Source organism: Zhaonella formicivorans (assembly GCF_004353525.1).
Lineage (GTDB): Bacteria > Bacillota > DUOV01 > DUOV01 > Zhaonellaceae > Zhaonella > Zhaonella formicivorans.
In genome coordinates this window covers 2935001-3049636 of the sequence record NZ_CP085524.1, presented here as the reverse complement: position 1 = coordinate 3049636, position 114636 = coordinate 2935001, and the positions used below count along the sequence as shown (strand labels likewise).

Annotated in this window: 122 protein-coding genes, 4 tRNA genes, 1 rRNA gene, 1 pseudogene, 1 riboswitch and 2 other annotated features; of the genes and pseudogenes, 12 read left to right on the top strand and 116 right to left on the bottom strand. The window is 47.1% G+C overall.

Annotation, left to right across the window (positions count from 1 at the left end):
• Positions 1 to 203: 203 nt before the first annotated feature.
• Positions 204 to 1007 carry a DUF4367 domain-containing protein gene (locus tag EYS13_RS14955; protein WP_227764276.1) on the bottom strand — a complete coding sequence of 268 codons (804 nt, stop codon included), beginning with the start codon at positions 1005 to 1007 and terminating at the stop codon, positions 204 to 206.
• The gene (locus EYS13_RS14950) at positions 995 to 1573 is read right to left on the bottom strand and encodes an RNA polymerase sigma factor (protein ID WP_227764273.1); all 579 of its coding nucleotides are present in this window, start codon (positions 1571 to 1573) and stop codon (positions 995 to 997) included. The genes EYS13_RS14955 and EYS13_RS14950 overlap by 13 nt, the downstream gene beginning before the upstream one ends.
• A gap of 320 nt (positions 1574 to 1893) precedes the next feature.
• On the opposite strand from EYS13_RS14950, the gene EYS13_RS14945 reads away from it, so the two are divergent.
• The 4 genes from EYS13_RS14945 to EYS13_RS14930 all read left to right on the top strand — a co-directional run bounded on the left by EYS13_RS14945 (position 1894) and on the right by EYS13_RS14930 (position 7527).
• Positions 1894 to 3453, top strand: coding sequence for a PucR family transcriptional regulator (locus EYS13_RS14945; protein ID WP_227764271.1), 1560 nt, complete (start codon positions 1894 to 1896; stop codon positions 3451 to 3453).
• 215 nt (positions 3454 to 3668) lie between these two features.
• A complete protein-coding gene (locus EYS13_RS14940; protein WP_227764270.1) occupies positions 3669 to 4901 on the top strand; it encodes a hypothetical protein in 1233 nt (410 codons plus the stop codon).
• Between the two features lie 72 nt (positions 4902 to 4973).
• On the top strand, positions 4974 to 6332 hold the full coding sequence (locus EYS13_RS14935; protein WP_227764268.1) for an amidohydrolase family protein: 1359 nt from the start codon (positions 4974 to 4976) through the stop codon (positions 6330 to 6332).
• Between the two features lie 13 nt (positions 6333 to 6345).
• Positions 6346 to 7527 (top strand): M20 family metallopeptidase, encoded by a 1182-nt coding sequence (locus EYS13_RS14930; RefSeq protein ID WP_227764267.1) that lies wholly within the window; start codon positions 6346 to 6348, stop codon positions 7525 to 7527.
• 86 nt (positions 7528 to 7613) lie between these two features.
• On the opposite strand, the gene cynS is transcribed toward EYS13_RS14930, so the two are convergent.
• Entirely contained in the window at positions 7614 to 8039 is a 426-nt protein-coding gene (gene cynS / locus EYS13_RS14925) for a cyanase (protein ID WP_227764265.1), read from the bottom strand.
• 208 nt (positions 8040 to 8247) lie between these two features.
• Here cynS and EYS13_RS14920 point away from each other — a divergent pair, with 208 nt between their 5' ends.
• Entirely contained in the window at positions 8248 to 9387 is a 1140-nt protein-coding gene (locus EYS13_RS14920; RefSeq protein WP_227764263.1) for a LuxR C-terminal-related transcriptional regulator, read from the top strand.
• A 30-nt stretch (positions 9388 to 9417) separates the two neighbouring features.
• Here EYS13_RS14920 and EYS13_RS14915 read toward each other — a convergent pair whose 3' ends face one another.
• From EYS13_RS14915 to EYS13_RS14900, 4 genes are all read right to left on the bottom strand, one after another.
• Entirely contained in the window at positions 9418 to 9996 is a 579-nt protein-coding gene (locus EYS13_RS14915; RefSeq protein WP_227764261.1) for an indolepyruvate oxidoreductase subunit beta, read from the bottom strand.
• Positions 9997 to 11736 carry an indolepyruvate ferredoxin oxidoreductase subunit alpha gene (gene iorA, locus EYS13_RS14910; protein WP_227764260.1) on the bottom strand — a complete coding sequence of 580 codons (1740 nt, stop codon included), beginning with the start codon at positions 11734 to 11736 and terminating at the stop codon, positions 9997 to 9999.
• Positions 11737 to 11750: 14 nt separating this feature from the next.
• Positions 11751 to 13052, bottom strand: coding sequence for a phenylacetate--CoA ligase family protein (locus tag EYS13_RS14905; RefSeq protein ID WP_227764258.1), 1302 nt, complete (start codon positions 13050 to 13052; stop codon positions 11751 to 11753).
• Positions 13053 to 13130: 78 nt separating this feature from the next.
• On the bottom strand, positions 13131 to 14648 hold the full coding sequence (locus EYS13_RS14900) for a sodium:solute symporter family transporter (protein ID WP_227764256.1): 1518 nt from the start codon (positions 14646 to 14648) through the stop codon (positions 13131 to 13133).
• Positions 14649 to 14861: 213 nt separating this feature from the next.
• Here EYS13_RS14900 and EYS13_RS14895 point away from each other — a divergent pair, with 213 nt between their 5' ends.
• On the top strand, positions 14862 to 15377 hold the full coding sequence (locus EYS13_RS14895; RefSeq protein WP_227764253.1) for an ECF transporter S component: 516 nt from the start codon (positions 14862 to 14864) through the stop codon (positions 15375 to 15377).
• Between the two features lie 44 nt (positions 15378 to 15421).
• On the opposite strand, the gene EYS13_RS14890 is transcribed toward EYS13_RS14895, so the two are convergent.
• The 20 genes from EYS13_RS14890 to speD form a co-directional block, all read right to left on the bottom strand.
• Complete coding sequence (locus tag EYS13_RS14890; protein WP_227764251.1) at positions 15422 to 16219, bottom strand: multiheme c-type cytochrome; 798 nt, start codon at positions 16217 to 16219, stop codon at positions 15422 to 15424.
• A gap of 121 nt (positions 16220 to 16340) precedes the next feature.
• The gene (locus tag EYS13_RS14885; protein ID WP_227764249.1) at positions 16341 to 16643 is read right to left on the bottom strand and encodes a DUF1294 domain-containing protein; all 303 of its coding nucleotides are present in this window, start codon (positions 16641 to 16643) and stop codon (positions 16341 to 16343) included.
• Positions 16644 to 18341: a glutamine--tRNA ligase/YqeY domain fusion protein gene (locus tag EYS13_RS14880; RefSeq protein WP_227764247.1), complete on the bottom strand. Its 1698-nt coding sequence runs from the start codon at positions 18339 to 18341 to the stop codon at positions 16644 to 16646.
• A gap of 125 nt (positions 18342 to 18466) precedes the next feature.
• Positions 18467 to 19495 (bottom strand): DUF7309 domain-containing protein, encoded by a 1029-nt coding sequence (locus EYS13_RS14875; RefSeq protein ID WP_227764246.1) that lies wholly within the window; start codon positions 19493 to 19495, stop codon positions 18467 to 18469.
• A 148-nt stretch (positions 19496 to 19643) separates the two neighbouring features.
• On the bottom strand, positions 19644 to 20324 hold the full coding sequence (locus tag EYS13_RS14870) for an NUDIX hydrolase (protein ID WP_227764244.1): 681 nt from the start codon (positions 20322 to 20324) through the stop codon (positions 19644 to 19646).
• 240 nt (positions 20325 to 20564) lie between these two features.
• Positions 20565 to 20990 (bottom strand): NUDIX hydrolase, encoded by a 426-nt coding sequence (locus tag EYS13_RS14865; RefSeq protein ID WP_227764242.1) that lies wholly within the window; start codon positions 20988 to 20990, stop codon positions 20565 to 20567.
• Between the two features lie 3 nt (positions 20991 to 20993).
• Entirely contained in the window at positions 20994 to 21545 is a 552-nt protein-coding gene (locus EYS13_RS14860; RefSeq protein ID WP_227764240.1) for an O-acetyl-ADP-ribose deacetylase, read from the bottom strand.
• 189 nt (positions 21546 to 21734) lie between these two features.
• Positions 21735 to 22172 (bottom strand): hypothetical protein, encoded by a 438-nt coding sequence (locus EYS13_RS14855; RefSeq protein WP_227764237.1) that lies wholly within the window; start codon positions 22170 to 22172, stop codon positions 21735 to 21737.
• Positions 22173 to 23068: 896 nt separating this feature from the next.
• The gene (locus EYS13_RS14850; RefSeq protein ID WP_227764235.1) at positions 23069 to 23782 is read right to left on the bottom strand and encodes a DNA alkylation repair protein; all 714 of its coding nucleotides are present in this window, start codon (positions 23780 to 23782) and stop codon (positions 23069 to 23071) included.
• A 329-nt stretch (positions 23783 to 24111) separates the two neighbouring features.
• Positions 24112 to 25494, bottom strand: a complete 1383-nt coding sequence (gene argH / locus EYS13_RS14845) for an argininosuccinate lyase (RefSeq protein ID WP_227764234.1) — start codon at positions 25492 to 25494, stop codon at positions 24112 to 24114.
• Positions 25495 to 25861: 367 nt separating this feature from the next.
• The gene (locus tag EYS13_RS14840; RefSeq protein ID WP_227764231.1) at positions 25862 to 27070 is read right to left on the bottom strand and encodes an argininosuccinate synthase; all 1209 of its coding nucleotides are present in this window, start codon (positions 27068 to 27070) and stop codon (positions 25862 to 25864) included.
• A gap of 131 nt (positions 27071 to 27201) precedes the next feature.
• On the bottom strand, positions 27202 to 28392 hold the full coding sequence (locus tag EYS13_RS14835) for an acetylornithine transaminase (protein ID WP_227764229.1): 1191 nt from the start codon (positions 28390 to 28392) through the stop codon (positions 27202 to 27204).
• Positions 28393 to 28632: 240 nt separating this feature from the next.
• Positions 28633 to 29523, bottom strand: a complete 891-nt coding sequence (gene argB / locus EYS13_RS14830; RefSeq protein ID WP_227764227.1) for an acetylglutamate kinase — start codon at positions 29521 to 29523, stop codon at positions 28633 to 28635.
• A gap of 11 nt (positions 29524 to 29534) precedes the next feature.
• Positions 29535 to 30758 (bottom strand): bifunctional ornithine acetyltransferase/N-acetylglutamate synthase, encoded by a 1224-nt coding sequence (argJ, locus tag EYS13_RS14825; RefSeq protein ID WP_227764225.1) that lies wholly within the window; start codon positions 30756 to 30758, stop codon positions 29535 to 29537.
• 135 nt (positions 30759 to 30893) lie between these two features.
• Positions 30894 to 31055: a hypothetical protein gene (locus EYS13_RS14820; protein WP_227764224.1), complete on the bottom strand. Its 162-nt coding sequence runs from the start codon at positions 31053 to 31055 to the stop codon at positions 30894 to 30896.
• Between the two features lie 137 nt (positions 31056 to 31192).
• Entirely contained in the window at positions 31193 to 32233 is a 1041-nt protein-coding gene (gene argC, locus EYS13_RS14815) for an N-acetyl-gamma-glutamyl-phosphate reductase (protein WP_227764222.1), read from the bottom strand.
• Positions 32234 to 32508: 275 nt separating this feature from the next.
• Positions 32509 to 33924: an amidophosphoribosyltransferase gene (purF, locus tag EYS13_RS14810; protein ID WP_227764219.1), complete on the bottom strand. Its 1416-nt coding sequence runs from the start codon at positions 33922 to 33924 to the stop codon at positions 32509 to 32511.
• 10 nt (positions 33925 to 33934) lie between these two features.
• Complete coding sequence (gene thiC / locus EYS13_RS14805; RefSeq protein ID WP_227764217.1) at positions 33935 to 35233, bottom strand: phosphomethylpyrimidine synthase ThiC; 1299 nt, start codon at positions 35231 to 35233, stop codon at positions 33935 to 33937.
• Positions 35234 to 35434: 201 nt separating this feature from the next.
• Positions 35435 to 35546: riboswitch (TPP riboswitch) on the bottom strand.
• A gap of 103 nt (positions 35547 to 35649) precedes the next feature.
• Positions 35650 to 36108, bottom strand: coding sequence for a pyruvoyl-dependent arginine decarboxylase (locus EYS13_RS14800; protein ID WP_227764215.1), 459 nt, complete (start codon positions 36106 to 36108; stop codon positions 35650 to 35652).
• 28 nt (positions 36109 to 36136) lie between these two features.
• Positions 36137 to 36964 (bottom strand): adenosylmethionine decarboxylase, encoded by an 828-nt coding sequence (gene speD / locus EYS13_RS14795; protein ID WP_227764212.1) that lies wholly within the window; start codon positions 36962 to 36964, stop codon positions 36137 to 36139.
• Positions 36965 to 37278: 314 nt separating this feature from the next.
• Between speD and EYS13_RS14790 the strand changes: the two genes are divergently transcribed.
• A complete protein-coding gene (locus EYS13_RS14790) occupies positions 37279 to 37926 on the top strand; it encodes a DUF1638 domain-containing protein (protein ID WP_227764210.1) in 648 nt (215 codons plus the stop codon).
• A 340-nt stretch (positions 37927 to 38266) separates the two neighbouring features.
• Complete coding sequence (locus EYS13_RS14785) at positions 38267 to 38413, top strand: hypothetical protein (protein ID WP_227764208.1); 147 nt, start codon at positions 38267 to 38269, stop codon at positions 38411 to 38413.
• A 185-nt stretch (positions 38414 to 38598) separates the two neighbouring features.
• Here the strand turns inward: EYS13_RS14785 and EYS13_RS14780 are convergent, their stop codons facing one another.
• Positions 38599 to 38841 (bottom strand): hypothetical protein, encoded by a 243-nt coding sequence (locus EYS13_RS14780; RefSeq protein ID WP_227764207.1) that lies wholly within the window; start codon positions 38839 to 38841, stop codon positions 38599 to 38601.
• Positions 38842 to 39119: 278 nt separating this feature from the next.
• Here EYS13_RS14780 and EYS13_RS14775 point away from each other — a divergent pair, with 278 nt between their 5' ends.
• Entirely contained in the window at positions 39120 to 39617 is a 498-nt protein-coding gene (locus tag EYS13_RS14775; RefSeq protein WP_227764206.1) for a prolyl-tRNA synthetase associated domain-containing protein, read from the top strand.
• Positions 39618 to 39799: 182 nt separating this feature from the next.
• Here the strand turns inward: EYS13_RS14775 and EYS13_RS14770 are convergent, their stop codons facing one another.
• From EYS13_RS14770 to EYS13_RS14745, 6 genes are all read right to left on the bottom strand, one after another.
• On the bottom strand, positions 39800 to 40759 hold the full coding sequence (locus tag EYS13_RS14770; protein WP_227764204.1) for an aminopeptidase: 960 nt from the start codon (positions 40757 to 40759) through the stop codon (positions 39800 to 39802).
• Positions 40760 to 40930: 171 nt separating this feature from the next.
• Positions 40931 to 42661 carry a thiol reductant ABC exporter subunit CydC gene (cydC, locus tag EYS13_RS14765; protein WP_227764203.1) on the bottom strand — a complete coding sequence of 577 codons (1731 nt, stop codon included), beginning with the start codon at positions 42659 to 42661 and terminating at the stop codon, positions 40931 to 40933.
• On the bottom strand, positions 42658 to 44382 hold the full coding sequence (gene cydD, locus EYS13_RS14760; protein WP_423055361.1) for a thiol reductant ABC exporter subunit CydD: 1725 nt from the start codon (positions 44380 to 44382) through the stop codon (positions 42658 to 42660). The genes cydC and cydD overlap by 4 nt, the downstream gene beginning before the upstream one ends.
• A 124-nt stretch (positions 44383 to 44506) precedes the next feature.
• The gene (cydB, locus tag EYS13_RS14755; RefSeq protein ID WP_227764198.1) at positions 44507 to 45511 is read right to left on the bottom strand and encodes a cytochrome d ubiquinol oxidase subunit II; all 1005 of its coding nucleotides are present in this window, start codon (positions 45509 to 45511) and stop codon (positions 44507 to 44509) included.
• Positions 45502 to 46887 (bottom strand): cytochrome ubiquinol oxidase subunit I, encoded by a 1386-nt coding sequence (locus tag EYS13_RS14750; RefSeq protein WP_227764197.1) that lies wholly within the window; start codon positions 46885 to 46887, stop codon positions 45502 to 45504. The genes cydB and EYS13_RS14750 overlap by 10 nt, the downstream gene beginning before the upstream one ends.
• 155 nt (positions 46888 to 47042) lie before the next feature.
• Positions 47043 to 47456: an RrF2 family transcriptional regulator gene (locus tag EYS13_RS14745; protein WP_227764194.1), complete on the bottom strand. Its 414-nt coding sequence runs from the start codon at positions 47454 to 47456 to the stop codon at positions 47043 to 47045.
• Positions 47457 to 47671: 215 nt separating this feature from the next.
• Here EYS13_RS14745 and EYS13_RS14740 point away from each other — a divergent pair, with 215 nt between their 5' ends.
• On the top strand, positions 47672 to 48265 hold the full coding sequence (locus EYS13_RS14740; protein WP_227764193.1) for a lysophospholipid acyltransferase family protein: 594 nt from the start codon (positions 47672 to 47674) through the stop codon (positions 48263 to 48265).
• On the opposite strand, the gene amrS is transcribed toward EYS13_RS14740, so the two are convergent.
• The 7 genes from amrS to rplM form a co-directional block, all read right to left on the bottom strand.
• A complete protein-coding gene (gene amrS, locus EYS13_RS14735) occupies positions 48266 to 49267 on the bottom strand; it encodes an AmmeMemoRadiSam system radical SAM enzyme (RefSeq protein WP_227764191.1) in 1002 nt (333 codons plus the stop codon).
• Positions 49268 to 49288: 21 nt separating this feature from the next.
• Positions 49289 to 50692 (bottom strand): AmmeMemoRadiSam system protein A, encoded by a 1404-nt coding sequence (amrA, locus tag EYS13_RS14730; protein ID WP_227764189.1) that lies wholly within the window; start codon positions 50690 to 50692, stop codon positions 49289 to 49291.
• A 152-nt stretch (positions 50693 to 50844) separates the two neighbouring features.
• The gene (locus EYS13_RS14725; RefSeq protein ID WP_227764187.1) at positions 50845 to 51342 is read right to left on the bottom strand and encodes a methylated-DNA--[protein]-cysteine S-methyltransferase; all 498 of its coding nucleotides are present in this window, start codon (positions 51340 to 51342) and stop codon (positions 50845 to 50847) included.
• Positions 51343 to 51403: 61 nt separating this feature from the next.
• Positions 51404 to 52135 carry an N-acetylmuramoyl-L-alanine amidase gene (locus EYS13_RS14720; RefSeq protein WP_227764185.1) on the bottom strand — a complete coding sequence of 244 codons (732 nt, stop codon included), beginning with the start codon at positions 52133 to 52135 and terminating at the stop codon, positions 51404 to 51406.
• 108 nt (positions 52136 to 52243) lie between these two features.
• Positions 52244 to 54238 carry a methyl-accepting chemotaxis protein gene (locus EYS13_RS14715; RefSeq protein WP_227764184.1) on the bottom strand — a complete coding sequence of 665 codons (1995 nt, stop codon included), beginning with the start codon at positions 54236 to 54238 and terminating at the stop codon, positions 52244 to 52246.
• A 349-nt stretch (positions 54239 to 54587) separates the two neighbouring features.
• On the bottom strand, positions 54588 to 54980 hold the full coding sequence (gene rpsI / locus EYS13_RS14710) for a 30S ribosomal protein S9 (protein WP_227764180.1): 393 nt from the start codon (positions 54978 to 54980) through the stop codon (positions 54588 to 54590).
• A 20-nt stretch (positions 54981 to 55000) separates the two neighbouring features.
• Entirely contained in the window at positions 55001 to 55435 is a 435-nt protein-coding gene (gene rplM, locus EYS13_RS14705; RefSeq protein WP_227764178.1) for a 50S ribosomal protein L13, read from the bottom strand.
• A 280-nt stretch (positions 55436 to 55715) separates the two neighbouring features.
• On the opposite strand from rplM, the gene EYS13_RS14700 reads away from it, so the two are divergent.
• Together EYS13_RS14700 and EYS13_RS14695 are read left to right on the top strand one after the other, a co-directional pair.
• Positions 55716 to 56135, top strand: coding sequence for a putative ABC transporter permease (locus EYS13_RS14700; RefSeq protein WP_227764177.1), 420 nt, complete (start codon positions 55716 to 55718; stop codon positions 56133 to 56135).
• A 78-nt stretch (positions 56136 to 56213) separates the two neighbouring features.
• Positions 56214 to 56399: a hypothetical protein gene (locus EYS13_RS14695; RefSeq protein WP_227764175.1), complete on the top strand. Its 186-nt coding sequence runs from the start codon at positions 56214 to 56216 to the stop codon at positions 56397 to 56399.
• A gap of 37 nt (positions 56400 to 56436) precedes the next feature.
• Here the strand turns inward: EYS13_RS14695 and EYS13_RS14690 are convergent, their stop codons facing one another.
• From EYS13_RS14690 to rrf, 75 genes and pseudogenes are all read right to left on the bottom strand, one after another.
• Positions 56437 to 57642 carry an MFS transporter gene (locus EYS13_RS14690; protein ID WP_340641272.1) on the bottom strand — a complete coding sequence of 402 codons (1206 nt, stop codon included), beginning with the start codon at positions 57640 to 57642 and terminating at the stop codon, positions 56437 to 56439.
• 644 nt (positions 57643 to 58286) lie between these two features.
• A complete protein-coding gene (gene truA / locus EYS13_RS14685; protein ID WP_227764173.1) occupies positions 58287 to 59033 on the bottom strand; it encodes a tRNA pseudouridine(38-40) synthase TruA in 747 nt (248 codons plus the stop codon).
• A gap of 232 nt (positions 59034 to 59265) precedes the next feature.
• Positions 59266 to 60066 (bottom strand): energy-coupling factor transporter transmembrane component T family protein, encoded by an 801-nt coding sequence (locus EYS13_RS14680; RefSeq protein ID WP_227764172.1) that lies wholly within the window; start codon positions 60064 to 60066, stop codon positions 59266 to 59268.
• Positions 60059 to 60922: an energy-coupling factor transporter ATPase gene (locus EYS13_RS14675; RefSeq protein WP_227764170.1), complete on the bottom strand. Its 864-nt coding sequence runs from the start codon at positions 60920 to 60922 to the stop codon at positions 60059 to 60061. Before EYS13_RS14675 ends, EYS13_RS14680 begins: the two co-directional genes overlap by 8 nt.
• Entirely contained in the window at positions 60916 to 61737 is an 822-nt protein-coding gene (locus EYS13_RS14670) for an energy-coupling factor transporter ATPase (protein ID WP_227764168.1), read from the bottom strand. Before EYS13_RS14670 ends, EYS13_RS14675 begins: the two co-directional genes overlap by 7 nt.
• A 344-nt stretch (positions 61738 to 62081) precedes the next feature.
• A complete protein-coding gene (rplQ, locus tag EYS13_RS14665; protein ID WP_227764166.1) occupies positions 62082 to 62420 on the bottom strand; it encodes a 50S ribosomal protein L17 in 339 nt (112 codons plus the stop codon).
• Between the two features lie 17 nt (positions 62421 to 62437).
• Positions 62438 to 63385: a DNA-directed RNA polymerase subunit alpha gene (locus EYS13_RS14660; protein ID WP_227764164.1), complete on the bottom strand. Its 948-nt coding sequence runs from the start codon at positions 63383 to 63385 to the stop codon at positions 62438 to 62440.
• A gap of 52 nt (positions 63386 to 63437) precedes the next feature.
• On the bottom strand, positions 63438 to 64064 hold the full coding sequence (gene rpsD, locus EYS13_RS14655) for a 30S ribosomal protein S4 (RefSeq protein WP_227764162.1): 627 nt from the start codon (positions 64062 to 64064) through the stop codon (positions 63438 to 63440).
• Between the two features lie 14 nt (positions 64065 to 64078).
• Complete coding sequence (gene rpsK / locus EYS13_RS14650) at positions 64079 to 64468, bottom strand: 30S ribosomal protein S11 (RefSeq protein ID WP_227764160.1); 390 nt, start codon at positions 64466 to 64468, stop codon at positions 64079 to 64081.
• 32 nt (positions 64469 to 64500) lie between these two features.
• Complete coding sequence (rpsM, locus tag EYS13_RS14645; protein ID WP_227764158.1) at positions 64501 to 64872, bottom strand: 30S ribosomal protein S13; 372 nt, start codon at positions 64870 to 64872, stop codon at positions 64501 to 64503.
• Between the two features lie 353 nt (positions 64873 to 65225).
• Positions 65226 to 65339, bottom strand: a complete 114-nt coding sequence (gene rpmJ, locus EYS13_RS14640; RefSeq protein ID WP_227764155.1) for a 50S ribosomal protein L36 — start codon at positions 65337 to 65339, stop codon at positions 65226 to 65228.
• 49 nt (positions 65340 to 65388) lie between these two features.
• Entirely contained in the window at positions 65389 to 65607 is a 219-nt protein-coding gene (gene infA / locus EYS13_RS14635; RefSeq protein ID WP_227764153.1) for a translation initiation factor IF-1, read from the bottom strand.
• A gap of 4 nt (positions 65608 to 65611) precedes the next feature.
• On the bottom strand, positions 65612 to 65911 hold the full coding sequence (locus EYS13_RS14630; protein ID WP_227764152.1) for a KOW domain-containing RNA-binding protein: 300 nt from the start codon (positions 65909 to 65911) through the stop codon (positions 65612 to 65614).
• 28 nt (positions 65912 to 65939) lie between these two features.
• Complete coding sequence (map, locus tag EYS13_RS14625; RefSeq protein WP_227764151.1) at positions 65940 to 66686, bottom strand: type I methionyl aminopeptidase; 747 nt, start codon at positions 66684 to 66686, stop codon at positions 65940 to 65942.
• Positions 66683 to 67336, bottom strand: a complete 654-nt coding sequence (locus tag EYS13_RS14620; RefSeq protein ID WP_227764149.1) for an adenylate kinase — start codon at positions 67334 to 67336, stop codon at positions 66683 to 66685. Before EYS13_RS14620 ends, map begins: the two co-directional genes overlap by 4 nt.
• A 78-nt stretch (positions 67337 to 67414) precedes the next feature.
• A complete protein-coding gene (gene secY, locus EYS13_RS14615; RefSeq protein ID WP_227764147.1) occupies positions 67415 to 68668 on the bottom strand; it encodes a preprotein translocase subunit SecY in 1254 nt (417 codons plus the stop codon).
• The gene (gene rplO / locus EYS13_RS14610) at positions 68669 to 69109 is read right to left on the bottom strand and encodes a 50S ribosomal protein L15 (protein ID WP_227764145.1); all 441 of its coding nucleotides are present in this window, start codon (positions 69107 to 69109) and stop codon (positions 68669 to 68671) included.
• Positions 69110 to 69124: 15 nt separating this feature from the next.
• Positions 69125 to 69313, bottom strand: coding sequence for a 50S ribosomal protein L30 (rpmD, locus tag EYS13_RS14605; RefSeq protein WP_227764143.1), 189 nt, complete (start codon positions 69311 to 69313; stop codon positions 69125 to 69127).
• 11 nt (positions 69314 to 69324) lie between these two features.
• The gene (gene rpsE / locus EYS13_RS14600; protein ID WP_227767982.1) at positions 69325 to 69825 is read right to left on the bottom strand and encodes a 30S ribosomal protein S5; all 501 of its coding nucleotides are present in this window, start codon (positions 69823 to 69825) and stop codon (positions 69325 to 69327) included.
• A 23-nt stretch (positions 69826 to 69848) separates the two neighbouring features.
• Positions 69849 to 70217 carry a 50S ribosomal protein L18 gene (rplR, locus tag EYS13_RS14595; RefSeq protein WP_227764141.1) on the bottom strand — a complete coding sequence of 123 codons (369 nt, stop codon included), beginning with the start codon at positions 70215 to 70217 and terminating at the stop codon, positions 69849 to 69851.
• 48 nt (positions 70218 to 70265) lie between these two features.
• On the bottom strand, positions 70266 to 70808 hold the full coding sequence (rplF, locus tag EYS13_RS14590; RefSeq protein WP_227764140.1) for a 50S ribosomal protein L6: 543 nt from the start codon (positions 70806 to 70808) through the stop codon (positions 70266 to 70268).
• 37 nt (positions 70809 to 70845) lie between these two features.
• Positions 70846 to 71244: a 30S ribosomal protein S8 gene (gene rpsH, locus EYS13_RS14585; protein WP_227764139.1), complete on the bottom strand. Its 399-nt coding sequence runs from the start codon at positions 71242 to 71244 to the stop codon at positions 70846 to 70848.
• A gap of 26 nt (positions 71245 to 71270) precedes the next feature.
• A complete protein-coding gene (locus EYS13_RS14580; RefSeq protein WP_227764137.1) occupies positions 71271 to 71456 on the bottom strand; it encodes a type Z 30S ribosomal protein S14 in 186 nt (61 codons plus the stop codon).
• 42 nt (positions 71457 to 71498) lie between these two features.
• Positions 71499 to 72041 carry a 50S ribosomal protein L5 gene (rplE, locus tag EYS13_RS14575; protein ID WP_227764136.1) on the bottom strand — a complete coding sequence of 181 codons (543 nt, stop codon included), beginning with the start codon at positions 72039 to 72041 and terminating at the stop codon, positions 71499 to 71501.
• A gap of 26 nt (positions 72042 to 72067) precedes the next feature.
• Entirely contained in the window at positions 72068 to 72394 is a 327-nt protein-coding gene (gene rplX / locus EYS13_RS14570; RefSeq protein WP_227764133.1) for a 50S ribosomal protein L24, read from the bottom strand.
• 74 nt (positions 72395 to 72468) lie between these two features.
• Positions 72469 to 72837 carry a 50S ribosomal protein L14 gene (gene rplN, locus EYS13_RS14565; protein ID WP_227764131.1) on the bottom strand — a complete coding sequence of 123 codons (369 nt, stop codon included), beginning with the start codon at positions 72835 to 72837 and terminating at the stop codon, positions 72469 to 72471.
• Positions 72838 to 72884: 47 nt separating this feature from the next.
• On the bottom strand, positions 72885 to 73148 hold the full coding sequence (gene rpsQ / locus EYS13_RS14560; RefSeq protein WP_227764129.1) for a 30S ribosomal protein S17: 264 nt from the start codon (positions 73146 to 73148) through the stop codon (positions 72885 to 72887).
• Between the two features lie 131 nt (positions 73149 to 73279).
• On the bottom strand, positions 73280 to 73486 hold the full coding sequence (rpmC, locus tag EYS13_RS14555; protein ID WP_227764127.1) for a 50S ribosomal protein L29: 207 nt from the start codon (positions 73484 to 73486) through the stop codon (positions 73280 to 73282).
• Positions 73476 to 73910: a 50S ribosomal protein L16 gene (gene rplP / locus EYS13_RS14550; protein ID WP_227764125.1), complete on the bottom strand. Its 435-nt coding sequence runs from the start codon at positions 73908 to 73910 to the stop codon at positions 73476 to 73478. Before rplP ends, rpmC begins: the two co-directional genes overlap by 11 nt.
• Before the next feature lie 3 nt (positions 73911 to 73913).
• Positions 73914 to 74573, bottom strand: coding sequence for a 30S ribosomal protein S3 (gene rpsC, locus EYS13_RS14545; protein ID WP_227764124.1), 660 nt, complete (start codon positions 74571 to 74573; stop codon positions 73914 to 73916).
• A 2-nt stretch (positions 74574 to 74575) separates the two neighbouring features.
• Positions 74576 to 74914, bottom strand: coding sequence for a 50S ribosomal protein L22 (rplV, locus tag EYS13_RS14540; RefSeq protein WP_227764122.1), 339 nt, complete (start codon positions 74912 to 74914; stop codon positions 74576 to 74578).
• Positions 74915 to 74939: 25 nt separating this feature from the next.
• Positions 74940 to 75224, bottom strand: a complete 285-nt coding sequence (gene rpsS / locus EYS13_RS14535; protein WP_227764120.1) for a 30S ribosomal protein S19 — start codon at positions 75222 to 75224, stop codon at positions 74940 to 74942.
• 57 nt (positions 75225 to 75281) lie between these two features.
• Entirely contained in the window at positions 75282 to 76112 is an 831-nt protein-coding gene (gene rplB / locus EYS13_RS14530) for a 50S ribosomal protein L2 (RefSeq protein ID WP_227764117.1), read from the bottom strand.
• A gap of 29 nt (positions 76113 to 76141) precedes the next feature.
• Positions 76142 to 76429, bottom strand: a complete 288-nt coding sequence (gene rplW, locus EYS13_RS14525) for a 50S ribosomal protein L23 (protein WP_227764116.1) — start codon at positions 76427 to 76429, stop codon at positions 76142 to 76144.
• Positions 76429 to 77052, bottom strand: a complete 624-nt coding sequence (rplD, locus tag EYS13_RS14520; protein WP_227764114.1) for a 50S ribosomal protein L4 — start codon at positions 77050 to 77052, stop codon at positions 76429 to 76431. Before rplD ends, rplW begins: the two co-directional genes overlap by 1 nt.
• A gap of 23 nt (positions 77053 to 77075) precedes the next feature.
• Positions 77076 to 77702: a 50S ribosomal protein L3 gene (gene rplC / locus EYS13_RS14515; protein ID WP_227767980.1), complete on the bottom strand. Its 627-nt coding sequence runs from the start codon at positions 77700 to 77702 to the stop codon at positions 77076 to 77078.
• A 111-nt stretch (positions 77703 to 77813) separates the two neighbouring features.
• Positions 77814 to 78122 (bottom strand): 30S ribosomal protein S10, encoded by a 309-nt coding sequence (gene rpsJ / locus EYS13_RS14510; protein WP_227764111.1) that lies wholly within the window; start codon positions 78120 to 78122, stop codon positions 77814 to 77816.
• Positions 78123 to 78326: 204 nt separating this feature from the next.
• Positions 78327 to 79529 carry an elongation factor Tu gene (tuf, locus tag EYS13_RS14505; RefSeq protein WP_227764108.1) on the bottom strand — a complete coding sequence of 401 codons (1203 nt, stop codon included), beginning with the start codon at positions 79527 to 79529 and terminating at the stop codon, positions 78327 to 78329.
• A 156-nt stretch (positions 79530 to 79685) separates the two neighbouring features.
• Positions 79686 to 81764 carry an elongation factor G gene (gene fusA, locus EYS13_RS14500; RefSeq protein ID WP_227764106.1) on the bottom strand — a complete coding sequence of 693 codons (2079 nt, stop codon included), beginning with the start codon at positions 81762 to 81764 and terminating at the stop codon, positions 79686 to 79688.
• A 68-nt stretch (positions 81765 to 81832) separates the two neighbouring features.
• Positions 81833 to 82303, bottom strand: a complete 471-nt coding sequence (rpsG, locus tag EYS13_RS14495) for a 30S ribosomal protein S7 (RefSeq protein WP_227764104.1) — start codon at positions 82301 to 82303, stop codon at positions 81833 to 81835.
• A gap of 161 nt (positions 82304 to 82464) precedes the next feature.
• Positions 82465 to 82839, bottom strand: coding sequence for a 30S ribosomal protein S12 (gene rpsL / locus EYS13_RS14490; RefSeq protein WP_227764102.1), 375 nt, complete (start codon positions 82837 to 82839; stop codon positions 82465 to 82467).
• A gap of 87 nt (positions 82840 to 82926) precedes the next feature.
• Positions 82927 to 83178: a ribosomal L7Ae/L30e/S12e/Gadd45 family protein gene (locus tag EYS13_RS14485; protein ID WP_227764101.1), complete on the bottom strand. Its 252-nt coding sequence runs from the start codon at positions 83176 to 83178 to the stop codon at positions 82927 to 82929.
• Positions 83179 to 83249: 71 nt separating this feature from the next.
• Positions 83250 to 86714 (bottom strand): DNA-directed RNA polymerase subunit beta', encoded by a 3465-nt coding sequence (gene rpoC / locus EYS13_RS14480; protein ID WP_277998219.1) that lies wholly within the window; start codon positions 86712 to 86714, stop codon positions 83250 to 83252.
• 96 nt (positions 86715 to 86810) lie between these two features.
• The gene (gene rpoB, locus EYS13_RS14475) at positions 86811 to 90266 is read right to left on the bottom strand and encodes a DNA-directed RNA polymerase subunit beta (RefSeq protein WP_227764099.1); all 3456 of its coding nucleotides are present in this window, start codon (positions 90264 to 90266) and stop codon (positions 86811 to 86813) included.
• 260 nt (positions 90267 to 90526) lie between these two features.
• Positions 90527 to 90907: a 50S ribosomal protein L7/L12 gene (gene rplL / locus EYS13_RS14470; protein ID WP_227764097.1), complete on the bottom strand. Its 381-nt coding sequence runs from the start codon at positions 90905 to 90907 to the stop codon at positions 90527 to 90529.
• Between the two features lie 168 nt (positions 90908 to 91075).
• Positions 91076 to 91603 (bottom strand): 50S ribosomal protein L10, encoded by a 528-nt coding sequence (rplJ, locus tag EYS13_RS14465; RefSeq protein ID WP_227764095.1) that lies wholly within the window; start codon positions 91601 to 91603, stop codon positions 91076 to 91078.
• Between the two features lie 31 nt (positions 91604 to 91634).
• Positions 91635 to 91815, bottom strand: a sequence feature (ribosomal protein L10 leader region).
• 69 nt (positions 91816 to 91884) lie between these two features.
• Positions 91885 to 92583, bottom strand: a complete 699-nt coding sequence (gene rplA, locus EYS13_RS14460; RefSeq protein WP_227764093.1) for a 50S ribosomal protein L1 — start codon at positions 92581 to 92583, stop codon at positions 91885 to 91887.
• 170 nt (positions 92584 to 92753) lie between these two features.
• Complete coding sequence (gene rplK / locus EYS13_RS14455; RefSeq protein ID WP_227764092.1) at positions 92754 to 93176, bottom strand: 50S ribosomal protein L11; 423 nt, start codon at positions 93174 to 93176, stop codon at positions 92754 to 92756.
• Positions 93177 to 93212: 36 nt separating this feature from the next.
• Complete coding sequence (gene nusG / locus EYS13_RS14450) at positions 93213 to 93737, bottom strand: transcription termination/antitermination protein NusG (RefSeq protein ID WP_227764090.1); 525 nt, start codon at positions 93735 to 93737, stop codon at positions 93213 to 93215.
• 77 nt (positions 93738 to 93814) lie between these two features.
• On the bottom strand, positions 93815 to 94030 hold the full coding sequence (secE, locus tag EYS13_RS14445; RefSeq protein ID WP_227764088.1) for a preprotein translocase subunit SecE: 216 nt from the start codon (positions 94028 to 94030) through the stop codon (positions 93815 to 93817).
• 31 nt (positions 94031 to 94061) lie between these two features.
• Positions 94062 to 94211 carry a 50S ribosomal protein L33 gene (rpmG, locus tag EYS13_RS14440; protein WP_227764086.1) on the bottom strand — a complete coding sequence of 50 codons (150 nt, stop codon included), beginning with the start codon at positions 94209 to 94211 and terminating at the stop codon, positions 94062 to 94064.
• Positions 94212 to 94517: 306 nt separating this feature from the next.
• A complete protein-coding gene (gene tuf / locus EYS13_RS14435; protein WP_227764085.1) occupies positions 94518 to 95720 on the bottom strand; it encodes an elongation factor Tu in 1203 nt (400 codons plus the stop codon).
• A 346-nt stretch (positions 95721 to 96066) separates the two neighbouring features.
• Positions 96067 to 96142, bottom strand: a tRNA-Thr gene (locus EYS13_RS14430).
• Between the two features lie 3 nt (positions 96143 to 96145).
• A tRNA-Met gene (locus EYS13_RS14425) sits at positions 96146 to 96221 on the bottom strand.
• A gap of 9 nt (positions 96222 to 96230) precedes the next feature.
• Positions 96231 to 96316 (bottom strand) — tRNA-Tyr (locus tag EYS13_RS14420).
• 215 nt (positions 96317 to 96531) lie between these two features.
• The gene (sigH, locus tag EYS13_RS14415; protein ID WP_227764082.1) at positions 96532 to 97176 is read right to left on the bottom strand and encodes an RNA polymerase sporulation sigma factor SigH; all 645 of its coding nucleotides are present in this window, start codon (positions 97174 to 97176) and stop codon (positions 96532 to 96534) included.
• Positions 97177 to 97486: 310 nt separating this feature from the next.
• The gene (locus EYS13_RS14410) at positions 97487 to 97996 is read right to left on the bottom strand and encodes an NYN domain-containing protein (protein ID WP_227764081.1); all 510 of its coding nucleotides are present in this window, start codon (positions 97994 to 97996) and stop codon (positions 97487 to 97489) included.
• Between the two features lie 191 nt (positions 97997 to 98187).
• On the bottom strand, positions 98188 to 98925 hold the full coding sequence (rlmB, locus tag EYS13_RS14405) for a 23S rRNA (guanosine(2251)-2'-O)-methyltransferase RlmB (protein ID WP_277998218.1): 738 nt from the start codon (positions 98923 to 98925) through the stop codon (positions 98188 to 98190).
• Between the two features lie 84 nt (positions 98926 to 99009).
• Positions 99010 to 99690: an FAD-dependent thymidylate synthase gene (thyX, locus tag EYS13_RS14400; RefSeq protein ID WP_277998217.1), complete on the bottom strand. Its 681-nt coding sequence runs from the start codon at positions 99688 to 99690 to the stop codon at positions 99010 to 99012.
• Between the two features lie 2 nt (positions 99691 to 99692).
• Entirely contained in the window at positions 99693 to 100112 is a 420-nt protein-coding gene (locus tag EYS13_RS14395) for a Mini-ribonuclease 3 (RefSeq protein WP_227764079.1), read from the bottom strand.
• Between the two features lie 14 nt (positions 100113 to 100126).
• Positions 100127 to 101581 (bottom strand): cysteine--tRNA ligase, encoded by a 1455-nt coding sequence (gene cysS / locus EYS13_RS14390; RefSeq protein ID WP_277998216.1) that lies wholly within the window; start codon positions 101579 to 101581, stop codon positions 100127 to 100129.
• On the bottom strand, positions 101544 to 102242 hold the full coding sequence (gene epsC / locus EYS13_RS14385) for a serine O-acetyltransferase (protein ID WP_227764077.1): 699 nt from the start codon (positions 102240 to 102242) through the stop codon (positions 101544 to 101546). The genes cysS and epsC overlap by 38 nt, the downstream gene beginning before the upstream one ends.
• Positions 102243 to 102304: 62 nt before the next feature.
• Positions 102305 to 102536 (bottom strand) — a binding site (T-box leader).
• A gap of 101 nt (positions 102537 to 102637) precedes the next feature.
• Positions 102638 to 104101, bottom strand: coding sequence for a glutamate--tRNA ligase (gene gltX, locus EYS13_RS14380; protein ID WP_227764075.1), 1464 nt, complete (start codon positions 104099 to 104101; stop codon positions 102638 to 102640).
• A 277-nt stretch (positions 104102 to 104378) separates the two neighbouring features.
• Positions 104379 to 104852 carry a 2-C-methyl-D-erythritol 2,4-cyclodiphosphate synthase gene (ispF, locus tag EYS13_RS14375; RefSeq protein ID WP_227764074.1) on the bottom strand — a complete coding sequence of 158 codons (474 nt, stop codon included), beginning with the start codon at positions 104850 to 104852 and terminating at the stop codon, positions 104379 to 104381.
• Positions 104830 to 105540, bottom strand: coding sequence for a 2-C-methyl-D-erythritol 4-phosphate cytidylyltransferase (gene ispD, locus EYS13_RS14370; protein ID WP_227764071.1), 711 nt, complete (start codon positions 105538 to 105540; stop codon positions 104830 to 104832). The genes ispF and ispD overlap by 23 nt, the downstream gene beginning before the upstream one ends.
• On the bottom strand, positions 105533 to 106651 hold the full coding sequence (locus tag EYS13_RS14365) for a PIN/TRAM domain-containing protein (protein ID WP_227764069.1): 1119 nt from the start codon (positions 106649 to 106651) through the stop codon (positions 105533 to 105535). Before EYS13_RS14365 ends, ispD begins: the two co-directional genes overlap by 8 nt.
• Positions 106652 to 106845: 194 nt before the next feature.
• Positions 106846 to 107322 carry a CarD family transcriptional regulator gene (locus EYS13_RS14360; RefSeq protein WP_227764068.1) on the bottom strand — a complete coding sequence of 159 codons (477 nt, stop codon included), beginning with the start codon at positions 107320 to 107322 and terminating at the stop codon, positions 106846 to 106848.
• Positions 107323 to 107449: 127 nt separating this feature from the next.
• Positions 107450 to 107557: pseudogene (locus EYS13_RS14355) on the bottom strand (DNA integrity scanning diadenylate cyclase DisA); the annotation flags it as partial.
• Positions 107558 to 107717: 160 nt separating this feature from the next.
• Positions 107718 to 109073, bottom strand: a complete 1356-nt coding sequence (gene radA, locus EYS13_RS14350) for a DNA repair protein RadA (protein ID WP_227764064.1) — start codon at positions 109071 to 109073, stop codon at positions 107718 to 107720.
• Between the two features lie 282 nt (positions 109074 to 109355).
• A complete protein-coding gene (locus EYS13_RS14345) occupies positions 109356 to 111848 on the bottom strand; it encodes an ATP-dependent Clp protease ATP-binding subunit (protein ID WP_227764062.1) in 2493 nt (830 codons plus the stop codon).
• 12 nt (positions 111849 to 111860) lie between these two features.
• The gene (locus EYS13_RS14340) at positions 111861 to 112886 is read right to left on the bottom strand and encodes a protein arginine kinase (protein ID WP_227767970.1); all 1026 of its coding nucleotides are present in this window, start codon (positions 112884 to 112886) and stop codon (positions 111861 to 111863) included.
• Positions 112887 to 112956: 70 nt separating this feature from the next.
• Positions 112957 to 113469, bottom strand: a complete 513-nt coding sequence (locus tag EYS13_RS14335) for a UvrB/UvrC motif-containing protein (protein ID WP_227764060.1) — start codon at positions 113467 to 113469, stop codon at positions 112957 to 112959.
• 46 nt (positions 113470 to 113515) lie between these two features.
• Positions 113516 to 113989, bottom strand: coding sequence for a CtsR family transcriptional regulator (locus EYS13_RS14330; RefSeq protein WP_227764058.1), 474 nt, complete (start codon positions 113987 to 113989; stop codon positions 113516 to 113518).
• Positions 113990 to 114386: 397 nt separating this feature from the next.
• Positions 114387 to 114461: transfer RNA gene (locus EYS13_RS14325), tRNA-Asn, on the bottom strand.
• A 10-nt stretch (positions 114462 to 114471) separates the two neighbouring features.
• Positions 114472 to 114586: ribosomal RNA gene (gene rrf / locus EYS13_RS14320) — 5S ribosomal RNA — on the bottom strand.
• Positions 114587 to 114636: the final 50 nt, after the last annotated feature.

Below are 114636 nucleotides of genomic sequence, written 5' to 3'. Positions count from 1 at the left end.
TATTAATAGACGGTTTTACAAATTGCAGAAGAAAGCACAAACATCATTAACCAGCGCATAGAACGCTACGTACTTGATAACCCATTAAAATTTATCGACGCGCTTTAGCCAGAGCTGTCAGGCAGTAAGCAGAACAACGGGAGCCTGCAAACTAAAAAAACAGGAGGGCTGTTGACAATTTGTAGTCACAGCCTTCCTGTCCGCTATTGTCGCATTGACTCGGCGATCTTTACAATCTCCCCGGCGCTGATTTGACCCGAGATATCTATTTGGATGCTGTTTTGCATCCACATTAAACCGGCATGGCCTCTCTTAAATACTATAAGCAAGGCAGGGTTGCCGTTAATCTGAATTTGCTTAGCCTCCGCATCATCTTTATCAAAACCTACCCCTGCACCCATTTGACCCAAAATATTGCGCTGCTCGATGCGCAGCGGCACATCAGCCCCCCCGTCATACTCCAGGTAAACCCGGGATGACTCTTTGTAGATTACCTGGTATGTGGCCCGCTTGAGCACATATCCATCAGGCAGATAAGCGGGCACGAAAGGCCTGAAAGTGGCGGTTTGTTTAATTTCCTCCAGGCTCATTTCCTTTTCCGGTTCCGGCTCCGCTACCTCGAAGACCTTTGGGGGAGGGGGAGCATCTTTGGCAGGAGCTTCTTCCGGCAGACCGCCGGAGATAAATACATTGACTGAATTGCCGGTTACTTTCTGCCAGATGGAAATAAAAAACCTGTTGCCCACCGCCTTTGCCTGGTGAGGTAGGGAATTAAAAGCAACGGTTATAACCAGCAGCACCAAGCCGGCAATCTTTGCCACCTGACCCCAGGGCATAAGGACCTTGCGCCTAAGTTCCTTTTGGCAAAAACCTTCCGCTTCCAAGCGGGCTTGCAGCTTTTGCCAGCCGGCCTCGATCTGTTCAGGGGTTATCTCAATGCTTTCAGCTTCTTCAATTAAAGCCTGTCTAATTAATTCATCCAGTTCCGCATCGGTTATTTGCCGCATCCGGTTTCACCTCGCTCACCCACGACATCATCTGTGGAAGCCACGGAGTTCTCCCAGGCTTCCACCAGCTGCCGGTATGCCTCTTTCGCCCGGTGAATGCGGGATTTCACGGTACCTTGGCTGATTTTCAAGAACTGGGCAATCTCTTTGATCTCCAGGTCGTAATAGTATTTCAGGAGTAAAACCTCCCGGTACTTCAGCGGCAGCTGTTGCAAGTAGGAATTGACATCACTTTTTAGTTCGATTTCTTCCAAAATACCTTTCCCGCCATATTCAGCGCGCTTTAAACTGCCCAACTGTTCAGCATTGTCCAGCACCAGGACTTTCTTTTCCCGGCGCAAGACATCTTTGGCTTCGTTGATGGCAATGCTGACAAGCCAAGGGCCGAATTTCCCGAAATCGTTAAGCTGGTTCAAGCGGTTAAACGCCTTTAAGAAAGCTTGTTGTACCACGTCTTCCACTGAATAAGGATCCTTTATTAAATAGGTGATGGCCCGGCAGGTTTTCCGGTAGTAGGCTTTAAATAAAGCCTCGGCCAAAACCAGTTGATCGTTAGGAGCAGACATTTTAACCTCCGTGTTTCAATTATCTGTCTACCATATTCTGCAAAATACCTGCCAAACCCTTTAACAGAGTTAAATATTCTCCCGAGTATCTTTTAAAATAAGACCTTTCGAGACAGCGGAAGGTTCCCAACTAAAGAAAACTTTTATGTCGCCCACCCCACAATTGGTAGAAAAGGCTCAAGTGCTCGAAGCCGTTAAATTGTATGTAGCATCGTCCGTTGAAACGTAAAGTGTTACATATTAGAATAAGTCTAACTAAAATCATTATCATGTCCGGTAAGCGGGCTTAAGTTATTGCAAAATAATGAAGGAGGTCAACAATGATGGGAATTACCGTGCGGGAAGCTCTAAAGCTTCAACCCTTAACTGAAGCTGAAGTGCTGGCAGGCCATGGGGGTCTGGACAACGTGATTCAAAGCGTCAGCGTAATGGATGCTCCCGATATTAAAGATTGGTTAAAAGGAAACGAACTACTAATAACTACAGCCTACGTTTTAAAAGACGATCCGGAAGCCATCGTTACCTTAATTCACGACCTTCACGCCCGCGGAGTTGCCGCCCTGGGCATTAAACTAAAACGTTTTATTGATGAACTTCCTCCTAAAGCTCTATCTGCCGCTAATGATTTAAATTTTCCGTTATTCTATATCCCTCTCCATTGTTCCTGGGTAGAAATTATGAACCCTATCTTAACTGCGATCCTGCATGAGCAGGCAGATCTACTATCTAAGTCTGAGCACATTCACCGCCGATTGACTGAGATAGTGCTTAACGGCGGGCAAGTTCAGGATGTGCTTACTGCTTTATCCCAGTTTACCCAAGGGGAGGTAGCTTTCTACCAGGATACGATTTTAGCAGAAGAAATGACAGACATTCAGGATAAAAATTCCTATAAAGCTATAGTGCAAGCCGGTTCTCGGCCTTACGGCTGGCTAATATTAACTGAAAAAGAGCAGCCGGTTAACGAAATAGCCAAAGTGGCTGTCGTTCATGGTGCCACGGTAATTGCCTTACTAATGCAGCGGGAAGAAGCAAAAAAAGAGGTGGAACAACGCTTTCGTAACGACTTCATAACCGACTTAATTTTTGGCCATTATCATGAACGGGCAACAGTACTTAAAAGAGGAGCTTTTTATGGCTGGGATCTGAATCTGGGACATATAGTCTGTCTTTTCCAAAGTCATCCTGCTATCTCTAAACAACTGGCAGAAAATGAGGATAAAGCGCTAAAAGCTAAGCAAAACCTGGCTAAAATCATTGCCCAGCGTTTTCAATTTTCCGAACCGCAACCAATTATTGCTTTCGTTGGCGACTATGTTTTGGTATTGAGTGCTCCACAAAATAAGGAAACAAGCAAAGCTCAATTATCGAGGTTAAAAAACACTGCCCATGAAATAATTCGCCAGGCAAAAAAACAAATGCCAGAAATTCAGTTTTCTGTAGGCATATCCCGCTACATTGAGGACATTTTGGAAATCAGGCAAGGTTACAGCCAGGCACAGCAAGCACTGAAGCTTGCCGATGCAGCAAAAGTTGAGAATACAGTTACGGCCTATGATGATTTAGGGGTCTATCGCCTATTGTTAGGCAGAGAGCAGGACCATGAGGTCCTAGCTTTTTATCAGGAAAAGTTCCTACCCTTGGTAGAATTCGACCAGCTTAACCGCAGCCATCTGGTTGAAACTCTTGAGGCTTATTTCGCTAATAACCAAAGTCTGACTAAAACCAGCCAGGTCCTTTTTATACACCACAATACCCTGTACTATCGTTTAACTAAGATAGAACAGATTTTAGACATTTCCTTGCAGGATTTTGAAGATCGCTTAAATCTTCTGGTAGCCATGAAGATTGCCAAAATAGTGGCTCCAAAGTCTCTATAACAATTTAATAACTATAAACTTATATTTACTATCACAATTTGTGATTATTCACAATTTCCTCTCCCTTGTTTTCGGAATATGTCCCAAAGGGGGGAGGTCTTTTATTATCGAAATTGTCACACAACAAATTATGAAGGAGGGATTAACTAATACAAGCAAGTACACCAGTTTTTCGTTAATGCACCTAATTACAAAATTGGTTGAGGAGGGAAACAATGAGTCAATTGGCAAAAGAGGTATATGCTGATGACGATGAAAGAATTTCAGAGGCAGCTAAAAAAACAGGCCCATCCCTGGCTGGGCTAGGGTTAATTGCTTTATGTGCCCTGGGGCTTTACTACCTTTTGACCACACTGCCCACAGGCAGTGGATGGATGACCTACGGGGAACTGGCTGAAAAAGCTCCCACTCAATTGTTGTACAAGCTTTATTGGTTCCTGGGGGATACCAACGAAGCACAATTCTACAAAAGCGCTTTGGGCGGTGTAGCTATGATTGGGTTTGCAGCCCTAGCCTGGTTCTTGGATACCCAAAAATCAAGATGGGCAGGTTTTTCCATCGCCTATGGCAGTGGTATTTGGCCCTGGGTATTGGCCTCCCAGACTTTGGGCCTCATCTTTTCAGTCTTTGTCTTCCGGTTTTTAGAAGTTCTAGGCACAACCGACTTGGGCTGGGTGCCTACCTTTGTACCCTTTGTAAGCATTCCGGTAGCAGTATTATTTGTTTATGGGCCTAGCTTAGCAACAGTTTTTACCGGAGCGGTCTTAGGCGCTTTACTGGGTTTCCCCATTGCCTATTGGGTGGATATTTTCCTGTTAGTGCCTTGGAAACTGCCTTTGGTTGTAGGCAACGTAACTTCCATGTGGCTTGGAGGAATCATTACTCTGGAAATTTGTCGTTATCTTCCCTGGATTAAGCGGGTAGAGCCTAAAGCTCCTGAAAGCCCCGCTCCTAAGGAAAATTTGTCATCCGCCAGCTGGTTTGTACGCCGGGTATTGGCCGATTTTACCGAGCCCCAATTTTATGCCAACGAGTTAGCTTCTATCGGACTATTACTTGGAACCATAGTTTCCTGGTTTTTGACCCCGGAAAGCACCGTCTACGGCGGAAAAATGCTGCCTGCCCTGTTGGCAGGACAACTCTTAACCTCGGCCTTGGGTGTTTACCTTTACCATAAACACTGGGAGGAAAAAGGTTGGTATCCCACCTTCGTCCCAATTGTAAGCATAACTCCTGCTGTAATTTTAGCTTACGGAGGAACATTGCAAAGCATCTTGATTGGGGCAATCCTAGGCGCTCTTATCGGACCTCCGCTGGGTGATATGGTTAACCGCAAGCTACCCGAGGGCTGGCACCCCTTAATCGGCAATACCTTCGCTATGTCGCTTGGCATTGTGATTGTCATGATGATAGTTAACGTTTTGCCAGGCCTTGGTAGGCCCTGGTAACTTGAGTCAAACTAAATTAAGATTATCAGGCAACATTTAATAACTCTTTCTAAAAATAAGGAGGCTTTTACCATGAGTTCTTACCGTACATCAGTAGGCTCTTTACCTGATGTTCTAGCCACAGTAAAGCAAAATAGGTTACACGACCCGTTGCACCCTTTAGCATCCAAAGGACGGTTAATTCTGCAAAATGGTTTTGTGGTTGACCCCAAAAACCAGATCGAAGCTGTGCAGGATATTGCCATTGCCGGCACTGAGATAGTTGAAGTAGCAGATAAGATTTTTCCGGAAAAAGGAGACCGAGTTATTAACGTGGAAGGCCTCTTAGTAGTACCGGGGCTCATCGATATGCACCTCCATTTAGGTGACCTCTTTGAGGTAAGCACTGAACCAATCTTCGGTTCGGTGGCAGATGGGGTGACTATAGGTCTTTCCCCGGGAGCAGGCAACACTCTGATGGCTCCTTCCCTCTTAGGGGCTGAAGTTGACCGGGGAGTTCCCATGAATATAGGCTGCTATATTGGAGCCTTAAACATCCTGGGAACTAGAGCCAGCGTGGAGGAGCTAATTGCCCTTTTCCGGGGTGAGTTGGAGAAGGAGGTTGCTTATGAAAAGATCACCCGCAACCCCATCACCTTTACCACCGCTCCCTTGACCGTAGGCATCAAGGACCACATGGGTCACTTTATCATGAGCGATGAAAGCTTTGATAAGATTTACGAGATTACCTCCAAAGCCGGGCTGGTATTCATGTCCCATACCCAAGATCCTGCCCATGCCGAAAGAGTTGTAAGCCTTTCTAAAGGAAGACCGGTACATTTAGGCCATGCCACAGCAGCAGGCTGCGGCACCCATGATGACCCGGCCAAGAGCATGGAAACTATAGTTGAGCTGTTAAAACAGCCTCATGTGAGCGGAGAGTTTGTTACCACTATGCTCCGCAAAGGCAGGGGCAGCAGAGAAGGGTTGTTCTTGCCGAAAAAAGCCCAGGAAATTGCTTATGAGGCTCTACAATCCGGCTTAGTTGATATTTTAATCTCCGATGGGCAAAATGATGCAACCATGAAAGGGTTCGGAGATACCAGGGATAACATACCAGCCCTGCTGGAACTTGTCGAAATGGGAATACTCTCCTTATCCAAGTCTATCGCTACTATGACTATTAATCCCGCAAAGCTCATTGCTGAAAGAACGGGGCAAAGCTGGTGGACAGAGAAAGTTGGACATTTAGGAGTAGGTGCCCTGGCCAACATCACAGTGATTGACAGAGATGACAAGCTGGCTACCTACACAATCGTTAACGGCCGTATCGCCGGCTTTGAAGACAGGCCTGTTCGGGAAGCAAACGGTGCCGGTGGCTGGACCAGCAAATGGGGAATTGTAAACCGTACAGGTGTAGGTGATCTGGCAGCTTTTGCATACGAACTGTAAGGAGGAACGGATATTGCAGAACCTGAGCAACATTATTGGCAGCATAGACATAGAAGAGGTTGTGGAGTTTCTGCAACAACTGGTGCAAAGTAATTCTGTTAATCCTCCTGGAGGGGAATTACAAGTAGCGCAGGCTGTTGCCAGGAAGTTGGCCAGTTACGGTATCAGCAATCAAGTGGATACTTTTGCCGAAGGTAGAGCAAACGTTACGGGGATCATCCGGGGGACCGGCAAAAAAGGGGCCTTACTTTTTAACGGGCATTTGGATACCGTACCCCCGGGAGAAAACCCGTGGGAATATGATCCATTTAGCGGTACTGTAATTGACGGGCGCATGTACGGTAGAGGAACAGTAGATATGAAAAGCGGCTTGGCGGCCTTGGTAATGGCCGCCTGTCTCTTGAAAAAATCCGGTATCAAGCTGCAAGGGGATTTAATCGTGGCCGGTACGGCCGGTGAAGAAAGCGATAGCATCGGCGCCAAGCTGCTGGTGGAAAGCGGACTGTTGCAAAATCTTCAGGCCATGGTGATTGCAGAACCAAGCTCATTAAAGCTTTTCACCGCCCATAAAGGATGCCTGTGGTTGGAAATAACCACTTTCGGCCAAACCGCACACGGCGCCATGCCCGAACAAGGGGCAAACGCTATTCGGCATATGAATCGTTTTTTGCACGAGTTGGAACAATTTGATTTTACCTGTTCTCCCCATTTTCTGCTGGGGAATCCTACAATTAATGTGGGAACTATTTCGGGTGGAATCAAAACCAATGTCGTTCCAGATAAATGCACCGCTACCATCGATATACGAACCGTCCCAGGCATGGATCACAGCCGCATCCTGGCACAAATAAAAGACATCTTGGACAGGTTAGACAGCTTCCCAGGATTTCAAACTGAAATAAAAGTTATCAATGAGCGGGTACCTGTAGAAACTGATGCAAAGGAAGCTATCATCAAGGCTGCCGGTACTGTAAAAAAATTCCTCGGTCATACTGATTTAAAACTTTACGGCGTCAACTACTACACTGACGCCTCAATCTTTGTACCTGCCACAGGAGTTCCAGCACTAATTATGGGACCAGGGGACGAAAAACTGGCGCACCAACCCAACGAATCCGTAGATATTCATGAGGTCATGGAAGCTATTAAGTTCTATATCGTTTTGGCTGCTAGGATGTTAGGTGTGGAAGATTAAATAATATATAATTGCCATTATGATAATACGCGAGCCGTAGTTAACGCAAAGCGTTTTCTACGGCTCCTAATTTCTGTTTTACAGCATTAGAAAATCTTATAAGGCAGGAATTTGCCGCTCATGGTGATTAGTACCCTGTCCCCTTTAGGATCTTCTTGTTTTTGAATATCAATAGTGAAATCGATAGCACTCATGATCCCGTTGCCAAATTTTTCATGGATGACCTCTTTGATTGCCGGCCCGTATACATCTACAATCTCCTGCAGGCGATAGATCACTGGGTCGGTCTTGCCTTTGTAGGGATGCTGCGCCAGTACTTCAGCCACATCTTTAGGGACTCCCAGCTCCTGCACAATCTTGATCGCCTCTTCCGGCGGCACATGCTGCTGCCCCTGGAAAGCGCTGGCTATCCACATGGCGTTGTGCCCCACTTTGACCCCCAGCTGCTCATAAGTAAGCCCTTGCTTTTTTCTTGCCTCCTGTAAAATTTCCAAAGCTTCCAAACGGTTCACCTTGAAACCCCCTTGTTTTTTAGTGCTGCCAGCTTATCTATACGCTACCACAGGGTTACCATTCTTTGCCATAACCCTTAAGGCCCATTTTCGGACTAGTCCTCCCCGAGGAGTAGCCAAAAATTATTAGTTCTAAATAACCACTGCAGGGAATATATTCCAAACGTCGAATTGAATAATCAATTAACTGCTTCAGGGGGTAATTAAAATGTGGGAGGATGGGGCCCAAATGCTGCAAGCAGTGCTTGATTCCGTTGATGCGGCCATTCTGATGGTAGACAGCCGTTTACAAGTGGTGCTCTGTAACAGCCGCTTCGGCGATTTTTTCGGTTTGGATCCTTCAGCTTTAATCGGACAGGATAAGCGCACTGCTATCACCCGGGACATCAAATGGCGGGTACAAAACCCTGAGGAGTTTGAAAAGAGGCTGTTTTGGCTTTATGAAAATCCGGAGGTAACTGCCCACGATGAAGTTGAAGTCAGCATTCCCCGCCGGCGCATCCTGCAGCGTTTTAGCGGCCCTGTTTTTAACAAAAAGCAGCAGTTGCTGGGCCGGGTGGAAGTATACACCGATATCACCCAGGCTAAAAGTGTGCAGGAAGAAATGGAATTTAAAAATGCCCAGCTTTTTCTGCTGAACGTAGCAGCCACCGCGGTCAATGAATCCCTGGAAACCGATAACCTATGTAAACTGTTTTTGCAGCGGGTTAAACAAGCTACCGGAGCCCAAGCCGGAATCCTGTACATCAAAGATGGGAAACAGCTTAAACTGGCGGCGGCCACCGGCACTTTGCTCAACCTGCAAAAGCTTCCTAAATGGCTTCCTGACCTGCCTGACTCCCGCCCCTTTTACGGGCCGGAGAAACAGGGAACAGTACCGCAAAGTTTGGCCTGTGCCCTGCAGGGAATTTTTTTCGTCGGCTTCCCCGCATTATACCACCAGGAGGCATGGGGCCTCTGTATTCTGACATGGGATAAAATGCTCCCTAAATTATGGTTAAACGAAGCACTTTTTGTCAATATGGGAATTCAGTTGGGAATGGGTATTCATAACGCCCAACTGCTACAGCGGGCCCGGTTAAACGCTTTGCAGGCAGGGGAGCAAATAAGTACCGTGGATTTCACCCTTTCGCCAAGAGAAAAGCAAGTGCTGGCCGGTTTGGCAGCCGGCATGAGCAATAAGGAAATAGCTTTAAATCTGCAAATCAGCGCATATACGGTTAAAAATCATGTGCGAAACATTCTGGAAAAGCTAAATGTACGCAGCCGGGGGCAGGCGGCAGCAGAAGCCCTTCGCCGGGGATTTGCAGGGACTCTTATTCCTGCAGAAGAAGAAACAGAAGAATAAAAGGAAGCCCAGGGACACCTGGGCTTTTATCTAACCTGCAAATTGATAACCTTGCAGAAAAGCTTTCTTATTTACCTCGATGGTCTTTTTGGGCACGCAGTGAATCAGGGCATCCAGCCATACCTCTTCATCCAAACCCAAGGACTTGGCCAAGACACCTAAAAGCACTACGTTCACGCTCTTGACAGAACCACAGGCTTCCGCCATAGCCAGGGCAGGAACCTTCACAGTCCGGGCTGCCGACTCGAGAGTACGGAAAATATCCTGCGGGTATTCGGCGGCGCCCATGATTACCGGCATCGGGTCAATTTCCTGGTTATTGACGATCATTACCCCGCCTTCTTTTAAAAAGGGCAACCAGCGTAGCGCCTCCAGTTTTTCGAAGGCCAAAATTACATCAGCCGTGCCCGGCGCAATGACAGGGGAATAAACCTTCTCCCCAAAACGGACTTGGGTGACCACACTGCCTCCCCGTTGGGACATGCCGTGAATTTCCGAGACTTTAACTTCCGCCCCCAGGTTTTGCGCCACATGCCCCAGGATTTTACTGGCCAAAATTGTACCCTGGCCTCCAACGCCAACCAGGAGAATGTTCGTAGTCTTCTCCATTTACTCCACCTCCCGGATTGCCCCGAAACGGCAGACTTGTATGCACAGGCCGCAGCCGTTACACAAGGTAGCATTCACCGCCGGCTTATCACCCTTAAAGACCAGGGCCGGACAGCCCAGCTTGCGGCACATGCCGCAGGCCTTGCATTTTTCTTGTTCTACAGTAACACAGCCTTCAGGAGCATGGCCTTTCAGGAGCACGCAGGGCCGCTTAAAGATAATGACGGAAGGTTCCTCAATGGCCACTTCGGTTTTAAGGGCTTCTTCCACTGCTTTCAAATCGTAAGGGTCTACCACTTGCACCCGCTCCACTCCCAATGCCCTAACCAGCTGTTCCAAGTCTATCTGCTTAAACTGTTTTTTGCCTAGGGTCATACCAGTAGCCGGGTGGTCCTGATGGCCGGTCATGGCGGTGGTGCTGTTATCCAGGATCAGCGTAGTAGTAGTCCCTCCGTTGTATACCACATCCACCAGCCCCGTCATGCCGGAATGCATAAAGGTAGAGTCGCCGATTACAGCCACCAATCCCCTGGCAAACTCCTTACCCCTGGCCTTCTCCATGCCCAGGGCACCGCTGATGCTGGCTCCCATACAGATGCAGGTATCCATACTGGATAAAGGAGGAGTAGCCCCAAGCGTATAACAACCGATATCACCGGCAACTTTCAGTCTCAGCTTATTGATTACATAGTAAACACCGCGGTGAGGACATCCCGGGCAGAGCACAGGAGGTCGGACAGGAATAGGGGCTGCGCTGCTCGCCGCCACTTCATGCTGGGACTGTCCTAGGCTGAGTTTGGCTGCTACCAGTTCGGAACTAAGTTCTCCGACCCTGGGAAAAAGCTCTTTGCCGATTACCTTTAAGCCCCATGCTTTCAGTTGTTCCTCCAGGAAAGGCTCCAGTTCCTCAACCACGTAACAAGTTTCAACGGAATCTACAAAGCTACTAATCAGTTTTTTGGGCAAAGGATAAGTCATCCCCAATTTCAGCACGGAAGCCTCCGGCACAGCTTCTTTCACATACTGGTAAGCAATGCCGCTGGTGATGATCCCGATTTTTGAACTGCCCCTTTCAATACGGTTAAACGCGCTTGTCTCATTGTAGAGCGCCAGCTTTTCCCTGCGTTCTTCCACGATTGGGTGGCGCATCCGTCCATGGGCTGGCAGCATCACATATTTCTGCGCATTTTTCACATATTCTTTGAGAGGTACTTCTTCTCTTTCCCCCAGCTCCACCAGGGACTGAGAATGGGCAACCCTTGTGGTAGTCCTGAAAAGGACAGGGGTATCGAATTGTTCGCTCAACCGGTAAGCCTCGATTAACATCTCCTTGGCTTCCTGGCTGTCGCTGGGCTCTAAAAGGGGTATTTGGGCAAATTTGGCATAATAACGGTTATCCTGCTCGTTTTGGGAACTATGCATACCGGGGTCATCGGCAGAAACTAAAACCAGGCCGCCGTTTACCCCTGTATAGGCCAAAGTCAGGAGCGGGTCGGCCGCCACATTGACGCCCACATGCTTCATGGCTACCAGCACCCTGGCTCCGGCAATGGAGGCGCCAATCCCCACTTCCAAAGCTACCTTCTCGTTGGGTGACCACTCGGCATAAATTTCCGGATACCCTGCTATATTTTCCAAGATCTCTGTGCTTGGCGTACCTGGGTAAGCTGCCGCCACTGTAACGCCGGCTTCAAAAGCCCCCCGGGCAATCGCCTCGTTTCCTGTCAAAAGCTTCTTCACTTAAGCTCTCCTTCCTAGCAATTGTTGCGCAAATCTAAAACCCTTTTGGCTTTACCTTCGAAACGGGTCAAAGAACGAGGTTCAACTAAACGCACCTTTGCATTCAATGATAACACACTTTGCAGCTTTTGGGTAATACTATGTTCTAAAGCTTCCAGCTCTTTAAACCGACCGGTAAACCATTCGTCCTTAACTTCCACTTTAATTTCCAATTCATCCAGGTAACCCTTCTTAGTCACAACCAACTGGTAGTGGGGAGCAACCCCTTCCATTTCCATCAAGACGCTTTCAATTTGGGAGGGGAACACATTTACCCCCTTGATGATCAGCATATCATCAGTCCGCCCTTTGATCTTTTCCATCCGCACCGTTGTACGTCCGCAAGCGCATGGTTCAGGATTGAGAACAGAAAGGTCCTTGGTCCGGTAGCGAATCAGCGGCAAAGCTTCCTTGGTGAGGGTGGTAAAGACCAGCTCACCTACCTCACCATAGGGCAAAGGCTCCCCGGTTTGGGGGTCAATAACTTCTACCAGGAAATGGTCTTCGGCGATGTGCATCCCCTGTTTTAAATGGCATTCGCCCGATACCCCTGGTCCGATAATTTCACTTAAGCCGTAATTGTCAGTGGCAATGATGTTCCAACGACGTTCTATCTCTCGCCGCATCTCTTCAGTGCTGGCCTCGGAGCCAAAAAGGCCGAGACGCAAAGGGAGCCTTGAAGTGTTAATCCCCATTTGCTCAGCCACTTCCGCCATGTAGAGGGCGTAGGAGGGAGTACTTACTAAAATAGTAGTGCCAAAATCCTGCATCAGCATAATCTGTTTTTCCGTATTGCCGGTGGAAGCAGGTACCACGGTAGCGCCGATTTTTTCCAAACCATAGTGCAATCCGAAAGCCCCCGTAAAGAGACCGTAACCGAAAGCCACCTGAGCCACATCCTCCGCCGTACCTCCCGCCAGGGCTACAATACGGGCCACCAAGTCGGACCAGACTTCCAGGTCATTTCTGGTGTAACCTACTACCGTTGGCTTTCCGGTAGTGCCGGAAGAAGCATGGATCCTGACCAGTTCCTGCTTGGGCACTGCAAACATGCCAAAGGGGTAGTTATCCCGCAGGTTGTCTTTGGTGGTGAAAGGAAGCCGCCTGACATCCTCCAGGGCTTTTATATCCTCGGGACGCACCCCTGCCTTATCAAAAGCCTGACGGTAAAATGGAACTTTGGCATAGACCCTTGCCACAGTTTGCTGCAACCGCTCTAACTGGATCTTCTGCAGTTCTTCACGCTTTATAGTTTCCATTTCTTTATCCCAGATCATCTGACCTCAACCTTTCGTTTAAGAGGCAGGAAATATTTCCTGCCTCTTAAGTATTGTATATCATCCATTGTCCACGGGTTATGCCTCTTCCGAACGCAGGGCCGGTGAAGAACGTCCCCAGCCGGTAGAGGGCGCATCTTTTCCGTAAACTTTCCTCAAATGCTCCTCAGAAAACCCGGGGGTAAAGACACTGACCAGCGGCACTACCACAAGCGGGATCAGGATCGCCGCCGAACCAATGGTAGGAATCACTGCCGAGTTCATTCTGTAGAGGAACGAAAAGCCAATGGAAATGGCCAGTCCTGTGACCAGACCCGCCCAGGCGCCGGCTTTGGTTGTTCCGGGCCAAAACAGTCCGTAGAGATAAGGGGCCAAGAATGCGCCGGCAATGGTGCCCCAAGAGATGGCCATCAGTGTCAAAATGAAAGTAGGCCTCAGGGCAATGTACACAGATAAGGCTATAAAGGCCACACAGAGTATGCGCATCAAAGTGACAACCTTTTCTTTCGGCAAGTTTGGAAAAAGGGAGCCTTTAACCAAGTCCATGGCAATAGCAGAGCTGGAGACCAGCACCAATGAAGCCAAAGTAGACATAGAAGCAGCCAGTACCAATAGCAAAATCAACACTCCTACCCATTCCGGCAAAGCGGTGCTGACAATATAGGGTATGATCATGTCCGGATTGGGTTTTCCTGCCATGACAGGCATCTCATTGTTGAAAAACAGCCGGCCAAAGGAGCCGGTAAAATAGGCTCCAAAGGCAATGATCAGCGCAAAAGCTGTAGAAACAATGATAGCCGGTTTAATGGCTTGCTCATTTTTAATAGAGTAAAACTTTTGCACCATTTGCGGCAATCCCCAAGCCCCCAGACTTGTTAAAACTACTAAAGAAGCAAGGGGAATAAAACCCCCGGGGCCAATGGGTTGCACCAATTTGGGATCATAAGCGGCAAGCCTTGCCAAGCCCTGGGTGATCCCCCCCACATGGGAGTCGGTAACCACGTAGAATACCAGCAGGGTAGCACCTACAATCATCACCAGTCCTTGAATGAAATCAGTAAGGGTCACCGCCAAATACCCGCCCATGACCAGGTAAACCCCGGTTAAAACCGCAATAAAAATCAGGGCATACAGAAAAGGAATATGGAAAATCTGTTCAAACAGGTAGCTCAGGCCCATATAGACCGATGCAGAATAAGGCACCAGAAAAAGAAAAATAATCATGGCCGCCACTAGTTTAAGGTTTGGGCTATCGTAGCGGGCAGCCAAAAACTCTGGCATAGTAAGCACATTGAGACGGGTAGTGATTTCTCGGGTAGGTTTAGCGAGCAGCAACCAGGCAAGCATGGTGCCTACAAAGGCGTTGCCCAGTACTATCCACAAGGAAGAAAGGCCAAAGCCCCAACCTACCTTTCCTGCATAACCGATAAAGACCACCGCGCTGAAGTAGGTGGTCCCGTAGGCAAACGCAGAAACCCAGGGACCAATGGAGCGGTTCCCCAGGAAAAAATCATCCACGCTTTTCGTTTTTTTCATTGTCAGATAACCAATAGTCAAAAGCATTAAAACATAGAGAGAAATAATCAGAGCTTTCATGTTATCTACCATCCTTCCATTCTACTTTTACTATTTCTACTTTTGCACAAACCTACCTACCCTACAGTGCATATTTATGCACCTTTGATTAAGAATATTTCCACATTCATTGAATGATTCCTGCTTAAAAACGATGTAATTTGTTATTCCACCCTCTCTTTCGAGAAAAAATGTGATAAACTTGAATCAAAAGTACGGTCAGAGGTGATTTTTATGTTCAGTGTCAAATGGTTAACCCGGACAGCTGTCCTTTTGGCGCTCACCTTGGCAATCCAGCTTCTAGGACTTCCCCAAACGTTTACCGGCCCAGCGGTTAATGCGCTGCTCCTTTTGGCAGGAATTCTGGTGAACCCCATTAGCGGAATATGCATTGGCTTGCTAACGCCAATCATTGCCTTTACGCGGGGAATACTTCCTGCGCCCCTAGCGCCAGCCATCCCCTTTATCATGCTGGGCAACGCCTTTTTCGTTTTTATCTCTTGTTTACCAGTCAAAAAAGGGAGCTATCTAAAATTCCTGGGCGTTCTGGCCGGTGCGGCAAGCAAGTATCTCATTCTCTCTTTTGCCGTGCAGACCCTCATCAACCTTCCCCCGGCAGCAGCCAAGGCACTGCAACTGCCGCAGCTGTTTACAGCCGTGACCGGAGGTGTAGTAGCACTGATCCTGGCAGAGCTCTTATTGCGAATGCAAGTTATTGATAGCAATGTAACTAGCAAACAAAAAAACTGATGGTAAAACTGGGTGTGAATCTACCAGATCCACACCCAGTTTTTTTATAACCCCTTTACTTTCATGTCATTTTGTTGGTCATGGCAATTGATACAGCTGTTGCCATATTCCTTATACACCTCTCCCTGGAGGTGAGCTTTATGTAGGATGGTGTTAAAGGCCAAATTCCCCTCTTTGTGGCAGCTCAAACATGCCTGAACGTTGTCGGCAAGGACCTCGGGATGCCCTTTAATGTTTTTGATTTCCGCAGCCAGGGTATAATCCTTGTCTTCGGCAACTTTCTTATGACAATCGTTGCAGCCGCCTGGGGCTTTATCCACCATAGCTACTTCAACAGTTACAAACTTGGTCCCTTGAGGCTCCAATCCTGCTACAGTAAGCTTGCCGCTTTCCGACAGCTTATGGCACTGCACGCATGCCCCCTTATATTCGGATACAAATACGCTGTCCTGACCATAGTGGGCTTTATGCAGCACCTTGTTTAAGCCGTTATCACCCTGGTGACAGCTTGTGCAGTCAGCCACACCTTTGGCTTCCAGCTGTGGATGGCCCTCAATTTTCTTCAGTTCTGCTGTCAGCGAGTAATCTTTGTCCTCTGCAACCTTCTTGTGGCAGTCATTGCAGCCGTTTACCTCGCCAGAGGAAACAAATACCATTTCAGCATCGCCTGTTGTTCCTTGCTCTGACTGGTTTTCAGCGGGCTGACTATCCGCAGGTTGGCTCTCGGCGGCAGGGGCCTGCCCAGCTTCCTGCTGCGCAGCATCTTTTTGACCGCAGCCGACGATAACGAACAAGGCCAAAAGAAGTACTACACCAAACAGCAATAAGCGCTTATTCATCATTTCACCTCCTCCCCTGTACCATGTTAGGCGGATTTACCAGATCTGTCAATTAGTTTATTTTTATTTTTCTTTGACAAAAATATATTGCCAAACATCTCTGTTCCGTCAAGGGCCGCAGATTCTAAAAAACGCTGTAACGGGACAAATCGGAACACTTAAAATAGAACCAGACCAGCACGACAGCCTGGATCATCATTAACACCGGCAAAGTAACTGTAAAGGATTTGTGCTTTGTCTTATGTTTGAAGATTTTCAGACCGGCATAAACCCCAAAGGAGCCAAAGACCAGGGCCAGACCTAGCAAAGTTGTCTCCTTGACACGCCACCAGCCCATCTTCGCCTTGGACTTATCCAGTCCCATCAGGAAGAATCCCAGAAAGTTAACCCCTGCTACAAAGGCTAATACAATGGGTTTAAATTTCATCTACTTCCCTGCTTTCTGCGCCTTTGCCCAGGAATCCCGCAGCGGCACGATGCGGTTAAACACCATTTTGCCATCCCTTGAGTCGGGATCAGCGCAGAAATAGCCCTGTCTTAAGAATTGGAACCTATCTCCCGGGACTGCCTCCGCCAGGCTGGGCTCAACCAGACAGGAAGTTAACACTTGCAAAGAGTTAGGGTTTAAATTGGCTTTAAAGTCCTCACCCTCTTTTACATCATCCGGGTTCTCTCTGGTAAAGAGATGTTCATACAAGCGCACTTCCGCTCTAACGGCATGGGAAGCCGATACCCAGTGAGAAGTGCCCTTTACTTTGCGTCCGTCGGCAGACCATCCGCCTCTTGTCTCCGGATCATAGGTGCAATGCAGTTCTACAATTTCCCCGGTTTTTTCATCCTTCACCACATCCACGCATTTCACGTAGTAGGCATGCTGGAGCCGGATCTCACGACCGGGAGCCAGGCGGTAGAAATTTTTCGGCGGGTTTTCCATAAAATCATCTTGTTCAATATATACTATCCGGGAAAAGGGTATCTTCCTTTTGCCTAACTCCGGCTGTTCGGGGTTAATGTCGGCTTCCAGCCATTCCACCTGACCTTCGGGATAGTTGTCGATAATTACTTTAAGCGGGCGCAGAACTGCCATGGCCCTTGGAGCCCGCTTGTTTAAGTCCTCCCGGATGCAGTGTTCCAAAAGGGAGATATCCACCGTGCTGACGGCTTTGGCCACACCAATGCGCTCGCAGAAGTCCCTGATTGCCTCCGGAGTGTACCCTCTCCTCCTCAATCCGGAGATGGTTGGCATGCGCGGGTCATCCCAACCCTCCACATAGCCTCCTTCCACCAATTCCCGCAGCTTGCGCTTGCTCATGACAGTGTAGCTTAAATTAAGGCGGGCAAATTCAATTTGCCGTGGCCTGCATTCCACTTTGCATGCTTCAATGACCCAATCGTACAGCGGGCGATGGTCCTCAAATTCACAAGTGCAGATCGAATGAGTAATTCCTTCCAGGGCATCGGAAAGTGGGTGGGCGAAGTCATACATGGGATAAATGCACCACTTATCCCCGGTCCTGTGGTGGGTTGCCCGCTGAATGCGGTAAAGGACCGGATCCCGCAAATTTAGGTTAGGCGAAGCCATATCGATCTTAGCCCGCAGCACCCGGGAGCCGTCCGGAAACTCTCCTGCCCGCATCCTTTCGAATAAGTCCAGGTTTTCTTCCACCGTCCGGTTGCGGTAAGGGCTCTCTTTGCCAGGCTCGGTTAAAGTGCCGCGGTATTCCCTGATCTCCTGGGCGCTTAAATCGCAGACGTAAGCTTTGCCGTCTTTGATTAACTGGACAGCATAAGCATATAACTGCTCAAAATAGTCGGAAGCATAAAAAAGCCTGTCATCCCAGTCAAATCCCAGCCATTTGACGTCCTCTTGAATTGAATCCACGTATTCAACATCTTCCTTGCTGGGGTTGGTATCGTCAAAACGCAAGTTGCACAAACCTCCGTATTGGGCGGCAATACCAAAATTAAGGCAGATGGATTTAGCGTGCCCGATATGCAGGTAGCCGTTGGGCTCGGGAGGAAAACGGGTGTGTACCTTGCTGCCGCATTTGCCTGTCTTTAAGTCTTCGTTGATAATGTCATGAATAAAGTGAGAAGAGAGTAATTCTGTGTTGAGCGACTCCATCTATCTTACTCCTCCTTCGATCTTGGGTTACGACTTCTCTTTTCACACTGCTTCTATTATAAACAAAATTTACGATTTTACATAACTATTTCCTGTTTTAACCCGGTTGACATAAGTGAGTAAGCCTAACCTAAATATTCAAATAAACTCTCTTTTGCTCCTTCCAAAACTTTAAACCTCTTCACCAATTTTATTTCCGTTCCCAACTTTCTTGCCAACGGTTCCAAAAGCTCCGCTACTTCTATTTTAGCAACCGTTACAGCTCTGGGAATAACCCGGATGTTTTCTATCAGCTTTAAAAAGCTGTTGCAGAAATCAGCCCTGTAGTCTGAATGGGGAGAAAGGCAATAATTAAGGATCTCGCCCGAGTGTTGATCCAGCCACAGCGAAACATATGGATAATAAGGGCGCTCATTCTTTTTCTCCTGTACAGGAAAGGGCGCATAGAATAAATCAGCTTCTAAAACCCTGTCCTGCTTAACAGTTTTGTCTTTTAACCTGCGCAGGTAAAGCTCATCCAACACCGGCTGCTTCCTCTCCTTCTTCTCCAGAGGTTCGGGGACCAGCCACTGATCATGCCAGACTATGTCCCTGCCAATCTTCTCCGGAACCCTGACAAAATATTGATTTTCTTTGGATGAGAGCAACAAATCAGGATTGTCTTTGACACGCAAGGAAACCTGGCAGGCCTGTTCCAAGGCCAGGGTTAAAAAACGCACTTCGCTCTTTGATAAATACCAAGGGAAAAAGCCAGGCTCGTAACTTCTAAACAGAGGCCATTCATGACGTCCCCGGAATTTTAACCCTAGTTCTTTGATTATTTGCAAATCGGCCTTTTGCAGACAATCCCTGTTTTCAAAGGAAGCCATTAAACATTTTTGGGCATGCAGGGCGTCCAGTCCCTCAGGACCTACCTCTCCGGATTGAATTTTCAACATTCCTTCCAGCCCATCAGTTCCTAAATATACAGCTAAAGCGAATACTTCGCCGTTACTGCCCAAAGTCATACAATAGCCGATTTCACCATCTTCAGGATTTTGCACCCCAAAGATCTCCGTTTCGCCCATCCAGTGCCAGCTTTCTATTTTCTTGAATTCGATAGCTGCTTCATATAAGCTCTTCCATTCAGCAAGGGTAGGTAATAAATTGTTCATCTTTTAGCCTCTTTCTTAATTTTTCTTTACATTGCTTAAGTTAAGCAATTCCTTCGTGAATCAGAAAGATTTTAGTTTGTACTGCAGTTTAAGGTTAGCCACCTGGTCAATTATTCGGCATAAGGAACCATCAGTTTTTTTAAGTGCATTACATTTTGCAGTTTTCCAAACATCTGAGCTTTTTCACCAGATCGTAAATCAACCTGGCAGTTATTCCCCAGATCACACCCTCTTTTACCTGATAAACATAGATGTTAATTTGCCCCTGCCCCCATGGCTTACTGTACCTGTCCGGCAGGCCTAACTCCTTGGCCGGAAATAACACCACCTCTTCCCCCTCTTTATTTATATAGGAAGGGTGTGCTTTAATGCAAACTTTATAAACTTGGGGTTCGTTCCTGGTAAAATAGGATACCGGTATGGTAAAAACATTTTCCACCTCGTCCCGGTTAAAATTCAGCTTGCTCAGCTCTTGATGCTCTATGGTTGCCAAGAAGGCATCCACTGTGGCGCCCATAGGGGAAATAACAGTATCTAACCTGCCAAATATCCTTAAATCTTCTGGGGTAATGCCTAGTTCTTCCACAGTCTCCCTGACAGCAGTTGCCGCAAAATTCGCATCCGTTTCGGGATCGAATTTCCCGCCCGGAAAGCATATTTCGCCGCCCTGTCTGATATTTGGGCCTCTCTTTTCAAACACAAAATGATAATCACCGTTTACCGGCATGAGCAGCACCAAGACCGCTGAATTAAAATACTCTTCCTTGCCATTAATTCCGGGAACCTTAGGCAAAAGCTTTTGCAGTTGCTGTAATTGCCGAAAATCCATTTGCCTTACTCCTTACAGCACAAATAAATCATTACTCCTCTTTCCGGCTGATATTCCAGCATCTTTACGCAGACGAATAAAGAACCCTACGTTTGATGATAACATAGGGTTGATAGAAGTAAAAGCATCTCCCCATTGGACTAAAATTTAGTTTTATTTTTTCGTTGCGAACTTGTCCAGAGCGAAATAATATAATACATGCAGGCTTTGTCTACAAGCTGATTTATAAAATTGTCCTCTTCATAAATTATGGAGATAATCCACTACCTTTTGATACAATAGAGGTTGGATCAACGGGTATGTTAAATTACGAGGTAATTTCTCCACGAACTTTATTTCGGCAATTTCCGATTGAGGCAGTTCTCCCAACTCTTGCACCCTGGCATAAAAAAGCTTGCCAAATGTGCGTTTCTCACCGTTGTCAACGGAATAGGCAACTACCGGAAATAAATTAAATTTTAGCGCCCCTGTTTCTTCATAAAGTTCCCTTGAGGCCGCCATTTCCAAGTCTTCAAAGGGTTCCCTGTGACCTCCCGGGATCTCCCAAGTTGTGCGGTCTTTATGCCTTACTACTATCCATTTTCCCTTATAATTGGCACAAATAATAACAATCTGTATTTCCCCTTCTTCAATTATGCCACCAGGGTCAAACTCAATTGCAACCATGGCTTATATACCTTCCCTTTTCGACGTGCAAATTTCCCTATACAGCCGGTAATTATCTTCGTTATAACAGACAAAAAGAACTTTTTGTATGCTGCTGTCTTTTTCCAAAAACTTTAGCACTTCGTCTATGGCTATTTTTGCCGCCAGCTCTTTGGGGAACATATAGACGCCGGTACTGATGTTGGGAAAAGCTATGCTTTCCACTCCATGTTCCACCGCAAGCCTTAAGGAGTTCCTGTAACTGTTCCGCAGCAAATCCTCTTCCCCGCTTTGTCCTCCACTCCAAACCGGTCCCACCGTGTGAATGACATATTTGGCAGGAAGGTTCCCTGCCGTAGTAATCACTGCTTCCCCTGTTTTGCATCCGCCTTGCTTTTCCCTGATTTTCATGCATTCTTCCAAAATTGCTTTTCCACCCGCTGCATGGATAGCCCCGTCAACTCCACCGCCGCCTAAAAGGCTGTTGTTAGCGGCATTTACAATGGCATCTACTTTTATTTTGGTAATATCCCCTTTGATTACCTCAACCCGGTTTCCAAATTTAAAGCTTTCCATAGTGCAACTCCCCTCAATAAAGTTAGCTAAACCTTAGTGGCCAAAATCTCTATACGATAAGTCCCAAATTCTTGTCCAGACCATAATCGCTTTCTAAGGTGATCAATATGATGTTGATCCTGTAGGTTGTATCAAAATTAATAAGGAACTGTGACAAATGTTACAGAGCAAAATGCTGGAATCCTGCTACTATGAAATGGCGTCCGGCAAAAAAATTTGATACATCATAAGAGCATGGTTTTTTGTCGCATAATCAGCACGGCTTAAATACCAGAAAAACTCCAGCAGTACAAGCTGTTCCTGTAAAGCTTGCTTCTCTTTTTCCAATTCTTTAACTGCGCTAACAGCAGCGTCAAACTTGAGCTTTGCTGCCAAATACTCCTGCTGTTCTTTATCCATTCTCTCTTCCTTTGTCCCTAAAATGGAAACAAACAGATTAGTTAGGCTAAGATGTTCCAGCTTCTCCACATCTCTTTTTTCTTTGTTTAATAATTTATCCAGTTCCTTTATTCTGGTTTTAGACTTGAGCAACTGCTCCTCGGTCGCTTGTAGTTTCCTCTGCAATTTTTCCGCCAGTTCTTTATCTTCCCTTGCTTTCCGAAGCCTTATTTCCAAATCACTATTCACTATTTCCCCTCTAAAGTTTTATTTCTTTGACGAAGCCAGATTAACAAAATTCCCCAACTAAAGCTCCCCTTCCCTCTTTAATTCTTTAACTGAATTTTTAACCGCGAGCTTGATTATGAAGCAAAAGACTACTTAAACTCCAGACGTTGCATAAGCTACGGAAGTTCCATTAAACACCTTGACGATAAAATTAGAAGCAACATATAAAATTTGGGTGGAACCTTAGACTAGGCTAATACGTCATACTTTTAGTATAGGGAAAATACAGCAAAACTGAACAATTGATATCTCATAAAGGGGGTCAAAGGGCTTTATGTCGTTTATAGAAATTGTTTTTGGATGGCCGGGTATTCTTTCCTCATTGATTATTTCACTAGTCGGAATTAGTACAGGCCGATGGTACTTACTGGTTGTCAGCGCTTTACTCATTTTGGGGTTTTCGGTTTACCTCATCGGTTCGCCACTGCTTATTTGGGAGATATTGGGAGTATCCATGCCACTACTTCATCTTGGCTCCTTACTCTTGGTTTATCGGGGAGCAAAATTGAAAGCATTGTTATACTTAATACCACAAATACTTACCACAATTTATTTAGGCATAGTTCTGCGTTAATAGTGAGCTTATATTAGAATCCTGGCAATTAATTACTCTGTCAAGTTGCATGCATCTAATTAGACCTACTTTTCCTATTAATCATCTCAGAGTTAAAGTGCCTAGCCACATTTTGCCCAAACCGGTAGGTAAGATATGTAATTTCCGAAAAAAGAATGGGCGGCGAAAACAACCCACCCAGTTACCGTACTTCTTAAACCAAAATTCTGCCACTTGCTGAACAGAATTATACACTGTAACATTTTCTGCAAGCCATTGGTTTCTTTGGTTCTTAAAACAGATGCTAAACCAGTCCCTTCAAAAATTTTTCTCGCAGCTCGGGCTCAAACTTCTCGATAGCGTAACGCAGCATAGTTCTAGGCATTTCTTTATAGTGTTCTGCCAAAAAATTATACTCAACTGCAAAATCCCTTTTTCCAATTTCCCTCAGCATCCAGCCTACCGCCTTATGGATCAAGTCATGCTCATGGCGTAATAAGATTTTGGCCAGTTCCAGCGTATCAGTAAAATGATTTTGTTTTATGAAATGATAAGTGGTTATGATGGCAACCCTCTGTTTCCAGAGATCGCCGGACTTGGCAAAATGATATAACATGGTTTTTTCTTTATCAAATAGATAGGGCCCTAAAATTTTGTCTGCCGATGAATCAACCAGGTCCCAATTGTTTACGAAACTGAGATTATTTAGATATAGGTCAACAACCTCTTTCTTTTCGGCTTCGCTTTTTGATCTCTCAAATTTGTATACAAGTATAAACAGGGCAGCAAGCCGGTACTCGTGAATCGGCTCTTGTAAAAGTTCTTCTACTTCTTGCAAACTAACCTTTGTAAAGTACTTTTTGGCCACCTTTCTCTGCTCCGGTACCATAACGCCGATAAATTGGTCCCCTTCTCCGTAACCCCCCGGGAATGCTTTAAAAAAAACAGGGAGAAACTCCGCTTTTTCTGGGATAATGTGTTTAGTCAGTTCATGCCTAATGTCTGCTAAATAACCCAAGTTTTCACCTCAACATCTTCAGCTTCCTCTGATTCGAGCTAACATGCTCATAAAATCACCTCTTGCTTAATTGTACCATATTTTTACAACACCGAAAAGGCGAAGAAAACTTGGCTTTCGCCAAGCCATAAGCGCGCCAGAATTACTAGCATTGTGTCTGCACAACGCGTAGAAATTCCAGTCCTTTAGGGCGCAAAAATTTCTAGCGTTATGTTTGCTTGGAAGTGGCTCTATAGAACACCAGTAAGCTGTCTAGAACACCAGTAAAAAAAGTATTCTTTAGAAACGTGCATAGCAGCAAAAAAGAGCAGCGCATGCTGCTCGTTCAATTACTGCTTATTCTTTTCCAGCCACTTCTTCCCTGCATCAATGCTGGCCAACACGGCCTCCTTGGCCGGGCCGCCGGGGACGTTGCGTTTTGAGACGCACTCCTGGATGGAAATGGCTGTGTAGATATCTTCCGCGAATACCGGGGAAAAGTACTTGTACTCCTCCAACGTTAAATCCTCCAGCACCCTGCCTTCCTGCACGCATTTCAGCACCAGCCGGCCTACGATGGCGTGGGCTTCCCGGAAGGGGACTCCCTTTTTGGCAAGATAGTCGGCCACATCGGTTGCGTTGGTGAACCCCCCTTTGGCTCCGGCTGCCATGCGCTCTTTGTTCACCTTCATGGTCTGAAGCATCGGTGTTATAGTCATCAGGCACTTCTTGACCGTATCCACCGTATCGAAGAGGGCTTCTTTATCCTCCTGCATATCCTTATTATAGGCCAGGGGCAGGGATTTCATCATGGTCAAGAGCCCCATCAGGTGTCCGTACACTCTGCCGGTTTTACCCCTGATAAGTTCAGCCACATCGGGGTTTTTCTTCTGGGGCATGATGCTGGAACCGGTGCTGTAGGCATCGTCCAGATCTATGAAGCGAAATTCATCAGAAGACCAGAGGATGATTTCCTCACACAGACGGCTGAAGTGCATCATCAGGATAGATGCGGCAGACGCCAATTCAATAATATAGTCCCGGTCACTGACGCCGTCCAGGCTGTTTAATGTGATCTTGGCAAAGCCCAATTCCTCGGCTACCATCTGCCGGTCCAAGGGGAAGGTAGTACCTGCCAGGGCTCCGGAACCCAGCGGCATGACATCTGCTCTTTTTAAGCAGTCCTGGAAGCGCTCATAGTCCCTTTGCAACATCTGAAAATAAGCCATCAGGTGATGGGCAAAGGTTATGGGCTGGGCCTTCTGCAGGTGGGTGTAGCCGGGCATCACTGTTTCTAAATGGGCCTCACTTAAATTCAGAATAACCTCCTGCAGCTTTAAAATTAACTGACAGATTTCCTGGATCTCCTCTTTGACAAAGAGCCTGGTGTCCAGGGCCACCTGATCGTTGCGGCTTCTGGCGGTATGCAGCTTTTTGCCCACTTCCCCCACCCTGGCCGTCAACAGCTTTTCTATATTCATATGAATATCTTCGGCCCCGATTTCAAACTCTACCTGGCCCGCCTCAATATCCTTTAAAATATCCTGTAAACCTGCAATAATTGTGTCTGCTTCTTCCTGCGTCAGTACCCCTATTTTACCCAGCATCCTGGCATGGGCTATGCTTCCGCGAATATCCTGCTTGTACAGCCGCTGGTCGAAGGAAATGGAGGAATGGAAGTCCTCCACCAGACGATCGGTTTCCTTTTGAAACCGGCCACCCCAGAGCTTCATTAAATAATTCACTCCCAAAATTGTTTTATCCTCTAAAATAAAAGGCCAGCTTAGGCTTTCAGTCTTCCAAGCTCAATAAGCTGATAGACACCCTGCTGCCCCAATACTATCATGCATGAAAAAATGTAACTATTGTGTGGAGCTGCGACATTATGACAAGCCATAGAGCGCCCTGTGGAGAGTTTGACTGAAAGCGGTCGAGCAGCATGGACGCTGCGAGAGCGCTGGAGCGGCACGGATGCCGCGTCAACGCGTGCCGCTGGAAGTCAAACTCTGATCAGGAACAGCGCTCTTGGCGAAGTCATCCCATAGCAGCGGACACAATAGTTAACATTTTCATGATCGCTGTAAGCTGACCATGATTGTCTTACTTGCGCAGCCCCGCTTTCTTCTCCATCATGGCCCGGACTTTCAGAGGCAGCCCAAAGAGGTTGATGAACCCTTCTGCATCCTTATGGTCGTAGACTTCGCTCTCACCAAAGGTTGCAAATTCTTCGCTGTAGAGGGAATATGGGGACTTGGATCCCGCAACGGTGCAGTTTCCTTTGTAGAGCTTCATCCTCACTGTACCCGTGACTGTCTCCTGGGTAACATCTACAAAGGCATCCAGCGCTTTACGCAATGGCGAGTACCAAACGCCGTCATAAACCAATTCCGCATATTTTGCCGCAATCAATTCTTTATAATGCATGGTCTGCCTGTCTAAAGTCAGGTACTCCAATTCTTTGTGAGCCTTGTAGAGGATAGTGCCTCCCGGGGTTTCATATACTCCCCTTGACTTGATGCCTACCAGACGGTTCTCCACCATATCGTCAATTCCAATGCCGTTGGCCGCAGCCAAGTCGTTTAGCTTTTCAATTAATTCAACGGGCCCATATGCTTTGCCGTCGATAGCTACCGGGATACCCTTTTCAAAATCGATTTCCACATAGGTTGGCTTATCAGGAGCTTGTTCCGGCGGAGTAATTATCATGAATAAGTCATCCTTCGGCTCGTTCCAGGGATCTTCCAGGTCGCCCCCTTCGTGGCTTAAGTGCCACAGGTTCCTGTCCATGCTGTAGATTTTTTCTTTGGTAACGGGCACGGGGATATTCCGCTGGTTAGCATAGTCAATGGCGTCTTCTCTGGAACGAATATCCCACAGCCTCCAGGGAGCAATTATTTTCAATTCAGGGTTTAGAGCCTTAACGGTCAGTTCAAAACGCACCTGGTCGTTGCCCTTGCCTGTGGCCCCGTGGGCAACAGCTTCGGCGCCTTCCTTTTCAGCGATTTCCACAAGCCTCTTGGCAATTACAGGCCGGGCAAAGGAGGTGCCCAGCAGGTATTTACCTTCGTAGATGGCCCCTGCTTTTAATGTTGGCCAGATAAAATCGGTTACAAATTCTTCCTTCAAATCCTCGATATAAATTTTGCTGGCGCCGGATTTGATCGCTTTCTCCTCCAGCGGGGCCAGTTCTTCCCCTTGACCTACGTCAGCAGCCATGGCAATAACTTCGTAGCCGTAATTTTCTTTTAACCAAGGGATGATGATGGAAGTATCAAGACCTCCGGAATATGCCAATACAACTTTTTTCATGCTCTATTTCTCCTTTCAGGTACTATCATTTTTAATAAATGCTTTTGCGGTTAAATTTAAGGCGACTAGGCCCAAACACCAGTATACTGCACTTCGGCGCCTTTGACAGCAACTATTTTGGAAATAGCCGGCTACACCTGATCCAAAGCTTGGGTTAATATACCTACAGCCTCATCTATCTCAGCTTTGGTGATAATTAGGGGCGGCAGGAACCTTAAAACAGTGTTATTAGTGCAGTTTATAAGCAGTCCCGCCTCCAGGCATTTGCTCACTATCCCCGCTCCCGGGATAGTCAATTCCATTCCAAGGATTAGCCCCTTGCCCCTTACTTCTTTGATGAATCCGTACTGTTCTTTTAAAGCTAACAGCTTTTCTTTCAAGTAAGCTCCTGCTTCTTCCGCCTTAGCCAGCACCCCGTCCTTCAGTATTGTATCGAGGGCTGCCACGCCGGCAGCGGTTGCTAAGGGGTTTCCTCCGAAAGTAGAGGCGTGGTCCCCAGGCTGAAAGGCAGCTGCTACCTCCTCTTTAGCCAGAAGGGCTCCGATGGCCACTCCTCCGCCCAGCGCTTTAGCCAGGGTCATGATATCGGGCTCCACCCCGAAGTGTTCATAGGCGAAAAGTTTGCCGGTCCTGCCGATGCCGCACTGTACTTCATCAAAAATCAGGAGCAGCCCTTTTTCCTGACACAGCTCTTTCACGTTGTCCAAATAACCGGGATCAGCCTCGTTGACGCCACCCTCCCCCTGAATTGGCTCAAGCATTATCGCGCAGGTCTTGTCGCTTACAGCCTCCGCTAAAGCTTTAAAATCGTTAAATGGCACATACTTAAAACCTTCCGGCAGGGGAGCATATCCTTTGTGGAATTTTTCCTGGGCGGTGGCGGTTAACGTGGCTAAAGTGCGGCCATGAAAGGACTGGTGCATGGTGATAATTTCATATTTTTTCTCCCCATAGTGGAGCTTGGCATATTTCCTGGCCAGCTTAATTGCACCTTCATTGGCCTCGGCACCGCTATTGGCAAAAAACACTTTATCCATGCAGGAGTGTTCCACCAAGAGCTGGGCCAGCTTCACCTGGGGTTCAATCCAATATAGGTTGGAGCAATGCACCAGCTTCCCTGCCTGCTCCCGGATAGCTGCCGTCACCTTGGGATGGCAGTGGCCCAGAGAGTTTACCGCTAACCCTCCCACAAAATCAAGATATTCCTTACCGTCCGCATCCCAGACCCTGGCTCCCTCTCCTTTAACCAAGGCCATAGGCAGTCGACCATAGGTATTCATCACGTACTTTTGTCCCAATTCAACAATGCTTTGATTGGACATTGCAATCACTCCTCGTTTTAAATAGCCATCACCCTGAACTTCTTAAGCCATCAGCTTAGACTTATAAGGCGGTCAGCCGTGAGCCTTCAGCTTTCAGCTAAAATAATTAATCCCGATAAAGCTCTATAGTTACTTTTAATAGTTCGTAATGTATATTTCTCTCTCTATAAATACCAAATACCATATATGTTTTTTCATAGGTTACCAGCTATTAGCTGACGGCTGACAGCTGACAGCCAATTACTTGACCACCATAGTGCCAATTCCCTGGTCAGTAAAAATTTCCAACAGAATGGAATGGGGCAGACGGCCATCGATGATGTGGGCTTTTTCCACCCCTTCATTCAGGGCCTTTACACAGCACTGCACCTTGGGAATCATCCCTCCGCTGATTACTCCCCGTTTGATTAGGGCGGGCACATCGTTAATATTTAGAGATGAAATTAACGAGTCCTTATCTTCATAGTTTTCGAAAATGCCTTCCACATCGGTTAAGAGCACAAATTTATCAGCCTGTAAAGCCGCCGCTATTTCTCCCGCCACATAATCGGCGTTGATGTTATAGCTTTCCCCCTCGGGGCCCACACCGATGGGAGCGATTACGGGAATATAGTCCTGGGCAACTAGGGTTTTGATGATCTGGGGGTTAATGCGCTCCACTTCCCCTACAAAACCTAAATCGATGGCCACTTCTTCCCCGTTTTCATCCAGATGCTTTTCCAGCTTCTTATATGCTTCAATCAGCTGACCGTCCTTGCCGCACAAGCCTACCGCTTTTCCCCCGAAACGGTTAATGCCGGCCACGATATCTTTATTTACCTTGCCAACCAGCACCATTTCCACCACTTCCATGGTTTCGGCATCGGTCACCCGCATGCCGCTGACAAACTCTGATTTTTTGCCTAAGCGCTTCAGCATAGTGTTGATTTCAGGGCCGCCGCCGTGGACGATCACCGGGTTCATGCCTACGAACTTCATCAAGATTACGTCCTGCATGACCGCTTTTTTCAATTCCTCATTCAGCATGGCGTGGCCGCCATATTTGATTACCACTGTCTTGCCGTAAAACTTTTTGATATATGGCAAAGCCTCTACCAGTATACCCGCTTTTTCCAACGCTGTTAAAACCATCTTCTCCACTCCTAAGTCCTGTAGCTGGCGTTTATTTTGACATAATCATAAGAAAAATCACAGCTCCAGGCTGTTGCTTTTTCCTTGCCTGAGTTTAAATCTACGATAAAAGTCACTTCTTTTTCCTCGAGGATTTTCTTGGCTTTCTCCTCGCTAAAGTTTAAGCCCGTTCCCTTGGCAGCAACCTGTTCCTCTCCGGCTGCGCTCTTAATAAAAATATCCACCTTGGCCGGGTCAAAATCAGCTCCGGAATAGCCTACTGCAGCCAGAATCCGGCCCCAGTTTGCATCTTCCCCGAAGAGGGCCGTCTTAACAAGGTTGGAGCCGCAAACGCTTTTGGCCGCCAGCTGGGCGTCCAGCTCAGTAGGAGCATTTAATACTTCCACCGTTAACAGCTTGGTTGCCCCTTCGCCGTCCCTGGCGATTTCTTTAGCCAGGTAAGTGCAGGCATAGGTGAGAGCCCGGTAAAAGTCATCGTAGCCGTCATCTTCTCTATCCTTAATTGCCTGATTGCCAGCCAGGCCGTTGGCCAGAACCAGCACCATATCGTTGGTGGAGGTATCCCCGTCCACCGTAATCATGTTAAATGTTCTTTTTACTACCTCCGATAAAGCATGTTGCAATACTTCTTTACCGATGGCCAGGTCAGTGGTGATGAAGCCCAGCATGGTAGCCATATTGGGATGAATCATTCCCGACCCCTTGGCGGCACCGCCCAAAGTTACTGTTTTACCACCCACCGTAAATTGAAAACTGATTTGTTTTAGAAAAGTATCGGTGGTCATGATAGCTTCAGCAGCCAGCGGCCCTCCAGCGGGTGAAAGTTCCTGTGCAGCCAATTTAATGCCAGCCGCCACTTTGTCCATAGGCATTTGCACTCCGATGACCCCGGTGGAGGCGACTAAAACCTCTTGGGAGTTCAAACCTAAGGCCTCGGCAGTGAGCTCTGCCATTGCTTGCGCATCCTTCATCCCTTGTGCCCCGGTACAGGCATTGGCATTGCCGCTGTTAATTACTATAGCCTTGGTAATATCGTTTTGCAGATGCTCCATGTTTAATAAGAGTGGAGCCGCTTTCACTTTATTGGTCGTAAAAACTCCCGCCGCCACCGCCGGAACAGTGGAACAAATTAAAGCCATGTCCTTTTTAGCTTTCTTCAGCCCTGCGTGGATTCCGGCCGCTAAGAAGCCCGGAACCGCGGTGAGCCCTCCGGGAATCTCTGTATATTCATTCATTTTCTCGCCTCCAATCGTTGTTATAAGCCGGTATATTTGGGGTACCATTAATAGTATTTAGTTCTGCATTGCATTATAAATTCAGGCTTCAGCGGTTTGTCAGAATTTAGCACGAACTATGCTTGAGTTTCCATCTTAATAGTCAATATTCACTTGGCAAGCAACTTTGAAATCCTCTTTATCGTAAAATCCTGTGTTTACTTTTTCCCGGACATAGTTAACAGCCTCTTCAATGGATTTAGTAACCTTAACCACTGTGTCACCATAAATTTCATTAACTTTTAATACTAAATACATTATTAGACCCCCTTATCCTTTAAAACACGTAAAACTAACAATTATAAAAAAAGTTTATGGTCCATTTTAGGTTAGCAGATACAAGCTAACAGCTGACGGCTGAAAGCTGATAGCCAACATTTATCTTACATGCATTTCTATGGATACATCCCCGGTATCCGTAAAGCTGTGGTTTCCGGCAAACCAAACAGGATGTTCATATTCTGCACTGCTTGGCCCGCAGCCCCTTTTACCAAATTGTCGATAACTGAGCAAATAATTAAACGGTTGGTCCGTCGGTCAATAGTCAAGTTCAGCTGACAGTTGTTGGAGCCATAGACCCATTTGGTATGGGGCCACTGTCCCGGCGGCAAAAGGTGCACAAATGGCTCTTCAGTGTAATACTTACTGTAAACTTCCCTTACCTCATCCAGAGCAATGTTATCCTTAACTGTAGCATAGATGGTGCTTAAAATTCCCCTGGTCATGGGCATCAAGTGGGGAGTGAAGGATACCGTAAGCTTAGTGCCTGCCAGCTTGCTCAGTTCCTGCTCAATCTCCGGTGTGTGCCGGTGAGAAGCTACGCCGTAGGCGTTAATATTTTCATTCACTTCGGCATAATGGCTGCCCAGGGCTAACTTTCTTCCCGCCCCCGACACTCCCGATTTGGAGTCGATGATAATGGTGTCTGGAACAACTAAGCCGTGCTTTAAAGCCGGCGCCAGGCCTAAAATTATGCTGGTGGGATAGCAGCCAGGGTTGCCTACAATAGCCGCATTTTTGATTCTCTCCCGGTTAATCTCCGGTAAGCCATATACTGCGCGAGACAGCAGGCTGCCTCCCGTATGCTCCACTTTATACCATTCTTCATACACTTTGAGGTCGTCGAAACGAAAATCGGCTCCCAGGTCGATTACTTTCTTTCCTTGCTTCACTGCTTCTGCAGCCACCGGAACGGCATGGCCGTGCGGCAGCGCGATAAAAACCACGTCACTGGCCCCGATTATTTCCGGCACGTCTTGGGCGGTGCATTTTTTATTTATGTAACCGGTCATATTAGGATAAACTGCTGTATAATCCTCAGCCTCGTAACTTTGTGAAGTTAAAGCCACCAACTCCACTTCTCTATGGCCGGCCAACAGGCGTACCAGCTCAACTCCTGTATAGCCTGTGGCTCCGATTATGCTTGCTTTAATCATTGTTACAACCTCCCGCAGACAAGGGACTGGATACTTGTTTAAATTAATATCTGTTTCCCATGATGTTTATAATTATACATTTCATTGTATAAAAATACAACAATAATTTTCGGCCTAACCTTTGCTTTTCTCACAAAGTAGTATAATAAAAGACCGTTAACAAACGGGGCGCAGTAGATAGTAAGCTATAAAAATTGCTTTAGTATCATGTAAAAGAAAAGGTTGCAAGTAATAATTGCAACCTTCAACCCATTTTGCAGTTCCTATTGATCGGATCAGATAATCTTATAGCACTTTCCGAGAGCAGCTATCTCAATTGGATATTCTCCGTTAAAACAAGCCAAGCAAAATTCTTCAGCCGGGGCCTGCATTACCTGCAACACGTTTTCCAGGCTTAAATAATGGAGACTGTCAACTCCGATATAGCTTTTTATTTCTTCCAGGCTATATCTGGCAGCCAGCAGCTGCTTCCGGTCTGAAATATCTATTCCGAAATAGCACGGATAGCGTATAGGTGGAGAACTCACCAGCAAGTGCACTTCTTTAACCCCCGCATCCCGTAACATTTTAACGATTTGGCGACCGGTAGTACCGCGTACCAGGGAATCATCCACCAGTGCCACACTTTTACTTTGAACAACCTCCTTGACCGGTCGGAATTTGAGTTTAATGGTTTTTTCCCTTAGGATTTGGGTAGGTTGAATGAAGTTACGACCTACCCAAAGGTTTTTTTTGAGACCCTCTTGCAGGGGAGTTCCTAATGCTGTGGCATAACCCAGTGCGGCCAGCTTTCCCGAATCAGGTACAGGCACTACCACATCTGCGTGAGTAGGGCATTCCCGGGCTAACTGCCGGCCTAGGGCCAGCCGCACCGTTTTCACTTGCTCGCCGTCAATTATGCTGTCCGGGCGGGCCAGATAAATATATTCAAAAATGCACAAGCTGCGGTGGCAGGCAGGAGTTACCTGCAAGGAGTTAAGACCGTTTTCGTCGATACAAACTATTTCGCCGGGTTTGATATCTCTTATAAATTCAGCACCTATACTATCCAGGGCACAGGTCTCGGAAGCCAGAACGTAACCCTTACCAAACCTCCCCAGGCAGAGTGGCCTCATCCCTCTCCGGTCCCGCATGCCTATTAATTGTTTTTCGGTCATCACCACCAGTGAATAAGCTCCCCTCAGCTTTGCCATGCATTTTTTCAACGCGTCAGGCAACGAAATGGAGCTAAAACTGGCAATAAACTTTAAAAGAACCTCACTGTCACTGGTTGTCTGCAAAGTCAGTCCCTTTTTCAACAGACCGGATCTAACGACAACTGCATCAACCAGGTGTCCATTGTGAGCTAAGGCAATGCTCCCTGAATTATAAGGGGATATTAAGGGCTGGGCATTTGCTATTGAACTTTCCCCGGTGGTGGAATAACGCACATGCCCAATTGCCAAGTTACCTTTCAACTGCTTAAAGATGTCTTCAGCAAAAACTTCCGTTACCAATCCCATATTTTTGTGGATTTTGATTTCATGCCCATTCGCTACTGCTATGCCCGCGCTTTCCTGCCCCCGGTGCTGGAGTGCACAGAGCCCGTAGTAAGTATGACGGGCAACATCCTCACCGGGAGCATAGATACCGAACACCCCGCATTCCTCGCGGGGTTTATCTTCTTCTAAAGGGAATACAGCCTTTTTCATCTTTGTAAACTTAACAACCTGTAAATGTAGTTCCCAGATATTCGCTGATCAGCTTGTAGGCGCAGAACTTGCCACACATGGTGCAGCATTCCTGATCATCTTCATTTTTCTCTTTGCGCATTTTAGCCGCTTTTTCAGGGTCCATAGATAAGTCAATTTGCTTTTGCCAGTCCAATCCTTTCCTGGCTTTGGCCATTTCCAGATCCCACTCCCAGGCGCCTTTTACACCTTTGACAATATCGGCGGCATGGGCTGCGATCCTGGCTGCAATTACCCCCTCTTTCACATCTTCCACCGTAGGCAGGCCAAGATGTTCCGCCGGTGTCACATAACAGAGAAAGTCAGCGCCTGACGAAGCTGCTATAGCGCCGCCTATGGCAGAGGTAATATGATCATACCCCGGTGCTACATCGGTCACTATAGGCCCTAACACATAAAAAGGCGCATTATAGCATAATGTCTTTTCCAGCTTCATGTTGGCTTCAATTTGGTCTAGAGGCACATGGCCAGGACCTTCTACCATCACTTGAACTCCTGCTTCCCTTGCCCTTTTTACCAGTCCTCCCAGGATCATTAATTCTTGAATTTGCGGAGCATCGGTAGCATCTGCCAGACACCCGGGCCTTAACCCATCTCCAAGGCTTAGAGTAACATCATACTTTTTAGCGATTTCCAAAAGCCGGTCGAATTCTTCATATAAGGGGTTCTGTTTTTGGTTATGCAACATCCAAGCCGTGATAAAAGATCCTCCCCGGGAAACAATGTCCATAACTCTACCCTTTTCTTTTAATTCCTCGATGACTTCCAAATTTACACCGCAGTGAACGGTAATAAAATCCACACCGTCCGCACAGTGTTTTTCAATGCCGGCAAAAATATCATCTGCCGTCATTTCAATCATGCCTTTGCCCTTTCTCTGGTTCTCCACCAGAACTTGATACATTGGAACAGAACCAACCATCACAGGACTGGCCTCAATAATCTTTTTTCTAACCTGGTCAATATCTCCTCCTGTGCTTAAATCCATCACCGAATTTGCTCCTGCCTTAATGGCTGCATGCAATTTTTCCAGTTCCTTTTCTACTTCCGGATAAGCATCGGATGTACCAAGATTAGCATTTACCTTGGTAGATAAACCTTTCCCTACAGCCATAGGGGTAATTCCTTTGTGGTTTACATTACAGGGTAATACTGCTTCCCCTGAGGCGATTTTTTCCCGCAGTTCTTCCGCAGATATCTTTTCGAACCGGGCCGCTTTCTCCATTTCCTCCGTGATAATACCTTTTTTAGCCGCTTCCAGTTGGGTCATTGTCTTCACACCTTTCTTAGGATAAATTCAAAAAAGAGAATAGCTTTGAACACATTAACACTTAGTTAGACATAAGGATCCCCCCCAGTTAATGGTTACCAGCTTAATTCAGTTGTCATTTTCCGGGAAATAACGCCAAAATAAAAAGCACAAATCCCAGGTGAGATTTGTGCTAACAATTCAACGTACAAAATAATTTGTACATGATACGCGTCACTTCCCTACGCTGGCATTATCCAGATCAGGTTCAAGGGTCAAAGAATTCATCGGTTCTTCATCTCAGCTGACCTCTTCAGCTCCCCTAGTGCAAGATGCAGTTTTATTTAAATTTATCTTTATTTTAGCCTATATCTAATACAAAAACAAGCAAAAAATACAAATAAAGGTAAGAGGTTGTGGAAGCAGTTTTTTAACTGCTAATACCACATGGGTGCCGCTGCCACAGCGCACCCTATTTTTTGTACGGTATGTTCTGCTGCCGAGATTTTAATTTCTTTCAATTCCATTTTTCTCATGGCAAAAGACTCTTGAACCATGCCTTGGATTTTCTCTTCCGCCTCTTGCCTGGTAAGTTTGCCTACTAACTCCATAATTATTCCGAAAGAACTTTCAGATAGGCCCACTGCTATGGCAGCCGCAATCGTGGTACCCGGTTCGGTGCAGACAATAGTACCATAAGCGGTAGGTACCATGGCCCCCGCTGGGAACTCAAGACCGGGCGCAAATTGGGCACCGGGGGGAAGGATGCTGCTGACTTTCAGCAAATTTATGTTTCCGATGCCGGCCTTTAACAACGCCCCGTCAAAAGCAGTTAACTCAGAATCACCTTCCGCACAGCCGCTAGTCACAAAAAATTTTTTGGGAATTGGAAGCATATAATCAACTCCTCGAAACATTTTTCAATTAGCCCCTGACTGTCGGCATATTCTTACCATAATATATTTCCAGCATTTCCTTTTTGATGCGCTGCTTGATTTTTTTCCGTTCTGCCGGTGGCAGTTCTTTCTTGGCAGTCCCGAATAAATAATGGTCCAAATCGAATTCCTTAAGAATCATCTTGGTATGAAAGATATTCTCCTGATAAATATTTACATCGATCATCTGGTATAGTTCCCGGGTTTTACCGGTCATATAGTTTTGGATGGAGTTAATCTTATGGTCGATATAATATTTTTTGCCGTTTACATCCCGGGTAAACCCCCTGACCCGGTAATCGATAATGGCGATGTCCGGTTCAAAGCTGGTGATTAAATAATTTAAGGCTTTAAGGGGTGATATCTGGCCGCAAGTGGAAACGTCTATGTCAGCACGGAACGTGCTAATGCCTTTGTAGGGATGGCTTTCCGGATAAGTATGGACTGTAATATGGCTTTTGTCCAAATGTCCCACAACCGCTTCCGACGAAGGTCCCGGTGACTCATTATCAACTACATTCACCGGCTGTTCATGCAGCACCTCATTTTCTGCCACCAGCATGGTAACGCTTGCCCCTTGCGGGTCATAGTCCTGGTTGGCCACGTTGAGCACGTTGGCACCGATGATTTTAGCCACATCTGTCAAAATGCTTACTAACCGGTCCGCGTTATACTCCTCGTCTATGTATTCAATATATTCCTTTTGGTGTTCAGGACTTAAGGTATAGCAGATGTCATACAAATTAAAGCTCAGCGTTTTGGTCAGGTTATTAAACCCATAGAGCTTCAATTTCTTGTTTATTGGTTTAATTTTCACAGGTTGTCTCCTTCCACTTGTCTAAATCTTCACCACCTAAAATATTGTGCAGTTCTAGGAAAAAAATATACTTGTAATAACCCAGGCCCGGCAATTGCTTTATGCTTATGGTCTAGGCAGGAAACTTGCCCAATAGAAACAGGTATTTTACCTGACATGCCGTTTTTTTCCCTGTGCAGGAAATGAACTGCAAGTTATAATATATGTACTTAATATATGTACTTATAATATACTCCGGCCAATTATCTGAATTATGACATAATTTGTTGTAAAAGAAAAACGCATAACCTAAGATGACATAGAGGGAAAGATTTATGAAGTGTAAGATTTTTGCCTGCAAAACTATGGAGGATGAGGTGCTGGCGGTGAAGCCTCCGGAACTGGAATGCGAATTTCTGGAATACGCGCTGCACCGGGTCCCTACTAAATTAACCAGGGAACTGCAGCAGCGGATTGATGCAGCCCAGGAATTTGACACCCTGCTTTTCGGTTATGGATTATGTTCCAATGGCACAGCCCATCTTAGATCGCCCAAACATACCCTGGTGGTGCCAAAAACCCATGACTGCATCAGCCTCCTCCTCGGCTCAAGAGCAGCTTATGACCGGGAATTTGAACAATTCCCCGCCACCATTTATTTGAGTAAAGGTTGGATTGACCAGGAAGCCGAGCCCCTTGCCGAGTTCCGCCGGTATGCCAAAGACTACGGCGAAGAGCTGGCCCAATCCTTTATTGATCAGATGTACAGCAACTACCAGCGCGTAGTTTTTATCTATACGGAGCTGGAGGGGCTGGACCGGTACCGGGATTATGCCCGGGAAGTTGCCGCATACTTGGGAGTAAACTTCGCAGAACGGGAGGGGTCGCTGCGCTTACTGCGCAAATTGGTCCGAGGAGAATGGGACCAAGAATTCGTGGTCAACCCGCCGGGCCAAATCATCATGCAGCGTTCCTTTTTGTAAAAGAAGCCGCAGGCAAGCATGAACCATGGCAATTTTTACGACTCCATGCAGGAGTCTTATTTTTACCCTCGGCGGTTTTGGCAACACCACCGGGATGTTGATGGTTTTCCTCGCACTCTCTGCCGGCGGTTCCGTTTCCGTGACTGCGGCTTTGAAAAATACTTCGCCCCTTTTCATCTTACTTTAAGCTGGATTTTTTTAAGAAAAGCGGAGCATTTTTCAGCCAAACTGCTGGCCAGCATCTTCCTGGTTATCGTTGGCGCCTTTCTCATCATAAGCTGGGTAAATAATTCCTCCACTTTTTGGGCATACTACCCCAGTAGAGCAAAGGGGGAATTACATGCCGGAAACCATTTTTGACGGCACATGCCAAACAAAGCAAGAGGAATTAGCTGAGCTGGATCTGTCCGCTTCCGGGCAACCTGTTAAGTCGCCGCGGGAAGTGAAAACATGGAAGAGCTGTGGCAAACATCAAATCGACATTTGAAAAAGGAATGCGTCAGGCGTTCCTTTCTTGTTGAACAGATCTTTTTTGGTAAGCCCGTAATTTAAAGCCACAGTAGCTGCCACTGTAACCTTTAGTTAACAAAAAACGCATAAAAAAACAGCTAATGAACCCTGTCCACTAGCTGTTTAATCCCCAATGGTTATTTATTGCTGTTCAACCCCTTATCATTCTTCTGCTACCCAAGCTCTGATTGCAACCGAATCGCAGGAATCGCAGCGATACCTTCCCGAACCAGTGCCTTCCAGGTGTCCTCCGCAGTTGATGCATACTGCCCTGCCGTTTTCCGCCCTGAACATGCCGGTAACTTGATATCCATGCTCTTCAGTGGCTCTCTGAACAAATGCATTATACTCTTCCGAATTTCTGATAGACTCAATCTTTGCAAGATATTTGCCAGTGTACTTCATTTAAAACAAACACTCCTTGTCTCTTTTTTCGGAACGGATAGCAAAAGGAAAACCGTTTCACCTCCAAACTTTTGAATTTCATACCGCTACTTCTAATTAAAAACTTCGGCAAAAGTTGCCTTATTCCTACCGCCAACAAATTAATCAGTACAATTTCTGCCGGTCGGATTTAGTCCGTATAAACCCAAGAAGGAACGCTCTCAAAACCGTACTAGCAGTCTTTTCTGGTATAATATAATACAGTTAAAAACCTTTACCCGGAACAAGGAGTGGAAGATATGGTTAGCCAGCGAGAACAAAAAGTTTACGCTTATCTGGAAAAATTAAATATTCCTTATATCAGGCATGAGCACCCCCCTGTTTATACGGTGGAAGAAGCTAAGCAATATGAAAAAGGTATTCCCGGCACCCACTGCAAAAATATATTTTTATGCGATAAAAATAAAGAGCACTACTACTTGGTAGTTTTGGTCAATTCAAAAAAGCTGGATTTTAAGCAGTTATACCGGCAGTTGGAGGCAAAAAATCTGCGTTTTGCTCCTGCAGAAAAACTTTTCGAGTATTTGGGTCTCGAGGCGGGGGCCGTTTCTCCCTTCGGCCTGGTCAACGATGTAGAGAAAAAGGTAGAAGTATTAATCGACAGCGACATCATGGAGGCGGAGCAGGTCAACTTCCATCCCAACGTCAATACAGCCACTCTCACCATATCTACGAATGATTTCCAAAAATTTTTGGGGCACTGCGGCAACAAAACGACCTACATCCAGTTAGAATAAAACGTCCCGCTGTAGATAAAGCTCGCATGTATTATTTCACTATGGACAAACTCGCACGCGTTAACCTCTAGCAAAGCTGCCAGCCTAGAGCGAAACAAGTCCCGCTTCATAATACATGCAGGCTCATAATAGGTCCTAAAGTCTGAGCCCGGCATAAGGCCGGGCTACTGTTATAAGAGTAACTATTTGTGCAGTTGCAACTTTCCGTTTTCGATTATAACTTCCCCGTCCACAGTTACTGTGGGGTTTAATACAATGCCGTCCAGGTGGCTGTCAACTTCCACCGTGCCGCCAAAGGTGCTGTTATCGCCCAGGGCAATATGGATGGTTCCCAAGGCCTTTTCATCCTCCAGGACCACCCCGGTAATCTTCGCCTGGTCGTTCAGGCCGATGCCCAGCTCGGCAATGTTGCGGGCTTTTTGCCCGTGTTTTTCCATCAGGGCGTTGAGTTTCTTAGCCTCTTCGCCGCCTGTTATCTCCGTTGCCAGTCCGTTTTCCACCTTAATTTTAATAGGCTCCTGGATGAGGCCCACCCCTGCCATAGAGCCGTCAACCACCAGGATTCCTTGCGCCGTGCCCTCCAGCGGGGCGATATAAGCCTCCCCGGCCGGCAAATTGCCGAAAGCCCCCGGAGCATGAAGTAAACCTGTATCAGCTACACCCATGCGGCCTTCCAGGGAGAATATTAAATCCGTTCCTTTTGCGGTGGTAATCCTGACTTCCCGTGCTCCCGTTATTTTGGCTGCGTAAAGCCTGCAGAGGTCGGCAATGTGGCCGTAGCCCGAACTTAAGGTACGGGCCATTACCTCTTCCGTCAAACCAGGCAGCGAGGCCACCCGTGCTCCCCGGTTGTTGGCTTCTTTCCTGGCCCTGGTATGAGATAAGGATTTGGAGGTTGCCATAAGCACTACATCAGCTTCCAACATGGCTGCCGCCACCTGCCGGGGAGGCTCCTGGCCATTGCTTTCCCGGGGAAGCATCTCCATGTAGACGGCCTCCGCTTCTTTTTCCACCGCCGCCTGGAGCAACACCTGCCCGATATTCCTGAGCGGGGTATCCACTACCACCAGCACCTTTTCCCCTGCTTTGACTCCCATGCAGTCGCCCAGCACCACCCGGGCCGCTGTGGCTAAATCAGTCATACACTAATCACTTCCTACTCTAGGATTCAACATAATGATTCCAAAAAAGAATTTGCTATATTCATTTTAGCAAAGCTAAACCTTGACAGACCAGAAATATTTTATTTTTACCTGCATAAGTGCAACTAGGGCTTCCACCAGCTTTAAAGCTTGGTGTAAGCCAAGTTTTCTTTATCTCAATACCTGGTGCTGCAGTTCCCACATCTGGCGGTAAAGTCCGCCTTGCTTTAACAGTTCCTGCTCCGTGCCCCGCTCTACAGCCCGGCCCCCCTGTAGAACTATAATCTCATCCATATCTTCCAAACCCGCCAGGTGGTGAGTAATCACCAGGGTGGTCCGTCCCTGCATCACATTCCTGAGCGCATCCCATACTTCCCGCTCGGTAACCGCATCCAGTCCGGTTGTAACCTCATCCAGCACCAAAATTGGGGCGTTCCTTAGAAGCGCTCGGGCAATAGCCACCCGCTGGCGCTGGCCACCGGAAAGCTTGAATCCCCCTTCCCCAACGTAGGTATCATAGCCTTGAGGCAGACTTTGAATAAACTCATGGATACGGGCCTCCCGGGCAGCCTGGAACATCTCTTCCTGGCTGGCCGTAGGCCTCGCCAGAAGCAGGTTTTCCCGGACGGTGACGTTGAAAAGGTAGGTATGCTGGCTAACCACGCTAAAAAGCCGCCGCACTTCTTCCTGGGGATAATCCTTAAGCTGGCGCCCCCCTAAAAGGATTGTTCCTTCCTCACAGTCCCAGAAGCGTAAAAGTAAGTTGACCAGAGTGCTTTTACCTGCACCGCTGGGGCCCACTACTGCCACCCGTTTTCCCGCTGGCAGCTCCAGATTTATATCCTGCAGAACCCAAGGTCCATGGTCATCATAGCGAAAGCTTAAGTTTTTCACCTTTAAATCATAACCTTGGGGCCTAATGTTTCCTTCAGGAGAGTCTGGTACCGCCGGTCCCCCATCGCTAATCTGGAAAAGCCGTCGGGCTGCCGCCAAGCTTTCCTCCAAATGCCGCCAGGCAAGTGGCAAAGGAGCTATCGCCTCAAAGCTGCCAAAAGCAGCTAAAGCTAGCATAGCCAAATAAGTTCCTTTGAGTTGGCCGCTTTCCACCGCCCGAATAGACAGCACCAATATGGACCATAAAGCCAGGTTCGAACTCAAGCCTGTCAAAGCAGTGGAAAGCCCCGACAATCCCGCAGCCTTTCCCTGCTGGAGTACCAATTCACAGCCCAGCTCCCGAGCCACCGCGAGATGCCTTTTCTCCTGACCGAAAGCAGCAAGCTCAGTCATTCCCTGAATGCAATCCACCAGATGAGCATTGAGGGCAGATTTTATCCCCACCATCCTGCTGCCTATTCCCCGGCTCAAAACCCTTACTCCCAGCGGCGCTCCAATCCCGGCCAACAAGAAGAACGGGAGCAGTGCCAACCCTAGTTTAAGATCATGGCGGGCCAGAAAGAGAAACGTTACCGGAAGTACCAGCAGAGCCATAAGAGGGGGTGCCAAAACCCGCAGGTAGAAATCCTTCAGCGTTTCCACATCGGCCACTATGCCGCTTAAAAGCTCACCGCTCCTGTAATTCTTAAACACTTGTGGTGCCAAAGGCTCCAGCCGCACGTAAAACCAAACCCGCACTTCCTTGAGAATCCTGAAAGTAACATCGTGGGAAACGTAGCGCTCCAAATAACGGAAAACAGCCCGGGAAATGCCAAAAAAACGCACGCCTACGATTAATGGCATTAAATCCAGTACCGGAGGGTGCAGCGCCGCGCATGAGATGAGATAGGCGGAAGCGGCCAAGAGGCCCACATTGCTGCCAACAGTTAAAGAGGCCAAGATAGTGGCCAACAGCATGGATTTCCAGCTAGGAGCCAACAGCTTGATAAGTCTAAGAAAAATACTCATGCTGCACCTCCAAACGCGGTTACAAGGTGGTAATAAATTCCTTCCCTCTGCATCAGCTCCTCATGTTTCCCTGCTTCCGCAACCCTTCCCTTATCCAGCACCAGCACCCGGTCAGCCCGCCGGACTGTAGAAAGCCGGTGGGCAATGATCAGCGCTGTACGGCCCTGCATCAGGGAGTCCAGAGCCGCCTCAATTTCCTGCTCATTTTCCGGGTCCAGGCCGGCAGTAGCTTCATCCAGAAGCAGCAGTGGCGCATTTCTAAGGAAAGCTCGAGCAATAGCGATGCGCCGGGCCTGACCGCCGCTCAGCCCCATTCCCCTTTCGCCTAGGGGAGTATCATACCCCTGCGGCAGGCTGCAGATAAAGTCATGAGCTCTCGCCAGTTTGGCTGCTGCTATTACCTCCTCCATGGAGGCTTCCGGTTGTCCCAGGGAGATGTTAGCACGCACAGTCCCGGTAAAGAGGTAGGGGTGCTGAGGTACGTATGCTACCAGGCGCAGCCACTCCTGGGCGGGCAGCTCTCTAAGCGGCATCCCATTTACGGTAATCCGGCCCGAGTCCGGTTCCATAAAGCGGAGCAGTAAACCGGCTACTGTGCTTTTTCCCGACCCGCTGGCACCTACCAGGGCCACCCGTTCCCCGGGCCGGACTTTAAAAGAAACCCCCTGCAAAGCCGGCCGGTTACCATCGTAGGCATAATGGACGTCCTGAAAGGTGAGGTGAAGCTGCACTTGTGTGGACAAGGGGGTACTACCCTGGCTGTTCCCCGGCGGAAGCAGTCCCAGCACCTCATAAATCCGTTTCGCGGCGCTAACCCCGGTGAGCCCTGCATGAAACTGGGCACCTAACATGCGCAGCGGCAGGTAAAACTCAGGCGCCAGGAGCAAAAGAAAAAAGGCCTGTTCGAAGGTGATCCGGGCATACACCAGGCGCAGTCCTAAAGCCACTGCCACCAGCGCGGTACTGATGGTGGAGAAAAGTTCCAAAACCAGTGCCGAAAGGAATGCTACCCGCAGCACCCCTAATGTACTTACCCGGAAGCGGTCACTGAACCTGGCTATTATTTCCAGTTGGTCTTTGCTCCGGCCAAAGATTTTAAGGGTGGTGAGACCTTGCAAAACGTCCAGGAAATGGGCGCTCATGCGGCTTAAGTCATCCCATTGTCTTTGGGTAAGATGGTCTGCCCATTTTCCAATTAAAATCATAAAAAGGGGAATTAAGGGGGCAGTAAATAACATGATGAAACCAGAAAGCAAATCCAGCGGAAAAACGAACCCCAGAATAAGTACAGGTACCAGGACAGATAAAGCCAGTTGGGGGAGATAGCGGGCAAAATAAGCCTCTAACGACTCGACTCCCTCAACCACCAGATTGACCAGTTCACCGGTACGCTCCCCCCGGGCATATAGCGGTCCCAAAGCAAAAAGATGGGCCAATAGCCTCTGGCGCAAGTCTTCTTTAATCCGGGCGGCAGCACGGTAAGCGACTACTTCCGCCAGCCAGGCACTTCCGGCTCGCAGCACAATGACAGCTAAAAGAAACATGAGCCAGTGCCAAACCTGCCTCAACCCCTCCCCTCGAAGAAAAACGCCACTTACTACCCGAGCAAAATAGCCCGCTTGCAGCACGGTTAATAGACCGGTGAACATTCCCAAGGTTATGGTCAGGGCTAGAAAACGCCGGGATTTTTTAGCTTCAGTCATCAGCTTTTTGTCCAGCATCATTATACCTCCCCCGGAATATAGCTTCCATTACCGCACCAACTAAAGGGGGCCGGTAAAAATTGAGTGGCTGTGTAATGGGGTGAAGTCTTCACCTCACCCCATTTGATGCAGCATTTTGGATTTAATACTCCAAATTTTTTGGCCCGACGCGCCGGCGAAAGATCCAGTAAGTCCAGGCTTGGTAAGCCAGCACGATGGGCACCAAAGTAAGGGCAACTATAGTCATCACTTTTAGGGTATAAGGGCTTGAGGATGCGTTGTAAATAGTTAGACTCCAGTCGGGATTAAGGCTGGAGACCATGACCCTTGGGAAAAGTCCCCAGAAAATGGCCGCAATGTAGCATACTATAGTTAAACCATTTGCCACCAGGGCCCAGCCGGGCTTGCCGCGACTGAGCAGCAAATAAGCGGCCACAAGAGCCATCAGGGACCCAATCAGCACGGCTCCGGCACCCGCTTTGGCAAAAAGGTCTGTCTGGGTGTAGCTTAAAACCGCCAGAAGTAAAACCGCGGGTATGGCCAAAACGCCTGCTGCCAAAGCTTTCTGGCGGGCCCGCTCCATTATCTCCCCGTCAATCTTCAGGCTCAGGAAAATAGCTCCGTGCAGGATAAAGACCAACAGCCCCGCTATTCCGCCCACCAGGGTGTAAGGGGAAAGGAGGTTCCAGAAGGACCCTACGTACTCCATCTGTGCATCGATGGGCACACCCTGAAGCAGGTTGGTCATGGCCACACCCCAGAGGAGAGCAGGCAAGAGGCTGCCGGCAAAAATAGCCCAGTCCCACATGTTTCGCCAAGCGGGGCTCGGGTCTTTGCTGCGAAACTCAAAAGCCACGCCACGCACAATCAGAGCCGCCAGCATCAGGAAGAGTGCCAGGTAAAAACCGCTGAAGAGAGTGGCATACCAATTGGGGAAAGCGGCAAACATGGCTCCGCCGGCGGTGAGCATCCAAACCTCGTTGCCATCCCACACAGGCCCGATGGTGTTGATTATCATGCGGCGTTCCGTATCATTTTTCCCTAAAAAAGGCAAGAGGATGCCCACGCCGTAATCAAAGCCTTCCAGAAAGAAAAAACCGGTGAACAGGACTGCAACCAGACTAAACCAGATTGTATTTAGGTCCATAACGACACCTCCTTAGAAGTCCCTACTCTATCGTCCAAAATCTTTTCTTCAGGCCCCTGTTTGGCATACTTGCTGAGCAGGTAAACATCAGCTACTGCCAAAACCCCGTAGAGCAGCGTAAACCCGAGCAAGCTGGTCAAAACTGCTCCGGTCGAAACTGCCGGTGAAATAGCTTCTTCTACCCGCTGCAGCCCTTGGACAATCCAGGGTTGACGGCCGATCTCGGCCATGAGCCACCCGCCGGTATTGGCGATGTAGGGTAAAGGTATAGCCCAAAGCATGGCTTTTAGGAAACCCTGCTTATTTTCCAACTGCCCGGTTTGTTGCAGGTAAAGTCCATAAAGCGCCAGGATGGCCATCAGCACGCCGGCCAGCACCATGATGCGGAAACTCCAGAAAACAGGCACCACCGGCGGGATATAGTTGCCGGGGCCATACTCTGTCTCGTACTCAGCTTGAATTTCCTTAATCCCTTTGACCTCTCCGCTGAATTTGTTATACGTCAAAAAACTCAGCAAACCGGGAAGCTGGATTTCAGCAGAGTTAGTTTGGTTTTGTTCATCAATGATTGCCAGCACCGCAAGCGGTGCCGGGTCCGCGCTCTCCCACAGGGCTTCAGCTGCTGCCATTTTCATAGGCTGGGCCTGGGTTAGGTACTGTCCCTGAAAATGGCCAACGGCTGATACCAAAAGAATGCTGGCCACTCCGAAAATAAGGCCCAGCCGGAAGGAACGGCGGAAAAAGTCGGAGTAGTTTTTCCTCATTAGATGATAGGCGCTGATGCCCATCACGAAAAAGGCCGCAGTAGTAAACCCGGAAAGGACCGTATGCGGAAACTGGTACCAGACATGGCGATTGCTCAAGAGAGCAAAGAATTCGGTCATTTCAGCCCGGCCATTCCTAAGCACATAGCCTACCGGCGCCTGCATAAAGGAATTGGCCACCAGGATCCAGAAAGCGGAGAGATTGGTAGCAAAAGCCACCAGCCAAATGGTAGCCGCATGTACAGTTTTGGATAGCTTATCCCAGCCAAAAATCCATAAACCAATAAAAGTTGACTCGATAAAAAAAGCAGCCAGTGCTTCCACCGCCAGGGGGGCGCCAAAAATATCACCTACGAAGCGGGAATAGCCCGACCAGTTCATCCCGAATTGAAATTCCTGCACGATGCCGGTGACCACTCCCATAGCAAAATTGATCAAAAAGAGTTTGCCCCAGAACTTGGCCATCTTTTGATAGGTCTCATTCCCTGTGCGGACGTAAATAGTCTCCATGATGGCCACCAGAATGGAAAGCCCCAGGGTTAAAGGCACAAATAAAAAGTGATAGACAGTAGTAATGCCAAACTGCCACCTTGCCAGCAAAAGTTGATCCATCGGTTTCCCTCCCTAATTGCTTATGTATACCGCAACAGTATACTTTACAACCATAAAAAAACAGTAATCTTTGGTTCGGTCTCCCCCTCCGTAAAGTGTAGTAAGATAGTATAGTTTACACTTTCAGGCACCCCCTTTTTGCTGAAGTGATACATTTACTGTTTCTGCTTCAGCAGATCGGCAAATGTATGGCTACCCAGCTGCTCAAGCAGGCTCGACTGGATCTCCCCCAGTACGTGATGAATTGCACACCTATTGGCCCAATGTTTGCTGCAGTATTCCTTATCCAAGAGGCAGCGGTTAATGTAAACAGGCCCTTCAATAGCTTCAACCACATCCAGGAGAGTGATTTCCGCCGGCGGTTTGGCCAAGGCATAGCCGCCCTCGACGCCGCGAAAGGATTTTACCACCCCGGCATGGGTAAGGGACCTCATAATTTTGAGCAAAAACCGCATCGGAATTTCTTCCGCACTTGCAATAGTCTGGGCGGTAACAACTTCATCCTGGGGGAGGTTTGCTAAGTATAATACTGCTCGAAAAGCGTAATCAGTTGCCTGGTTTAGTTGCACTTGAGTTGCTCCTATTCTATACTATTTTTGTATAGTTTATCAATTACACTGTAACCCACTTTGCCCGTGTCGTCAAGTTTTTCCCCGCTTATACTATAAAATTTTATTTGTTTGTTACATCTAATTAAACCGGCTGTTAATTTTCTATGTTTTTAATTTATCCATTCTGGGTTATGATGTTAGGTAGTATTACATAACGACAGGAGAGAAGTACAATGACCTTTTATGAATTTGCCAGGGGTCTCTGCCGTATTTATTTAAAAACATTCCGGCGCTGGCAGGTGGAGGGAGCCGAAAACCTGCCCAGCAAAGGTCCGGTCATTCTGGCTGCTAACCATGTTAGCTATTTAGATCCGGTGGCATTAGGCTGCGCTTTTGACCGGCAGGTCCATTTCTTAGCCAAGGAAGAATTGTTCCGCATCCCTCTTTTAGGGTGGATCATCGACCATTTAGGCGCATTTCCCGTGAAACGGGGAGCAGGTGACAGGGGAGCCATCCGTGCCTCCCTGGAGATCCTGCATAACGGAGGCTGCTTTGGCATCTTCCCCGAGGGAGGGCGCAATAAGACCAGCCAGTTGCTTCTTCCTTTTAAAGCAGGAGCAGCCATGCTGGCTGCAAAGAGCGGAGCACCCGTATTGCCTGTGGCCCTAATTGGCACTTCCGGGTTTAGCGGCAAAGTAATCGTCCGGGTAGGCAAACCAATCTCCTTCCCCATCGAGGCCGACGGGCGGGCAGGCAAAGAGGAATTGGAAAACTTTTCGCGGGAAATTGTGACTGCAATCACAGAGATGCTGGAGGAGCGACCTTAATTAAACCCCCACAATGGCCAGCTCTTCCCCGCAGTATTTGCATTCCTTCCCTTTAAGCCCCGTCAGCGCCACACGGTAACCGCTGCGGGAAATAACATCCCGCCCGCATTTGGGGCAATAAGTGTCACTGCCATCCAGCTCGGGAGCGTTGCCAATATAGACAAAATGAAGCTTTTCCCTGGCGATTTCCCTGGCTTTTTGTAGCGTCTTCAGGGGTGTTGGCGGCGCTTCCATTTGGTAATTGGGAAAATACCTGGAAAAATGGAGCGGAACGTCAGCTCCCAAAGAACCTGCCAGCCACTCTACCAGGGATTTGATTTCCTCTTCGCCATCATTTAGCCCCGTAATGAGGAGCGTAGTAATTTCCACATGGCAGCCTGCTTCTTTTGCCAGCTCCGCTGTTCTTAACACCGGCCGGTAATCGCCTTTGATTATTTTCCTGTAGAAATCTGTACTGAAACCTTTGACATCAATATTTAAAGCATCGATTACCGGTGCCAACTCTTTTAAAGGCTCTTCGTTAATAAAGCCGTTGGTAACCAGCACATTTTGCAGATCTGCGCTTTTTGCTTGTTCTGCAGCTTCCAAAACAAACTCATACCATACTGTGGGCTCAGAATAAGTGTAAGCAATGCCAATGGAGTCTTTTTCTTTCACCTGGCAGGCGGCCTGCACCAGCTCCCGGGGAGTTATTTCGGCCAAACCTGGCTCCCCATGGGCTAGATGCCAGTTTTGGCAAAAGGCGCACTGCAGGTTACAACCCACAGTCCCCAGGGAAACTATATTTTTGCCGGGGTAAAAATGATAAAGGGGCTTTTTTTCAATAGGATCCAGGGCCAAAGAGGTGCACAAACCATAGTTCCTGGTTTCCAGCCTACCCCCCACGTTAGTGCGTACCCGGCAGATTCCCGTTTTGCCCGGCTCAAGCCGGCAGCCGTGGGGGCAAAGCCGACAGAGCACTGCATTCCCCTCCAACTTTTCGTACCATTTAGCTTCTCGCACGTCCAACCCCCTTTCCAGCAGTTATGTATATCTCGTTACCTTAAATCTCTCTAAAGTATATTCATTTCCTGTAATTCCCGCCTTGCGCTTGGCAATCGCCACCTGCTCCTCCACAGTGTCTATACCCTCCAGGTCAGGCAAAAGCAAACCTGAACGCCTGCCCTGCCGCACGATGACGCCGTACTTTTTGGGGTCCAGAAAGCTAGGGTCGGGTATTTTCTCCGGCTCCCCCAAAATATCCACCGAATAGGTTAACTGGTCCAATTCATCGGTCGTAACCGGATCAAAACGAGGGTCCTGGGTGCCGGCAGCGATGGCGTTGTAAATAATTTCTTCCGCAGTACTGTCCCTGGTTGGAGCTGTCGTGCCGATACAGCCCCTGAGTTGCCCGTGTTTCTTTAAGGAAACAAAAGTTCCCGCCTGCTCCGGCCATTCCCTGGGTACTTCCTTAGGAGTTGCTATGATTTTCCCGGTGGTCACATAAGCCTCCAGGGTTTCCCTGGCAAGCCTTACAGCAAAGGATTCCCCTTTTCTTGCATTTTTAATTTTTTCCGTCCGAGCATTAAAAAGCCGGTTTACCAGCCGGAGTTCCCGGTATTGACCTTGCGGTTTTAAAGCCGCTACCAGGTAGCCTACCCCAAAGGGCCCTTCGTAGGAGAGCACCTCTCCTTTTACTTGGTAACCATCCAATGCACCTAAAAGCATCACCAGCGGGCGAAAACCGCATTCTCCCGCCTGTTCCACCAAGTCAGAAGGTAGGTTGATTATCCCCGGCGCATCTACAGCTTCCAGCAGCCTTCGCATTTCCGCATCAAATTCTTTCCCCCTGGGGTGATACCCGGCAGGTGCGTCTGGAGTCAGACGATGGGATAAGTCCCCGCTGGCAATCACAGCTGCTTTTCTGGAGCTCATTAGCACCGCATCCTGGATGAGAGTTCCGAAGAGGTAAAGCTCCTCCAAAGGTAAAAGCCCCATGGTGATATGTACTAAAGGCACATTTACCCCTGCTTCCTGCAGGAAATACAGGGGCACCATAGCCCCGTGGTCCAGAGCAGTGCCGACTTGGTACTCCCTGCCCAGCTCCTCATCCACTTGGGCCACAGCAATTCCCTTGCCTAAAGAAAGCCTGGTTATGGCTTCCGCCAACTGCAAATCGTTTTTTAACCTGAATTTAACCTGGGCGGCTCCAAACTGCTTCAGGTCCCCCTTCAGTTCAGGTACCATATTAATAGCCACTGCATCACGGAAAACGGCTCCGTGAGGGGTAATTAAAACTATTACCTCCGGTTCAAAGGCTTTTAGTTCTCTGGCAAACTTTCGGGCTGCCGCTAAGCTCTCGCTCACCCGGTAAGTTTCTTCCTTGCCCACCTCAGGCACCATCACCGGTGGATGGGGCAAAAAACCGGCATGCACTATTTCTCCCATTCTATCCACCTCCGTATACTACTGGTAGTTTCTACCCGGATCTAAAATTTATCCAGGGTATTTGCTCCCTATTGTCCTAAAATCAAATCGCCGCTTGGGTCTTAAAACCGAAACGGCGATTTTTGCAGTGACAAAAGTTCAACGTTTTGCTATTAACTTATCTTTATCCCTTCAAGCCGCAGAAACCTACGCTTATGGTCCAGTCCCCCGGTATAGCCCCCCAGGCTGCCGTCGCTGGCGATCACCCGGTGGCATGGGATTAATACAGGAAAGGGATTGGCACCTACGGCTTGTCCAATAGCCCTGAAACCCCTGAGACAGCCGATACTTTCCCCCACCCATTTGTACGAACGCACCTGCCCATAAGGGATCGTGGCTACCGCCTGCAAAACCTTTCTGCGGAAAGGGGTAAGTCTGCTTAAGTCCAGCTGGCAGCTGCAGTTCAGCTCTTGTCCATTAAAGTAATTTGTTAAAGCGCGGATCAAACCGGCAAAGTATCCTGAGTCCTCATGAGCAGGTTCCCCTTTACCCAAGAGTTCCCGGAATACATCTTCCGGGCTTTCCATAGGCAGTGTCAGGGAGATCAACCCGGCTGCACCGGCCAGGGCGCCCATATGCCCAAAGGGGGTCTGCCAAATTGCAAAACGCATTGTCACCATCCTTGCACCCCTATTTGTTAAAAGATTTTTAGAAATTTATTGCGGCTGACAATTACTCTCCATTCAGGTACTTTACCACGCCACCGTAAATAGCCAAGGCCATTTTTTGCTGGTAGTCAGGATCATTTAAAAGCTTTTCTTCGGCAGCATTGGAAATAAAGCCTACTTCCACAATAGCAGCAGGGAGGTGCAGCAGATTTCTCAACATATAAGAATTTTCATCGCTGATTTTCAATGCTTTACGGTCGGTATTTCTTAGCTGCCTTTTAATCTCGTTTTGGATGCTGACTGCCAGTTTCCTGCCTTCCTCATTTTTTATATTATAAAAAGTTTGGGCTCCTGTCCAGCGAGTGCCAAAAGCGTTGGCCTGAATGCCCAGATAGATGTCAGCTTTGACATCTTGCACAACTCTCAGGCGGTTATCAAGGTCTCTTTTTTTCATAGTGCCTTCACCCGGGGTGACTAAATCCTTATCGGTTTCTCTGGTTAACACCACCAGGGCACCGGCATTGCCCATTACTCTGGCTAGTTTTTTGGCGATGGCTAGGTTTAAATCCTTTTCTTTGGTACCGGCGACGCCAATCTTGCCAGGATCATAGCCGCCATGGCCGGGGTCAATAACCACAACTTTGTTGGCCAAGGCCCAGGACATAGTCTCGATAGCCTCTTGGTTCAGCCTTAAGCCCACAAACCTGTAGCCGTTAATCACTACCACGGTCAAAATGGCCAGGTAAACCAGATACTGAAGCCTTACCCGCAAAACTTTAGACCGGAATCTTGCCATACATTTCCCTCCCCAAGAGCCACTCACTCTTTACTAACAATATGCGGGGAAGAAAAACACTATGTCTGGTTATTGCTTGCCTCTTACCTTTTCATTGCAAAAGCCTACCTAAACTTTAAAGGCCTTAATCTCGTCTTGCAGCTCTTGTGCCATTCTGGCCAATTCTTCTACAGAGCTGACAATTTCCTCCACTGAGGCTGACTGCTCCTCGGCAGAAGCGGCCACCTCCTGGGTACTGCTTGCCGCTTGCTGACCTATAGCTGCAATATTTTCGATCCCTTCTTTGGCTTTGGCGGCCATTTCCACAATTTGCAGGGCGCCAGAGGCAGCACCGGTAATCTTGCTGTTAAGTTCTTCAATCACCTTGGCAATCTCCTCAAAAGACTGTTCGGCCTGGTTGATAATTTCCGTTCCGGAACTCACCTCGTCGATGCTTTCATTCATAATAGCAACGCATTGTTTCGTTTCATTCTGCACTTCCTTAATAAGCTGGGCAATTTGCCTGGCGGCATTTGCCGACTCTTCGGCCAGTTTTCTGACCTCTTCTGCCACTACCGCAAAACCTCTGCCCTGCTCGCCGGCTCTAGCCGCTTCAATTGCAGCATTCAAAGCCAGCAAATTGGTTTGTTCCGCAATTCCCGTAATAAGATTTACAATCTCACTAATTTTACCTGAACGCTCATCCAGCCCCTTAATCGCTTTGGCCGTCTCGTCTACCTTATTAGTGATGAGCTCCATCTGGGCAACTGATTGCTGGACATGTTGTCTGCCTTTCATTGCCTCTTCCTTGGCAACATTGGCCCGTTTGTTAACCTCCTGAATGTCTGTATTAACACCTGTAATGCTTTGGGCCATATCAGCCACATAACCCATGATCTCATTAGTTTGACCCGCCTGTTCCTGAGAGCCTGCTGCCATTTGCTGTACAGTCTGGGTGACCTGCTGCGCAGACCTTCCCACTTCCTCCGCGGCTTTGGCCAACTGCTCACTGGACGCCGCAAGGTTCTGGGAACTGGAGTTAGCCTGTTTAATCAGGGAACGCAGGCTTTCCTGCATACGCTTGAATGCCAACCCTAGCTGCCGCTCCTCTCTCATCCCTTTAGGCTCAATCTCCCGGGTGAAATCCCCTTGAGCCAAAACCTCGGCATGACTAACCAGCTCTTTTAAAGAGCGGGCAATGCGGTCAGATAGTACATAACCCAATGCTATTGCCAAAATAATACTGATAATAAGTATCAAAATGATTCTCTCTGTAATCTCAGCTTTAGCAGCCATAGCCTCTGCCCGGTCCTGGGTGAAAAACACACCCCATCCCAGGGATTCTACCGGCGCATAAGCAGCTACTTTCTTTTTACCATCAATGATGTATTCACCTGAGCCGGTCTTTCCGGCCAGCGCTTCTTGTGCCAGTTCATTCTCAAACTTCTCCTGTTTCAACACTAATTCATGATTGGGATGCACAGTTATGACACCATTGCCGTCGATAGCAAAGGCATAGCCTGTTTTTCCTACTTTCAAGGCGTTAATCGTCTTGCTGATCCTCTCAAGATCAATATTGGCTCCAACTGCTCCCACCAGTTCTCCGCTCGGGTTTTTAAGCGGATAGACCGTAAAGACCATGGGCTGGTTAGTAGCGTTGGAGATGAAGGAACCGGAAAGATAGGGCTCCCCAGATGACATGACCTGTTTAAACCAGTCCCTGTCGCCAAAATCCCAATCGTTCCATCCTTCCCTGGGGCTTACATTCCGTACCTTTCCGTCCCGATCCATCACATAAACATATTGCAGTTGAGGGTAATGCTCCTGCAGGTTTTTAATTGCCACCTGTTGTGCTTCCGGCTCCGCAAAGTTATGAACCAGTTCTTGACCGGAAAAATTAGACAATGCCAAGCGGGTGTGCGAAATGTAGCTTTCGATTTCCCTGGCAGCAGCTGTGGCAGCCGCCTTTTTACTATCAAAAATAAGGTTTTTAAGATTTTCAGTTAAAACGCTGTTTCCTACAATTGTTACAGCCACCAACGGCAAAACTGCAAAAAGCATCAGCATCGAAACCAGCCAAACCTTTAGGCTGACTCCTCCAGCGTTTTTTGGTCTTAATTTCAAATCGACCCAACTCCCTTCTTCAAATTGCTAGTCATCACTGATGAGTGATCTTTCGACAAATTGTACCTATTTCCTTCTAAACATTGTTAAATTGTCACCAAAATATAACAAAACAATCCAGCTAACTAACTGGCTTATCCCTATCACCTAAAAAACAAAAACCGGTCGCATACTTCTTTAGTACAGCCGGGTAGCTTTTTTCCACATAAAGAAAACTTGGCTTGCGAAAAGACCATTGGCGCAGGCGGAAGCCTTAGTTGCACTTATGCGCCCTCAGACTTATACTTTCTGAATAGCATACTTTCTGAATAACAAAAAAAGAAGGCAATAATGCCTTCCCTGGGTAAATCTATCTCTTGGAGAACTGTGGAGCCTTACGGGCTTTCTTCAGGCCGTATTTTCTTCTTTCCTTCATTCTGGGATCCCTGGTCAAAAAGCCCGCTCTTTTAAGTACCGGGCGAAGGGTTTCATCAGCTTGCAAGAGCGCTCTGGCAATACCCATGCGTACTGCTCCAGCCTGGCCTGATGTGCCTCCGCCTTCAACTTTGACTATAACATCAAACCGGCCCTGGGTCTCAGTGGCAACCAAAGGCTGCCTTACGATCATCACCAGAGTCTTTTTGCCAAAGTACTCGTCTAATGGACGATCATTTATCATAACGTTGCCATCTCCCGGAACAAGCCTGACCCTGGCTACAGAGTTTTTGCGCCGTCCGGTGCCGTAATATTGTACCTGTGCCAAATCCATATCCTCCTTCCGACCTATGCTTCAAATTCCCAAACTTCTGGTTTTTGAGCTTGATGTGGATGTTCAGCGCCGCGGTAAACCTTAAGTTTTTTAATCACCTGGCGCCCTAACCTGTTATGGGGAATCATGCCTTTGACAGCAATTTCAATTGCTCTTTCAGGGTGCTTTTGCAGCAAGGTTTGGTAATCCATGGTCTTTAAACCGCCGGGATAACGGGAATGACGGACATATAATTTATCCCGCAGCTTATTTCCTGTAAGTCTTACTTTTTCTGCGTTAATAACAATTACATGATCACCTGTGTCCACATGAGGAGTAAAAATCGGTTTATGCTTACCCCTTAACAGTCTGGCAACCTCGGTAGCCAGTCTGCCCAGAGTCTTATCTGTAGCGTCAATTACATACCATTTCCTGGCTACTTCGCCAGGCTTGGCCATGTAGGTGCTCATTTGTTTCCCTCCTTGCTAAATACAATTGGCTCTATAGTCTTCACAGGATTGCCGGGGCTCGTGACAACCTGGAAATATCCTAAAAAACCACACAGATAATTGTAATCTATTGGTACGTCAATGTCAAGAAAAATGCTTTGACACCGGTTTTGTTAACAGCGTTGTTATTTTAACCCGCTGCCATAATTTTCATGCTGTACTTCTTGGCAATTTCACAAATGCGTGCAGCAATTTGCGCTAAGGATGTATAATCAAGGCCCACCTGCAGCAAATTAAGGCTATGAAGCTATTACGGTTTTTCATTTACGGATTAATTGGCTGGGGAGTAGAGATCTTCTGGACCGGGCTGGGATCAATGCTACGGGAAGACTGGCGCCTGGCCGGAACTACTTACCTATGGATGTTGCCTATTTACGGCCTTGCCGTGTTTCTTGAGCCCTTACACGACGCCATTCGCCGTTGGCACTGGGCTTTCAGAGGGCTTATCTGGGTAGGTATTATCTGGGCAATTGAATTTTTCACCGGAGGAACAATTGCACTTACCGTAGGCACCTGTCCATGGGATTACAGTGGGAAGACCCCCTATGAAGTACTGGGCCTTATCAGGCTGGATTATGCTCCGGCCTGGTTCGTGCTGGGTCTGCTGTTTGAAAGGCTGCATGATTGGCTGGAACAACTGCTGGCACGCCTGGAATCTTAATCCTGACAAAACCGGCTGAGGTTCTAGTATTATGTAAACTAAATTTCATGTCCAATACTGAATAGCGGAGGTTATTCAATGAAAATTCTCCAAGACCTGGATGCAAGGTTAAGAGCAACATCAAGTCTGGATCTCTTTGTGCACACCATCAACTGCGGTAGGCAAAGGCCCTACAGCGACCACTTGCCAATGAATGGCTCCACCGATGAACAAATATACAATTTTAAGAAAACAGTGCATGAATTTCTGAGTTTTAGATACTAATTCAGCCAAGGGTTTATTTGACATAAAAATTTGCTTATCAAGCTGTTTTACCGGATATTTTATTAACCTTGAATTTAATGAGGAAAGCAGCAGCTACAAACAAGCCTGAAAAAACCAGCAGTCCGGGGAGTAGGCCCAAATACCGGTCCAGCAGACCGCCCAGCATGGGACCGAAAAACATCCCCAGCGAAAAGCAAGTATTGTATATCCCGTAGGCCAAACCAGGGCCGCCGTTTTCAAGCCTGGATGGCTCCGCAACCACGACCTCGTACATCAGCGGCTGGCTGGGGGTGATGGCGGCCCCGATGGCTACCCCCAACAATGTAAAAGCTATGGACAGCAGCAGGAGATTGGGAGCTAGAGCCAGAAGCGGAAAAAAAGCGGCTGCCGTCAACAAGCCCCAATAGACGAAAAGCGAGTAACCCAGCCTGTCTGACCAAAGACCAACCGCAGCGTCACTTACCCCATGAACAATCCCCATCAGGCCGAAGAGCAGCCCGATCTGCAGGCTGTCCAGGCCAAAATGCCGGTGCATGTAGTTTGGCATAATAATCTCCAGCATGCCGAAACTGCTGGAGGCAAATACCACTACTACGCATAACCATAGCAAGTTGGATGGGAGGGCGAGTTTTTTCCTGGACCGCTGTCCTGCTTCCGCTTTTACCATACCGGGAAAAGAAAAGTCCAACTTCCAGACCACTGTCAACATGGCTGCAAATACAAGCGCAAGGGCGAAAAACATGAGACGGTAGCCCAGATACTTGTAAAGCAGGCCCCCAACCGGAGGTCCCAATATAGTTCCCACACCCATGGCCGCCAGCACCAGCCCCAATTTTTGACCTTGCTGCCTGGGATAAAGTAAAGCAATCATGGCTAGCCCGGCAGTCCAGGTGGTTGCGGCCGCAACTCCCTGAATAAAGCGGCAAAAAGCCAGAAACAGGCCGTTGTTAACCGTTCCGTACAAAAGACAACTTAAAATTAAAAAACTCAAACCGCCTGCAAACACTTTTTTGTAGCCCAGCCGTTCTGCCAAAATTCCCATGGGCATGCTAAATAGAAGCAGCCCCAAAGAATATGCCGCAAAAATTATTCCTATGGTCAGCGTAGTCAGGCCCAGTTCTTCCGTATATACGGGTATCAATGGAACGATGGTGCCATACAGCACTGTATCGGCAAAAATCAGTGCCATGACCAGGTAAAAAATATATGTTTTATTTTCCTCAAAATTCGGTGCTGTTTGCATTTTTGTAGTTCCCTTCCTACGCTCAGCTGTTTCTTGGTTATAAATAGCCTAATTTGCCCGTTGCGGCGAAAATAAAAGTATTCCAGAAACCTCTGGCCATCAGTTTCTATTATACCGCGTCTTCTGCATAATTCTGCCATCATCGTCTTAGGAACGCCGGAAAAACCATATTTTTTTAAACTAGTGCTAATTCAACAGGATAAGTCGTATGTTCCCTTTTTAAAAACAGTTAAGCCAGTACATCAAGTCTGGCTAAAAACTACCCTCAAAATGTTAACCCTTGTGTCAGCTGCTCCAAAGACTCTCGCCAAGAGCGCTGCCCTGCTCAGGCTCTAAGCAAGCCTTATGAGCGACCGCATAAGGGCGACTAGACTTCTGCCGGCGCTCACGCTTGGCACAAGCCAAGTCTCCTTTACGTTTGACTTCCAGCGGCACGCGGTGACACGACGTCCTATCGCTCCACCGCTCTCGCAGCGTCCATGCTGCTCGTCCGCTTACAGTCAAACTCTTCTCAGAGCGCTCTATGGCTTGTCATATGTCGCAGCTATGCACAATGGGTTGCAATTTTCATTTGTCTACAAGCTGAAGTCAGAAATATTCTGCCTCAAAAAAGCTCACTGACTATTAATATGTATGCTTAAACTCTAATACCCCACCTTTAATAAACACAGCCCATGGGCAGGAACAGTAGGCCCCGCCTTATTTCTGTCCCTGGCCTCAATAATTTTCTGCATATCTTCGGGCTTGATCTTTCCCTGCCCTATCTCCAGCAGGGTGCCGCAGATTATCCTCACCATGTTATAAAGGAAACCGTCACCAGTTATTTCAATGTGAAGAAGCGACTCCTCCTCTCGGAAATTGCAGTCAATAATAGTACGGGTGAAATTCTTCACCGAGCTGCCGCTGGCGCAAAAAGACCGAAAATCGTGACGGCCCAGGAGGTATTGAGCAGCCTCTTGCATGGCTGTTAAATTTAAAGGATAAGGGTAATGATAAGCAAAATTGCGCCAAAAGACATGTGGCATTTTGCCGGTGTCAATAGTGTACCTGTAAGTTTTACGGCGAGCGCTGTACCTGGCGTGAAAAGAGTTGTCCACTTCTTCCGCCTCGAGGGGTACGATATCGGGAGGTAATACGCTTTTTAAGGCGTAGGGGAACTTGTCCACCGGGATGCGGGAAGATGTATCAAAGTGGATAACCTGTCCCAGGGCGTGAACTCCTGCATCAGTGCGACCCGAAGCCGTGACCTTGATTTCTTCTTTTGTAATCAGCTTCAGCTTCTCCTCCACCGTCCCCTGGATAGTCCGCACCCCCGGCGGCTTGGTCTGCACCTGCCAGCCGCTAAAATTGGTTCCGTCATAGGCGAGTGTGAGCTTGATTCTCCTTAGCATTTTACCCTCCGTCAAGTCACCAGTTTAGTTACCAGCATCAGCTTTTAACCTCGTCTTTAGTCCTTGGTCGTTACTCTAAGTCTTTGCACAGGCCTACGGCTACCTATTGGTCAACAGTCAGTCACCAGTAACTAGCCACTGAGAGCTGATAACTCATAGCTGAAGGCTGACAGCTGAAGGCTGAAAACTAATAACCAGCAACTAACAACTAACAACTGCAATAACTTAGATGCTACGTTATTACTCTATATACAATAGCCAAGACCATAAACCCAAACATCAAGAGCAAAGCTACATAGTCCCTTAATGCCATCACCAACTGCTTCATTTTAGTCCTACCCTGGCTTCCACGGTAGCAGCGGGCTTCCATGGCCATCGCCAGCTCATCGGCGCGGCGGAACGCACCTACAAACAGCGGCACCAACAGAGGCACCATGTTTTTGGCCCGCTGCCAGAGGTTGCCGCTTTCAAAATCAGCGCCCCTGGCCATCTGGGCTTTCATGATCTTGTCAGTCTCTTCCAACAGGGTAGGAATAAACCGCAAGGCAATGCTCATCATCATCGCCAATTCGTGGGCCGGAAGCCCAATTCTCTTACCCGGGCCCATGAGGCTTTCCAGGCCGTCGGTCAGGCTGATGGGTGAAGTGGTCAGCGTTAGCAGAGAAGTAACAAGAATTAGAAAGATCAGGCGCAGGGACATGAATACACCCTGCCGGATACCCTCGATGGTTATTTTTAACGGGCCTATCCTCAACACTTCAGTCCCCGGAGTGAGAAACAAATGCAGGACAAAGGTAAATACTAAAATAATGAGTATTGGTTTAAGGCCTTTCAACAGGTAACTTACCGGGATCTGAGAAAGCAAAATTAACACTAAAGTCAGGATAGCTACTCCTACGTATGTTTCAAGACGGTCAAGTAAAAAGAGGCCCGTCATATAAAAAAGTACAGCCAGTATTTTAGTTCGCGGGTCAAGGCGGTGGACTATTGATTCCCCAGGTATATATTGTCCGATAGTGATATCTTTAAGCATTTTTGTTACCTCGCCACCAGTTCAGTATTTCTTCTTTAGCCTCTTCTACCGTCAACACATCGGTACGCACATTCAACCCCTTGGCTGCCAGTCTGTGCATCAGGGTTGTCACCATGGGGACGCCAAGTCCCAACTTTTCTAAATCCCGGGCTTTTAAAAATATTTCCCGGGGTGTACCGTCCATTACCACCTTCCCCTGGTGCATGACAATAACCCGCTGGGCATAGCGGGCGATATCCTCCATGCTGTGGGAAACAAGAATAATAGTTATTTTTAGCTGTTGATGAAGGGACGCTATCTCTGTCAGTATTTCATCCCTGCCCCCTGGGTCCAGTCCTGCCGTTGGCTCGTCTAAAATCAATACCTGCGGCTCCATGGCCAAAACGCCAGCAATGGCCACACGCCTCATTTGCCCGCCGCTCAAGGCGAAAGGGGAACGGTCCTTCAGACTATCGAAATCCAGGTTGACAGCAGCCATGGCAGCCTTCACCCGTTCGGCTATTTTTTCTTCGCTCCAGCCTAAATTTTTGGGCCCAAAGGCGATGTCTGCATAGACCGTTTCCTCAAAAAGCTGGTGTTCCGGATACTGAAAGACAATGCCCACTTTATGCCGGATATTTTTTAGTCGCGTGGTTTTGGGAGTTATTTCGTCGTTCCCTATAAGTACCCTCCCGCTGGTAGGAAGCAGCAAACCGTTAAGATGTTGAATTAGCGTGGACTTGCCCGAGCCGGTATGACCGATCAGCCCTACGAACTGTCCGGAAGTAATTTCCAGGCTAATGTCGTCCAGTGCCCTGGTTTCATAAGGAGTATTCGGTTTATAGACATGTGACAATGACTCTATCTTGATCAGCATAAGCAATCCACCATTTCCGCAACAGTGAGAATATCTGCCGGTATTTTGAGGCCTTCTTGGCGCAGTCGATATGCCAACTCAGTCATCTGGGGCACATCCATACGCAAACCTTTCAGCATTTCAACTTGCTGAAAGATCTCCCTGGGGGTCCCCTCTTTCACGATCTCCCCTCGTTCCATCACAACCAGGCGATGGGCATTGACCGCCTCTTCCATATAGTGGGTAATATGGACGATTGTTAAACCTTCATTCCGGTTGAGGCTGGTAATGGTATCCATCACTTCTTTTCTGCCTTTTGGATCCAGCATAGCCGTAGGTTCGTCCAGCACCAGGCAGCTTGGCCGCATGGCAATAATTCCTGCAATCGCCACCCTCTGTTTTTGTCCGCCGGAGAGATAATGGGGCTCCCGTTTCTTAAATTCTGACATACCTACCAGTTCCAGGGCCTGATCTACCCGCTGCCTTATTTCTGCCGGAGGAATGCCCAAATTTTCGGGGCCAAAGGCAACGTCTTCTTCCACCATGGTGGCTACCAGCTGGTTATCAGGGTTTTGGAAGACCATCCCCACTTCTTTGCGGATCTCCCAGATTTTCTCCCGGCTCCTGGTATCCATACCGTTCACCGTAACCTTCCCCTCGGTAGGAAGCAGTAAACCATTTAAATGTTTAGCCAGAGTTGATTTGCCGGAACCATTATGGCCTATGATGACCACAAATTCCCCTTTTTTGATTTCCAAGTTAATATTGTTTAGCGCTATTACTTCCTGGGGAGTGCCGGCTTTGTATTTATGATAAAGTTTCTCAATTTTAATCATGGTTACACCACACGCTCTTATGCTAGTTATTAGTTGCTAGTTATTAGTTGTTGGTTTGCTTGTATTCCTTTACAGCAAGAGCTAGACCAGTTTTATAATAAAATAAAAAAGATCCAATTTAAATATCTTCCCTCACTTTTTTATAAAGAAAAGTCCTGGAAGAGCGCCTGGAAACTAACAACTAACAACTTCTATCAAAATTACATCTTTGCATTTAAGGAAATATTCCCAAGGAGTACACAACCGTTTCAAGGTAAAAATTAAGTCAGGAAATGGTTGCGTTCCCGCTACCTGACCCTGACTTAATCCCTGAAACTAATAAAAGCACCTTTTCTCTGCCGCTACTACACTAATTCTACCAGCACCATGGGGGCACCATCGCCGCGGCGGTAGCCCGTTTTAATCAGCCTGGTATATCCTCCCTGGCGCTCCTTATAGCGCGGCGCAATAGTTTCAAATAGTTTCGTCACAACATCTTCTTCCATGAGATACGCTAAAGCCTGTCGCCTGGCGTGCAGGTCTCCCCTCTTCCCCAAGGTAATCATTTTTTCAGCTATTCTTTTCAATTCTTTAGCCCTCGGTTCAGTGGTTTCAATGCGCTCTTCTTTGAGTAAGGAAGTGACGATATTTCTAAACATGGCCTGACGGTGGCTGGATTTCATGCCCAGTTTACGGTATGCCATGGTCCGACCCTCCTTTTCTACTCATCTGACTTGCGTAATGAGAGATTCAATTCCGCAAGCTTTTGTTGTACTTCTTCCAAAGACTTGCGTCCCAAGTTTCTAACCTTCATCATGTCTTCTTCGGTCCGCTGGATCAATTCTTCCACAGTATTGATACCGGCCCGTTTTAGACAATTGTAGGAACGAACTGATAGGTCCAGTTCCTCAATGGTCATCTCCAGAAGCTTATCCTTCTTCTCTTCTTCTTTTTCCACCATCGTAACTTCGTCGCTTATTTTTTCCGTTAAGCCCATGAAAAGTTTCAGATGGTCGTTTAGAATCTTGGCAGAGGAGCTAACAGCCTCATCGGGGGCAATGCTCCCATCTGTCCAAACTTCCAAAGTTAGTTTATCATAGTCTGTAATCTGACCTACACGTGTATCTTCTACAGTATAGTTTACGCGTAAGACCGGAGTAAATAGAGAGTCAACCGGAATCACTCCGATAACCTGCTCCTCTTTTTTATTTTTTTCAGCTGGTACATAGCCCCGGCCTTTTTCGATCACAATATCCATAAACAGCCTGCCGTCTTTATCCAAGGTAGCTATATGCAGGTCAGGGTTCAAAATCTCTACATCAGCGTTAGCTATGATGTCGCCAGCAGTAACTTCTCCCTCTCCCTCTGCTTCAATTCGCACTGTTACCGGCTCATCGGTATGAAGCTTAATGGATAACGACTTCAAATTAAGAATAATATCTGTTGTATCTTCTACTACGCCCGGTATTGTGGAAAACTCATGAAGTACGCCATCAATTTTAATGGAAGTAACTGCTGCGCCGGGCAGAGATGAAAGCAGGATCCTCCGGAGGGAATTGCCCAACGTGATGCCGTAACCCCTTTCCAGGGGCTCCACCACAAACTTGCCGTACCTATTATCCTCACTCCGCTCGACACATTCAATCTTCGGTTTTTCGATTTCTAACATAAATACCCTCCTTCCGAGACCTGAGCCTTTCTTTCAAGAACCCCAATGGACATTATTTGGAATACAACTCGACAATTAAGTGTTCTTCCACCGGGATATCTATATCTTCTCTGGATGGAAGGGCTACGACCCTGCCCCGCAAGGCTTTAGCATCAACCTCTAACCATGCCGGCGGAGTCTTATGGGCAGCTAATTCTGCCAGTTCCTTGAACTTCTCTAAACTGATGCTGCCTTCTTTTACCGCGATCTCATCGCCCACACGCACTTGGTAAGAGGGAATATTTACTTTCTTACCGTTAACTGTAAAGTGCGCGTGTCTAACCAGTTGGCGTGCCTCGGGTCTGGAGCTGGCAAAACCCAAGCGGTAAACTACATTATCAAGGCGTCTTTCTAATAGGCGCAATAGATTCTCACCGGTAACCCCTTTTTGCCGGTCTGCTTTCTCAAAATAATTTCTGAATTGTTTCTCCAGGACACCATAAATCCTACGGGCTTTTTGCTTTTCCCTCAGCTGAATGCCATATTCAGACTGCTTCTTTCTGCTCTGTCCGTGCTGTCCGGGGGCATAAGCCCTTCTGTCTACTGCACACTTGTCAGAATAGCAGCGGTCTCCCTTAAGATATAATTTTGTTCCTTCCCGGCGACATAGCCGGCAAACGGCTTCTTTATATCTTGCCAACCTTTATACACCTCCTATACTCTTCTGCGCTTCGGCGGTCTGCAGCCGTTATGTGGAATAGGGGTAACATCTTTGATCATGCTCACTTCCAGACCTGCTGCCTGAAGGGATCTGATTGCCGCTTCCCGTCCGGCACCAGGTCCTTTTACATAGCATTCAACTTCTTTTAAGCCATGCTCCATAGCTGCTTTAGCAGCTTGCTCGGCAGCCATCTGGGCGGCAAAAGGAGTGCTTTTTCTTGATCCTTTAAATCCTACGCCGCCTGCACTGGCCCAGGAAATAGCATTTCCGGCTTTATCGGTAATAGTAACGATTGTATTGTTGAAAGTGGATTTAATATGGGCAACACCATTTTCAATGTTTTTACGGTCTCTTCTTCTCGTGCGGGTTGGCCTCTTTGCCATTAATCATTATCCCCCTTTCGTTTTGTGACATATTACTTCTTACGTTTTACACCCACAGTCCGTCTCGGACCTTTTCTTGTTCTGGCATTAGTCTTAGTGCGCTGTCCCCGGACCGGTAAACCCCGGCGATGACGCAGGCCCCTATAAGACCCAATTTCAATCAAACGCTTAATATTGAGGGAAACTTCACGGCGTAAGTCCCCTTCCACCACATAGTTCTTATCAATAACTTCACGCAGCTTTGCAACCTCATCTTCAGTTAAATCCCGCACCCTTGTATCGGGGTTAATTCCGGTACGGGCTAAGATCTCTTGAGCGGTCGGCTTCCCAATACCATAGATATAGGTAAGGGCGATCTCTATCCGCTTATCCCGGGGTAAATCTACACCGGAAATACGTGCCATTAAGCTACACCTCCATTTTACTTAGTAGTTCTATTTCAGGTCAGTTGCCAGTTGTTAGTTTTTAGTTGTTAGTTTCAACCAGTTGCTTGAGGGTAAACACAACCGGATCGAGATTTACTTTCTTACAGCAAACAACCAGCATCCTTTTCTCTCCCAATGTATACGCACAATTATTGCATCGGCCCAACACCGGGATATAGCTTAACTTGTCCGGATCCGGGCAAAACCCGGGCAGCCGCGCCGGACAAGCTAATACTGCAATTCTTACAGGTCAGCTGTCAGCTTGCAGCTTTCAGCCGTTAGCTTAAACATTTTAATTGCTGATGGCCGATAGCTGGTGGCTGATAGCTAGATTAGCCTTGTTTCTGCTTGTGCTTAGGAGTTTCGCAGATAACCATTACCCGGCCTTTCCTCTTGATTATTTTACATTTTTCACAGATGGGTTTCACCGACGGTTTTACTTTCATTTAAAACCCTCCTTTGCAATAAGCCCACTAGCTTCCTTGCGATTTTACTTTATTTGAAGCGATAAACGATTCTACCTCTGGTCAAATCATAAGGCGACAGCTCTACTGTAACTCTATCCCCAGGGAGAATCCGGATGAAATTCATTCTGATTTTGCCTGAAACATGGGCAAGAACTTTATGTCCGTTATCCAATTCCACCTTAAACATGGCGTTGGGAAGCGGCTCCAAAACCCTGCCTTCAACTTCAATCACATCCTGTTTGGACACACGATCAACCTCCTTGTCCAGCGGTGTCAACTTTTGCACTTATAAGATCAGCTATAGCTTTACGGATTTCAGCGTTATTAACAGCCTCACCGTTTTTCAATTTATCTGCGATGGTGTCGGCAACCAGTTTGGTGGCCTGTAAGTGCTTAATATTTTTCTTTTTGGGATTGTTGATTTTGCGCAAATCACCATCTGCTAGGTAGGCAAAAGAGTCACCTGATAACGCTACTATTAAAAATACCCTGTCTTTGTCGCGACCTGCTGTGGAATGAACTAACTGCCCCAGTCGCAGTCCTTCAACCATGCTCGCACCCCCGCTTTGTAAGACAAGCCTATAGTTTGGTCAGTATTTCTGGGCCGTCATGGGTTATAGCAATGCTGTGCTCAAAATGAGCCGATGGTTTTTTATCTTTGGTTATCACGGTCCAATTGTCACTCAAAGTCATAACCTCATAGGTTCCCATGTTAACCATAGGCTCGATAGCCAAAGTCATTCCAGGTTTTAAACGAGGGCCCCTTCCAGGCATGCCGAAGTTGGGTACTTGTGGTTCCTCGTGCATCTCCTGGCCAATCCCATGTCCAACATAGTCTCTTACAACAGCAAAACCGCTATTTTCAACATAGCTTTGGATCTCATGGGAAATATCACTAAGCCGGTTGCCGCTCACTGCTTTAGCAATGCCCCGGCTTAAAGCTTCTTCCGTAACTGCCAAGAGCCGTTCAACCTCGCTGGCCACTTGGCCTACCGGCAGCGTTACCGCTGCATCGCCATGATAGCCATTTATTTCCGCGCCGATGTCAATACTGATAATATCTCCATCTTTCAGCTTTCTTAAACCTGGGATACCGTGAACCACTTCCTCATTGATTGAGGCGCAGATACTGGCGGGAAAGCCGTGGTAACCTTTGAAAGAAGGCCTAGCGCCTTTGCTCTTGATATAATCCTCGGCTATTTTGTCAAGCTCGCCCGTGGTTACCCCTTCCGCCACAGCCTTGGCTACCTCCCGGTGAGTTTCAGCCACAATTTGACCAGCATCCCGCATACACTGCAGTTCACGATCCGATTTAAGAATAATCATGCTAAGTCTCTCCCTAAGCAGTTCCCAATCCTTTGCAGCACTTGCTCAATAGGTTGGTCGCCCTTAATATGACAGATGATATGATGAGACTCATAAAAATTAATTAAGGGAGCCGTCTGTTGTTCGTAAACCCTCAGACGACTCGCAACCGTTTCTTCAGTATCGTCTGTGCGCTGCATCAGCTCACCGCCGCATTTATCACATTTACCGGCAACTTTGGGCGGGTTGTTAGAAATATGGTAACTGCTCCCACATCCTTTACAAATCCTCCTTCCAGTGAGGCGATGCAAAATTATCTCCTGGGGAACTTCCAAGCTGATAACTTTATCAAGCTTAACACCTAATTCATTTAAAATATCGTCTAAGGCTTCCGCCTGCGGGACCGTGCGGGGGAACCCGTCTAAAAGAAACCCTTCAGCGCAATCAGCTTCCGAAAGCCTTTCTTTAACTATTCCCACAGTCACGTCATCGGGCACCAATTGCCCGGCATCAATGTAGGCCTTAGCCTTTTTCCCCATTGCCGTACCGTCTTTAATTGCCTTGCGAAACATGTCCCCGGTGGATATATGAGGAATACCCAGTTTCTTCGTGATAATCTCGGCCTGGGTGCCTTTGCCCGCCCCCGGAGGCCCCATGATCAGCAGTCTCATCACAGACTCCCCCTTTTCCTTCAAAACAGCCATTATAGACTGCATATTTACCGGACTTAACTTGCCGGTATTACATCACTACTTCATAAAGCCCTGGTAGTGTCTCATCAAGAGGTGTGATTCCAACTGCTTCATAGTTTCAAGTGCTACACCGACTACAATCAATAGCCCGGTTCCTCCAAACTGCAGGTTCAGACCGGTGGTAGCAAACAAAATGTTTGGAAGAAGCGCAATGAAGGCTAAAAAGATTGCCCCAGCCAAAGTTACCCGGCTTAAAACTTTTTCAATATACTCCGCAGTAGGGCGTCCCGGGCGTAAGCCGGGAATGAAGCCGCCATACTTTTTCATGTTTTCTGCTACATCCATGGGATTGAATGTAACAGCAGTGTAAAAATAGGTGAAAAAGATAATCAATAAGGCATAAATGAGCATATACCAAATTGAACGAAAATCAAAAAATCTAACCACGGCTTGGGCAAAACCGTTGTTAGGGAACCAGGACGCTACAGTCGAAGGGAATAACAAGATCGACATAGCAAAAATAACCGGAATTACGCCCGCCTGGTTGACTTTTAAGGGAATGTGGGTGCTTTGTCCTCCGTAGACCCTTCGTCCTACAACCCGTTTCGCATATTGTACCGGAATTTTTCTTTGCCCTTCATGGATAGCTACTACCCCTGCAATTACCACAACCGCCACGATTAAGAATCCTATTACCGCAAAAATGCTAACTTCACCGGAGCTAACATACTGGTACATGGCATACGCCCCGGAAGGTATCCGCGATACGATACCCGCAAAAATGATCAGGGAAATACCGTTTCCTATACCTTTCTCAGTGATCAACTCACCCAACCACATTAAAAATGCCGTACCTGCTGTCAAGGAAAGGACAATCACTACATAAGAAGTAATCCCGGGGTTGAGCAGCGCACCGCGCAGGTAGAAGGTCATCCCAATAGCCTGAATGAGCCCTAAAATAACAGTGCCGTAGCGGGTGTACTGCACGATTTTTTTTCTGCCCTCTTCTCCTTCTTTCGCCAGCCTTTCCAGAGCCGGTATGACCACGGTTAAAAGCTGCATAATAATTGAGGAGTTGATGTAGGGCATGATTCCCATGGCAAAGATGGTAAATTTCTTAAAAGCGCCACCGGAAACGATGTCAAAAAAACCAAAAAGGTTATTTTGCATCATTTGCTTTAAGACTTCATCGTTGATGCCGGGTACCGGAATATGAGCGCCCAAACGGAAAATCAAAAACATTAGCAAGGTAAAAACTATCTTCTGTCTTAATTCAGCAACCTTAACAGCACTACGAAGGGTTTCAAGCACTTAGATCACCTCTGCTTTTCCGCCGGCTGCCTCAATTTTTTCGACAGCTGCCTTGCTAAAACCATGGGCTTTTACAGTTAAAGCCTTCTCCACGTTCCCCTCGCCTAAAATTTTTAAGCCATCTTTTACACTTTTAATTATGCCCTGTTCTTTGAGCAGTTCTGGTGTAACCACAGTCCCGTTATCGAAGCGGTTTAAAACATCTACATTGATGTTGACAATTTCTTTTTTGAAGATATTGGTAAATCCTCTCTTGGGCAACCGGCGATGTAACGGCATTTGGCCGCCCTCAAAGCCAGGTCTGACACCGCCGCCACTTCTTGCTTTTTGACCTTTATGGCCACGACCGGATGTCTTGCCAAGCCCGGAGCCGATTCCTCTGCCCACGCGAGTCGGCGCTTTGCGAGAACCTTCTGCTGGCTTCAGTTCATGAAGTTTCATGGATTACACCTCCTTCTACGCGTCGATTTCTTCTACGTCCAACAGGTGAGTAAGCTTGGTAACTTTACCACGGATATCCGGAGTATCTTCGTGGATTACGCTGCTATGCAGTTTGGTTAAACCAAGAGCCCTGGCTGTCTGCCTCTGGCTCTCTGGACGACCTATTAGGCTACGCACAAGCGTAATCTTTAGCTTCTTAGCCACTGCTATACCTCCTAACCTAATAGTTCTTCCACAGTTTTTCCGCGAAGTTTTGCAACCTCTTCCGCCCGTTTCAAGCTCTTTAGGCCTTCAATCGTAGCGTATACCATGTTGTTTGCGTTGGAAGAACCAAGTGATTTCGTCAAAATATCTCTAATACCGGCTAACTCCAGTACGGCCCGGGCTGGTCCGCCGGCAATTACGCCAGTACCTTCGGATGCAGGTTTCAAGAGCACTGCGCCGGCACCGAATTTGCCAATAACATCATGCGGAATAGTGGTACCAACTATGGGTACTTTAATTAGGTTTTTCTTGGCATCTTCCACCCCTTTGCGGATTGCTTCAGGAACTTCCGAGGCCTTACCTAAACCTGCTCCCACATGACCATTTCCGTCTCCAACCACAACTAAAGCGCTAAAACTAAAGCGGCGACCGCCTTTAACTACCTTAGCTACCCGTTTGATACTGACAACCTTTTCACTTAAATCCAGGTCGCGTGCATCAATGCGCACTATCTTTTCCCTCCTTTGTCACTTTCTTAAAACTCCAGACCGCCTTCTCTGGCACCCTCTGCTAAAGCAGCAACCCTGCCATGATACAGATAACCGCCCCGATCGAATACAACTGCTTTTATGCCTTTGGCAATAGCTTTTTCCGCCACCAGCTTGCCAACCTCTTTAGCCGCATCTATATTGCCACCGGACTCCAGTTTTCCTTTTAAAGCAGGATCTATTGATGAAGCGGCAACCAAAGTGTGCCCCTTGGTATCATCAATGATCTGCGCATAAATGTTATTTGAACTGCGGTAAACACATAGTCTCGGACGTTCCGGCGTTCCGCTGATTTTCTTACGTACCCGCAAATGTTTTTTAGCCCGCAAGGTGTTTTTATCCGGTCTTTTAAACATCAGATTCACTCCCTTCATCAATAGTTGTTAGTTTATAGTTGTTAGTTGTTATTTCTTCGCTCCGGTCTTACCGACCTTACGACGAATTACTTCGTTCTCGTACTTAATACCCTTGCCCTTATAAGGTTCAGGCTCTCTTACAGCACGGACATTAGCAGCAAATGCTCCTACCTTTTCCTTGTCAATGCCTTTAACTATTACCTTGTTAGGAGCGGGAACTTCAATTTCAATCCCATCTCCGGGAATCATTTCTACCGGGTGACTGTATCCGACAGTCAATACTAATTTATTTCCCTGTTTTGCTGCCCTGTAACCAACGCCAACCAGTTCCAAACCTTTCTGAAAACCTTTGGTTACACCCTCTACCATGTTATTTAACAATGCTCTTGTTAAACCATGCAGGGAACGATGCTCTTTGTTGTCGCTAGGACGAGTTACTTTGATTTGACCGTCTTCTACAGCAATATTGATATCTTTGTGGAATTCCCTGGTCAAAGTCCCCTTCGGTCCTTTAACACTAACCACATTGCCGTCTATCTTGACTTCAACACCAGCCGGGATAGTTATTGGCGCTCTACCAATCCTAGACAATGTTTGCACCTCCTACTGCCGTAATGTTTCATTTGACTTACCAAACGTAGCAGATTACCTCGCCGCCTACGCCTGCTTTTCTTGCTTCTTTATCAGTCATAATGCCTTTGGATGTGGAAATTACCGCTATGCCGAGCCCGCCGAGCACTTTCGGCACTTCATCTTTGCGGGCATAGACCCTTAAGCCAGGCTTACTGATTCTTTTCAGACCGGTAATTACCTTCTCCTTGTTAGGCCCGTATTTTAGGTAGATCCGTAAAACACCCTGTTTTGCATCCTCAATATATTCGTAATCTTTAATGAACCCTTCTTCTTTCAGAATTTCGGCCATAGCCTTTTTCATTCTGGAAGCAGGAATCTCAACTGTCTCTTTGTATGCAGTGTTTGCATTGCGGATACGTGTCAGAAAATCCGCAATTGGATCAGTCATAACCATACCTTCTACCCCCTTCCACTATTCGTTTACCAACTGGCTTTTGTAACCCCTGGTAGTTCTCCTTTATAGGCCAGTTCTCTGAAACAAATCCTGCACATGCCAAATTTTCTTAAATATGCGTGGGGCCTTCCGCAAATTTTGCAGCGGTTGTAAGCTCTTACTTTATATTTCGGTGTTCTTTGTTGCTTCACGATCATCGCTTTTTTAGCCATGTTTTCGCTTATCCCTCCTTTAACGCTTTCACGGGCTTGACATTATCTTTCAGCAAAAGGCATACCAAGCAGACGCAACAACTCGCGGGACTCTTCGTCATTTTTGGCGGTAGTGACAAAAGAAATATCCATGCCACGCAATTTATCGATTTTGTCATAATCGATTTCAGGGAAAATCAACTGTTCCTTTAAGCCCATAGTGAAATTGCCACGACCGTCAAACCCTTTGGGCGAAACCCCTCTGAAATCACGAACCCTTGGCAGCGCCACATTAAAGAGCTTATCTACAAACTCGTACATCCTATCGCCCCTAAGGGTTACTTTACAACCAATGGGCATATTTGCACGGAGTTTGAAAGCAGCAATAGATTTTTTGGCCCGGGTAACTATAGGCTTCTGGCCGGTTATCAAGGTCAGGTCCTGTACCGCGCCATCTAAAGCCTTGGGGTTTTGGGTAGCTTCACCTACCCCCATGTTAATCACAACTTTTTCCAATCTGGGAACTTCCATTATATTTTTATAACCGAACTTCTCCATCAGGGCCGGTTTAACTTCCGAATTGTATTTCTCTTTTAACCTTGCCATGGCTATACAACCTCCTTTCCAGCAACCTATTTATCCAGGACTTCACCGCATTTTTTACAATATCTTACTTTAGTGCCGTCATCCAAAAACTTATGCGCAATTCTAGTAGGACTGTTGCATTTAGTGCAGTAGAGCATGACATTGGAACTTGAAATAGGAGCTTCTTTTTCCACAATACCGCCCTGCGGCATCTTCTGGTTAGCTTTGGTGTGGCGTTTAACCACGTTGACGCCCTCTACAATTACTCTTTGTTTATCAGGAATGACAGTTAAGACTTTTCCTTTTTTGCCAGCGTTTTTACCGGTGATTACCAACACTGTGTCGCCCTTTTTAACGTGAACTTTTGGTGCCACTTCAGGTTCACCTCCAATAACTGTTCTTGTCGTTTGTCTAAATGCCGTTTTTTGAATAACCGTTCTACCGACCCTTACAGCACTTCAGGAGCCAAGGAGACTATCTTCATAAAGTTTTTCTCCCTTAATTCCCTGGCTACAGGGCCAAAGATACGAGTACCTTTCGGGTTGCCTTGATCGTTAATAATCACGGCTGCATTCTCATTAAACCTGATATACGAACCGTCTGGCCTTTTAACTTCTTTTGTTGTGCGTACCACTACCGCCTTGACTACGTCACCCTTCTTGACAACGCCGCCTGGTGTTGCTTCCTTTACTGAAGCGATAATTACATCACCAACTGTGGCATACCGTCTTTTTGAACCGCCCATAACACGGATGCACATCAGTTTTTTTGCACCAGTATTATCGCCAACTTTGAGAATAGTTTGTTGTTGTATCACCGGACTAACCCCCTTTACAACTGGTAATCCTGAAAATTGACTCTTGCTTATAGTTCCTTAGCTTTCTCCAGTATTTCTACAACCCGCCATCTCTTATCCTTGCTTAAGGGCCTGGTCTCCATAATACGCACTTTATCGCCGATGCCACAGGCATTGCCTTCATCATGGGCCTTAAACTTCTTTGTATTTTTTACCCGGCGTCCATAAAGCGGGTGACGGATAAAGTCCTCTACAGCAACAACCACTGTTTTATCCATCTTGTTGCTAACAACCGTACCCACTCTTACTTTACGAGCATTTCTTTCTACCAAGGATTTCGCCTCCTTCGCTCGATTTTATTTAATACTAAAAACGTTTTGCTCTATTTCTTGCCTTCGTCAATATAAGCAATATAAAGCTGCCATTATTTAAAGTCATTGCTGACAGCTGCCAGCTGTTAGCTTTACAGTGCTTTAGCCTCTTTGAGTTCTCTTTCCTTTAAAACCGTTTTAGCCTTTGCTATGCTCCGGCGCACTTCCCGAATCCGCATAGGGTTATCAAGTTGGCCGGTGGCATGTTGAAAACGCAAATTAAAGAGTTCCTGTTTTAGGTCATCTATTTTTTTTAAAATTTCAGCTGTGGTCAAGTCTCTGATTTCTTTAGCTTTCATTACCTTCACCACCCGCTTCTGCTCTTTTTACGAATTTAGTCTTAATAGGCAATTTATGTGCGGCTAAACGCATAGCCTCTCTGGCTACTTCCTCCGCCACACCTGCCAGTTCAAACATTACCCTGCCAGGTTTAACGACAGCTACCCAGTATTCCGGCGCACCTTTACCGCTACCCATCCTGGTTTCAGCCGGCTTGGCCGTAATCGGAGTGTCCGGGAAGATCTTAATCCATACTTTACCGCCCCGCTTGATATAACGGGTCATGGCAATACGGGCAGCTTCTATTTGTCTGGATGTGATCCATGCGGGCTCCAAAGCCTGCAAACCATATTCACCGTATGCAACTTCGTTCCCTTTGTATGCGCGGCCAGTCAGTTTGGGCCTGTGCTGTTTACGGTGCTTGACTCTTTTTGGCATCAACATAATTTACTTGCCCCCTTCTACAGCGACCTTTTTTGCCTCTGGAAGGATTTCCCCTTTATATACCCACACTTTAACACCAATCTTGCCGTAGGTGGTGTTGGCTTCTGCAAAACCGTAGTCAATATCAGCTCTTAGGGTATGAAGGGGTACTTTACCTTCGCTGTACCATTCGGTACGGGCGATTTCAGCACCACCAAGTCTTCCTGAAACAGAAATCTTTATACCTTCAGCGCCCAGTCTCATTGCCTTAGACACTGCCTGTTTCATCGCTCTGCGGAAAGAGATCCTTTTTTCCAGCTGGGCAGCAACATTCTCTGCCACTAATTGGGCATCAATTTCCGGCTTCTTAATTTCCACTATGTTTAGGCTAACTTGTTTGCCGGTCATTTTTTCCAGTTCCTTGCGCAGCGCTTCAACTTCAGTGCCGCCGCGGCCTATGACAATACCTGGTTTAGCGGTATGAATAGAAACTTTTACTCTGTTGGCAGCCCTTTCAATCTCTATGGTAGAAACGCCGGCGGCAAAAAGGCGCTTCTTCAGATAGCGACGAACTTTCAGGTCTTCGTGCAACAGTTCTACATAGTCCCTGTCAGCATACCACTTGGCATCCCAATCTTTAATAATGCCGATCCTTAATCCTTTAGGATGTACCTTCTGACCCACAATCAAACCTCCTTCTGGCTAACAACCACTGTAATATGGCTGGTCCTTCTCCGCATCAGATCAGCCCGGCCCATTGCCCTTGGCTTGTAGCGCTTCAAGGTTGGGCCCTGGTCCACATAAATTTTGGAAACGTAGAGATCATCGCCATTCATTTCATAATTGTGTTCTGCATTGGCAACAGCAGATTTTAACGCCTTTTCAATGGCTACTGAGGCTTTTTTTGGTGTAAACTTCAAAATAGCAAAGGCTTCATTAACCTTTTTTCCCCTGATCAAATCAGCTACTACACGGGCTTTTTGGGGAGAAATTCTAATATATTTGGCAATTGCTTTAGCTTCCATTGTCTAACCCCCTCTCTGGAGTTTGCTATTTCAATGCTGTAGAACGTTCAGTGTGTGCTCCGTGTCCTTTGAAAACCCTGGTTGGAGCAAACTCTCCCAACTTATGACCGACCATGTCTTCAGTGATATATACCGGAACATGTTTTCTGCCGTCGTGTACTGCTATGGTGTGGCCTACCATTTCCGGAAAAATTGTGGAACGACGGGACCAAGTCTTGATTACTTTCTTCTCATTCTTTTCATTCATTTCCTGTATCCGTGCTAACAGTTTCGCATCGCAGTAAGGCCCTTTCTTAAGGGATCTGCCCATATTTCCAAATGCCTCCTTTCTGCCGCAGTTTACCTGCCCAACTTATTTAAAATCAGTTTATCCATTCCGTCTCTTGATGATCATCTTGTCAGAAGCTTTTCTCTTCTTCCTTGTCTTGGCTCCCAGCGCCGGTTTACCCCACGGAGTTACAGGGTGCTTTCTACCAACGGGTGAACGTCCTTCACCACCACCATGCGGGTGATCAACCGGGTTCATGACAACGCCCCGTACAGTAGGCCTGATACCCAACCATCTGGCCCGACCTGCTTTACCGATGGTAATATTCTCGTGGTCCAGGTTACCTACCTGGCCGATTGTTGCTTTGCACTCCAGGCTGATTAAGCGTACCTCACCGGACGGCAACCTTACCTGCCCGTATTTGCCCTCCTTGGCCATGAGCTGCGCAGAAGCACCGGCAGTCCTTACTAGCTGGCCCCCTTTTCCGGCTTTCAGTTCGATGTTGTGGATAATAGTACCAACCGGGATGCTTTTCAAGGGCAGCGCATTACCGGTCTTGATATCTACATTTTCACCGGAAATAACAGTGTCTCCCACTTTTAAGCCGTATGGCGCCAAAATATAACGTTTTTCACCGTCGGCATAATTTAAGAGAGCTATATTTGCCGATCTGTTAGGATCATACTCAATTGTAGCAACTTTTGCAGGAATATCATCTTTGTTACGTTTAAAATCTATAATTCGGTAGAGACGCTTATGGCCGCCTCCCTGGTGTCTAACTGTCAACCTACCTTGCGAATTTCTCCCTGCTTTTTTCTTTAGCGGCACCACCAATGACTTTTCAGGTTCTTTTGCCGTGATTTCCTCAAATGTTGAAACTGTCATTTGGCGGCGGCCCGGTGAGGTAGGCTTAAACTTTTTAATCGCCATTTGCTTTTCCCTCCTTTACGAAACAATACTTACAGCCCTTCAAAGAGCTCGATCTTATCTCCCGCTTTTAAGGTTACAATTGCCTTCTTACGGTCAGGTGTCTTTCCTTCAAAACGTCCTTGACGTTTCTTCTTACCCCTTACCGTCATTGTACGAACTTTTAAAACAGATACCTTAAATAGCTTTTCCACTGCGTTTTTTATTTCAATTTTGTTGGCATCTTTGTCAACATAAAATGTGTATTTATTTTCTTCCATTAAACCCATGGACTTCTCGGAGACAACTGGTCTGATTAACACTTCCTGCGGGCTACGCATTACGCCAGCACCTCCTCCACTTTGGCCACCGCATCCTTGGTGATGACCATTTTTTCATGATTTAAAACATTATATACGTTGACTCTAGCCGCTTCCACCGGGGAAATGCCCGGGATGTTTCTGGAAGATTTAATAACGTTCTCATCTTTACCAGCCGTAACAACCAAAGCTTTGTTATCCACGTTCAGCGCTTTAAGAACATTAACCATGCTTTTAGTTTTTGGCTGATCAAAATGCAGGCTGTCCAGCACAATGAGGTTCCCTTCCGCCACTTTTGCGGAAAGAACGGATTTTAAAGCCAGCCTTCTTGCCTTTTTAGGCAAGGAATAGCGATAGCTCCTTGGTTTTGGTCCGAAGACAATACCACCTTTTCTCCAAAGCGGTGATCTGATACTTCCAGCCCTTGCACGGCCAGTTCCTTTTTGTCTCCACGGCTTTCTTCCGCCACCGCTCACTTCTGCTCTTGTCTTTGTAGAATGGGTTCCCGCCCTTCTGTTGGCCAGCAGCATTACTACCGCGTTGTGTACAGCTGCTTCGTTGAAGGGGACACCAAATACTGCATCATTTAGCTCAATTTCGCCAACCTGGCTGCCCTGCATATTATATACCGCTACTTTCGGCATTTACCTTCCTCCTTTCCGACATGCTACTTAGCTTTTGCAGCGCTCTTTACCATCACAAGACTCTTATTGGGACCGGGTATTGCACCTTTTACTAACAGTAAATTCCTTTCCGGATCGACTTTTGCAATCATTAGGTTTTGCACAGTAACCCGTTCTCCACCTGTGCGCCCGGGTAATTTGCGGCCTTTGAATACTCTTGCTGGCCCTTTGGCCCCGAGTGAACCTGGACGTCTATGATATTTTGAACCGTGCTGCATAGGTCCTCTGTGAAAACCATGCCGTTTAATGCCTCCGGCAAAACCTTTTCCTTTAGAAGTCCCAACCACGTCCACTATTTCGCCTTCGCTGAAAATATCAGCCTTAATTTCTTGACCTACTTGATAATCATCTATATTTTCCACGCGAAACTCCTTGATATATTGGAAAGGCTTTACCTTTGCCTTAGCAAAATGCCCTTTCAAAGGCTTGTTGACTTTTTTTTCCTCATTGGCAACAAAGCCGACTTGAATTGCATTGTAGCCGTCATTTTCTACTGTCTTTTTCTGGATGACGTAGCAAGGACCGGCTTCCACAACAGTAACCGGAACAGCTTTGCCATCCTGAAAAATCTGGGTCATCCCCAACTTTTTAGCTAAAAGTCCTTTGGACATCATGGCACCTCCATTATCTAATCCATTCCTATAAATTCAGTTGATAGTTGTTGGTTGTTAGTTAACTAAGAACTAACGACTAATGACTAACGACCAAACCACAAATACTGCCTACAGTTTGATTTCTATGTCCACTCCGGCAGGTAAATCCAGGCGCATTAATGCATCAACAGTTTTAGGCGTGGGTTCGAGAATGTCAATTAACCTTTTATGGGTTCTCATTTCGAACTGTTCCCTGGAGTCCTTATTTACGTGCGGGGAACGTAGAATAGTAATGATGTTCTTCTCAGTCGGCAAAGGAATAGGACCAGATACGGTTGCCCCTGTCCTCTTGGCTGTTTCTACAATTTTTTGGGAAGACTGATCAAGCACTTTATGATCAAAAGCCTTCAATCTAATCCTGATTTTTTGATTAGCCATTTCTATTTCCTCCTTCTCGCCCGGTTTGTTACGGACATTCTCAGTGAAAATTCCCCAAACGGCAAAACCCGTTCGGCAACCTCTCACCTCATCGCCCTCTGCTTCCCGTCAATCTAAGGCTGGTGTAAAGTTGCTGTGCATTTGCTTTCTTTTCATGACAATAGCCAGTGACTGGAGATTTCACCCCAGTCACTGACTTTGGTTTTACTCACTAATACCGGTAACAACGCCAGCGCCTACTGTTCTGCCGCCTTCGCGGATAGCAAAACGCAGTCCTTCCTCGATAGCAATCGGCGTAATCAGTTCAATCTCCATCTTGATGTTGTCGCCGGGCATTACCATCTCTACGCCTTCCGGCAATTTCACTACACCGGTAACGTCGGTTGTCCTAAAGTAAAACTGCGGACGATAACCGTTGAAGAACGGGGTATGACGGCCTCCTTCTTCTTTGGTCAGCACGTATACTTCGCCGCTGAATTTGGTGTGGGGCTTGATTGATCCTGGTTTGGCCAATACTTGTCCCCGCTCGATTTCTTTACGCTCCACACCCCTTAACAGTGTCCCGATGTTGTCTCCTGCTTCTGCTTGGTCTAAGAGCTTGCGGAACATTTCCACACCGGTTACTACTGTCTTACGAGGCTTCTCGTTTAAGCCTACAATCTCCACTTCGTCCCCTACTTTTACTACGCCCCGCTCTACTCTACCGGTGGCAACTGTTCCACGCCCCGTAATGGTGAATACGTCTTCTACCGGCATCAGGAAGGGTTTGTCTACTGCTCTTTCCGGTGTCGGAATGTAGCTGTCTACTGCATCCATCAGTTCCCAGATCTTGCCGCACCAGTTGCACTCCCTGGAACCGCAGCCGCATTCCAATGCTTTAACGGCAGAACCGGATACGATTGGTGTGTCGTCGCCGGGGAATTCATACTCATTCAAGAGCTCCCTGACTTCCATTTCCACTAATTCCATCAGCTCGGGGTCATCTACCATATCCGCTTTGTTCAGGAACACTACGATGTATGGCACGCCTACTTGACGGGAAAGCAGAATATGCTCCCTGGTCTGCGGCATTGGCCCGTCTGCCGCTGATACTACCAGGATTGCTCCGTCCATTTGGGCTGCACCGGTGATCATGTTCTTAACATAGTCGGCGTGTCCCGGGCAGTCTACGTGGGCGTAGTGTCTCTTTGCAGTTTCGTATTCTACGTGGGCGGTATTAATCGTAATACCTCTTTCCCTCTCTTCCGGCGCATTGTCGATCTCGTCATAAGCTTTTGCTACAGCGCCGCCTACCTTTGACAACGTAAAGGTGATTGCTGCTGTCAATGTGGTCTTACCATGGTCTACGTGTCCAATGGTCCCTACGTTAACGTGAGGTTTTGTCCTCTCAAACTTTTGTTTTGCCATTAGGATTCATCCTCCCTTAATATCTTATATAGTTACTTTTTAGGGTCAGTCGTTAGTCGCTAGTCCTTAGTCGCTAGTTTCAAGTTCGTGCATTAGTCCTTAGATAATACATCCAACTAACGACTAACAACTAAGGACTAGTTTGCCTTTGGCAAACTACGCGCCCTGGCGTTTAGCAATTATTTCTTCAGCAATGTTCTTAGGCACTTCGTCATAGTGGGAGAACTGCATTACGTAGCTACCCCTACCCTGTGTCCTCGAACGCAAGTCTGTAGCATATCCAAACATTTCACTCAGCGGCACATAGCCCCGGATAATCTGAGCGCCTGCCCTGGGCTCCATGCCTTCAATTCTACCGCGGCGGGAGTTGATATCGCCGATTACGTCGCCCATATATTCGTCAGGCACATGCACTTCAACTTTCATGATCGGCTCCAAAATTACCGGGTTTGCTTTCTTGGCTCCATTCTTGAAGCCTATGGAACCTGCAATCTTAAAGGCCATCTCCGAGGAGTCAACTTCGTGATAAGAACCGTCATACAAGGTAACCCGTACATCGATGGTGGGGTAACCGGCCAAAACACCGTTTTCCATTGCTTCGCGCACGCCTGCGTCAACAGCGGGAATATATTCTTTCGGGATCACACCACCAACGATCTTGTTAACGAATTCGTAACCTTGCCCTCTTTCCAGGGGCTCAATTTCCAGCCAAACGTGCCCGTACTGACCGCGGCCACCGGACTGACGGACGAACTTGCCTTCCGCTTTTGTTGTGCCTTTAATGGTTTCCTTATAGGCAACCTGGGGCCGACCGACCGTAGCGTCTACTTTGAATTCCCGCAGCAAACGGTCTGCGATAATCTCCAGGTGCAATTCACCCATGCCGGAAATAATGGTTTGCCCGGTTTCTGTATCGGTACGGATCCGGAATGTGGGGTCTTCTTCTGACAGTTTTTGCAACGCAATACCCATTTTCTCCTGGTCCGCCTTGGTTTTAGGCTCGATAGCCACGTCAATCACCGGTTCGGGGAACTGCATTGATTCCAGAATAATGGGGTTTTGTTCGTCACACAAGGTATCCCCGGTAGTTGTATCTTTCAAGCCAACAGCGGCAGCGATATCGCCGGTGTATACCTCCGAAATCTCCTCCCGGTGGTTGGCATGCATTTGCAGGATCCGGCCAATGCGTTCCCTTTTTTCTTTTGTGGAATTGAATACATAGGAACCGGACTTTAAAATACCGGAATATACCCGGAAAAAAGTCAGCTTTCCTACATATGGGTCAGCCATAATCTTAAATGCCAGCGCGGAAAAAGGTTCATTATCGCTTGACTCGCGGTGTCTTTCAGCTCCGCTGGCCGGATCAATCCCTCTGATAGCCGGCACATCAACGGGAGATGGCAGGTAATCAACTACTGCATCCAACAGAGGCTGTACCCCTTTGTTCTTAAAGGAAGAACCACAGAGCACGGGAATCATTTTTACAGCTATAGTAGCTTTTCTGATGCCCCGTTTAATCTCTTCTTCGGTGAGTTCTTCACCCTCCAGGTACTTCATCATCAGCTCTTCGTCACTTTCAGCCACTGCCTCCAAGAGCTTTTCCCTGTACTCAGCCGCAAGCCCCTGCATATCCTCAGGGATATCAGTTGCTTCGCTTTTTGTCCCTAAATCATCTATATAAATAATGGCTTTATTTGTAACCAGATCTACAACACCTTTAAAGGTATCCTCGGCACCAATAGGCAGTTGGACGGGAACCGGATTGGCACCCAACCTTTCCTTGATCATGTTAACTCCCCGGAAGAAGTCGGCACCGACACGGTCCATCTTGTTAATATAGGCTATTCGCGGTACCCCGTACTTATCAGCTTGCCGCCAGACTGTTTCCGACTGAGGTTCCACTCCACCGACAGAGCAGAAAACTGCTACTGCACCGTCAAGAACGCGCAAGGAACGTTCAACTTCAACGGTAAAGTCCACGTGGCCTGGCGTATCAATAATGTTGATACGATGGTTTCTCCATTGACAGGTCGTTGCAGCGGAAGTAATAGTAATACCTCTTTCCTGTTCTTGCACCATCCAGTCCATCGTCGCGGCACCATCATGCACTTCGCCAATCTTATGAACCCTACCGGTATAGAAGAGAATACGTTCGGTAGTGGTCGTTTTACCTGCATCAATATGGGCCATGATACCTATGTTTCTTGTCTTTTCCAACGGAAATTGCCTCGCCACTATTATCCTCCTTTCTGCTTCAACTGGTCTGCCCTACAGGGCAAACCCGGCCCTGTCCAGCATAATTTTTACCATCTGTAATGAGCAAAGGCTTTGTTGGCTTCCGCCATCTTATGCGTGTCTTCCCGTTTTTTAACGGCGCCCCCAGTATTATTAGCCGCATCCATCAATTCATTGGCCAGTTTTTCCTGCATACTCCTACCGCTGCGCTGGCGGGCATAATTTACAAGCCAGCGTATAGCCAAGGTTTGGCGGCGTTCCGGTCTGACTTCAACGGGCACCTGGTAGTTAGCACCACCCACACGGCGAGCTTTAACCTCGAGCACAGGCATCACGTTTTTTAACGCTTGTTCAAAAACTTCCAGAGGATCTCTGCCTGTCTTCTCCTTGATAATATCTAAAGCTCCGTAGCAGATAGATTCTGCAATACCTTTTTTCCCATCCAGCATAATCTGGTTGATAAACTTGGTCAGCACTTTACTGCCATAAATCGGGTCCGGCAGTACATCCCGTTTGGGTACATTGCCTCGTCTCGGCATTTGTTTCCCCCCTTTACATAGTTCTTAGTTGTTAGTTGTTGGCTGTTGGTGGTTAGTTGTTGGTAGTATCAGCTGTCGTGCATGACAAAAACCAATTAGCAATACCAGATAGCTATCAACCGGCAACTAAAAACCATCAACCCATTCATATTACATCCATCTTATTTCTTCGGTCTTTTAGCACCGTATTTGGAACGGCCTTGATTTCTCTTTTGCACTCCGGCTGTATCCAGAGTTCCACGAACGATGTGATATCTGACACCCGGCAAATCCTTCACCCTGCCGCCACGAACCAGCACTACTGAGTGTTCCTGCAGGTTGTGACCGATACCGGGGATATAAGCAGTTACTTCGATACCGTTGGTCAGCCTCACACGGGCAACTTTACGCAGCGCCGAATTAGGCTTCTTAGGTGTGGTGGTATATACCCTTGTGCAAACCCCTCTTTTTTGCGGTGACTCTTTCAAGGCAGGGGCAGTTGACTTTTTCTCCACCTGCTCTCTACCTTTTCTAACCAGTTGATGAATTGTCGGCATGGACTCCACCTCCTTCCCCTAGCAGTAAAAGTGGCAGTGGTTGGTGACAAAGATACCCTGTCACCAACCACAAATCTGTCAAATGAGTTACTCAGAAACAATGGCAGCCGAGGCAGAACCCACTTCAATTCCGCAGGCTTTGCCTAACTCCAACATGGAATCTACAGTTACAACTTCGATCCCTTTTTCGGCACAAAGCCTCAATAAGGGGTTAACCACACGGGGTTCAGCATCTTTTGCTACATATACCACCAGTGCTGTACCTTTTTGTACTGCTTTGGTAGTCTGTTTTGTGCCGATAGTTTTCTTGGCAGCTTTTTTTAGCCTTTCATACGGCATTACTTCAGAACCCCCTTTGAGAATACACACTCGTACATGATACCATTTTCAAGCCCAGGTGTCAAGATTATTCATGCTTCACCCGCTGAGGCCTCCGCTGCTGAGGCAGCGTTGACTTTAATATTTCTGTACCTGGACATACCGGTACCAGCGGGAATAAGCTTACCGATAATCACGTTTTCCTTCAGACCCATTAAGGGATCTACCTTACCCTTAATTGCGGCTTCCGTCAAGACCCTTGTAGTCTCCTGGAATGAAGCAGCCGATAAGAATGAATCGGTAGCAAGGGAAGCCTTCGTAATACCCAGCAGAACCGGTTTGGCTATGGCAGGCTCGCCGCCCAGTTCCATAACCCTTTTGTTCTCTTCCTCAAATTCAAACATGTCTATTACCCCGCCCGGGAGAAGCATGGTGTCGCCGGGTTCTTCCACCTTAACCTTCCTCAGCATTTGCCGTACCATAACCTCAATATGTTTGTCGTTGATGTCAACACCCTGCAGACGGTAGACCCTTTGCACCTCCCGCAGAAGGTAAACCTGTACACCGCGCACTCCTTTGACTTTAAGCAGATCGTGGGGGTTTACAGAGCCTTCAGTCAGCTCATCGCCTGCTTCAACCCGGGAACCCGACTGAACTTTAAGCCTTGAACCGTAGGGAATCTGATATTCATGGCGTTCTCCGTCATCGGTAATGATCACCACTTCCCGGCGGCCTTTATTTTCAGTGATCTGCACTTCGCCGTCAACTTCGGCAATAATTGCCTGGCCTTTTGGCTTTCTGGCTTCAAAGAGTTCCTCTACCCTAGGCAAACCCTGGGTAATGTCATCACCGGCCACGCCCCCGGTATGGAAAGTACGCATAGTCAGCTGAGTGCCAGGCTCACCGATGGATTGAGCTGCAATAATGCCCACAGCCTCACCGATTTCCACGGGAGCGCCGGTGGCTAAGTTTCTGCCGTAGCACTTGGCGCATACGCCGTACCTGGTTTTACAGGTTGTAACGGAGCGGATTTTGACCTGTTTAATGCCGGCACTCACTATTTGCTTAGCCTTGTCATCGCTGATTTCCGTATCCTTAGCTACAATTACTTCGCCTGTCTGCGGGTCCACAATGTCTTCCAGAGCATACCGACCGGCCAGCCTCTCTTCCAGCTTTTCGATAATTTCATTTCCTTCTTTGATTTCTTCCACCACTATGCCGTTAGTTGTGCCGCAGTCTTCTTCCCTGACGATTACATCCTGGGCCACGTCAACCAAGCGGCGGGTCAGGTATCCGGAGTCAGCAGTCCTTAAGGCGGTGTCAGCGAGACCTTTTCTGGCGCCGTGGGTGGAAATGAAGTATTCCAGCACAGTCAGTCCTTCTCGGAAGTTAGCTTTGATAGGCAAGTCGATGATGCGACCGGAGGGATCAGCCATAAGTCCCCTCATTCCTGCCAGCTGGCGGATCTGCTGTACATTACCCCGGGCCCCTGAATTAGCCATCATAAACACCGGGTTAAACTTATCCAAAGTATTCATCAATGCTTTGGTGATTTCATCGGTGGCTTGACTCCAAAGGCCGGTAACTTTCTGATAGCGTTCCTCTTCTGTAATCAGACCTCTGCGGTACTGCTGTTCTATTTTTTCTACCTGGTTTTCAGTTTCTTCCAGAATAGTCTTTTTGGCTTCGGGCACCTGGATATCGGTGACACCAATAGTTATTCCCGCCTTGGTTGAATAATGGAAGCCTAATTTTTTGATACCATCAAGAAGTCTTGCCGTAGCGGCATTGCCAAGCTTTTGGTAGCAGCGGGCTACAATTTCGCCCAGCTGTTTCTTGCCAATCTCCTGGTTGTAAAAGCCCAGCTCTTCGGGAATTGGCACTTCTTTATTAAAGATCAGCCTGCCTACAGTAGTCTCCAAATACTCGCCTTTTTCCCTGACCTTGATCGTGGCGTGCAGGTCAACAGCACCCGAGGTATAAGCCAAGTAAGCCTCATTGTAATCTTTAAATACCTTGCCTTCCCCTTTAGCTCCCTTTTTGACAATGGTCAGGTAGTAGGAACCCAGCACCATATCCTGGGTAGGCGATGCTACCGGACGGCCGTCTTTCGGGTTGAGAATATTGTAGGAGGACAACATCAGAAGCCTTGCTTCTGCCTGGGCTTCTGCCGACAATGGCACGTGTACAGCCATCTGGTCACCGTCAAAGTCAGCATTGTACGCCGTACACACCAACGGGTGAATCTGTAAAGCCCGACCTTCGACCAGCACCGGTTCAAAAGCTTGAATACCAAGACGGTGCAAAGTAGGCGCCCTGTTTAACAGCACCGGGTGTTCCTTAATAACTTCTTCCAGGACATCCCAGACTTCGTTTCTTACCCTTTCCACCATCCGCTTAGCACTTTTAATATTGTGAGCATACCCTTCGTCTACCAACCGTTTCATTACGAAAGGCTTAAACAGTTCCAAAGCCATCTCTTTCGGCAAACCACATTGGTGCATTTTCAACTCCGGCCCTACCACAATAACGGAACGGCCTGAGTAGTCTACCCTTTTACCCAAGAGGTTCTGTCTGAAACGCCCTTGTTTACCTTTAAGCATATCGCTTAAGGATTTCAGCGGACGGTTGCCCGGCCCTGTTACCGGCCTACCCCTTCTGCCGTTGTCAATTAAAGCATCAACAGCTTCCTGCAGCATCCGCTTCTCATTGCGTACAATTATATCGGGAGCCCCTAAATCCAGGAGCCTTTTCAAACGGTTGTTCCTGTTGATAACCCGCCGGTACAAATCGTTTAAATCGGAGGTGGCAAAGCGGCCTCCGTCCAACTGCACCATGGGTCTTAATTCAGGCGGGATTACCGGAATCACATCCAGGATCATCCACTCGGGCCTGTTGCCGGAATTTTTAAAGGCCTCCACAACTTCCAGGCGGCGGATGGCCCTAACTTTGCGCTGACCACTGCTCTCCCTGAGCTCCGCCCTTAATTCCTGGGCTAATTCGTCCAAATCCATTTCTTCCAGCAACTTCTTAATGGCTTCAGCGCCCATTCCCGCCTGGAACTTATTGCCGTATTTATCCCTATACTCCCTGTATTCCGTTTCAGTCAAAAGCTGTTTTTTCATTAGAGGGGTGTCACCGGGATCGGTGACTATATAAGAAACAAAGTATAAGACTTTTTCCAGGGAACGGGGCGAAATATCCAACAGCAGTCCCATCCGACTGGGAATGCCTTTAAAATACCAAATATGGGAAACTGGCGCTGCCAGTTCAATATGTCCCAGCCTTTCCCGCCGCACTTTGGAACGGGTGACTTCCACTCCGCACCGGTCACAGACTATTCCTTTATACCTAACCCGCTTATACTTACCGCAGTGACATTCCCAGTCCCGGGTAGGCCCGAAAATGCGTTCACAGAACAAGCCGTCCCTTTCAGGCTTAAGCGTGCGGTAGTTTATAGTTTCAGGCTTCTTAACCTCCCCGCTTGACCAGGCACGAATTTGTTCCGGTGAGGCCAATCCTATCCGCATACGGTCAAAGTTGTTAACATCCAACAAAGACCACTCCCTTTCATCTCAGTTAGTCGGTCATCGTAAGGCTAACCCAGCAGAGAACAGTTGCTCCCCGTCTATGCCGGTAAATAGAAACAGGTCCTAGTAATCATACTCGTCGGGATCTTCTTCGTCCAAGTCACTGCCCCCGTAGTCTTCCTGCTCATCGTTTCCCGGAACATCCAGCTCCAAGTCCAGATCTTCTTCATCCAGCTCTTCATCCTCGGCATCTTCTTCGGCAAGAGCACCACCTTGTAAAATCCTGCCTAAGCGTGGCTTATCGCCTTCCTCCTCATCTCCATGGATGTCCAGCCCCAGCTCTTTTGCCGTTTCACTGACATCATCATCTTCTTCTCTGATTTCAATCTCCTGATCTTCTTCGGAGAGGACCTTCACATCAAGGCCCAGGCTTTGCAGTTCTTTTATCAACACTTTAAAGGATTCAGGCACACCCGGCTCAGGCACGTTTTCGCCTTTAACAATTGCCTCGTAAGTTTTCACCCGTCCAACAACGTCGTCGGATTTGACGGTGAGGATTTCTTGCAAAGTATAAGAGGCGCCGTAGGCTTCCAAAGCCCAAACCTCCATTTCCCCGAAACGTTGTCCACCGAACTGGGCTTTACCACCCAGCGGCTGCTGGGTTACCAGGGAGTATGGTCCTGTTGAGCGGGCATGGATCTTATCATCAACCAGGTGGGCTAATTTCAGCATGTACATGATACCTACCGTAACCTCATTGTCAAAGGGCTCACCGGTCCTACCGTCATATAGAATGCTCTTGCCGCTCGCGGGCAGGCCTGCCTTTTCAAGGGTTTCTCTGATATCCTCTTCATCAGCGCCGTCAAAAACAGGGGTAGCTACGCGAATACCCAGCGTCTTGGCAGCCCAACCCAAGTGGCACTCCAAAACCTGACCGATATTCATCCGGGAGGGCACGCCCAAAGGGTTTAACACTATTTCTACAGGTGTCCCATCAGGCAAAAAGGGCATATCTTCTTCGGGCAAAATTCTTGAAATAACACCCTTGTTGCCGTGTCGGCCCGCCATCTTATCGCCTACGGATATTTTCCGCTTTTGGGCTATATAAACGCGGACTAGCTGGTTCACTCCCGGAGCCAGTTCATCGCCGTTTTCCCTGGAAAAAACCTTAACATCAACGATTTTACCTGATTCACCATGGGGAACCCGCAGCGAAGTATCACGAACCTCTCTGGCCTTCTCCCCAAAGATGGCGCGCAGCAAGCGTTCCTCTGCCGTAAGTTCCGTTTCTCCTTTAGGAGTAACTTTACCGACCAATATATCTCCCGGTCGCACTTCGGCCCCCACACGGATAATCCCACGCTCGTCCAAATCTTTTAAAACCTCTTCGCCGACGTTGGGAATATCCCGGGTGATTTCTTCCGGACCCAGTTTAGTATCCCTGGCGTCACATTCATACTCTTCAATGTGGATTGAAGTAAAGAAATCTTCTTTGACCAGTTTTTCACTGACCAAAATAGCATCCTCGTAGTTATATCCTTCCCAAGTCATAAAGGCAATTAAAACGTTACGCCCCAGCGCCAGTTCGCCATGGTCGGTGGAGGGTCCGTCAGCTATAACATCACCGGTTTCAACTTTTTGCCCTTTTTTAACTATGGGCTTTTGGTTGATACATGTCCCCTGGTTGGAACGGGTAAACTTCAGCAGTTTATAGCGATCTACCCCATGCTCACCCCTGACCACAATTTCTTCGCCGGTGACCCGCTCAACCACACCGGGATTCTTGGCCAAGACAACCACACCGGAATCCCTGGCAGTTTTCCATTCCATACCTGTGCCTACATAGGGCGCATCTGTTCGTAAAAGCGGCACCGCTTGGCGCTGCATGTTAGCACCCATTAGAGCCCGGTTGGCATCATCATGCTCCAGAAACGGAATTAGGGCAGTAGCTATACTCCAGACCTGTTTAGGGGTAACATCCATAAAATCTATCCGGTCAGTGGAAGTGACCAAAATTTCATGTCCATGGCGGGCATTAACTTTTTTAGTCTTAAATCTGCCTTCTTCATCCAGCGGCACATTAGCCTGGGCTATTACATAATTTTCTTCTTCATCGGCCGTCAGGTAGACGATCTCATTGGTGACAATGCCTTTTTCCTTATCTACTTTCCTGTAAGGTGTTTCAATAAAGCCGAATTCGTTTATTCTCGCATACGTGCTTAAAGAACCGATTAGACCGATGTTGGGACCTTCAGGCGTTTCAATTGGGCACATTCTTCCATAGTGAGAATGGTGGACGTCCCGAACCTCAAATCCAGCCCTCTCCCGGCTCAAACCACCGGGTCCCAGTGCAGAAAGTCTACGCTTATGAGTAAGCTCCGCCAGGGGATTGGTCTGGTCCATAAACTGGGATAACTGGCTGGAACCAAAAAACTCTTTAATAGCAGCCACAACCGGCCTAATATTGATCAAAACCTGGGGAGTAATAACTTCCACGTCCTGGATCGTCATTCTTTCCCGGACAACCCGCTCCATCCTGGATAAACCTATCCGGAACTGGTTTTGCAGCAGTTCGCCCACGGAACGCAGCCGGCGATTTCCCAGGTGATCAATATCATCGGCATGTACTTCCCCGTTCATCAAACGCAAGAAATAGGCAAAAGAAGCAATAATATCCTCTTTGGTTAAATGACGGATATACTCTTTTGACTCCTCATCTTCAGCGTTTTGGTAAAGTATGCCGTGTTTCAGTTTTTTATGTAACTTATAACGTCCTACGTTTCCCAAGTCATAGCGTTTGGGATCAAAGAATAACGATTCCAACAAAGTCCGAGCGCTTTCCACCGTGGGCGGCTCGCCTGGCCTTAGCCTTTTATAGATCTCAATTAAAGCTTCTTCCTGGCTGTCCGTATTATCCTTTTCCAAGGTCAGCTGGACCCTGCGGTCATAGTCAAATAACTCCAAGATCTGGGTATTGCTGTTATAACCCAGTGCCCGGATTAACACCGTAGCCGGGATTTTCCTGGTCCGGTCCACCCGGACGTAAATGTTTTCGTTGACGTCGCTTTCGAATTCCAGCCATGCGCCCCTGTTGGGAATTATGGTAGCGCCATAAACCTTCACGCCGCTGGGATCAACCTGTTCACTATAATAAACACCGGGGGAGCGAACTAATTGGCTGACAATCACTCTTTCGGCCCCGTTAATGATGAATGTTCCGTTTTCAGTCATCAAGGGAAAATCTCCCATGAAAACTTCCTGTTCTTTGACTTCTCCTGTTTCTTTGTTGATTAGCCTGACCTTAACCCTCAAAGGAGCCGCATAGGTCATATCTCTTTCTTTACATTCTTCAACCGAATATTTCGGTTCACCAAGAGTATAGCCCACAAACTCCAAGATAAGATTGCCGGTAAAATCCTGGATAGGCGAGATGTCCTGAAACATTTCCCGCAAACCCTCATCGATAAACCATCTGTATGAGTTCTTTTGCACCTCGATTAGGTTGGGCATGTCAAGGACTTCCTGGATCTGAGCAAATGTCCACCTTTCCCTGCTTCCTACCTTCACAGGATATGCCATACTTTCACCCCCGAAAGTTTACAGTTCAATACAAATCTAAAGCAAGGTTAATAAACCTCGCTTAAAATTTGCCATTTAATCGCCTTATCTGTCTATTCTTTCCTATTTATATTTTCTTTATTCTGCCATTTTATGCAGAAACTTTCTGAAATTAATGCCATTTTATAATACTAGCATACTGCATATCCTTTGTCAAGGCAAAAGGCACTCTTTTGAGTGCCTTTTGCCCTAGATTTATCTTTTTCAAAATTATAGCTAAACTACTTAATTTCTACACTAGCGCCGGCTTCTTCAAGCTTAGCTTTGATGGACTCAGCGTCAGCCTTGCTGACTTTCTCTTTAACCGGCTTGGGAGCGCCATCAACTAAATCTTTAGCCTCTTTCAAGCCTAATCCGGTAATTTCGCGGACAACCTTAATTACGTTAATCTTCTTATCACCGGCGCTAGCCAGGATAACATCAAACTCGGTTTGCTCTTCAACAGGCTCAGCAGCAACTGCACCAGCCACAGGGGCAGCGGCAACTGCTACAGGAGCAGCAGCGCTTACGCCAAATTCTTCCTCAAAAGCTTTTACTAATTCAGCTAACTCTAACACGGTCATGCCTTTAACGGCTTCTAAAATCTCAGCAACTTTAGACATTTTTAATATTCCCCTTTCATTTTTCTTATAAGTATTTTTATTGGTCGGTAACTTAATAGCTAAATCTTTAGTCTAGTCCTCAGTCCCTAGTCCCTAGTCCCCGGTTTCATGCTGCATTACTGGTGACTGATGACTGGCGACTGGTAACTGACCCCAAAAGCCAGCACATTAAGCTTGGGCTTCTTTCTGCTTGCGGATAGCTTCCAAAGCATATACAAAGTTCCTGAGCGGTCCGTTAAGCACAGCAGCCATTCCGTAAAGCGGAGCCTGCATACCTCCCAGAACCTTGGCCAGCAATTGCTCTTTGGAAGGAAGATCAGCTAACGCCTTGACCTGGTTAAAATCTATAACCTTACCTTCCAAAACTCCGCCCTTAATCTCTAAAGCCTTATTGGCCTTGGCAAAGTCAAACAAAACTTTAGCCGGAGCCACGGGGTCGTGACTAAAGGCAATGGCTGTAGGGCCTGACAAATAAGCATCCAGGCTTTCCAACCCCAGCTCATGGGCAGCTAGACTAGTGAGCGTATTTTTTAAGACCTTATATTCAACGCCAGCCTCACGGAGTTGAGTACGCAGTTTGGTTACCTGGGCCACATTTAAACCCCTGTAGTCAGTAAGCACTGCAGCAACAGATTCCTGCAGTTTTTGTTTAATTTCAGCAACCTGCTGTTGTTTGAGTTCTCTTTGTTTAGACAAGATCACACCTCCTATCCGTACACTCTTACGCTGTTAAATTAGGAAAGCCCCTGCCGTAGACAGCAGAGGCTTATTACTAACATATACTCATGGTACACTATGCATACTTCGTTGCATTATAACCTTGAGCTCGGTAAATCAGCTAACCTCGGCAGGCGGTTACCCATTAAGCATTAAGCACCTGCTGTCTACAGTTAATACAATATATTGTTTATCGGAACAAAGCTTATTTTATCATATTGTTTCCGTAGAGGTCAATCATTTGTTAATTTAATCTATATTTATTTGGCAAGAACTTTTAACGGGTTCACTCTAATTCCAGGGCCCATAGTAGACGACAGAGTCACACTCTTCAAGTACTGCCCCTTTGCTGCCGCCGGTTTGGCTTTAATCAGGGCTTCCATAAAGGTCTGGAAGTTATCAACCAGTTTTTCCTGGTCAAAAGAAACTTTTCCCAGCGGAACGTGTACTATGGAAGTCTTGTCTACCCTAAATTCAATCTTGCCAGCTTTAACTTCTTTAATTGCCCTTTCCAAATCAAAGGTTACAGTACCAGTCTTGGGGTTTGGCATCAGGCCACGAGGTCCTAAGACCCTACCAAGCTTACCTACTGCACCCATCATATCCGGCGTAGCAATTGCCACATCAAATCCAAGCCAACCGCCTTCGATTTTGGCAATCAGCTCCTCGGCACCAACAAAATCGGCACCGGCAGCTTCCGCCTCTTTAGCCTTTTCTCCCTTTGCAAACACTAATACAGTCCTGGTTTTTCCGGTTCCATGGGGCAACACCACGGTACCTCTTACCTGCTGATCAGCGTGTCTGGGATCAACGCCCAGTTTAACATGGGCTTCTACAGTTTCATCAAACTTGGCAGTAGATGTTTTCTTTACAAGTTCGATAGCTTCGTTTGCCTCATACAATTTGTCTTTGTCAATAAGTTTTAATGCTTCTTGATATTTTTTGCCGTGTTTCGGCATGTTCACTACCTCCTCGTGGTAATCGGATTTTATCCTCCCACAAAATCTCGCTTATACTGCATTTCTGCAAGTCCGTCGTTGGTCGTTAGTCCTTAGTTTCTTGCCCCATCACTCATCTTTTACTAACGACTAAGGACTGGGGACTAAGGACTGACCCATAATTCAGCCCTTTAGACAATTTCGATGCCCATGCTTCTGGCAGTGCCTTCAATCATACGCATAGCAGCTTCGATGCTGGCAGCGTTCAGATCTTTCATCTTTGTTTCAGCAATTTCCCTCACTTTGTCCCGGGAAACTTTGGCTACTTTTTTCCTGTTGGGTTCACCGGACGCCGTTTCGATGCCGGCAGCTTTTTTCAATAAAACTGCAGCCGGCGGAGTTTTGGTAATAAAGGTGAAGGACCTGTCTTCGTATACTGTAATCTCTACCGGAATAATCAGGCCAGCTTGAGCAGCAGTCCTTTCATTGAATTCTTTGCAGAAAGCCATAATATTTACACCATGCTGACCAAGAGCCGGACCCACCGGTGGAGCAGGGTTAGCTTTTCCAGCAGGACACTGCAACTTAATTAATCCTACAACTTTTTTTGCCATTAATCTGCACCTCCTTGCTTAACTTAAATCATAAGACTACATTTTTTCAACTTGGGTAAAATCCAGTTCAACCGGGGTTTCCCGACCAAACATGGAAACTAATACTTTAAGTTTCCCTTTCTCAGGATGAATCTCTTCGATGTTACCAATGAAATTTTCAAAGGGACCACCAGTCACCCTGACATTTTGCCCAACAAAGAAATCAACCTTAGTTTTCGGCTCATCAACGCCCATCTGTTTCAGAATCTGCCTAACCTCAGACATATGCAAAGGAACGGGCTTAGCTCCGGTGCCAACAAAACCGGTTACACCCGGAGTATTCCTCACTACGTACCAGGAGTCATCGGTCATCAGCATTTCAACCAGCACGTAGCCCGGGTAAATTTTCCGTTTTGTTACTTTCTTTTGCCCATCTTTAACTTGCACTTCATCCTCTACCGGCACAAGCACCCGGAAAATTTTATCGCCCATGTTCATGGATTCAACTCTTTTTTCCAGGTTAGCTTTAACTTTATTTTCATAGCCGGAGTAAGTGTGAATTACAAACCACTGTTTCTCCATTAGCCAGGAGCTCCCGTCCGGAAGCTGCCCTTCCCTCCAATCCGAAACCAGGTCAATTTCAACTTGCAATGAGTATTTTAGATTATTCTGGTCAATATAGCGCTGAAAATGGAATCGACTATCCAAATTAAAAGCGAGACAATAAATACCGATGCCAGCACAACCGAAGTATATGTTATCAATTCCTTACGATTGGGCCAGTGCACCTTTTTCAATTCCGACACAACACCGCGGAAAAACTTGCCCGCCTTTTCATTAAATTTTGCAGGCTTAGCCAAACTTTTTGTAGCCACTTGCCTTTTTCACATCCTTACATGTTAAAAACTATTTTGTTTCTTTGTGGATAGTATGAGTTTTGCAATGGCTGCAGTACTTCCTGAGTTCAATTCTATCGGGATCGTTCTTCTTGTTCTTCATGGTAGTATAGTTACGACGTTTACATTCAGTGCACGCCAGAGTTATACCTACTCTCACTAATGCCACCTCCCTGAAAGGTCAAAGAAAACTTGGCTTGCGCAAACCTTTAGTACCGGCGAAAGCCCAGTTGCCTTGTACTCCCCAAATTAACGCATTCGAAATAGCTAAAAAGCCTATTTTGCCGATTACTAATCTAATTTAGCACAAATCAAAAAACGTGTCAATAGCGGCACCTTTACGCCTGTTATCATCTTTGTTCCCTTACAATGGCCGTTACTTTTTAATGTTTTTCCATCTTAGGCGCATTTTATAAGTCAGCATTAATAAAAAAACAAAGGCCGGGGTTTCCCCGGCCTTTGCAAACTAGTCACTAATACCGGTAACAACGCCAGCGCCTACTGTTCTGCCGCCTTCGCGGATAGCAAAACGCAGTCCTTCCTCGATAGCAATCGGCGTAATCAGTTCAATCTCCATCTTGATGTTGTCGCCGGGCATTACCATCTCTACGCCTTCCGGCAATTTCACTACACCGGTAACGTCGGTTGTCCTAAAGTAAAACTGCGGACGATAACCGTTGAAGAACGGGGTATGACGGCCTCCTTCTTCTTTGGTCAGCACGTATACTTCGCCGCTGAATTTGGTGTGGGGCTTGATTGATCCTGGTTTGGCCAATACTTGTCCCCGCTCGATTTCTTTACGCTCCACACCCCTTAACAGTGTCCCGATGTTGTCTCCTGCTTCTGCTTGGTCTAAGAGCTTGCGGAACATTTCCACACCGGTTACTACTGTCTTACGAGGCTTCTCGTTTAAGCCTACAATCTCCACTTCGTCCCCTACTTTTACTACGCCCCGCTCTACTCTACCGGTGGCAACTGTTCCACGCCCCGTAATGGTGAATACGTCTTCTACCGGCATCAGGAAGGGTTTGTCTACTGCTCTTTCCGGTGTCGGAATGTAGCTGTCTACTGCATCCATCAGTTCCCAGATCTTGCCGCACCAGTTGCACTCCCTGGAACCGCAGCCGCATTCCAATGCTTTAACGGCAGAACCGGATACGATTGGTGTGTCGTCACCGGGGAATTCATACTCATTCAAGAGCTCCCTGACTTCCATTTCCACTAATTCCATCAGCTCGGGGTCATCTACCATATCCGCTTTGTTCAGGAACACTACGATGTATGGCACGCCTACTTGACGGGAAAGCAGAATATGCTCCCTGGTCTGCGGCATTGGCCCGTCTGCCGCTGATACTACCAGGATTGCTCCGTCCATTTGGGCTGCACCGGTGATCATGTTCTTAACATAGTCGGCGTGTCCCGGGCAGTCTACGTGGGCGTAGTGTCTCTTTGCAGTTTCGTATTCTACGTGGGCGGTATTAATCGTAATACCTCTTTCCCTCTCTTCCGGCGCATTGTCGATCTCGTCATAAGCTTTTGCTACAGCGCCGCCTACCTTTGACAACGTAAAGGTGATTGCTGCTGTCAATGTGGTCTTACCATGGTCTACGTGTCCAATGGTCCCTACGTTAACGTGAGGTTTTGTCCTCTCAAACTTTTGTTTTGCCACTGTGACTTTACCTCCTTATGTACCTTATCTTCCTCTAAAGGCTCCAGCTTGTCCCAACTTTGTCAAGACCTATGCGTTTATAATTCTATATTATTTTGTGTTAGCTGTCAAATATATACAGCGGACTGAGGCCGCGGCCTAGTCCTTGGCAGCGGCTTACGCCGAGTCATTAGTCGCTGGTCATTAGTCCTTAGAGACACAGGTAACTTTAAAGCTTATTAGAATAGCTAAAATCTAATGACTAGCGACAAAGGACTAAGGACAAACGACGCTAAATGCTATAGTTGGCAAGCAAAACATTTTAAAATATAAAAAACACAAGGCATTGGTACCTCGTGTTTCGAAATGGAGCCTATAACCGGGATTGAACCGGTGACCTCCGCCTTACCAAGGCGACGCTCTACCTACTGAGCTATATAGGCATCTGGTTGCGGGGGATGGATTTGAACCATCGACCTTCGGGTTATGAGCCCGACGAGCTACCAGCTGCTCCACCCCGCGATGTAAATATGGTGGAGAGAGCTGGATTCGAACCAGCGAAGGCATTGCCAGCAGATTTACAGTCTGCCCCCTTTGGCCAACTCGGGAATCTCTCCACAAACTTTATATTGCTATCAGTTGTCGGGACTAATATTATAACCCGTCAACTGACAAAAACAATTATAACATCCACCCAAAAGTGAGTCAAGCTCTTTTAACTTGTAATTATTGACATATCAGCAAACATTAACACCTGAATGAAAACGCTTTACCGAGACTACAGAAAGCAAAATGCTTCCCCCTTAAGAAAGCATTTTGCAATGTATTGTATTTAACTGCCTCGTTTCTCTAAATAACGTTCTAATTTCCGCTTTACCCGTTGCAAAGCGTTATCAATAGACTTGACATGTCTTTTTAAGTCTACGGCAATCTCCTGGTATGATTTACCTTCAAGGTATGACATCAATACCTGCCATTCTAATGAGCTTAAAATTTCGCCCATCTTTTCCTCAATATCATCAAATTCTTCTCTGCTAATGATCAATTCTTCAGGATCCGTTACTTTTGTCCCTGAAATCACATCCAGTAAAGTCCGATCCGAATCTTCATCGTAAATAGGTTTGTTTAATGATACATAAGAATTCAATGGAATGTGCTTTTGCCTGGTGGCGGTTTTAATTGCTGTTATAATCTGCCTGGTTATACAAAGTTCAGCAAAAGCTCTGAAGGAGGATAACTTATCACAACGGAAATCGCGAATTGCCTTATATAATCCAATCATGCCTTCCTGGATTATATCTTCCCGGTCTGCCCCAATCAAAAAATATGACCTGGCTTTAGCCCGGACAAAATTTTTATATTTATTAATCAGGTACTCCTGAGCTATGTTGTCACCTTCCTGAGCTATTTCTACAATCTCTTCATCAACCATCACTTCATAGGCTTCGCTAAGTTCTCTTTGGGGATTAACGCTCATCCAATCGCCTCCGCCTAAAGATTTGTCAAAATAGGTACTCAGAATACCTGTACCTCTTTATTTCCCTATTCTGTTTTAGGTGAACTGAACGGTAGTTCAAGCCTAATTATGTGCTGCTCTTTTAGGAGGCGTAAGTAAATTAGGTTGTCCAGTTACAACAGTAATTATACATTAAAAACCCCTCCAAATCAAGTTACAAATTGCCTTGGCTTCGAATTCCACCTTGTCCTCCCTTCCCTTTAGATTATATTTCCATCCTTGTTTTTTAGAAGCCTTTTTGGCCTTATTTCTTAAAAAAATAATAAAGGCGTCACTTTGAGCGGCGCCATTTTTCCAATTCACTTTTAATCTTAGCGTCAAGATGGGTATCCAAGGCACGGCTTTCTACGGGATTGGAACGGTAGAATTTTTCAGCTTCCTTATTGATCTCCTGTATTTTGTGCAACAATTCCCGTCCTGACAAACGGACTGCCCCCTTGCCAAGCACTATCTTTTGCTCGCTCCAGTCGGAAGTAGCAACACAAATCAAAAGGGAAGGCGGCAATTGATGCATCAGTTTCTCAATAACGGCATCGGCAGTTTCGCCCTCGCCGGTATAAATCACTTCCACACCGTTAATCAGTTCGGAACTGCGAAGCCCCCCTTTAACCAGGTGCCCATCGAAGACAACAATCACCTGTACACCTTTAAAAGAGCCGTAATTGCTCATAACCTCAATAAGTTTTTCCCTGGCATGTTCCAAACTCTCTTCCTTTAGTTTGTTAAGTTCCGGCCAGCCATTGATGATGTTATAGCCATCTACGATCAAAATATCTTCCAACGAAATACCACCTTAGTTACGCCATCAGCTATCAGCAGTTAGCTGTCAGCCCTCAGCTAAGTCATTAGAAACTCATGACGCCACAGCCACCCAGCAGAAGGATAAAAAATTGGATAACCATTGTGCCGCAGCTGCTCTTATTTGGCAAGCCTTAGAGCGTCCTGTGAACGTTTGGCTGTAATTTGAACTGGTCACTGAGCAATTCTTTGCCGGTACACTTCATATAGAATAACTGAAGCTGCTACAGAAGCATTTAATGAATTTATCCTGCCGGCCATAGGTATTTTCACTGTAAAATCACAATTTTCCTTAACTAACCTGCTTATACCTTTTCCCTCACTGCCAACAACTATGGCTAAGGGGCCTTGCAGGTTGGCTGTGTAGAAAACTTCAGCCGCCTCTGCGTCGGTACCCACAACCCAGCATCCCAGCTCCTTTAACTTCCCGATAGCTTGCACCAAATTAGCAACCCGGGCTACAGGCACAAATTCTACAGCGCCTGCAGAGGTTTTAGCAACCGAGCTGTTTACACTGACCCCCCTGCGCTTGGGGATAATTACCCCATGCACTCCCACCGCATCAGCAGTCCGTAAAATGGCACCCAGGTTATGAGGATCCTCCAGATGATCTAAAATAACAATAAAGGGATCCTCATTTTTTTCTTTTGCCCTGGCTATGATGTCTTCTATTTCCACATATTCTATAGGACTGGCCAAGGCTACCACGCCTTGATGGTTTCCGGTCCGGGATTCTTCATCCAGCTTTTGGCGGGTTACCCATTGCACGGGAATACCCCGCTCTTTGGCCAGGCCAACAACATCTTGGGCAAATCGCTCGGACCCGCCCTTAGCTAAAAAAATCTTGTTAATGGGCCTACCCGCCCGCAGGGCTTCCAGAACAGGATTTCGTCCCTCAATGGTATCAAACATATCCACACCTACCTTAGTTGTTGGTTGTTGGTTGTTAGTGAAATAAATAACCAACAGCCATCAACTAAAAACTAACAACTGACGTTATTCTTCCCTGCTAACTATGTTTGTGATTCTGCCACAGGACATTTTTCCTTCATAGCAGATCCCGTGGGTTACACAGGTTGGACCCGCTTTAGCAAAGAGATTGGGGGCCACTTCTCTCACCAGCCGGAGCATTTCCCCGGCCAAAGCCCGGATTTCCCACTGGGCCCTCTGGCAGCAGCGGTGCTGAAAAAAGTTCAAGAGGCTCCGGCCATTAAAAGTAGCAACTAACTTTGTTTCGCAAGCCCCCGGCAGCACGTAACGGGCATCTTCTTTAGGCACAAGTTGGGCCAAAGATTCATAAGCCCTCTGCAAATCAGCCATTTTTTCCCTAAATAACGCCAGAGCATCAGAATTCTTTAAGATGCTGGGCGGAATAACATAGTTAAAACCTTCTTCATTTACATAGCGCTGGGATTTTTGGGAGTAAGATGCTATCCGGTGTCTTACCAGCTGATGGGACAGGTTTCTGCTTACCCCTTCGATAGCAAAGCTAAAAGAAACATGTTCCAATGGAGAGAAATGTCCTAGACTAACAAGCTTTTTTAAAAAGCTTGCAATACCTTCATCAGTTAATTCCTCCATAAGTTTTTCAGCGCCGCACGAGGAGTAACAAAGGCGAGCTGCCGCGGCCACTGTTCTCTCCGGTTCAGGCGTATAATTAATGAGTTTTACCCTCAAGGTTATTTCCTCGTCTCCTCTCCGACCATTTCTTGCAATCTGTCGAAAATCTCCCTGATTCGCTCGCTTCTCCCTTTCAGAAACAAATAACCGATCAAGGTTTCTAATCCAGTGCTGTAACGGTAATCGATCATTTCCGCATTTTTGGGAACGTGCCCTGACTTAGCATTTCTCCCCCTTTTCGCCACAGCCAGTTCCTCTTCCGTCAAACTTTCTTCGATATCCCTGAGCAGGTTGGCCTGGGCGGTCGCGTTTACAAATTTAACGGCCTGTTTGTGAAGCATATTCACCTTGTATTGGCCCTGGGCTACTAAAGAGGTGCGCACATATAACTCCAGAACAGCATCGCCCAAATAGGCTAAAGCCAAGGGAGAGATTAATTCCGGGTCTGCAATCTTTTCTGTGTTAAGAGGGAACTGCACTTTTAAAATGCCCCCTACCGTTTCCATCTGGGTCCATGAGGTGTATCTTCAATTGTTATCCCGATAGCCTTTAATTTGTCACGAATGGCATCGGCAGTATGCCAGTCTTTTTTAGCGCGGGCTTCCTGGCGTACCTCCAACAAAACATTCATGAGTTCATCGACTAAGGCGTCCGCTGGGGAGGCAGCTAAATTCCCACTCAAATCTTCCGTATTGACAATTCCCAAAATGTCATCTGCAAAAACTTTTAAAAGCTGCCAGGCTTTTTCCAACCCAGGGCCAGAGCCCGGGGCGGCACCCGTGCTGCTGATATAACTGTTTGTTTCCCGGCATAAATCAAAAAGGACTCCAATCGCCAAGGCTGTGTTGAAATCATCATCCATAGCCTCTTCCAAAGATTTTTTAAAGTTGTCCAGGCGGGCTATAAACTGTTCATCAACCGGACTGATTTCGTCAAAATTCTGCCGTCCTGTTCTTTCCAGGGCTTCCTTGAGGTTGCGCACAGTATTCTTTACTCTTTCCAAAGCCTTCTGATGTTCTTCCAATTTCTTGTCATCAAAATCCAAGGGGCTGCGGTAATGAGTAGCCAAAAGGAAAAACCGGACTACATCCCCCGGAAACTTCTTCAAGATATCCCTTACCAAAAAGAAATTGCCCAGGGACTTTGACATCTTTTCCTGGTTAACTGTAATGAAGCCGTTATGCAGCCAGTAGTTCACAAAAGGCTTACCTGTTGCAGCTTCAGACTGGGCCAATTCATTTTCGTGGTGAGGAAAAATCAAGTCAAACCCGCCACCGTGAATATCAAAGGGCGCCCCAAGGTATTCCAGGGACATGGCGGAGCATTCAATGTGCCACCCGGGACGTCCCGGTCCCCAGGGGCTGTCCCAGGCAGGTTCGCCCGGTTTGGCCGACTTCCAGAGGGCAAAATCCAATGGATCTTTTTTGCGCTGGTCTACCTCCACCCTGGCTCCGGCCTGCAGTTCATCCAGGGAGCGGCCGGAAAGCTTGCCGTAATCTTTGAAACTGCGCACATCAAAGTAAACGTCCCCGTCAACCACATAGGCATGGCCTTTATCAACCAACTCCTGGACCATTGCTATAATTTGGGGAATATGCTCGCTTACCTTGGGATGCACATCGGCCTCCCTTACCCCCAAAGCTTTAGCATCCTTAAAAAACTCTCTGATATATTTTTGCGCGAGCTTCAAGGCCTCTTCCCCTTCCTCTTTTGCCCGGCAAATAATTTTATCATCTATATCCGTAAAATTCTGTACGAACTTCACCGTATAGCCCTTGTATTGCAAATATCTCCTGATAGTATCAAACACTACCAGAGGGCGGGCATTGCCCAAATGAATATAGTTATAGGTAGTGGGGCCGCAGACATACATTCTCACCTGTCCCGCTTGCCCCGGCTTAAACTCTTCCTTACTTCTGGTCAGCGTATTGTATACTGTCAGTGTCATGCTGTATTTTCCCCTCCAATTCTTCGATACGGTGCTGTAGCCTTTCTATCTGCCGCTGCAGGCACAAAATCATTTCAGCCACCGGATCCGGCAATTGATTATGGTGCAAGTCAATAGTGCTAAAAGAAGTATCAGCAATATTTTTACCATTGCGCACTACAATTTTTCCCGGAACACCCACCACCGTGCAATTAGGCGGCACATCCCGCAGGACTACGGAACCGGCCCCGATTTTGACGTTATCGCCGATTTTAATTGAACCAAGAACTTTAGCTCCTGCACTGATCACCACATTGTTGCCTATGGTCGGGTGCCTTTTTCCCTTTTCCTTGCCGGTACCGCCTAAAGTAACTCCCTGGTAAAGAGTCACGTTGTCGCCTATTTCTGTAGTTTCGCCAATTACAACCCCCATGCCGTGGTCAATAAAAAGACCGTTGCCGATTTTAGCCCCAGGGTGGATTTCTATTCCGGTTAAAAATCTGCTGAATTGGGAAATCACCCTGGCTATAAGGGGCATTTTTTTGCAATAAAACCAGTGGGCCAAACGATGTAATAAAATAGCATGAATGCCCGGGTAAGTCAATAAAATCTCCAAACTGCTCCGCGCAGCCGGATCCCGTTCAAAAACTGCTTGAATATCCTTTTTAATTCGGCTGAACATTCTATCTCCCCCTTGTTTATAGAATGCACATTTTTCAAGTAATAAAAAACCTTTCACCTCTATCCAGAGGCGAAAGGTTCCGCGGTTCCACTCTGCTTGGGTTAATCAACCCCACTCTAAAGGGATTTTTCATCCCATGACAATAACGGTGTCAACCGGAAAAGCCTACTAGGAGTTCGGCCTTCAGCTCCAAGGCGCACTTCACTAATTCCCGCTGCCAAACTGCTTCCACCACAAGGCAGTATTCTCTGGTTGGCAAGTTAATTAGCTACTCTACCTGTTCATTGCTTTTAGGGCTTATGGGCTATAAGCATGTCTATTAAGCCGGCAACTATCAGCCCCAGCTTCATTTTTGGTTATTATACTCTGATTAGAGGAATTGTGTCAATAAGCTGTTAATCGAGGTTCAGCTGCAGTGACTGCTTTATCCGTCTCACAACTTCATTCACACCAATGAGGGGAATGAGATCATGTAATTCGGGCCCGTGCATCCGGCCGGTCAGCGCAATGCGGATGGGCATAAACACTTTTTTCCCGCCCAAGTTTAACTCCTTGGTTATTGCTTTCAAGATCCCTTTTACGTTTTCCGGGGTAAGTTCACCCGCCTCCCGTAGTTTGCGTACCAGCAAGCGCATAACTTCAGGAACCTGCTCTTCTTGAACTAAAACCTTAGCCTCATCATCTACAATATCAACCCTGATGGGGAAAAAGACAGCAGCATGTTCGGAAATTTCACTGAGACAGGCAATTTTATTTTTAACCGCAGATACCATCTTTTTAAGCCACTCATAGCGCTTAGCATCTATTTCCCCTGAGAGCAGGCCGGCCTCTTGCAAGTAAGGTATGGCTAAATCCGTGATGCGCTCTACCGAGCTCTGCCTGATGTAGTAGCCATTAATCCATTTCAGCTTGTCCATATCGAAGACAGCAGGATTTTTAGCCACCCGGTCCAGGCTGAACTGCTGAATAAGTTGCTCCATAGAAAAGATCTCTTCTTCGCCCTCCGGCGACCAACCGAGCAGCGCCAGGAAATTGACCAGCGCTTCCGGCAAATAGCCTGCCTCCCGGTAATTCACAACGGAAGTGGAGCCGTGCCGCTTGCTCATTTTGGTCCGGTCCTTGCCCAGGATCAGAGAAATATGGGCAAACTGAGGCTCTTTAAACTGCAGGGCCCGGTAAAGCAAAACCTGCCTGGGAGTGTTGGAGAGATGCTCCTCTCCCCGGATAATATGGGTGATTCCCATGGTAACGTCGTCAATGACTACGGCAAAATTATAGGTAGGAATCCCATCGGATTTGACAATTACAAAATCACCGATACCACTCGATTCAAAAGTTACTTCCCCCCGCACCAGGTCATTAATAACAATAGTTTCATTTTCGGGAACCCGGAAACGGATCACCGGCTTTCTTCCCTGTCTCTTATATTCTTCCTCTTGCTCACAGCTCAAATTACGGCATTTTCCCAGGTAGCGGGGCAATTGGCCTCTCTCCATCAGCTCTTTCCGCTCACGCTCCAATTCTTCTTCCGAACAATAACAGCGATAAGCCAGCCCGGCTTCCAGCAGTTTGTCCACGTAGTGCCGGTAAATATCCAGGCGTTCCGTCTGGCGGTAAGGCCCAAAACCCCCTCCCACATCGATTCCTTCGTTCCACTCAATGCCCAGCCAGCGCAGGGATTCCTTGATATTCTCCTCCGATTCCCGACTGGAACGTTCCAAATCGGTATCCTCTATTCTTAAAATAAAATCTCCCCCGGCTTTTTTAGCCAATAAATAATTAAATAATGCCGAACGGGCACCCCCTATATGTAACGGCCCAGTAGGGCTGGGGGCAAACCGTAAACGAACTCTTTCCACAGAACAACCTCCAATATCATGTATAGTGCATATATTGAGCCAACAGCCTTTAGCCCTCAGCAGTCAGTAATCAGCTGTCAGCCCTCAGCTAACAGTCGTTTGCAAAACTTTACTCAAGCAGCATACCAATACGTTCAATAATAATTTTAAAATTTTAGGTGTATCTCGATAATTTTATTTGTTTAATTATTTCGGGTGAAATTGTTCTTAGCTAAAAGCTGAGGCTGGTAGCTGGCTGCTGATGGCTGACAGCTGGTAGCCGCTCGCAACATGCATATTATTTATATCTTAGCGAGCAAATCGCCTGGGCTGCAATTCCCTCGCCCCGACCGGTAAAGCCAAGCCCCTCGGTAGTAGTTGCCTTGACATTGACGCTGTGTTCAGGCACTTGTAAAACCCGGGCAATATTGGCCTGCATTGTCCCGATAAAGGTGGCCAGGCGGGGTTTCTCTGCTATCAATACAGCATCTATATTATTGACAGCAAACCCGGCAGCAGTAATTTTTTGGGCAGTTTCTTCCAACAGCAGCAAGCTGGAAATGCCCTTAAACCTCGGGTCGCTGTCAGGAAAATGCCGGCCAATATCTCCCAAGCCGGCAGCCCCCAAGAGTGCATCCATAATAGCATGCACCAGGACGTCTGCATCGGAATGCCCTGCCAGTCCCAGTTCGTACGGGATCTCGACCCCACCCAACACCAGCCTCCTCCCCGGCACCAGGGCGTGTACATCATAGCCTATTCCTACCCTCATTTTTTCTCCTCTCCAGGATCATACGAGCAATCTCCAGGTCCACAGGGGTGGTGATCTTAATATTTTCGTAATCGCCTTCAACTATCTTAACTTTTTTACCGTCCCATTCCACTATACCTGCATCGTCTGTGGAACTGAAACCGCAAACCATGGCCTTTTGCATAGCAGGCCAAAGTACCTCCCAGTGAAAAACCTGGGGGGTTTGAATGGACCACAGGCTCTCCCGCGGCGGAGTGTTAAGCACGAAGCTGTTTTTATCCGCTTGTTTAATCGTCTCTTTAACAGGTGTGCCCAAAACAGCAGCGCCATATTCCCGGCCTGCTTCCAGTACTGCCAAAAGCTTTTCCTCAGTTAAAAGTGGCCGTACCCCATCGTGCACGACCACCAAAGCACCATCCGGCAAAAGGGCCTTCAGCCCGTTGAATACTGAGTTCTGCCGTTCATGTCCCCCACCGACTACATGCTTTACCTTCTGCAGGTCATAACGCTGGACGATTTCTTGATTCCTCGTAATTTCATCTTTTTTTACAACCAGAACCACTTCTTGAATCGCCGGGCACTTTTCAAAAACTTCCAAAGTATGTACCAAAACCGGGCGATTATCTAATAGAAGATATTGCTTCGCCAAGTCACCGCCCATCCTGCTCCCAAGCCCTGCGGCCACTACAACGGCTGCTACTTTAGACACCGGCGTTCACCTCCAGTGCATGCTGCCCGTTAAACTTCTTTTCAAAAGGTTTAGGTTTGGCAAAAATCATTCTACCCGCGGCTGTTTGTAGCACACTGGTTACCAAAACGGAGATGGTCTGCCCAATATACCGCTTGCCATTTTCCACCACAATCATGGTACCGTCATCCAGATAACCTACACCCTGCCCCATTTCCTTGCCATCTTTGATCACCTGGACGACCATTTCCTCGCCGGGAAGCACAATTGGTTTTACAGCATTCGCCAGCTCATTGATATTCAATACTTTGACGCCCTGCAATTCAGCAACTTTGTTTAAATTAAAATCGTTGGTAATTACAGGAGCGCCCAATTCCTGAGCCAATCTTACCAGTTTGCTGTCCACTTCGGCAATATCCTCATAATCCTTTTCGTGGATTTTGACCATAACGTCAAGCTCTTTACGAATTTTATTGAGGATATCCAGACCCCTCCGTCCCCGGTTTCGTTTTAACAAATCTGACGAATCAGCAATGTGACGCAATTCCTCCAAAACAAAACCCGGGATCAGGAGAATCCCTTCCACGAAGCCGCTTTTACAGATGTCGGCGATACGACCGTCGATAATTACGCTGGTATCCAAAATTTTGTAATTGATTTTCGGGCCTTCCGTTTTTGGAATTTTTTCCTTACCCCCCAGACGAAAGCCTCCTAAAAAAGAAAAGAATTCTTCCTTTTTTTTGGTGCCTACACTCCATCCAAGATAACTGATAATTAGACTTGCGGCAATAGCCAGGTATGGGCCTACCAAGGGCAAACGGTAAATGGAAACACCAAATAAATTAGCTATTATAAGTCCAATAATCAAACCAATGGCCCCGCCCACTATATCCTGAGTCGGGGTCTTTTGCAACCTGCTTTCAAACCATTTGGTCGTTTGCACTACTATGGAGATTAAGCGGGGTGCAAAACTATACCCTATCAGGCCTGTTATAATTCCCAGGAGTCCCAACAAGGCCCACTTAATTTCCGCAGGACCATCAACCCATAATCCTGTAAAAATTAATCCGAGAGAAACTCCCCCGGCAGCAGCGCTTAACATAATAACCACCCGGATAATACCCTCAAACATTTAACCACCTCCTTTCTTTATTCTTACAGTCTACGGATACCATTATACAATAGCCCTGGAAATTACTTCAAGCAATTTAACTAATCTGACAGCAAGAAAAAGCTTGAGAAGAAAGGTTAGAAGTAAGAAAACTTGGCTTACGCCAAGCCTACCGCCAAATACGCCTAAACTAAACAAAATCTTTCCTATGTAACTCAAGCCAAAAGTTTTTCCAGCAAAACTTTAACCTGCCCCTCTTCAGTATTTTTGGCCAAAACAAGCTCGCTAATCAATATTTGCCGGGCATTCTCCAGCATTTTTTTCTCACCGGTGGAGAGACCTTTTTCTTTATCCCTAAGGCTAAGATTTCTCACCACTTCGGCTACTTCGTAAATATTACCGCTTTTAATTTTTTCCATGTTGATTCTATAACGTCGGTTCCAATTAGGACACATTGTGTTTTTCTTGTCTTGCAAAATATTTATAACCCGTTCATATCCTTCCTCATCGATAACCTGCCGCAACCCCAAATCTCCCACGTTGTCCATAGGTACCATAACCTTCATTTCGCCAATAGGTAGGCGCATAATATAATATTTTCGCTTTTCTCCCAGTACCTCTCTTTCCTCAATAGCTTCGATAATTCCTGCTCCATGCATGGGATACACTACCTTGTCGCCTATTGCAAACATAAAGGTCACCTCCCATACTTAATTAGGTTAATTATAACAAACAATCTATCTCTTGTCAAAAATTTATAATTATATCACAGCAATGGAAATAATGTCAACGGAGTTAACAGCCAAAATCTTAATCTACTCAAATCCTTCTATCCAACAATAACTGCTCCCGATAATATTTCAACCCATCTTTTATGGCCTTGGCCCGTACCTCTCCAATTCCCTCTACCTGGTCCAACTCCTCTATACTGGCGTAGGTGTTCTCCAGCACCTGCCTGCTGTCATCGACTACTATCAACCCTCCTGTCTTGGCACTTAAAATATTCTCAATGCCCTCTCTCAGGGGAGTTCCCGGGGATCAAAGCTTAAGGACTTGGCCCAATTTCTCGTAATCTTTCAAGACAGTGTTAACCTCCCAGCGCAATTTCTAAAGCTTCCCCAACTGAATTTACTCCTGCGACTTCTAACGGCAGCTCTTTTGCCAGGTAACGCAAATTATTTGCGGGTACAATGCATTTCTTAAAGCCGAGTTTTGCCCCTTCCAAAATTCTTTTTTCCACTTGATTAACTGCCCGGACTTCACCCGTCAAACCAACTTCACCAATAACCAGAAGCTCACCGTCCACAGCCTGATTGCGAAAACTGGAAGCCAGGGCAAGACAAATTCCCAAATCCACCGCAGGCTCATCAATTTTGACACCGCCGGCAACATTTAAATAAACGTCCTGGTTGTTTAAAATTAAACCAATTTTTTTCTCCAGCACGGCAATCATCAAGAGCACCCTGTTCAAGTCCAAACCCGTAGCCAAACGACGGGGATTGCCAAAGGCAGAGCCGCTAACCAGCGCCTGAATCTCCAGTAAAATCGGCCTTGTTCCCTCCATGCAGGCTACTACCAGCGAACCGGTTGCACCAACGGGCCTTTCCGCCAGAAATATTTGCGAAGGATTTGTTACTTGGACCAAGCCCCTTTCCCGCATCTCAAAAACCCCGATTTCATTAGTCGAGCCAAAACGGTTTTTGACCGCACGCAAGACACGGAAAGCATGGTGCCTTTCCCCTTCCAGGTATAAGACTGTGTCCACCATATGTTCCAACACCCTTGGGCCCGCCAGGTTTCCCTCTTTGGTCACATGCCCTACCAGCAGTATCGTCCTGTTCTGACCCTTGGCTATTCTTAAAAGCCTGGCGGTACATTCCCTGACCTGCCCCACGCTGCCGGGAGCAGTTGTTAAAGCCGGATCAAAAACAGTCTGTACCGAATCAATAATTAAAAATGCAGGATCAATATCTCGCACAAAATTCTCGATGTAATCCAGATTTGTTTCCGAAACTAAAAAAAGCTGTTTACTTACCACACCAAGGCGTTCTGCCCGCATTTTCACCTGCCCTGCCGATTCTTCCCCGGACACATACAATGTTTTTTGGCCGCTCTTCCCTAACAGGGCTGCGGTTTGCAAAAGCAGGGTGGATTTGCCGATCCCCGGATCCCCGCCAATTAGCACCAGGGAGCCTGCCACCAACCCGCCCCCCAGCACCCTGTCCAGCTCCGGAATCCCGATCTGGCATCTTTCCTGTCCGGAACATTCTACCTCCGTGAGTAGAACAGGGACCGAACCGGCCAGGGGTAGGCTTACACTTTTTTGTACTGCTCTTTCTTCTATCATAGTGTTCCATGACCCGCAGCCAGGGCACTTACCCAGCCATTTTGCCGTTTCCAAGCCGCATTCCTGGCAGATAAACTTGGTTTTAACTCTGGTCACTTTTCAGCCCTTCTTTCATTATGTTATGCAGCGAACGATGGCCGTATAATCCATTATAACATTTTTGCTATTAGGTATAATCAGGAAAAAGAAAAGCGCCCTTTTGAGGCGCTGTCAGACCGTCGACAAACTATTATTAGCCCGCTTGTATTATGGAGCGGGACTGGTTTCCTCAGCCGTCGGCAGCTTGCTGCCGGTAACGGCGTAGGAGCTTGTCCAGAGCGAAATAATACATGCGGGCTTTGTCTACAAGTTGATAGCGCCCTCTTGAGGCGCTGTCCTTTAAGCTTTCTTATTCAACACCAACTGTCCATCTACTTGGTCGGCTACCACCGTGTCCCCCAGCTTGAACTTTCCTTCGATCAAACCGTCGGAAAGTTGATCTTCAATGAGCCGTTGGATAGCCCTCCGCAAAGGCCTTGCCCCGTATTCCTCATGGAACCCTTCTTCAACCAGTTTTTCTTTGGCCGAATCAGTGACCTCCACGGTAATACCCTGCTCTTTCAGCCTGTTATTTAAATCTTTAAGCATCAGGTTTACGATTTCCTTAATGTGTTCGCGGCTCAAGGCATGGAAAACAATCAGTTCATCAATGCGGTTCAGGAACTCGGGCCGGAAGGTGCGTTTCAGTTCCTCCATTACCCGCTCCTTCATAGCTTCGTAAGAATCGTTGTTATCCCCGCCGGCTTTGAAACCTAGGGCCCTTTCCCGTTTAATGGTGCTGGCTCCTACGTTGGAGGTCATAATGATTACCGTGTTCCGGAAATCCACGGTCCTACCTTTGGAATCTGTCAGCCTTCCATCTTCCAATACTTGCAGCAGAATGTTAAAGACTTCCGGATGGGCTTTTTCAATCTCGTCCAGGAGCACCACAGTATATGGCTTCCTGCGCACCGCCTCCGTTAATTGGCCCGCTTCCTCGTAACCTACATATCCGGGAGGTGCTCCAATCAGCCTGGAAACAGTATGCTTCTCCATGTACTCCGACATGTCAAGCCGCACCAATGCCTCTTCATCTCCAAAGAGGCTTTCAGCCAAAGCTCTGGCCAGCTCTGTTTTTCCCACACCTGTGGGGCCGAGGAAAATGAAGGAACCAATTGGCCTCTTGGGATCTTTTAACCCGGCTCTTGCCCTGCGAACTGCCCTGCTTACAGCCTTGACAGCTTCATCCTGGCCGATGACCCTATTGTGCAGCGTTTCCTCCAGCTTCAAAAGCTTTTCGCTTTCCTCCTGGGCAAGCTTGGCTACAGGAATACCGGTCCAACTGGAAACAATATTTGCAATATCCTCCGCAGTTACTTCGGATTTGTCGGTATCCTTTTTAGCCTCCCAATCTTTTTGCATTTCCTCTAAACGGGCTTTTAGCTCCTGCTCTTTATCCCTGAAATGGGCGGCTTTTTCAAATTCTTGGGCATGAATTGCAGCTTCTTTCTCTTTTCTGACTTCTTCCAGTTGGCCTTCCACTTCTTTTAGCTCCGGGGGCGCTGTATGCACGCTCAGCCGTACCCTGGAGGCCGCTTCATCAATTAAATCAATTGCCTTATCGGGTAAGAAGCGGTCAGTGATATATCGGTCCGAAAGATTAACAGCAGCTTCAATAGCTTCATCGGTAATTTTAACCCTATGGTGGGCCTCATACCTGTCCCTTAAGCCTTTTAAAATCTGAACAGCCTCTTCTTTGGTAGGCTCACCCACGGTTATAGGCTGAAAGCGCCGCTCCAGCGCCGCATCCTTTTCGATGTGTTTTCTGTACTCGTCCAAAGTGGTAGCACCGATGCACTGGATTTCCCCTCGGGCCAGTGCAGGTTTCAGAATATTTGCGGCGTCAATTGCACCTTCAGCAGCGCCGGCTCCAATTAAAGTATGGAGTTCGTCAATGAACAAAATAATGTTGCCCGCCTGGCGAATTTCTTCCATTACTTTTTTCAGACGTTCTTCAAATTCCCCCCTGTACTTTGAACCTGCTACCAACCCGGACATATCCAGGGTTACAACCCGTTTGTCGAAAAGTATCTCCGGTACTTGTTTTTCTTCAATCCGCTGGGCCAGGCCCTCAGCAATTGCAGTTTTACCTACTCCCGGCTCCCCGATTAAAACCGGGTTGTTTTTTGTTCTTCTACTTAGAACTTGGATTACCCTTTCAATCTCCTTTTCCCTGCCTACAACAGGATCGAGCTTATTCTCTTTGGCCATAGCAGTCAAATCCCGACCGAACTGGTCCAGAGTGGGAGTTGAGGTCCTTCTGTTTTTGGCAGTCTTAGGTGCTTGGGCCTGGCCTAAAGGAGCACCTGGAGTATCACCGCCTCCACCGAAGAAAAAGATGCTCATTTGATTAGGCGAAACAGAACCGCTTAAAAGACCCATTACTTGCGCCCTAACTTTGTCGGCAGTAACGCCAAAGTTAGCCAAAATCCTGGCAGCAACACCTTCTCCCTCCCTGATTAAACCTAAAAGGATATGCTCTGTACCGACGTAATTGACTCCCATTTTTCGGGCTTCGTCCAAAGAAAGCTCTAAGACCCTTTTTGCCCTGGGAGTAAAACCGATTTCCTTAGCCTGCACTTCACCTTTGCCGATCAATTTAATTACTTCATTTCTAATTTTGTCTGCATCAATTTCCAGATTATTCAATGCCTTGGCTGCAAAGCCGTCGCTTTCCCGCAATAGTCCCAACAGCAAATGCTCCGTTCCTACTGCGGGGTGCCCTAAGTAAGCCGCTTCCTCCTGAGCGTATCTGACGACCCTTTGTGCTCTTTCCGTAAATCTATCCCACATAATAGACACCTCCTAGTATTGCTCTCTTAATTTCGTACTAATAAGTTCCGCCCTTTTTACATCCCTCTCTTGGGGCGGCATGGCTGTGCCGAATATTTTTTGTAGGCTAGCCGGTTGAATGATAACCATTAACTGGTTGATAACCCGGGGATCAATGTCTTTGATTAATCGCAGGTCCAGGCCTAAACGCAGTTCCGACAGCAAACCGATAGCTTCTTCGGAACTAAGTATGCGGGCATTAGTCAGAGTACCGAAAGCCCTGCCCACCCGGTCCTCAAGCTGCAGCCCCCACTCGTTCAGCAACGCTTCCCGGGCTGCCAGCTCCTGCTCAATCAGCTGCTTTGATACTGAAGACAGGTTGGAAATTATCTCCTCTTCCGGCTGGCCCAAGGTAATTTGGTTGGAAACCTGAAACAGATTGCCAACGGCTTCACTGCCCTCTCCGTATAAGCCCCGTACCGTTAAACCCACTTTAGAGAGCGCAGCCAAGATCTTGCCTGCCTGTTTGGTTAAAACCAACCCTGGCAAATGCAGCATTACCGAAGCCCGCAGGCCGGTGCCGACGTTTGTCGGACAGCTGGTTAAATACCCGCAGCGTTCTGCAAAGGCGAAGTCCAATTCGTGTTCCAAAGCATCGTCGACCGTATTGGCTATTCGCCATGCCTCATGAAGCTGCAAGGCAGGTAAAATGCATTGAATCCGCAGGTGGTCTTCCTCATTTACCATGATGCTGATAGCTTCTTCATTTCCCAGAACCACCGCCTTTGCTCCGCCACCCTCTGCCAATTGCGGGCTGATTAAGTGCTTTTCAACTAGTATCTGCCTGTCCAGAGGCGTTAATGCATCCAACGAAATATATTCCAAGTTTCCCAATTGTTTAGCAACATGTGGGCTTTCTATAGCCTTCCTTATTTTAGCGGCAACTTCCATTAACTGCTGTTCCCCAAGCAATTGAGGAAAGGGTATGCCTTTAAGGTTCCTGGCCAGCCTTATCCGGCTGGAAATCACTATATCGGCATGGGGCCCTGATCCTTCCATCCATTTGCTTTTAGCCAAAAAATCAACCACGCTAAACACCTCTTTTCCCTTTGAAGTTATTCCATTAACCTTATTTTTCGATCTGTTTTTCCAGTTCTCTGATCCTGTCCCTAACTTTGGCTGCTTCTTCGAATTCTTCTCTTCTGATTAATTCCTGTAATTTGGATTTTAAATCCTGCAGTTCTTTCCGTAAGCGGATGCTTCCTCCGGTTCTTTTAGGAACCTTGCCTTTATGGACTTGGGTTCCGTGGACTCTTCTCAGCAGTGGCACCAGACTTTCCTCAAAAGTTTCATAACAACGATCGCAACCCAGTTTTCCAGTTTGCGAAAAATAGGCATAAGATTGTCCGCACTGGGGGCAAACGTTGCGTACCGTCTTGGCTCCTGCTTCAATTCCGTGATCATAATTTAAAAGCCCCGCTAAAAATTTGTTTATCGAGAAGTTAGGTTCAAACGCACTACTCAGCTGTTGGTGATACGCGCTGGCACATTCTTCACATAGGCTGATTTGTGTTTTATCGTTATTGATTATTTTAGTGATATGGACAGTAGCCGGCCTCTTTTTACATTCTTGACAGAGCATTCTACCACCTCCGAAATTTATACTCATTTTAATTATTCCTAATTATTTAGTTTTGAAACTCATCCCGTAATAAAGTCAACAGCATAGCTCGAAGAATGCTGGCTCGGATAAGATCTCGATGGGGCAGCTCAAGCTGGATAACATCCCGGTGAATAACTGCTTTCATTAACAGGCCTTCCCGCTCGGTTAAAAAACCTTCTTCGACCAAACGGGCAATTAAACCCTCGCCAACTGCCTGCGAGGCCATTTGTCCTATATTCTCATTAATTAACCGATACAAATCAGCTTCTTCATTAATGGATAATTTTACAATGCGTACGAATCCGCCGCCACCTCTCCTGCTTTCTACCAAGTAACCCCGTTCCACTGTGAAACGGGTGCTCAATACATAGTTTATTTGGGAAGGTGCACAATTGAATTTAATTGCCAGGTCATTGCGTTGTAGTTCCACTATACCGTCCTTGTTTTGCTCCAGTGCTTTTTTTATATAGCTTTCAATTTCGTCGGCTAAACTACCCATGTATTTGCACCACCTCCCTGACTTTTATTTACTTTTTGACTTTGTTTTACTTTTTGACCTTTCCTGACCTTCTTAATTTTATAATAGCTTCTTTTATAAAAAAGTCAATACATCATCCATTATTTTTGCAAAATTTTTTAGAATTAATAAGTAAAGAAAACTTGGCTTGCGCAAACCTTCAGCGTGCCAGAATTTCTAGCATTGTGTTTGCACAATGCGTAGAAATTCCAATCCTTTAGGATGCCAGAATTTCTAGCATTGTGTTTGCACAATGCGTAGAAATTCCAATCCTTTAGGGCTGGCGGAAGCTTAGTTGCCCTTATGAGCCGTGAAATTTATACTTTCTGAATAGCCAAAAAAAGAGAACGTTATCTTAAGACAACGTTCTCTTTAAAAATGGCTCCCCGAGTAGGACTCGAACCTACAACCACTCGGTTAACAGCCGAGTGCTCTACCATTGAGCTATCGGGGAATATATAAATTTCTGGCAGTGACCTACTCTCCCAGGGCTCGTGCCCTAGTACCATCGGCGCTGGAGGGCTTAACTTCCGTGTTCGGAATGGGAACGGGTGTATCCCCTCCGCCATTACCACCAGAAATGCTTTATTCATTTTTAGCGCCATCTCCAGCGCCGAACTCGGCGTCCC

What these genes read in the sequence shown, in the direction of transcription:
- EYS13_RS14955 (WP_227764276.1), bottom strand. Translation starts at nt 1,007, where the DNA reads ATGCGGCAAATAACCGATGCGGAACTGGATGAATTAATTAGACAGGCT.
- EYS13_RS14950 (WP_227764273.1), bottom strand. Translation starts at nt 1,573, where the DNA reads ATGTCTGCTCCTAACGATCAACTGGTTTTGGCCGAGGCTTTATTTAAA.
- EYS13_RS14945 (WP_227764271.1), top strand. Translation starts at nt 1,894, where the DNA reads ATGATGGGAATTACCGTGCGGGAAGCTCTAAAGCTTCAACCCTTAACT.
- EYS13_RS14940 (WP_227764270.1), top strand. Translation starts at nt 3,669, where the DNA reads ATGAGTCAATTGGCAAAAGAGGTATATGCTGATGACGATGAAAGAATT.
- EYS13_RS14935 (WP_227764268.1), top strand. Translation starts at nt 4,974, where the DNA reads ATGAGTTCTTACCGTACATCAGTAGGCTCTTTACCTGATGTTCTAGCC.
- EYS13_RS14920 (WP_227764263.1), top strand. Translation starts at nt 8,248, where the DNA reads ATGTGGGAGGATGGGGCCCAAATGCTGCAAGCAGTGCTTGATTCCGTT.
- EYS13_RS14915 (WP_227764261.1), bottom strand. Translation starts at nt 9,996, where the DNA reads ATGGAGAAGACTACGAACATTCTCCTGGTTGGCGTTGGAGGCCAGGGT.
- EYS13_RS14905 (WP_227764258.1), bottom strand. Translation starts at nt 13,052, where the DNA reads ATGATCTGGGATAAAGAAATGGAAACTATAAAGCGTGAAGAACTGCAG.
- EYS13_RS14900 (WP_227764256.1), bottom strand. Translation starts at nt 14,648, where the DNA reads ATGAAAGCTCTGATTATTTCTCTCTATGTTTTAATGCTTTTGACTATT.
- EYS13_RS14895 (WP_227764253.1), top strand. Translation starts at nt 14,862, where the DNA reads ATGTTCAGTGTCAAATGGTTAACCCGGACAGCTGTCCTTTTGGCGCTC.
- EYS13_RS14890 (WP_227764251.1), bottom strand. Translation starts at nt 16,219, where the DNA reads ATGATGAATAAGCGCTTATTGCTGTTTGGTGTAGTACTTCTTTTGGCC.
- EYS13_RS14885 (WP_227764249.1), bottom strand. Translation starts at nt 16,643, where the DNA reads ATGAAATTTAAACCCATTGTATTAGCCTTTGTAGCAGGGGTTAACTTT.
- EYS13_RS14880 (WP_227764247.1), bottom strand. Translation starts at nt 18,341, where the DNA reads ATGGAGTCGCTCAACACAGAATTACTCTCTTCTCACTTTATTCATGAC.
- EYS13_RS14875 (WP_227764246.1), bottom strand. Translation starts at nt 19,495, where the DNA reads ATGAACAATTTATTACCTACCCTTGCTGAATGGAAGAGCTTATATGAA.
- EYS13_RS14870 (WP_227764244.1), bottom strand. Translation starts at nt 20,324, where the DNA reads ATGGATTTTCGGCAATTACAGCAACTGCAAAAGCTTTTGCCTAAGGTT.
- EYS13_RS14865 (WP_227764242.1), bottom strand. Translation starts at nt 20,990, where the DNA reads ATGGTTGCAATTGAGTTTGACCCTGGTGGCATAATTGAAGAAGGGGAA.
- EYS13_RS14860 (WP_227764240.1), bottom strand. Translation starts at nt 21,545, where the DNA reads ATGGAAAGCTTTAAATTTGGAAACCGGGTTGAGGTAATCAAAGGGGAT.
- argH (WP_227764234.1), bottom strand. Translation starts at nt 25,494, where the DNA reads ATGAAGCTCTGGGGTGGCCGGTTTCAAAAGGAAACCGATCGTCTGGTG.
- EYS13_RS14840 (WP_227764231.1), bottom strand. Translation starts at nt 27,070, where the DNA reads ATGAAAAAAGTTGTATTGGCATATTCCGGAGGTCTTGATACTTCCATC.
- EYS13_RS14835 (WP_227764229.1), bottom strand. Translation starts at nt 28,392, where the DNA reads ATGTCCAATCAAAGCATTGTTGAATTGGGACAAAAGTACGTGATGAAT.
- argB (WP_227764227.1), bottom strand. Translation starts at nt 29,523, where the DNA reads ATGGTTTTAACAGCGTTGGAAAAAGCGGGTATACTGGTAGAGGCTTTG.
- argJ (WP_227764225.1), bottom strand. Translation starts at nt 30,758, where the DNA reads ATGAATGAATATACAGAGATTCCCGGAGGGCTCACCGCGGTTCCGGGC.
- EYS13_RS14820 (WP_227764224.1), bottom strand. Translation starts at nt 31,055, where the DNA reads ATGTATTTAGTATTAAAAGTTAATGAAATTTATGGTGACACAGTGGTT.
- argC (WP_227764222.1), bottom strand. Translation starts at nt 32,233, where the DNA reads ATGATTAAAGCAAGCATAATCGGAGCCACAGGCTATACAGGAGTTGAG.
- purF (WP_227764219.1), bottom strand. Translation starts at nt 33,924, where the DNA reads ATGAAAAAGGCTGTATTCCCTTTAGAAGAAGATAAACCCCGCGAGGAA.
- thiC (WP_227764217.1), bottom strand. Translation starts at nt 35,233, where the DNA reads ATGACCCAACTGGAAGCGGCTAAAAAAGGTATTATCACGGAGGAAATG.
- EYS13_RS14800 (WP_227764215.1), bottom strand. Translation starts at nt 36,108, where the DNA reads ATGCTTCCAATTCCCAAAAAATTTTTTGTGACTAGCGGCTGTGCGGAA.
- EYS13_RS14790 (WP_227764210.1), top strand. Translation starts at nt 37,279, where the DNA reads ATGAAGTGTAAGATTTTTGCCTGCAAAACTATGGAGGATGAGGTGCTG.
- EYS13_RS14785 (WP_227764208.1), top strand. Translation starts at nt 38,267, where the DNA reads ATGCCGGAAACCATTTTTGACGGCACATGCCAAACAAAGCAAGAGGAA.
- EYS13_RS14780 (WP_227764207.1), bottom strand. Translation starts at nt 38,841, where the DNA reads ATGAAGTACACTGGCAAATATCTTGCAAAGATTGAGTCTATCAGAAAT.
- EYS13_RS14775 (WP_227764206.1), top strand. Translation starts at nt 39,120, where the DNA reads ATGGTTAGCCAGCGAGAACAAAAAGTTTACGCTTATCTGGAAAAATTA.
- EYS13_RS14770 (WP_227764204.1), bottom strand. Translation starts at nt 40,759, where the DNA reads ATGACTGATTTAGCCACAGCGGCCCGGGTGGTGCTGGGCGACTGCATG.
- cydC (WP_227764203.1), bottom strand. Translation starts at nt 42,661, where the DNA reads ATGAGTATTTTTCTTAGACTTATCAAGCTGTTGGCTCCTAGCTGGAAA.
- cydD (WP_423055361.1), bottom strand. Translation starts at nt 44,382, where the DNA reads ATGCTGGACAAAAAGCTGATGACTGAAGCTAAAAAATCCCGGCGTTTT.
- cydB (WP_227764198.1), bottom strand. Translation starts at nt 45,511, where the DNA reads ATGGACCTAAATACAATCTGGTTTAGTCTGGTTGCAGTCCTGTTCACC.
- EYS13_RS14750 (WP_227764197.1), bottom strand. Translation starts at nt 46,887, where the DNA reads ATGGATCAACTTTTGCTGGCAAGGTGGCAGTTTGGCATTACTACTGTC.
- EYS13_RS14740 (WP_227764193.1), top strand. Translation starts at nt 47,672, where the DNA reads ATGACCTTTTATGAATTTGCCAGGGGTCTCTGCCGTATTTATTTAAAA.
- amrA (WP_227764189.1), bottom strand. Translation starts at nt 50,692, where the DNA reads ATGGGAGAAATAGTGCATGCCGGTTTTTTGCCCCATCCACCGGTGATG.
- EYS13_RS14725 (WP_227764187.1), bottom strand. Translation starts at nt 51,342, where the DNA reads ATGCGTTTTGCAATTTGGCAGACCCCCTTTGGGCATATGGGCGCCCTG.
- EYS13_RS14720 (WP_227764185.1), bottom strand. Translation starts at nt 52,135, where the DNA reads ATGGCAAGATTCCGGTCTAAAGTTTTGCGGGTAAGGCTTCAGTATCTG.
- rplM (WP_227764178.1), bottom strand. Translation starts at nt 55,435, where the DNA reads ATGAGCACCTACATGGCCAAGCCTGGCGAAGTAGCCAGGAAATGGTAT.
- EYS13_RS14700 (WP_227764177.1), top strand. Translation starts at nt 55,716, where the DNA reads ATGAAGCTATTACGGTTTTTCATTTACGGATTAATTGGCTGGGGAGTA.
- EYS13_RS14695 (WP_227764175.1), top strand. Translation starts at nt 56,214, where the DNA reads ATGAAAATTCTCCAAGACCTGGATGCAAGGTTAAGAGCAACATCAAGT.
- EYS13_RS14690 (WP_340641272.1), bottom strand. Translation starts at nt 57,642, where the DNA reads ATGCAAACAGCACCGAATTTTGAGGAAAATAAAACATATATTTTTTAC.
- truA (WP_227764173.1), bottom strand. Translation starts at nt 59,033, where the DNA reads ATGCTAAGGAGAATCAAGCTCACACTCGCCTATGACGGAACCAATTTT.
- EYS13_RS14680 (WP_227764172.1), bottom strand. Translation starts at nt 60,066, where the DNA reads ATGCTTAAAGATATCACTATCGGACAATATATACCTGGGGAATCAATA.
- EYS13_RS14675 (WP_227764170.1), bottom strand. Translation starts at nt 60,922, where the DNA reads ATGCTGATCAAGATAGAGTCATTGTCACATGTCTATAAACCGAATACT.
- EYS13_RS14670 (WP_227764168.1), bottom strand. Translation starts at nt 61,737, where the DNA reads ATGATTAAAATTGAGAAACTTTATCATAAATACAAAGCCGGCACTCCC.
- rplQ (WP_227764166.1), bottom strand. Translation starts at nt 62,420, where the DNA reads ATGGCATACCGTAAACTGGGCATGAAATCCAGCCACCGTCAGGCCATG.
- EYS13_RS14660 (WP_227764164.1), bottom strand. Translation starts at nt 63,385, where the DNA reads ATGTTAGAAATCGAAAAACCGAAGATTGAATGTGTCGAGCGGAGTGAG.
- rpsK (WP_227764160.1), bottom strand. Translation starts at nt 64,468, where the DNA reads ATGGCAAAGAGGCCAACCCGCACGAGAAGAAGAGACCGTAAAAACATT.
- rpsM (WP_227764158.1), bottom strand. Translation starts at nt 64,872, where the DNA reads ATGGCACGTATTTCCGGTGTAGATTTACCCCGGGATAAGCGGATAGAG.
- rpmJ (WP_227764155.1), bottom strand. Translation starts at nt 65,339, where the DNA reads ATGAAAGTAAAACCGTCGGTGAAACCCATCTGTGAAAAATGTAAAATA.
- EYS13_RS14630 (WP_227764152.1), bottom strand. Translation starts at nt 65,911, where the DNA reads ATGGTTGAAGGACTGCGACTGGGGCAGTTAGTTCATTCCACAGCAGGT.
- map (WP_227764151.1), bottom strand. Translation starts at nt 66,686, where the DNA reads ATGATTATTCTTAAATCGGATCGTGAACTGCAGTGTATGCGGGATGCT.
- EYS13_RS14620 (WP_227764149.1), bottom strand. Translation starts at nt 67,336, where the DNA reads ATGAGACTGCTGATCATGGGGCCTCCGGGGGCGGGCAAAGGCACCCAG.
- rplO (WP_227764145.1), bottom strand. Translation starts at nt 69,109, where the DNA reads ATGAAACTTCATGAACTGAAGCCAGCAGAAGGTTCTCGCAAAGCGCCG.
- rplR (WP_227764141.1), bottom strand. Translation starts at nt 70,217, where the DNA reads ATGTTTAAAAGACCGGATAAAAACACCTTGCGGGCTAAAAAACATTTG.
- rpsH (WP_227764139.1), bottom strand. Translation starts at nt 71,244, where the DNA reads ATGGTTATGACTGATCCAATTGCGGATTTTCTGACACGTATCCGCAAT.
- EYS13_RS14580 (WP_227764137.1), bottom strand. Translation starts at nt 71,456, where the DNA reads ATGGCTAAAAAAGCGATGATCGTGAAGCAACAAAGAACACCGAAATAT.
- rplE (WP_227764136.1), bottom strand. Translation starts at nt 72,041, where the DNA reads ATGGCAAGGTTAAAAGAGAAATACAATTCGGAAGTTAAACCGGCCCTG.
- rpmC (WP_227764127.1), bottom strand. Translation starts at nt 73,486, where the DNA reads ATGAAAGCTAAAGAAATCAGAGACTTGACCACAGCTGAAATTTTAAAA.
- rplP (WP_227764125.1), bottom strand. Translation starts at nt 73,910, where the DNA reads ATGTTGATGCCAAAAAGAGTCAAGCACCGTAAACAGCACAGGCCCAAA.
- rplV (WP_227764122.1), bottom strand. Translation starts at nt 74,914, where the DNA reads ATGGAAGCTAAAGCAATTGCCAAATATATTAGAATTTCTCCCCAAAAA.
- rpsS (WP_227764120.1), bottom strand. Translation starts at nt 75,224, where the DNA reads ATGGGCAGATCCCTTAAGAAAGGGCCTTACTGCGATGCGAAACTGTTA.
- rplB (WP_227764117.1), bottom strand. Translation starts at nt 76,112, where the DNA reads ATGGCGATTAAAAAGTTTAAGCCTACCTCACCGGGCCGCCGCCAAATG.
- rplW (WP_227764116.1), bottom strand. Translation starts at nt 76,429, where the DNA reads ATGCGTAGCCCGCAGGAAGTGTTAATCAGACCAGTTGTCTCCGAGAAG.
- rplD (WP_227764114.1), bottom strand. Translation starts at nt 77,052, where the DNA reads ATGCCGAAAGTAGCGGTATATAATATGCAGGGCAGCCAGGTTGGCGAA.
- rplC (WP_227767980.1), bottom strand. Translation starts at nt 77,702, where the DNA reads ATGTCCAAAGGACTTTTAGCTAAAAAGTTGGGGATGACCCAGATTTTT.
- rpsJ (WP_227764111.1), bottom strand. Translation starts at nt 78,122, where the DNA reads ATGGCTAATCAAAAAATCAGGATTAGATTGAAGGCTTTTGATCATAAA.
- tuf (WP_227764108.1), bottom strand. Translation starts at nt 79,529, where the DNA reads ATGGCAAAACAAAAGTTTGAGAGGACAAAACCTCACGTTAACGTAGGG.
- rpsG (WP_227764104.1), bottom strand. Translation starts at nt 82,303, where the DNA reads ATGCCGAGACGAGGCAATGTACCCAAACGGGATGTACTGCCGGACCCG.
- rpsL (WP_227764102.1), bottom strand. Translation starts at nt 82,839, where the DNA reads ATGCCGACAATTCATCAACTGGTTAGAAAAGGTAGAGAGCAGGTGGAG.
- EYS13_RS14485 (WP_227764101.1), bottom strand. Translation starts at nt 83,178, where the DNA reads ATGCCGTATGAAAGGCTAAAAAAAGCTGCCAAGAAAACTATCGGCACA.
- rpoB (WP_227764099.1), bottom strand. Translation starts at nt 90,266, where the DNA reads ATGGCATATCCTGTGAAGGTAGGAAGCAGGGAAAGGTGGACATTTGCT.
- rplL (WP_227764097.1), bottom strand. Translation starts at nt 90,907, where the DNA reads ATGTCTAAAGTTGCTGAGATTTTAGAAGCCGTTAAAGGCATGACCGTG.
- rplA (WP_227764093.1), bottom strand. Translation starts at nt 92,583, where the DNA reads ATGCCGAAACACGGCAAAAAATATCAAGAAGCATTAAAACTTATTGAC.
- rplK (WP_227764092.1), bottom strand. Translation starts at nt 93,176, where the DNA reads ATGGCAAAAAAAGTTGTAGGATTAATTAAGTTGCAGTGTCCTGCTGGA.
- nusG (WP_227764090.1), bottom strand. Translation starts at nt 93,737, where the DNA reads ATGGAGAAACAGTGGTTTGTAATTCACACTTACTCCGGCTATGAAAAT.
- sigH (WP_227764082.1), bottom strand. Translation starts at nt 97,176, where the DNA reads ATGAGCGTTAATCCCCAAAGAGAACTTAGCGAAGCCTATGAAGTGATG.
- rlmB (WP_277998218.1), bottom strand. Translation starts at nt 98,925, where the DNA reads ATGTTTGATACCATTGAGGGACGAAATCCTGTTCTGGAAGCCCTGCGG.
- cysS (WP_277998216.1), bottom strand. Translation starts at nt 101,581, where the DNA reads ATGACACTGACAGTATACAATACGCTGACCAGAAGTAAGGAAGAGTTT.
- epsC (WP_227764077.1), bottom strand. Translation starts at nt 102,242, where the DNA reads ATGTTCAGCCGAATTAAAAAGGATATTCAAGCAGTTTTTGAACGGGAT.
- ispF (WP_227764074.1), bottom strand. Translation starts at nt 104,852, where the DNA reads ATGAGGGTAGGAATAGGCTATGATGTACACGCCCTGGTGCCGGGGAGG.
- EYS13_RS14365 (WP_227764069.1), bottom strand. Translation starts at nt 106,651, where the DNA reads ATGTTTGAGGGTATTATCCGGGTGGTTATTATGTTAAGCGCTGCTGCC.
- EYS13_RS14360 (WP_227764068.1), bottom strand. Translation starts at nt 107,322, where the DNA reads ATGTTTGCAATAGGCGACAAGGTAGTGTATCCCATGCATGGAGCAGGA.
- EYS13_RS14345 (WP_227764062.1), bottom strand. Translation starts at nt 111,848, where the DNA reads ATGTGGGATAGATTTACGGAAAGAGCACAAAGGGTCGTCAGATACGCT.
- EYS13_RS14340 (WP_227767970.1), bottom strand. Translation starts at nt 112,886, where the DNA reads ATGGAAGGATCAGGGCCCCATGCCGATATAGTGATTTCCAGCCGGATA.
- EYS13_RS14335 (WP_227764060.1), bottom strand. Translation starts at nt 113,469, where the DNA reads ATGCTCTGTCAAGAATGTAAAAAGAGGCCGGCTACTGTCCATATCACT.
- EYS13_RS14330 (WP_227764058.1), bottom strand. Translation starts at nt 113,989, where the DNA reads ATGGGTAGTTTAGCCGACGAAATTGAAAGCTATATAAAAAAAGCACTG.